Source organism: Microbulbifer sp. ABF4_143, from assembly GCF_056160225.1.
Genome location: NZ_JBSWWT010000012.1, coordinates 56,639 through 152,446 on the forward strand (window position 1 = coordinate 56,639; position 95,808 = coordinate 152,446).

Sequence of the window (95,808 nt, forward strand, 5' to 3'; positions counted from 1 at the left end):
GGGCGGCTTCTGGTGCAGCTATCTGGCGGAGCGCTTCGCGCTGCCGGCGGTACTGATCAATCCGGCGGTGCGGCCGTCGCGCTTTATGCCCGCCTACCTGGGGCAGACACTGCGGCCCTACAGCGGCGAAGCCGTGGAGTATCGCCTTACCCGGGCAGACGTTGATACCATGCGCGAGCTGGAAGCCGAACTGCGGCCGCCGCTGCGCGGCCGCTACTGGCTGCTGGCCCAGCGCGGCGACGAGACCCTCGACTGTTGCGACGCGGAGGATTTCTACCGCGGCCAGCGCCAGACCATAGAGGACGGCGGCGACCACAGTTTCCAGGGCTTCGCGCGCTACTGCGAACCGATAGTGGAGTTTTTATTTACCCTGTAGGAGCGGCCATGGGCCGCTCCTACAGGGTAAAAATAGATTTGTTAACGAGCAGTCAATAAGAATATGGCCAATTATTCCGCCGAAGATATCGAGGTACTCACGGGGCTGGACCCGGTGCGCAAGCGCCCGGGCATGTATACGGACACTGCGCGCCCCAACCACCTGGCGCAGGAAGTGATCGACAACAGCGTCGACGAAGCCCTCGCCGGCCACGCGAAGAAAATCGAAGTGGTGCTGCACAAGGACCACTCCCTGTCGGTCAGCGACGACGGCCGCGGCATGCCGGTGGATATACACCCGGAACAGGGCCGCCCCGGGGTCGAGGTGATACTGTCCACGCTGCACGCGGGCGGCAAGTTCTCCAACAAGAACTACCAGTTCTCCGGCGGTCTGCACGGTGTGGGCGTATCGGTGGTCAACGCCCTGTCCAAAGTGCTGGAAGTCACCATCCAGCGCGAGGGAAAAATCCACCGTATCGGCTTCCAGAACGGTGAAAAGGCCTCGGACCTGGAAGTGATCGGCGAGTGCGGCAAACGCACCACCGGCACCAGCGTGCGCTTCCTGCCGGACCCGAAATATTTCGACTCGGCCAAATTCTCGGTGCCGCGCCTGCGCCACCTGCTGCGCGCCAAGGCGGTGCTCTGCCCGGGCCTGACCGTGACCTTTATCAACGAGCAGGACGGCGAATCGGACCAGTGGTATTTCGAAGACGGCCTGAAGGACTATTTGGCCGAGGCCAATCGGGGCTGGGAGGTGCTGCCGGCGGAACCCTTCGTCGGCAGCTTCGCCGCGCAGACCGAGGCCGCCGACTGGGCCGTGCAGTGGCTGCCGGAGGGCGGCGAGATCACCGCCGAGTCCTATGTGAACCTGATCCCCACCGCCCAGGGTGGCACCCATGTGAACGGCCTGCGCAGCGGCCTGCTGGACGCGATGCGCGAGTACTGCGAGATCCGCAACCTGCTGCCGCGCGGCGTCAAGCTGAGCCCGGAGGATATCTGGAGCCAGTGTTCCTATGTGCTCTCGGCAAAACTGGCGGACCCGCAGTTCTCCGGCCAGACCAAGGAGCGCTTGTCCTCCCGCGAGGCCACCGCGTTTATCTCCGGTGTGGCCAAGGATGCGTTCAGCCTGTGGCTGAACCAGCACACGGAAGAGGGCGACCGCCTCGCCGAGCTGTGTATCGGCAACGCGCAGAAACGCATGCGCTCGGCGAAAAAGGTCGCGCGCAAGAAGGTCACCCAGGGGCCCGCATTGCCCGGCAAGCTGGCGGACTGCGCCAGCGGCGATCCGGCGCGCTCGGAGCTCTTTCTGGTGGAGGGCGACTCCGCCGGCGGCTCCGCCAAACAGGCCCGCGACCGCGAGTTCCAGGCCATCATGCCGCTGCGCGGCAAAATCCTGAACACCTGGGAGGTGGACTCGGCGGAAATCCTCGCCAGCCAGGAGGTGCACGATATCGCCGTGGCCCTCGGCGTGGACCCGGGCAGCGACAACCTGGAAGGTCTGCGCTACAACAAGATCTGTATCCTCGCCGATGCCGACTCCGACGGCCTGCATATCGCCACCCTGCTGTGCGCGCTCTTCCTGCGCCACTTCCGTCCGCTGGTCACCGAGGGGCACGTCTATGTCGCCATGCCGCCGCTGTTCCGCATCGATATCGGCAAGGACGTCTACTACGCGCTGGACGAGGCGGAGAAGCAGGGCATCCTCGACCGCATCAGCGCGGAGAAAAAGAAAGGCAAGGTGCAGGTCACCCGCTTCAAGGGCCTCGGCGAAATGAACCCGCTGCAGCTGCGCGAGACCACTATGGACCCGGATACCCGCCGGCTGGTGCAACTCTACGTGGATGCCGGCGATGACAGCAACCAGTTGCTGGATATGCTGCTGGCGAAGAAGCGCGCCGGAGATCGCAGGCAGTGGCTGGAGAGCAAGGGCAATCTGGCGGAAGTCAGCTGACGGAGCGCCGACTGCCCGAAACTGAACACATCAAGGTGGGCCCGCAGTTGTGTTTTGCGGGCTTTTTTGCATCGCGATTTGATCTGGTCAAGCGCAGTTTCTCCAAGCACCCGACCGATAACGCCTGCCATTTTCCCTCGCGGAGCGCCGCTATCGTACGGTCCCTGTCACCTCTATCGACAAATTTTCCAGGCTTCCGGCCACTGGACATCCGATGTCATGGTCTTTCCGTCGCGCGCGTGAAAGGGTGGCCAAGCTCAAGGGCCTAACGGCCAGCATCCTGGGCCAATAAAAAACGCAGTGCACCATGCACGCATAATTTTTGGCGATGGAGAAGAATAATGAATATATCCGCGAGTATTAAGTTTCTAGTGATCGGTGTGGCGCTGATTCTGAGCGCCTGCCGTGGCGAAAGCGTGACCGTCGTGCGGGATATTCCGCCGGCACAGATGGCCGACTATCTGGCGCTGGTGCCCGACCTCGGGGGGATAACCGCGTCCGCAACACCGCAAATTGCCGTTGTCGGTTCCATGGCGGGTGGCGATTACTACCTGGAGGGCGTGGTCCAGATCCGGGTGACCTTCGACGGTGTGGACTACTGGTGGCCGATTCATCAACCGCTAAACAACCAAATCGGCTATGACACCGGTATTCCGCTCGGCTACCCGAAGGTAGTTCAACCGATGTGCCACACCGACGATGGCTCTTACTACACCTTCAGCTTTGGCAGCTGTTGGTGGTGGGAGACCCCGGAAATCAAGATCCACCACACGACCACCAACCGCATAGAAACCACCCACGCAGAAGCGCCAGATCTCTCCGATGGTACCGCCGGCCTGCTGACCCTGAGTGAGGACGGCTGCCTGCTGAACAGCGGCCCCACCTATGCCAATCCCGATACCGGTCTGATATTGCGCGAGGGCAGCGTGTATCTGGAAAACAACTCCACCCGGCCCTGGGCCCACCTGCTGCCGACCGGCGACTATGGCGTGGCGGTACTGGCCACTTCGGAAATCGACGCGCTGGAAGAGGGCCAGGCAGACCCCAACAGCGATGTGGACAACCCCTTCTATCCGATCTACGAGCTGGCTTGCGGTTACTGAAGCAGTCCAATACACCGTGCGGTCCGCTACCACCGATCGTTCAGGGCCGATGGACCGTCGCTATCTGAAGTCCTGGCTGTAGATAACGAGCGCTATTGTCATCCGTCCCCGCGGCTGTGGGGTGGGCGAATACGGTGATGGTGCCATTGCCCGAAAAGAAAAAAGGCACTCAATATGAAACAGCTATCTCTACTCCTCCTGGCGGGGATGGCGGTGTTGTCGGGTATTCTACTGGCCGGCTGCGGGTCCAACACTCCCATCGCGGTAACCGGTCCCGTCAACAACTGTCCGCGCAATCTGGATCCGGGTTCTGCGATTTTCTGGAGCGGCCACGGCGCCGGCCAAAGCGGCCCGCTTGCCGCCAATCACTATCAACCCAACAGCGCCATCAACAAGAGCAATGTCGGCAACCTGGAGTTGGTATGGACTTACAGCCATCCATGGCTGTTTGGCGGCCGCAGCTCGCTGGGGGTTACCGAGGAGGCGGTAATCGTCGGCGATACCGGCGGCAATGTTACCGCACTGGATAAAAATACCGGCTGCATCATCTGGCACAAGACGGAAGCGGTGGAAGTCGCCAGCGGTTTTACCTTTGGCCCCAAGAACGCCGACGGAAGCGGCCGTGCCGTCTACTACACCAATGCCAACGCGGAAGTGGTCAAGCGCGACTATGTGAACGGCAAACTGCTGTGGCGGCACAAACATGACAACCACCCGTTTGTCTCATCGCGCTCTTCGGTTGTCCTGCACAACGGCACCGTGTACCTGGGGCTGTCCAACAACGAGATCAACGAGGCTTACAACGGCGGATACCGTTGCTGCGATTCGCGCGGCATAGTGCTGGCGCTGGACGCCTGGAGCGGCGATCTGAAGTGGAAGAAATACACCATAGACCAGACGCCGAAATACGACTACTGGTTCGACCCGGCCAAGGGCCCTTCCGGGGCCAACCCCTGGGGCGTGCCCTTTGTCGATGCAAGCCGCAATTCCCTCTATGTGGGCACGGGCCAGCAGTACTCCGGTCCGCAGACGTCTGCGGGAGATGCCGTCATCGCCCTCGACCTAGATACGGGGGCGAAAAAGTGGACTTTCCAGGGCATACCCAGCGATATCATCAATCTGGGCTGCACCGACTGGATACTGTTTGGCGGCGCCCAGCCCGCCAACTGTGATCCGGACCATATCAATATGAACAACGCCCTGGACTTCGATCTGAACGCCTCGCCGACGCTGGCGACAAAGATCGACGGGCAGGAAATCCTGATCGCGGCCTCCAAGTCCGGCGATGTGTTCGGCCTCAATCCGGACAACGGCCAGTTGGTCTGGAATACCCGTATCGGAGCCGGCGGCACCTACGGCGGTGTGCATTGGGGCTTTGCCATCGACGATAACAGAGATCTGGTTTACGTGCCGGTCAGCGACAAGACAGGTCCCAAAGCCGAGCGCATTTTTGACTTTCTGGCGGGGACCGGTTCCGGTGAGCTGCAAAGTTCCCGGAACGCGACACCGGGCCTCTACGCGATTGACATCAATACCGGCAACCTCGTCTGGGAGAACAGCGCGGCGTTCTGGAGTGCGCGCGACAACCGCTATTACAAGCCGGTGATCTCCGCCAACCCGGTGGTTGTGGATGGTGTGATCTTCGCCGGCACCCTGTCCGGTTACCTGCTGGCGTTCGATGCGGATAGCGGCAGCCTGCTGTGGCAGCAGGATACGGTAATCGAACGCATGGGCACTAACGGCGTACTGGGTAATGGCGGCGCCATCGATGCCAACTGGCCGATCGTGGCCGGCGACATGCTGTTTACCGACAGCGGCTACCGCGCCGGCGCCGGCGGCCAGGGCAATATGTTGCAGGCCTACCGGCTCACCGGCACTGGCGCTGTGCAGTAGCGGCCAGGTCTCTTGGGGGCCGCGTTGGCGTGCGGCCTCCCCGTTCGCTTGCGGGTGAAAATGCATCCTGTCCGAACACATATCAATTCCCTGTTGATCGCTTTCTCGCGCGATTGACGCTTGTAAATCGATGCTTCACGCAAAGACGAGAATGCGAAAAATTTTTGGGAGGGGAAATATGGCGCCAGGAGGCTGTGAACTCGTCAACGCTTCCTGGCGGTGAATGCCATCTGGACACCGGATGTCATGGTGTCGCTTTTTGGCGATTGTCAGTCTGGATTGGCTCGGATTTACAGACATGCCTGAGTGAGCAAAAAACAACAACACGAATCATTTGCGAAAGAGGAAATTGCGATGAAAAGAATAATGAGGTCGTCTTTGATCCATAAACTTTGCATATTGGGCGTCGCCCTGTTGCTCGGCGCCTGCCGCGGGGAAAGCCTCCTGGTGGTGCGCGATATTCCCGCGGAGCAGCAGGCCGATTACGAGGCGCTGCTGCCGGATATCCCCGGTATCAGCGCCTCCGCGACGCCGCAGATCGGTGTGATCGGCTCCATGGCCGGTGGCGACTACTATCTGGAAGGCGTGGTGCAGATTCGCCTGAACTATAACGGCGACGACTACTGGTGGCCCATCTACCAGCCGCTGAACAATCAGATTGGTTACGATACCGGCCGCCCGCTGGGTTACCCCAAGGTCGTCAAGCCCATGTGTCACACCGATGACGGTGCCTACTACACCTTTGCCTTCGGCGCCTGCGACAACTACGAGCTGCGAATTCAGCACTACACCCTCAACAAGATTGTCACCACCCAGGCGGATGCGCCGGATATGTCCGACGGCACGGTGGGATTTCTGAGCCTGAGCGAGGATGGCTGCCTGCTGAACAGCGGCCCAACCTATACGAGCCCCGATGCGGAGCTGGTGCTGCGTGAGGGCGTGGTCTACCTGGAAAATTTGCTGCCGCAGGAGTGGGCGCACTTGATGCCGGACGGCTTCTACAGCGGTACTCTGGCCAGCTCCGAGGTGGTTCCGCTGGAAGAGGGACAGACGGATCCGAACAGCGACGTGGACAACCCCTTCTACCCCATTTACGAACTCGCCTGCGGTTTTTAATCGGTCTAGGTGGCGCCGGCTAGCGGCGCCGCTGTGCATACTATGTGTATACCGCAATAAGAATAGAGATGGGTTCGCCCGCAAAAATAAAAGGTATTTGTGATGAAGCGTATACCCCTTCCCCGTTTCGCGGTGGTTGCCGCCATAACGGGTTTCATGGTTTCCGGTTGCGGCTCCAACGAGCCGGTCGCAGTGACCGGGCCTGTCAACAACTGCCCGGCCACACTCGATGCTAATGCGAACGTATTCTGGAGCGGTCACGGTGCCGGCCAGAGCGGCAACCTGACCGCCAATCACTATCAGCCCAACAGCGCCATTGGCAAAGACAATGTGCATGAACTGGAGCTGGCCTGGACCTACAGCCACCCGTGGCTTTTCGGTGGCCGCAGCTCTCTCGGCGTTACCGATGAAGTGGTGATCGTCGGTGATACCGGCGGCAATGTGACCGCGTTGGACAAGGACAGCGGTTGTGTGGTCTGGCAGGAGACCGAAGCGGCGGAAGTAGCCAGCGGCTTCACTTTCGGCCCGAAGAATCCCGACGGCAGTGGCAAGGCCGTGTATTACACCAATGCGAATGCGGAGATCGTCAAGCGCGACTACACCAACGGCAGCCTGATCTGGCGCCGCAAGCATGACAATCACCCGTTTGTCTCCTCGCGTTCCTCCGTTGCGTTGCATAACGGCACCGTTTATCTCGGGCTCTCCAACAACGAGATCAATGAAGCCTACGATACAAACTATCCCTGCTGTGATTCCCGCGGCGTAGTGCTGGCACTGGACGCCTGGAGCGGGGACCTGAAGTGGAAGCAGTACACCATCGATCAGGTGCCCGGGTACGAGTACGCCGGCGACCCCACCAAGGGGCCTTCCGGAGCTAACCCCTGGGGCGTGCCCTTCGTGGACGCCAAGCGCAATTCGCTCTATGTGGGCACCGGTCAGCAGTACACGGGGCCGCAGACTGCCGGCGGCGACGCTGTGATCGCCTTCGACCTGGATACCGGGGCCAGAAAGTGGACCTTCCAGGGCATACCGGACGATATCATCAACCTCGGCTGCACCGACTGGGTACTGTTCGGCGGCACACAGCCGGCCAACTGCGACCCGGACCATATCAACAGTGACAATGCGCTGGATTTCGATCTGAACTCTACGCCGACACTGGCGACCCGCGCGGACGGCCAGGATATCCTGATCGCCGCATCGAAATCCGGTGATGTCTTCGGGCTGGACCCAGACAACGGGCAGAAACTCTGGAATACCCGCATCGGCGTCGGCGGCACCTATGGCGGCGTGCACTGGGGCTTTGCCATCGACGACAGCCGCGACCTGGTGTTCGTGCCGGTCAGCGACAAGACGGGCCCGAAGGCCGAGCGCATCTTCGACTTCCTGGCCGGTACCGGCTCCGGTGAACTGGAGAATTCCCCCGGCGCCACGCCTGGCCTCTATGCCATCGATATCAATACCGGCAATATCGTCTGGCAGAACAGCGAAGAATTCTGGAGCGAGCGCGACAACCGCTACTACAAGCCGGTGATTTCGGCCAACCCGGTAGCGGTTGACGGGGTCGTTTTCGCCGGTACCCTCTCCGGCTACCTGATGGCGTTCGATGCCGATACCGGCAACCTGCTGTGGCTGCAGGACACGGTGTTCGAGCGCATGGGTACCAACGGCGTACTGGGTAATGGCGGTGCCATCGATGCCAACTGGCCGATCGTTGCCGGCGACATGCTGTTCACCGACAGCGGCTACCGCGCCGGGGCCGGCGGTCAGGGCAATATGTTGCAGGCCTACAGGCTGAGCGGCGACGGCACCCCGCCGCCACCGAGCATTTTCGATGTCACGGTCAACAGCAGCGGTTCCGGCAGTGTCAGCGGCGGCGGCAACTACCAGGCCGGCAGCAGCGTCACGCTGACGGCCACAGCGGCGAACGGCTGGCGCTTCTCGCACTGGACAGGCGGCGCCTCCGGCAGCGCCAATCCGCTGACCATCACCGTCAACAGCGATATCACCGTCACCGCCGTATTCACCGAGGAAGGTGACACCGAGCCTCCCGGCAACGGTAATCTGGCCCTGAATGCTGCGGTCACCGTCAGCTCCCAGGAGCCCTGTTGCGCCCCGGAAAACATAACCGACGGCGATGCCTCCACCCGCTGGCTGTCCTGGTTTATCGACAACCAGTGGGCGGTGATCGACCTCGGTAGCAGCCGCTCGTTCAGCCAGGTAAAACTGCTGTGGGAGGGCGCCGATGGCGAAGGCGGCTACGCGGCCGACTACGACATACAGGTCTCCGACGACAACAGCAGCTGGCACTCGGTGGCCAGCGTTGACAACGGCGATGGTGCCATGGATACGGTAAATTTCAGCACTGTCTCGGCGCGTTACATCCGCCTGCAGCTGAATACCAGAGGCACCATCGTGGGCTTCTCGCTCAAGGAGGCGGAAGTCTACTGACGGCGGTGAAACGGCGCGCGGCGCGGCACGCGGGATTCGCCGCGCCGCGCAGTCGGGGAACCGCCCACACAAGGTCCCACCCAAACGAGTGACCACCAATGAAACTGCTCCGTAAAAAACTACCGCAACTTCTCTGCCTGGCCGTCTTCGCCGGCCCCCAGCTGTCACTGGCTGCCGGTTCTGCGCCAGGCGACGATCTGGAAACCGTCTCGATCACGGCGACGCGCAATCCGCAGATACTGAAAGACCTGCCCGCGAGCCTTTCCGTGGTGGATGGCGAAGCGGTACGGCTGGTAGCGCCGGTGCATATCAGTGAAGTGACCAACCGCATTCCCGGTGTGTGGGTCACCCGTGGCAACGGCCAGGAGCACCTGACCGCGATACGCTCTCCGGTGCTGACCGGTGCGGGTAGCTGCGGTGCCTTCGCGATCAGCGAGGAGGGCATACCGGTGCGCGCCACCGGTTTCTGCAATGTGAACCAGCTGTTCGACCTGAATACCGAACAGGCGCAGCGCATCGAGGTGCTGCGCGGGCCGGGCACGGTGCTCTACGGTTCCGATGCGCAACACGGGGTGATCAACATCGTCACGCCGGCGCCAACGGACGCGGCGGAGACGCGCATCGGTCTCGAGTCCGGCGCCAACGACTATGCGCGCATCCGCTTCAGCCACGGCAACAGCTTGGGCGCGCACGGACTCCGTATCGATTTCAACGGCGCCAGCGACGGTGGCTACAGGGATGACTCCGGCTTCGACCAGCAGAAACTGACGGCGCGGCACGATTTCCGCGGCGAGCGCTTGAATGTCAGAAGCCTGCTCAGCCTGAGCAATCTGAACCAGGAAACCGCCGGCTATGTGTCCGGTGAGGACGTCTACAAGGACGCCGGGCGCAAGCGCGAAAATCCGAATCCGGAGGCCTTCCGGGACACGCGCTCGGCGCGGCTGCAGTCGCGCATCGACTTGGCCCTGTCGGAAACCGCCGCGCTACAGGTGACGCCCTACGCACGCTTTACCGACATGGCCTTCCTGATGCACTTCCTGCCGGGCACGCCGCTGGAGGAAAACGGGCAGCGCAGCTTCGGGTTCCAGTCGGCCTATTTCGCCGGGCTGGATGCCGCCCTGGATCTGACCGCCGGTATCGATGCCGAGATCACCGACGCCTGGCTCAAACAGAGCCAGCAGGGGGGCTTCTCCTCCTTCCCCGCCGGACGGCACTACGACTACAGCGTGCAGGCGCTGATGGCCGCTGCCTTCGCCTCGCTGGACTACCAGCTGACACCCGAGACGGCGCTGTCCGGTGGCCTGCGCTACGAAACCCTGGAATACGACTACAAGAACCGCATGATCAGCGGCAACACCGCGGAAGACGGCAGCCAGTGTATCAACGGCTTTACCGGCGCGGTGGGCTGCCGCTACACACGCCCCGATGACAGCCTGGACCGCTTTGGCAACCTCTCGGTCAACCTGGGGCTGGTGCACAACTATGCGGAAAATCACGGGCTCTTCCTGCGCCTCGCCCGCGGCGGCCGCGCGCCCCAGGCAACGGAAATGTACCGCCTGCAGAACGGGCAGATGGCAGCGGACCTGGACTCCGAATCGGTGCAGAGTGCGGAATTTGGGTTGCGCGGACAGTATGCTTCCCTGGGTTACAGCGTTGCGGCCTTTTACATGGAAAAAGACGATGTCATTTTCCAGTCGGCCGACCGTCTCTACCTCAGCGATGGCGAGACGGATCACCAGGGGCTGGAATACCAGCTCGATTGGCAGCTGGATGGGGCGTGGAGCCTGGGCCTCTCTGGCACCCTGGCGCGCCACCGCTATCTCGCCGATGTCAGTGTGCCGGGCGTCGCCGAGACAATCGCCACCCGCGGCAATGACGTCGTCTCTGCGCCCAGGCGCCAGCACGCCCTGCACCTGGGTTGGAACCCGGGCGCGGACACCAGTGCCGAGCTGGAGTGGCTGCTGATGGGCCGCTATTACACCGATCTGGAAAATGCCCACGAATACCCCGGGCACCGGCTGTGGAATCTGCGCCTGCGCCATCAGCTCAATCCGGCCCTGGCGTTCGGGCTCAGAATCAAAAACCTGATTGATATCGATTACGCCGAGCGTGCAGACTTCTCTGCCTTCGGCGGCGAGCGCTACTTTATCGGCGAGCCCCGGTCGCTCTACGTCGATATGACCCTGACATTCTGACTGCGGAGCCGCCCGGCGGTGGACATCCGGTGTCATGGCGCCAGCCAGGCGTATTTCTACAATGGTCCCTCAAGGCGTGCGGCCTTCGCCGTGCGCAGCGGAAATGGCGGGGACTTCCATGGATACGACCAAGCGCAGGCGCGGGGACTTGGATACCGCGCGGGCCGATAAAAAGCCCGACGGCGAAAACTCACAGTTCATCAATCCACTGAACAACGCCGGTGAATATTCAGCGCCGGGTTCGCTTCGGCAGATGCCGGTTAGCTTCGGTGCCCAGCCCGGCGGTATGGCGGCGCTGGTGTACCGGGAGACGGTCACTGCGTCCGCCCGCTACAAGACCGACGGCGAAAGGCTCGCGCGGCTGCTGCCGCCGGGATTCACGCTGCTGGGCAATGAAATCATGGTGGCCGCCATGATGAACCGGGGTGTCGAGTGGATGGGCGGCGAGCCCTATAATATTCTCGCGGTCAATGTACCGGCCCGGTTTACCGGCACACAGGACGATATCAGTGGCTGGTACAACCTGGTGGTGTGGGAAGACAATGCCACGCCGATACTGCCCGGGCGCGAGGGCGCCGGTATTGCGAAAATTCCCGCATCGGTGGAGGCGTTCCGCTTCGACGGCGATCAGATGCGCACCTGGGCGCACCGCAACGGCCACAGTTTCTGCGATCTGCATTTCACCAATATCCGCAAGGCCAGCGAGGAAGAGGCGGCGTTTATCGACGGCGAATTTTCCTCGATGAACTGGATGGGCTGGCGCCACCTGCCCGCGCTCGGTGCCGGCGGCGGCGCCGACCTCTCCCACGCGACTCTCTTTCCGCAGGAATTCACCAGCAGCGCCATCAGTCTGGCGGATGCCGAGATCGCATGGACACCGCCGCCGCTGTGGAAGCTTCCCACCCAGGCGCACATCATCGAACAGCTGGCAGCGCTGCCGGTGCTGGAGGCTTCCGGACAGGCGGTGTTGATGGACGCGCGCTGCGTGCTGCGCTCGGATCTGACGCGGGCGTTGATCTAAGAAACCAAATACCTTCAGGGGGCAGAGAATGGCAGTAGATTTCAACGGCAAGGTGGCCATAGTGACCGGCGCCGGCAATGGCCTCGGCCGCTCGCACGCGCTGGCGCTGGCGGCGGCGGGGGCCAGGGTGGTGGTCAACGACCTCGGCGGAGACCGCAGCGGCGTCGGGCAGTCGTCCGCGGCGGCGCAGGCGGTGGTCGATGAAATCAAGGCCGGTGGCGGCGAGGCCATCGCCAACGGGGCGAATATCACCATTCCCCAGCAGGTGGAAGCCATGGTGGCCTCCGCCATGGAGGCCTGGGGGCGGGTGGATATTCTGATCAACAACGCCGGTATCCTGCGCGACAAGTCCTTTGCCAAGATGTCGCTGGAGGATTTCCGTATCGTCGTCGACGTGCATCTGATGGGCACGGTGAACTGCTGCAAGGCGGTGTGGGACATTATGCGCGCACAGAACTACGGGCGCATTCTGGTGACTACCTCCTCCTCCGGCATGTACGGCAATTTTGGCCAGTCGAACTATGGCGCGGCGAAGATGGCGGTGTTGGGCCTGATGAACACCCTCACTATCGAGGGGGCGAAAAACAATATCCGCGTGAACGCCCTGGCACCGACCGCGACCACGCGCATGACCGAGGAGCTGGTACCGCCGGAATTTGCCGGGCTGCTGTCTCCGCAGGCGGTGACCGCCGGCGCGCTGGCCATGTGCGCCGAGGATGCGCCCAGCGGCGAAATTCTCTGCGCCGGTGCGGGCTGCTACGCGCGGGCGAAGATGTTCGAAAGCGAGGGGATTTTCCTGCCGCCGGAGGCGCGCAACCCGCAACAGGTCCAGGCCCACTGGGCGCAGATCAGCGCCGGCGAGGGGCAGCAGGCCATCGCCTCGGGGCCGGCGCAGACAGAGCGCTTTATCCGCAAGGCGGTGGCCGGGAGCCAGGCCGCCGCAGCGCAGACGCCAGCCGCCGCCGATGAGGCGTAATACACACACAAGAGCGCATCAGAGCAACAGGAATAGCCGATGAAAGAAGCCGTTATCGTCGCCGCAGCGCGCACCCCGATCGGCCGCGCCTACCGCGGCGCCTTCAACAACCTGGAGTCGCCCAGCCTGAGCGCCCACGCGGTGCAGGCGGCGATCAGCCGCGCCGGCCTGGACCCGGCGGAAATCGACGACTGTATCTGGGGCGCCGCGCTGCAGCAGGGCACCCAGGCGGCCAATCTGGGCCGCCAGGTGGTCGCGGCGGCGGGCCTGCCGGTCAGTGTCGCCGGCATGAGCCTGGATCGCCAGTGTTCCTCCGGCCTAATGAGCGTCGCCACGGCGGCCAAACAGATTCTGGTGGACGGCTCGCCGATCGTGCTCGCCGGGGGCTGTGAGTCGGTGTCCCTGGTGCAGAACGACAAGCTCAACCTGCACCGGGTGGCGGACCCGATGGCGGTCGCCAATGTGCCCAATATCCATATGCCGATGCTGGACACCGCGGAGGTGGTGGCCAACCGCTACAACATCAGCCGCGAACAGCAGGATGCATACGCGCTGCGCTCGCAACAGCGCACCGCCGAGGCGCAGGCCGAAGGCCGTTTCGATGACGAGATAGTGCCGGTGACCGCGGAACAGGTAGTGGTGGACCGCGAGACCGGCGAGCAGTCCCGGCGCAAAATCACGCTTAGCCAGGACGAGGGCAACCGCCCGCAGACCCGGCTGGAAGATCTCGCCGCGCTGAAACCGGTGCGCGACGGCGGCTGCATTACCGCCGGCAACGCCTCGCAGCTTTCCGACGGCGCCGCGGCGCTGATCCTGATGGAGGGCGGGGAGGCTGCGCGGCGCAACCTGAAGCCGCTGGGTCTCTACCGCGGCATGGCGGTGGCGGGCTGCGAGCCGGACGAGATGGGAATCGGCCCTGTGTACGCGGTGCCCAAGCTGCTCAAGCGCGCCGGCCTGAAGATGGACGATATCGGTCTGTGGGAATTGAACGAGGCCTTTGCGGTGCAGGTGATCTACTGCCGCGACAAGCTCGGCATTCCCGATGAAAAGCTGAACGTCAACGGCGGGGCGATTTCCATCGGTCACCCCTACGGCATGAGCGGCGCGCGCATGGTGATGCACGCGCTGATCGAGGGCAAACGCCGCGGCGTGCGCCATGTGGTGGTCACCATGTGTGTGGGCGGCGGCATGGGCGCGGCGGGGCTGTTCGAAGTACTGTGATGGATCTGCCCCACCGCCGTTACAACCCGCTCACCGGCGACTATGTGCTGGTTTCGCCGCAGCGCAACCGGCGCCCCTGGCAGGGACAGGTGGAGGCGCCGCCGCCCGGCGAGCGGCTAGCCCATGTCGAGGACTGCTACCTGTGTGCCGGCAACCGTCGCAGCGGCGGAGTCCGCAATCCGGACTATACGGGCGCCTTTGTTTTCGACAACGACTTTCCGGCGCTGCTGGATGAAAGCGAAGCAGTGCAGAGTGCCCACCCACTGTTGCGCGCGCAGCCGGTCATGGGGCGCTGCCGGGTGATCTGCTATTCCCCGGCCCACCATCTGAGCCTGGCGCAATTGCCGCAGGCGGCTATTCGCGAGGTGGTCGCCACCTGGGCGGCGCAGTTTGCGGAGCTGGGCGAAAGCTACCGCTGGGTGCAGGTCTTCGAGAACAAGGGCGCGATGATGGGCTGCTCCAGCCCCCATCCGCACGGACAGATCTGGGCCCTCGACGCCCTGCCCAGTGAAGCGCGTCGGGAGGACGACAACCAGCGCGCGTATTTCGCGCGCCACGGCCGCGCGCTGCTGCTGGACTATGCGCAGCTGGAGGCGGAGCTGGGCGTGCGCACCGTGGTGGAAAACGATCACTGGATCGCCGTGGTGCCCTACTGGGCGGCCTGGCCGTTTGAAACCCTGGTGCTGCCGAAGCTGCCCCTGCAGCGGCTGGAGCAGGCCGGCGCGGCGCAACAGGAAGCACTGGCCGGGCTGTTGAAGCGCCTGCTGGTGCGCTACGACAATCTGTTTCAAACCGCTTTCCCTTACACCATGGGCTGGCACGGTGCTCCCTATTCCGGTGGCGGAGAGGAGGTATCCCACTGGCAGCTGCACGGACACTTCTATCCGCCATTGCTGCGTTCGCACAGTGTACGCAAGTTTATGGTGGGTTTCGAAATGCTGGCGGAGGCGCAGCGGGATCTGACCCCGGAGCAGGCGGCGCAGATGCTGCGCGACTGCCCGGAACAGCGCTTTGACGAATAAAGGTAGAGCGAAAGAATATGCGTCTGGATTTTTTCTGCACCTACTGGGGCTACAAACACATTCCGATGCCGGAGTTTCTCGCCAGGGCCGCCGAGGCGGGCTACCGCGGTATCGAAACGCCGATTCCCGACGCGCGCCGCCAACAGGCGCTGGTGCACAAGCTGCTGGAAAGCAGCGGCATGGAGCTGATCGCCCAGGTGGTGATGTGCAAGGCGCCGGACTACGCGGCGTACCGGGCGCAGTATCTGGATGAGGTGGAGGCACTGGCGGAGCTGCGGCCACGGCTGATCAACTGCCACACCGGGCGCGACTATTTCACCCGCGAGCAGAACCTGGAACTGATCGGCGCCGCCGAGTCTATCGCCGAGCGCCACGGCGTGCCCATAGTGCACGAAACCCACCGCGGCAGATTCAGCTTCAACCCATGGACCATCGAAGACTATCTGGCGGCGCTGCCGCAGCTGCGCCTGACCGCCGACTTTTCCCACTGGTGTGTGGTCAGCGAATCCCTGTTGGAGCACCACGACGAACTGATCCGGCGCATAGCACCGCGCTGTGGCTATATTCACGCGCGGGTGGGCCATGCCAACGGCCCGCAGATTGTAGACCCGCGCTGCAAACACTGGCAGGCGGAAGTGGAGCGGCATCTCCACTGGTGGCAACAGATTATCGACAGCCTGCCGGCACTGGAAAAACTTGCGATCACGCCGGAATTCGGCCCGGCCACCTATATGCCGGTGCAGCCCCACAGCCATGAGCCCCTGGTGGATCAATGGGAAATCAACCTGTTTATCAAGCAGTTGCTACAGGAGCGGTTGTCGCCGGGCTGAAGGGTGCCCGTGCGGAAACGGAAATTCGGCCGACAAGAGGAAAGGGCGATGAAAAATAGCGAAGAAAACCTATCCATACGCTGGTACAAAACCCCGCTGGACCGGCAGGAGTTTCGCACGCTGCTGGAAAAGAAAAATGGCCCGGGCCTGTTTATCGTCGCGGTCACCCTGGCACTGCTGGTCAATTTCGGTTACCTGGCCTACGTCACGCTAGGCACCGTCTGGAGTTATGTGTTTTTCTTTATCTACGGCACCCTCTATGTGTTGTCGAGCATGGCGGCCATGCACGAGACCCACCACCGCACGGCCTTTAAAACGCCCTGGCTGAACGAGGTGGTGAACTGGGTTTCCGCATTTATGATGCACAAGGAGGCGCGCTACGATCGCTGGCGCCACCTGCAGCACCACGCCTACACCCTTTACGAGGGCAGGGACCCGGAATTCGTGGTGGCCCGCCCGCCCACCAATCCCTGGCTGCTGCCGTTTGTCAGTGCGCTCTTCTATCCCCGCGAGCTGTTGATGCCGTTTATTCACGCCACCGGCTGGCGGCCCGGCTATATCGACGAGCGCATCAACGCCAAGCAGTGGCGCGAAATCGTCTGGTCCTCGCGGCTGTTTGTTGTGGCGGTGCTGGCACTGGTGACCTGGTCACTGCTGGCGCAGACCTGGCTGCCGCTGGTATTTACCCTGTTCGCGCCCTATTACGGCGGCCTGCTGGCCAACCTGGTGATACTGACCCAGCACACGGCGCTGGCCATCAATACCCCGGACCACCGCAAGAGCACGCGCACCGTCTATATGAATCCGCTGCTGCAGTTTTTCTACTGGAATATGAACTTCCACACGGAACACCACATGTACGCGGCGGTGCCTTTCTACAGCCTGCCGAAACTGCACCAGATGGTGAAACACGATTACCCGGAGCCGGTGGATGGTTTTATCAATGCATTGAAGCTGGTGTTTCCCGCCTGGCAGCGCGTGCGCCGCGCACCGGAGGACTATATCAGGGTGCGGCTGCCGGAAGCGGGAGAGGCTCCTTAGAAGGGAGCGTTGCAGGTGCTGAAACGGTAGCGGCTGGTGTGTCGGTAGGTCTGGCCCGGGCGCAGAATCACACTGGGAAACGCCTCGCGGTTGATCGCGTCGGGAAAACCCTGGGGTTCCAGGCACAGGCCCTGGTGGCGCTGGTAGCGAAAGCCCTGTTTGCCGCATTCGCTGCCGTCGAGAAAATTGCCCGAATAGAATTGCAGGCCCGGCTGGTCCGTATACAGATCGAGGCGGCGCCCACTGCCCGGGTCCCTCAGGCTCGCGGCAAAGGCGACCTCGCGTTGTGCCCCACTGTCCAATACAGAAGTGCCCAAAACATAGTTGTGATCGAAGCCCTGCGGCAGTTGGGCGAGCCCGCTGCCGATCAGCCGGGCTTCACGAAAGTCCATTGCGGTGCCCGCCACCGGCAGCAGGCGGCCATCGGGAATCAGGCCTTCGTCCACCGGCAGGTAGTGTTCGGCGGCGATCAGCAACTGCTGCGCCGCGACCGAAGTGCCCGGGTTCAGGCTCCAGTAGGTGTGGTTGCTCAGATTGATCGGCGTGGGCCTGTCGCAGCGGGCGTGGTAGCGGATTTCCAGCGTATTGTCTGCGCCCAGGCTGTAGATCGTCGACACCTGCACTCTACCCGGGTAGCCCTCGCTGCCGTCCGGGTCGATCAGCGAAAACGCCACCGCCGGCGCGCCCTTGTCTTCCAGAAGTATTTTTCCGTTCCAGCGGCGGCGGTGATAGCCCGCGGGGCCGCCGTGCAGGTGGTGGGGGCCGTTGTTGGTGGCCAGCCGGTAGTCGCTGCCATCGAGCCGGAAGCTGGCCCGGGCAATGCGGTTGGCCACGCGGCCGACTGTGGCGCCGTGATAGGCTCCGGAGCCTTCATAGCCTGAGAGATGGTCGAAGCCGAGGGCGATATCCGCCGGGCGGCCGTCGCGGTCCGGCGCCCACAATTGCAACAGGCTGGCGCCGTACTCGCACACCACCACCCTCAGGCCGCTGCGATTGCTGAGCACAAAGCGCCGGATTTCGCTGCCGCGATCGGGCCCCCGGCGCAGCCTGCCGAAAGGCGTAATTTCCTCGACCGAAACAGCCTGGGTCGCGCTGGCCTGAGTCATGGTGGATTCCTGTCGGCGCTCAGTGGTTTTCCAGCGGGCCGGCGCCGTCGGCACTCTGCACCGGATAGATTTCCGCGCGGGTGCCGGTCAGCTCGCGGTAGCGTGTGGCGCAGTGGCGGCTGAAGGCGTCCACCGAATCCCGTTGCACAAAGGCCAGCATGCAGCCGCCGAAGCCGGCGCCGGCCTGGCGAACGCCCAGTGCGCCGGGCGCCTCGCCGGCGGCCCGGTACATGGCTTCCATCGCCGGGATGGTGATCTCGTACAGATCCCGCGCGCCGGCAAAGGAAGCCGCGCAGAGTGCACCGAGGCTGGCGGCGTCGCCGTCGGCGAGGGCCGCGGCCAGTTGCTGCACGCGCGCATTCTCCTCCAGCACGAAACGGCAGCGCCGCGCGACCCGCGGCGGCAGCTGGTGCTCCAGTGCGGAGAAGGTTTCGATATCGATATCGCGCAGGCTCTGCACGCCGGACACCAGCCTGCCGAGGCTGTGCACACCGGCGGCGCAGTCGGCGCGCCGCTCGCCGTATTCGGAGCCGGACAGCTGCCGGTGGGTTTTGGTATTGCAGACAACCGGCTGGATATCCTCCGGCAGCGGCGCGTAGCTGTGGCTCAGCGCGCGGCAGTCCAGCAGCAGCAGCGAGTCCTTTTCGCCCAGCACCACGCTGTACTGATCCAGCACACCGCAGTTGACGCCCACTATCTCGTTCTCGGCGCGCTGGCACAGCAGCGCCATCTGCACCGGCGGTATCGAGAAACCGCCCAGCTGCGCGAACAGGGTGGCGGTGGCCGCTTCCAGGGACGCGGAGGAACTCAAACCGCTGCCGATCGGCAGCACGCCGTGCACCAGCAGATCGCAACCGCCGATCCCGTAGCCTTCGCGGGCGAGAATGGCGGCGGTTCCCTGCACATAGGCCATCCAGCCGCACAGCGGCCTGGCCATGATGTCGTCGGCGGCAAAGCCGCCGGCGCCGTCCACATTCAGGGATTGCATCCGCACGTGGCCGTCACTGCGGGGCGCGGCGGCGATCCAGGTGTCGCGGTCTATGGGCACCGTGAGTACGAAACCCTGGTTGTAATCCGTGTGGCTGCCCATGGCGTCTACACGCCCGGGCGCGCGCACCCACAGCGACGGCGCGCGCCCGAAGCGCGCGCGGAATTCCCGCGCCACCAGTTCGCGGCGTTGCTGGCCGTTTTGCAAATTGACTGACTGATCCATGCCGTCAACGCCCCTGCGTCGGGTCGCGGTGATAGACAAGGGGATTCAGCGGGCTTGCCACCAGGTCGCCGGGGGCGAGCCCGGGCATCCAGCGTTGCAGGTCGCGGCGCTGGTTGAAATTGACCGGTTCCGTCACCCGGCAGCCGTCCGCCACCCAGATGATCGTCATGACCTCGCGCATGCGCGGGCTGCTGTTGGGCGGTGCCGCGTGCAGGGTCCAGCCGCTGTGAAAGGTGGCGTCGCCGGCGCGCAGGCTGGTATCGCCGCTGATGGAGAAGCCGCGCTCGCGGATATACTGCTCGAACACCGCTTCGGACTCGTCGGAGATGGGCTGATCGCCGAGGTAGCCCTCCCGGTTGGAGCGCGAGGCGAAGTGCAGAATGCCCATGTCCCGGCTCAGATCCACCAGCGGCATCCACATGGTGATGGTCTTGTCGGTGTCCACCGGCCAGTAGTGCTGGTCCTGGTGCCAGGGGGTGTGGCCGCCGCCGGGTTCCTTGAATAGCGCCTGATCGTGGTAGATGCGCACGCCGTCGACCCCCATCAATTCCGCGGCGATCCTGCCGTAGCGGCGCGCCAGAACATAGGGGCGGATACCCGGGTCCTGCACCCACAGGTTCATATGCTTCTGGAAGGCGCGCTCGTAGGTGTTGCGCTCCGCCAGCGGCGGCAGCGGCTTTTCATTGGCGCGAATGGCCGCGTCGACTGCCGCGCGCTGCTCGGCTATCTGCTCGCTGTTCGCCACCTGCTTCAGGGTGGTGTGCCCATCGCGGCGGTAATTTTCGATGGCGCTGGCGTCCAGCGCATAGTCCTCGTCCAGCCAGGCCGGGGTGGCATTGGATCGGATGGCTGTGGATACAGTGTGGTCAGACATAAGGGGTTCCTGAAATTTTCCGCTCGGGATAAAAGTCATGCGCTGACGCTTTCCGCCAGCCGCTCGCGCAGGCCGGGCTTGTGAATCTTGCCGGTGGCGGTGCGCGGCAGCGGGGTTTCGCTGATTTCGAAATGCTCGGGAATCTTGAAGCGCGCAATCTTGCTCTCGAGCATCTGCGCAAGCTCGGTGATACAGACTGGCAGGCCGGGTTTGGGATAGATAACGGCCGCGACCTTTTCACCCAGGCGTTCGTCGGGCAGGCCGATCACGGCGGCTTCGGCCACCGCCGGGTGGGCATAGATGGCCGCTTCCACCTCCAGGCAGCTGATGTTCTCGCCGCCGCGGATAATGATGTCCTTGAGGCGATCGACGATGTACAGCAGTCCCAGTTCGTCCAGATAGCCGATATCGCCGGTGTGGAACCAGCCATCGGTAAAGGCCTTGCGGGTCGCCTCCGGGTTGTTCCAGTAGCAGAGAATATTGGCCGGACTCTTGATACAGATTTCGCCCGGCTCGTTGGGCGGCAGTGTGCGGCCCTCGCCGTCGACGATTTTTATTTCCGTCACCGCCGGCGTTACCGGGCCGGTGGAGGCGGGCCTGGCTTGGTACATGGCGCCGGAGATTACGCAGCCCAGGCCGTTGGTTTCGGTCAGCCCGTAGGCGGCGCCGGCGTTCAGACCGAAGTCCTCGGCGATGCGCCGCGCGTGCTCCGGCGGGCGCGCGGCGCCACCGGCAAAGACCTCCTCCAGGCTGCTGGTGTCGTAGCGGGAAAAGGCCGGGCTGCCGAGCAGCTCCTGGGACATGGTGGGCACACCGTTGAAGTAGGTGATGCGCTCTCGCTCGATCAGCTGCAGCGCCTGTTCCGCACCCCACTTGTACATCAATACCAGCTTGCGGCCGCTGGCGATGGAGAGCAGGAAGATGGCGTGGGAGCCGGTCACATGGAAAAAGGGCACAGTGACCAGGGCGGCGAGTTTTTTGTTGGGATCGGTGAGATCCTCGCCGAAGCCGGCGGCGTGGTTGGCCACACTCATCAGCGCCCAGCTCATCAGCGCGGACAGAATACCGCGGTGGCTCGACAGGGCGCCTTTCGGGCGGCCGGTGCTGCCGGAAGTGTAGAAGATGGTCGCCCAGTCGTCCGCGCCGACTTCCACCGGGGGAAAGGTGTCGCGCTCCTGCGCCAGCAGGGTGTCGAACGGTGTGGCTTCAACCGGGGCGCTGTCCGCCGGCGATTCGGGCGCGTGTACCAGGGCCAGGCCGGTATCGCGGCGGAAAGCCAGCAGCCGTTCCAGGCGCGGACCGTCGCCGATCAGCAGTTTTGCCTCGCAGTCGCGCAGCGCATAGTCGAGCTCTTCGCCGGTCCACCAGCTGTTCATGGGGACTGCGACGGCGCCGATGGCGGTGATCGCAATAAATGCAATGCACCACTCGGGGTTGTTGCGCATGGCGATAGCCACGCGCTCGCGTTTCTGTATGCCGCAACGGTCGCGCAGACTGTGGGCCAGGGCGGCCGCGCGGCGGTAGACCTCGGCAAAGCTCAGGCGCTGCTCGCGGTAGACGAGAAAGTCCCTGTCGCCGTGCAGCTGCATCATCTGGTAGAGCGCACCCAGGGTGGCGGGCGCATTCCGGTAAACCTTGTAGACGGTGCCATTGATTGCTTCTTCGCCCAGCTGGAACTGGCCGCCATCGGTGGTCAGCCGGGATACCTCGGTGCGGATTTTTTCGATGGACTCTGCGAGACTGTGTGCCATAGCGCCCCTCTCAGTTTCGTCAATTTTTATTGTGTGCTCGAAGCCGCGCTGGAGTACGGCCGTTCCGACTGCGCGCGCGCCAGCGCCTGCTGCAGTTTTCGTGCGCGCTGATCGGGATCCTCCTCCCGCGCGGCTATCTGGCGCAGCGTTTCCTGGAGCTCGGCGCTGGCGCGCATAAAGTCGCGCCAGTGCACCCCGCTCTCGATGACTTTCTGACTGAGGGCCACGCGCTCGGCGCCCTTCTTGTCCACACCGAAGCCGGTGGCGAACTTGCGTCCGATCCACGAGTGGCTGAGCCAGCCGCGGGTGCTGAACCCCTCGGGCAGCGGGCGTATGCCCAGATACTCGCGCACTTCATCGAGCGGGCGGGGAAACAGTTCCTCGTAGGGGTAGGAGTGAGGCGGAAACTTGCTCGCCGCCTCGCGGCCGCGGTCGTAGGCCTCGTGCAGCAGCCTGCGCCATTTGCGAAAGCCCACCTTGGGGATGATGATCAGGCTCAGAATACCGAAGGGGCCGTACATGGCCAGCCATTTGGGTACGCCGGTCAGCCCCTGGATGTAGAGGATGTTGAGCATTTCGCCGCTGAGATCGGTGCCGTAGCCGGAGAGAATGTGCGAGGGATCGTGGTCGAACAGCTGGCGCTCCAGATACCAGCGCTGGTCCTCGTCCAGTTCGATGGAATCGTAAAAGCCGTCCCGGTAGGCGAGCCCGGCGAGCAGGTAGGCCGGCGCTATGCCCGGTGCGCTCATCATCTGGTAGTAGGCGTGGCCGAAGCTGCCCTCGGGCATATCGCGCAGATTGTGCAGCTGGCAGGCCTCGCCAAAATCCGGCTTCTCCTGCAGCAGGCGCCGGCCCACCGGGTGCGCGCGCATCTCTTCGATCTCGCGCAGTATCTGCGGCCCGGAAAGATAGATTTTGGCCCGCGGCACCTGCTTGGCGCCGCCCTCGCTGACCGGGTTGATCATCCAGCGCAGGGCGGCGTACAGGCCGCGGAAATAGTAGCGTTTATGCAGGCTGATCATCGGCTGGCTCCAGTCCGTTGCGGGCGATAAGGTCGCGGTACCAGTATCCGCTGTCCTTTACGATGCGTTCGCCGCTGGCGTAGTCCACATAGACGAGGCCGAAGCGTTTCTGCAGCCCCTCGGCCCACTCGAAATTGTCGAGAAAAGACCATTGCAGATAGCCCAGCACCGGGCAGCCGTCGCCGATGGCCCGGTGCAGCGCGCGCAGGTACCGGTCGAGAAAGTCGATGCGCGCCGGATCCGCCACCCGCGGCGTGCCGCCGCCGGCCTGCGGGTGGTCGTCGAGGGCGCAGCCGTTTTCGGTGACCAGCAGCGGCAGCCGGTAGTCCTCGTACAGGCGCGTCAGTACCCGGTAGAGGCCCTCGGGATAGATCTCCCAGCCCATATCCGTGTAGCGCGCGCCGGCTATTCGGTGATCCATCTCGGTGCTCACCCCCGAGGGCACCTGCGGGTCCGGTCTGACCCAGTAGCGGGTGTAGTGGTTGACGCCGAGAAAATCCGTGGGGGTGGCGATGATTTCCGCATCGCCGTCGGCCGCCAGCGGCGCCATGGTGTCGCGCAGCAGCGGCGGATATTCGCCGCGCAGTACCGGGTCCAGGAACAGGCGGTTGAAGGCCTGGTCCGAGTATTCCACGGCCTGGGCGCCGGCGGCGTCCAGCTCGATGCTTTCGAACAGCGCCTGGTGCATCACCAGACCCACCCTGCCGCCGGACACATTGTCGCGCACCCGCCGCACGCCCTGGCCGTGGGCGAGATTCAGGTGGTGGGCGACCCTGAAATAGGTATCCGGATCGCGAATGCCCGGGGCGTGAATTCCCAGCAGGTGGCCGTTGAACGCAAAAATATTCGGCTCGTTGAGCGTGAACCAGGTCTTGACCCGGTCGCCGAAGCGGCGGGTGGCGAGGTCGGCATAGTCGGCGAAGGCCTCTGCGCAGTCGCGCCCGGCAAAGCCCCCCTGTTCCTGCAGTGCCAGCGGCAGATCCCAGTGAAACAGCGTGGCCATGGGCTGAATATTTTTTTCCAGCAGCCCGTCGATCAGACGATCGTAAAAACCGATGCCCGCGGCATTCGCCGTGCCGCGCCCTTCGGGCAGCAGGCGCGGCCAGGCGATACTGAAACGGTAGGCCTGCAGCCCCAGCTCCGCCATCAGCGCCAGATCCCGCTGCCAGTACTGATAGTGATCGCAGGCGATACTGGCGTCACTGCCGTCGGCAATGGCGCCGGGGCGCCGGCAGAAATCATCCCAGATGGAGGGGCCGCGCCCGTCCCGGTTCAGGGCGCCCTCTATCTGAAAGGCGGCGGTGGCACTGCCCCAGATAAAGTCCGCGGGAAACTGCAGTGCCGCCGGCCGCCGGCCAGTGTTTTTCTCGTTCATCTCGTACTTTTGCTTCGGTTGTTATTGTGGTTGTTGCGCCCGCGGCTGACGGTGCGATTGTGGCAGCGGCCGTTTTTTGATAATGTTGGTTGTCAATTGAAAAGAATTATTTTCATCTTATCTTAAACCCATAGAAGCCGGCAAGTACGCGGCGGTGCCACAGGAGGCAGAGATGCATATTTTGGTGACGGGCGCGGCGCGCGGCATCGGCGCGGCGGTGGTGCGCCGGGCCCTGGCTGTGGGGCACACGGCGGTGGCCTGCGATCTGGACGGCGAAACCCTCGCGGCCACCTGGGCGGAGACCGGGGGGGTGACCCTGCGGCAGCTGGATGTGGCCGATGCCGACGCCTGGCAGCAGGTGTTTGCCAGCGTCTGGGCGGAACAGCCGGTGGACGTGCTGGTGAATGTGGCCGGCGTACTGCGCGCGGGTGTCACCGGCGAGCTGCAGGCGCGGGAAGTGGCGCTGCAGTTTGAGGTGAATACCCTGGGGGTGATTTACGGCACCAATGCGGCGGCGGCGCTTATGGTGGAGCGGGGCCGCGGCCATATCATCAACGTGGGCTCCACCGCCGGGCTTTTTGCCACACCGGGCAATGCGGTGTATGCCGCCAGCAAGCACGCGGTGCGCGGCTTTACCATCGCCGCCGCCGGCGACCTGCGCCCCCGCGGCGTGGATGTAAGCCTGGTCGCGCCCACGGCGGTAAAAACCGCCATGCTCGAAAGCCAGCGCGGTGATCGGCGTGCGGCGCTCACCTTCGAGGGCAAGCGCGCGCTCAGTGCAGACGAGGTGGCCGACGCCATTGTCACGCGGGTGATGGAGAAAAAGCCGCTGGAGCTGTATCTGCCGGGCTCGGACTACTGGACCGGCAGGCTGTGCAGCGCCTTCCCCGAGTTTTTCCTCAGGGTTGCGGAAAAAGCGCGGGAAAAAGGCGTGCGCAATTTCAATTCTGCCGCCTTTGGTACCGGCGAGGAAGTCTCAGGGCAGTAGCACCCCGCCGGTTGGTACAAGCCGCATAGACTCGTTTGGCGATCCCCCGGGCTTCCCTAGCTCGGGGATTTCGAAACGCTGCGAATACATCCCTGCACTCTCCGCCGGCGACGTCCATGTCGCCGACGGTTCGAAATCCCCGTCCTGGCACTCTGCCTTCGATTCCGGCACACCGCTTCGTTCGCGGGTTGCGCAATCAGAGAATGCGCCTCCCTGTAACCCTCAGGTCAGCCCGTATTCCCGCCGCAGCAGCCAGTCCCGCAGTGCCGTTGGCAGTGCCGCCAGGGTACGCAGCAGGGTGTTGTTGCCGCCCGTGGCGACGATGCGCGGGGCCTTCTTTTTCAGCAGGGCCGGGGCGACCCGCCGGGCGAATTCCTCGGCGCTCATGGCGGTGGCCTCGCCCCCCTCGAAACGCTTGCGGATGCCGGCGTAGAAAGGCCGGTAGCGGGATTGCGCCGATTCGAAAGCGGTGATGCCCTCGGCGGAGCGGGTCTCGATTTCGGTGCGCACGGCGGCGGGCTGTACCGTGGTCACTTCGATATTGAATGGGTACAGCTCCATGCGCAGCACGTCAGAGAACATATGCAGGCCCGCCTTGGTGGCGCAGTAGGTGGCGGTAAAGGGCGCCGGCAATTCGCCGACCACGCTGCCCACATTGACGATGCGGCCGTAACCCTGATCCGCCATCAGCGGAAATACCGCCTGCACCGTGGCGATACAGGCGGTCAGGTTAGTGTCCACCAGCCGTTTCAGCTTGTCGAAGTCCGCTTCCACGGTGGGGGCGGTGCTGCTGATGCCGGCGTTGTTGATCAGCATATCGATAGCGCCGGCCTCCTGTTTTACCCGTGTGATCGCGCGGGCGATGCTGTCCCGGTCGAGGACATCCAGCTGCAGCGGAATCAGGTTTTCCCCGGCGATATCGGCGAGGGTCTCCTCGCGCCGCGCGCTGGCGAAGACCCGGCAGCCGCAGTCCGCCAGCGCCAGGGCCAGGGCGCGGCCGATTCCGGTGGAGCAGCCGGTGATGAGTACCGTTTTTATTGTCTTCATAGGGTGAACATCCTTCCTGTAAAATGCGCCCGCCTGTTGCGGCCGCGGTTGGCTTGAACCCGGTTGCCCGCGCGGGCTCCGCCGCCGGGGCCCGGGAGTGCGTGCATTTGTTTTTGTGAAAAGATATATTTTCGCTTCTGTTGCCGGTCAGAATGCCGGCGACCCGCGAAATTCGCCCGCCCCGAGGTCTACACCATGAACAACTCCTCCAAAATCACCGAGCTGCTGCCGGCGGGAGATCTGTCCCGCGGGGTGGGCAAGCGCCTGACCAAGGAGCAGCGCGACCTGGAGCGCATCGAGCGCATGACCGTGGCCGCCTTCGAGCTGTTTACCGAGCTCGGCTATCCGAACACCACCATCGAGGCCCTGTGCAGCCAGGCGAATGTGTCCACACGGGATTTCTACAAGCTGATCAAATCCCGCGAAGCGCTGCTGGAGCGCGTGTATATGCGCGTGATCGACTATGTGGAAGCCTGTGTCGCCATCGCGCTCGAGCAGTCGCAGGGCGCGAGCGACGAGGCGCGCCTACAGGCCGCTGTCGACGCCTGGGTGCACGCCTACACCAACGACCACCGCTATGCGCGCCTGTCCTATATCGAGGTGGTCGGGGTTTCCGATTCCATCGAGCGGCTGCGGCGCGAGGCGCACCAGCGTTTCGCACGGCTGATCCGCGCCGAGTTCGACCGCCGCGCGGCGGATCCGGCCCGCGCGCTGGACGGCAAGCTGCCGCTGGCGATCGTCGGCGCCTGCAACGAGCTCATCATCGACTGGATGAGCGAGTCGCCGCGGCCCCCGGCGGAGGCGCTGGCCCGTGAGGTAAAACAGCTCTACAGCATCATCCTCAAGGGGCTGGAATAACAATCCGGCAACCAAACAGGTTGCTGGCGCGAGCCCTGGAAATACAAGCGAGTCCGCGCAGTTGCGCCAGTATTTCGAGGGCGACAATCCAATAGGCGAAGGATCACCTATTGGATTACCGGGTTAATAAAAAGGCAGGGCCGGGCCCTTGGCCCGGGTCCTGCGAAGCACGACGCTGTCGCGGCGGTTACTCTCTGCTGTCAGAACCACTCCGGCTGCATATCGAAGAAGGTGCCCTCGGCCTGGCGCGCGAGCTGCAGCCAGTTGGGGGCTTCGATCAGTTCGTGGCGGAAGAAATACTTCATCGCCTGTATCTTGCCTCGGTAAAAATTCTGTTCCTGTGGATGCAGGTTTTTGTCGCGCAGCTGGCGCGCGGCCACCAGGGCCTGCTTCAGCCACAGCCAGGCCACGACCACATGACCGGAGGCGGCCAGGTACTTCACCGAGTTGGCGAGCGCCAGATCCACGGATTTTTCCCCCATGGCGGTGAGTATCGCGACGGTGGCGCCGCGCCAGTCGGCGGCCTGGTTTTCCAGCGCGGCGGCGAACTCCGCCAGTTCGGCAAAGTCGCCGGCCTCGGCGCAGGTTTGCGCCATCTCGTCCAGTATCGCCCGGAAGCCCGCCTGGTCGTTCTGCATCACCTTGCGCCCGAGCAGGTCCAGCGCTTGGATGCCGGTGGTGCCCTCGTGAATCGGGTTGATGCGGTTGTCGCGGTAGAACATCTCCACCGGATGCTCGTTGATATAGCCGTGGCCACCCAGTACCTGGATGGCAAAATCGTTGGCCTTGAGGCCGTATTCCGACGACCAGGTCTTGATGATCGGGGTCAGGAAATCCAGCAGGTCCGCGGCGCGGCGGCGCTCGGCTTCGCTGTCCGCGGTGCGGGTGTCGTCGTCCAGTTGCGCCCCCAGCAGGCACAGCGCGAAGGCGCCCTCGGCGTAGGCCTTCTGCGCCAGCAGCATACGCCGCACATCCGCGTGCTCGATGATATTCACCGGCCGTGAATCGGGATCCTTGCACGAGGGCTGGCGACCCTGCGGGCGCACTCTGGCGTAGTCCAGCGCGTACTGATAGCCGGTCAACGCCAGGGCCGCGGCGCCGGTGCCGACCATAATGCGGGCCTCATTCATCATGTGGAACATGTAGCTGAGGCCCTTGTTTTCCTCGCCCACCAGATAGCCCACGGCGCCGCCGCGGTCGCCGAAATTGAGCGCCGTGGAGATCTGGCCGCGTCCACCCATCTTGTGGAATAGGCCGGACAGGGCCACGTCGTTGCGGGCGCCGAGGGAGCCGTCATCGTTGACCAGGTATTTGGGCACGATGAACAGGGAGATGCCGCGGGTGCCCCTGGGGGCGCCTTTCACCCGCGCCAGCACCAGGTGCACGATGTTTTCGTTCAGATCGTGGTCGCCACCGGAGATAAAGATCTTGGCGCCGGTGATGCGGTAGCTACCGTCGTCTGCGCGCTCGGCACTGGTGACCAGATCCCCGAGCGCGGAGCCTGCGCCCGGCTCGGTGAGCGCCATGGTGCCGGCGAAGCGGCCCTCGCGCATGGGCCGCACCCACTTCTCTATCTGCTCCGGCGTGCCGTAGATTTCGATCAGGTTGGCGTTGCCGTTGGTCAGCGCGGCATAGCCGGATATGGCGCTGCCGGCCGCGGTGAGCCAGGTGTAGGCCACCGAGTTGACGATGCGCGGCAGCTGCATGCCGCCGAGCTCGAAGTCGGCGGTGGCGGAGCCCAGGCCCGCGTCGAGTATGGCGCCGTTGGCCGCCTTGATCTCGTCGCTCAATACCACCCTGTGGCCGTCGAAGTCCGGCTCGCGGGTGTCTACCTGGCGGCGGATCGGCTGCAGGTACTTTTCCGCCACTGTTTTCGCCGTCGCCAGGGCGGCGTCGAAGGTTTCGCGGCTGTGCTCGCGATAGCGCTCCCGCCGGCACAGGGCCTCGGCGTCGAACAGTTCGTAGAGCATAAAGCGGATATCGCGTTCACTGAGTATCGGCGCTGCCATGGAAACCTCGATAATGAATGCAAATGGAAACAGACTTGGAATGGGCGGGATATTGCCTCAGTTGTGGCCAGCGCCCCATGACATGGGATGTCGGGCGCAGCGCGCTTCGAGCGGCCTGCGGCGCGACCGCGGGGATTTGCGGCAAAAAGGCTCGATATTGCGCGGGAAAAACTGTTAGTATCTTTGGGAAAGAAATCTTTTCACTTGAAATTAATAATTTTAAAAAAAGAGTGAATGTCGATGAACGCGCCAATGATCAAGCTGCCGCAACAGAAGCTGCGCGGACAAAAATCCCCGCCGTCCGTGATCCGCGCCCGGGGCGGCGCCTCACGCGCCGGCGACAGCCGATACGCCGTGCCGCCGGCGGCGACAGGAGAGCCGGGCGCGGGAAACCGGGGCCGGGGCGGGCCGCCGGAGGAGCGCTCCGGCAAGGAGGCCTTCGGTCGCTTTCTGCGTTTCTGGCGCGGCGTCTTCGGCCTCAGCCAGGAGGATCTGGCCGAGTTGCTGGACTGTTCGCCGCGCCACGTCAGCCGCCTGGAGAACCTGAGCAGCCACCCCAGTGAGTCCCTGGTGCAGGACCTGTGCCGCGTGCTGCGGCTCGGGCGGCGGGATTCCAACCACCTGCGTATCGCCGCCGGCTTCGCGCCGGAGGAGCCGCGGGTGGATTTTTTCGCGCCGGAATACCGCTGGCTCAGAAAGGCCATGGCAATGAACCTGAAGGCCCTGGATCCCTATCCCACGGTACTGCTCGACAGCTCCGCCAGGGTCGTTATGGTGAACCGCGGTTGGGTGCGCTTTTTCCAGCCCATAGTACCGGCGGCGGCACTGCAGAATATCGAGAACTATTACGAGTTTCTGTTTCACCGCGACGGGGCGGGCAGCAAGCTCAGCAACTGGGACGACACCTTTTCGGTGGTGTTGATGTCGATCGCTCAGCACGCCCTGTTCAGTGATCGACCGGAAGACCGCGAGGTGGTGGAGCGGCTGCAGCGCAACCCCTATCTGCCGGAAGACTGGCAGCGCCGCGCGGCGAGAATGGAGCCGATGACCAGCTTCCGCCTGCAGGTTTCGCTCGCCGGCGGTTTGAAAAAGTTTTTCAGCGTGATGAGTACCGTGGGGGCCATGGGGCCGGCTGAATATAATTCAGAGCCCAACCTTTCCATCCACACCCTCTATCCGGAGGATGAAGACTTCGATCTTTCGATGTTTTCCGCCGAGGCGGTGGATCACCCGCTGGTCGCCTACTGAGTGAACGCGGCAGGCCCTGTGCCGAGTCGATAACAAGAATAACTGCAGGAGCAGAACCCGATGAAGTCAGCAGCAGGCACGGAGATCTCCCCCCGGTTGCACCTGGTTTACGGATTGCCGCAATTTGCCATCGCCTATGTGACTCTGGCCATCGTCAATTTTGCGCCGGCCTTTTATGCCTCGGAAATGGGGCTCTCCATGCTCGCCATCAGTTCGATGATGCTGATTTCCCGCGGCCTCGATGTGGTCACGGATCCGCTGATCGGCAGTCTCAGCGACCGCACCCGCTCCCGCTATGGCAAGCGCAAACCCTGGATCGCGGCGGGTATCCCGGTGCTGGTGCTGGGCGCCTGGCTGCTGTTTGCTCCCGATGACGGGGTGGGGGCCGGCTACTATCTGCTGTCGATTTCGGTGCTGTTTCTGGGGCTCACAATGGTACAGCTGCCCTATATCGCCTGGGGCGCGGAGCTGTCATCCGATTACGACCGCCGCACCGCTATCACCAGTGTGCGCGAGCGGATCGGCGCCCTCGGCAGCGCCGGCGCGCTGCTGACCGCGTTTGCCTTTTCCGCCGCCGGTATCCACACCCTCGGGCCGGTGGTGGGCACCATGGCGCTGGTGATCACTTTGGCGCTGCCGCTGCTGTTCGCCATTGCGCTCTACTGGGTGCCGGCGGAGCCGCCGCTCGCGCAGGCACAAAACGCGGTGCCTTTTTTCCGCGGCGCGTTGATTGCATTCAGGAATCCGGTGTTCCGGCACTTTGCCCTGGGTATTTTCATCCTCTATTTTGGCCTGGCCCCCGGCGGCGCCCTGAGCTGGTTTGTGTTTGATCATTATTTCGGCCGCCCGGACCTGTTCGCGCTGACGATTCTGCTGGAGTTTGCCGCCAGCTTTATCGGCCTGCCCCTGTGGACCGCCCTGTCCACGCGCACGAGCAAGCATCGGGCACTGGCGCTGGCGCTCCTGTGGGTTGCGGTGTGGACCGCGCTGGCGCCGCTGGCGGCGCAGTTCGGCGTCTGGCCGATGATCGCGGCGGTGGTGCTGCGCTCCTTTGCGCTGGGCGCGCTGCTGATGCTGCCATTTTCGATGATGGCGGATGTGATCGATCTCGACCGGCTGACCACGGGCCGCAACCGCACCGGTGTCTATATGGCGTTCGGGGGCATAGTGATCAAGCTGGCGATTACCGTCGGGGTGTCGGCGTCGCTGGCGCTGCCGGGGCTGTTCGGCTTTGACCCGGCGGTGAAAACCAACGGCGCCCTGGCGGAATTTTCGGTGCTGGGCACCTTCGCCTGGCTGTCGGCGGGGCTGTTTCTGCTGGCGGTGCCGGTCATGCGGGCTTTTCCCCTGAGCCGCGCCCAGGTGGCGGAGAACCGCAGGCGCCTGCAGGCGCTCGCCGGCGAGGCGCCGCGACAGACAGCGGAAGGGCCGAATGGTGACGGCGCGCCTGCCGGCGCGTCGTTTTAATTGCGCTGCGAGCTGAACTTCCCTTTGAAGTCCCCCAGGAACAGGGCGATGATCGCATCGCAGTGGGCGTCGATCATCTTCTCGCTGCGGATATCCAGTCCGTGTACGGCGCGGATTTCCTCGCTGGCCAGGAAGGGGTGGTGGATGGCACCGAGAAAGGCGTACTCCACCAGAATCGGGCTGAGTCCGCGGAAGTAGCCGCGCTTCTGCAGTTCGGTGATGCCCTCCTGAAACTGCCGATTCGATTCGCGGATCACATGCTGCACCGCCCAGGCCAGGCGCGGATTCGGCGCGGATGCCTCGCGCATGGTCATCTTTATGTACTCCGGGTACTTGGCGGCGTGGTGTACATAGGCGCGGATCCACCGGGCGACATCTTCCAGAGTGGGATCGGCGTCGCCGCTGAACGGCGGTGGTGGCAGGTCGTTGGAGAGGCGCTCGTGGGCGTACATTAACGCCGCCTGCCACAGGCCTTCCTTGTCATTGAAGTAGAACTTGATCAGTCCCTGGCTGACTTTGGCCCGGTCGGCGATGCTGCGCCAGGTGGCGCCCTCGAATCCGCGGTCTGCGAATTCCTCGATGGCGGCGAGTATCACGCGTAATTCACGGCCCTGCTCTTTCGTTTCGGCGTTTTTTACGCGCGCCCTTTTTTGCGCCGGTTTCTCTCTTTGCATGATTTCAGCCACGGATATGGACCCTTGTGGTGGTTGGCGGTTGCCCGCCCGACCGCGTGCCGCGCGGGGGCAGCAACGCCTCCCGGCGAGCGCGGGATTTTACTGAATCGCTCTGGGGGTGAAAACAACAGCCGCCGGTGCCGGAATCGGGTTGGCGGTGTGCAAGGGAACCTCTGAATAACTCCATAGCCTCTCTGCGGGCCCTGAAGCGTGCAGATGCAAGGCGCAGCTCGCAGCGAATGGCCCAGCCCTTTGCAAGAGCTGCAACGTCGCAGATACATGCTTCAGGGCCCGCCCTGCGGGGCTTTCAGAGCGATCCACACTCTGCGTTGCGACTTTTTGAAAGGTCTAGACATTCCTGCAAAGTCGCGCCTTGATTGTGAACCGCTCTGAACGCCAGAGAGGCTATGGAGTTATTCAGAGGTTCCCAAGCTGGCTGCGGCCTTCGGAAAGGAGCTCCCACCGGGCCGTTTGCCCGGCCCGGTGGCGTGGTTTTAGAAGTTGTAGTTCACCGCCATACCGAAGGTTCTCGGCTCGACGGTAAACACATTGGTGAACAGACCGGCGGTGGCGTCGGACACATACATGCCGACGATATGGTCCTCGTCCGCCAGGTTCTTGGCGAAGGCGCGCACCTGCCAGGTGCCGGACTTGTCGCTCAGGGTTGCCTGTGCATTCCAGATATCCCAGGCGTCGATCTTGTCGATCGGGTCGCGGTTGTAGATCCGGCCCCACATATCATCCTGCCAATAGTAGTCCAGGCGCACGGTCAGGTCCGTGGCGGCCAAGTCCCAGGTGTACTGGGCGCCGAGGCTGACGGTCAGCTCCGGAGAGTTGGCCATCTGGTTGCCGTCCAGGTCCACTTCCACACCGCTCTGTACCGTGTAGGGTGCCGGCAGCGGCGAGCCGTCGGCAAGGGTGGGGGCGACGCAGCTGTTGAACGGAATCACGGCCGGGGCCGGAGCGCCATTGTGCATAATTACACAGTTGGCGGCATTGGAGGGATCTTTCAGCAGCGTGACATCGCTGCGCCCCTGACTGGGATCGCGGGGGTCCACAGTGGCGAAATCCTTCACCTCGGTGTGCAGATAGGCCAGGTTGGCATTCAGCAGCCAGTTATCCGTGGGCGCGAACAGGAACTCCGCTTCCAGACCGTAGATTTCCGCATTGGTGTTTTCGGTGAAAGCTGCCTGGTCTACAAACTTGGAGACCTGAAGATCTTCATAGTCGTAGAGGAAGGCGCTCAGGTTGGCCTGCAGGCTGCGGCCCAGCAGCTGGTTCTTGGTGCCTATCTCGTAGGCGTTCACGTACTCGGGATCGAAGCGGGTGCTGAGCTCCGGGTACTGCTCCGGGTCGAACGGAGAGTTGAAGCCGCCTCCCTTGTAGCCGCGCGAGAAGGAGGTGTACACCAGGGTTTCATCGGTGAAGCTCACCTGGGGCATCCAGTCCAGCACCACGCGGCCCGTCCACTCGGTCCAGCCCTCTTCGTCCTCGCGCCCGGGGCTGAGTGCGTTCCAGTCGGTATCCGTGCCAATGGGCAGCAGTACCGGGATGCCGTCCGGGGTGTTGTTGAACAGGTTGGGGCGGTCGACGATGGTCTTGGTGTCGTCGGTGCGGCGCGCGCCGACGGTGAGTTTCAGCTCTTCGTTGATATCGTAGTAGATTTCGCCGAACAGAGCGGTGGACTCCAGGTGATAGAGATCGGTTTGCTGGCGGTAGATCGGGCTGACCCAGCCCAGTCCATCGACGCCGATGGGACCACCGAACGCCTGCGGAATGGCTGGGAATACAACGGAAAAGTAATCCAGTCCGTTGCTGATAACGATGTAGTCATCCTGCACTTCTGCGTCCATATGGAAGCCGCCCACGAGGAAATTGAACGGACCCGAGTAGTCCGAGGCGAGGTGCGCTTCCAGGGTGTACTGTTTGACGTCGTTGTTGGACTGGTCGTACACATCCAGTGTGTTGCCGCTGTAGGCAATGTTGCCGCCCACTATGCCGGTGTTGGTATCAGTCACGGCGGAAGTGGGCAGGGTGCCATCGGCGAAATAGGCGTTGAAGACGTTGGGCGCAAACATTTCCAGTAGCGGTGACGGCGACCATTCGATGGTACTGGCGTTCATATTGAAATCCTGAACGGATTTCATACTGGTTTCCTGATAGCCACCGGTAAACGCGAAGCTGTGCTGGTCGAAATCCTGGTCGTAGCGCAATATGGCCAGGGTCTCTTCCACCTCGAAGGTCGGGTCCACGTCGGCGTTCACCTTGCGCAGGTCGCGGGGGTTTTCCAGTATGCTGCCGCCGGCGCTGGCCTGGGGGCCGAAGGGGCCGAGCAGCAGCGGCAGGGTGCCGGTGATCTGCGCATTCGGGTTGACGTTACCGAAATCCAGCTTGTCCGGCGAACAGCCCAGCAGGCCGGTGGGATCGGTGCTGCACAGCTGTTTCTGGCTGCGGGTGCGGGTGCTGTCTTCCTCGAACCGGGAGACCATCAGATTGACGCTGCTGTTTTCGCTCGGTAGCCACTGCAGCGAGGCGCGCATGGACCATTGATCGCGGCCGTCGATATCGTTGCCGGTAAACAGGTTTTCGGTGTAGCCGTCGCGTTCGAGCATGATACCGGCCAGGCGCAGCGCGAAGTTGTCGGCGAGCGGCAGGTTGATTGCGCCTTTGACTTTCTTGTGGTCGTAGTTGCCGTACTGGCCTTCCATATAGCCTTCAAACTGGTCCGGCTTGGCACGGGCGGTGACCATATTGACCGCGCCGCCGGTGGAGTTGCGGCCGAACAGGGTGCCCTGGGGGCCGCGCAGTACGACGAGTTGCTCGACGTCGTAGTATTCGGTCTGGAACAGGCGTGGAGCCAGCAGCGGCACTTCATTGACATGGATGCCTACACCAGTATCCGAGGCTGCTGCAATCACATCCTGCCCCACGCCGCGTATCTTGAAGTTGCTACCGGTGAAGTTGTCTTTGGTGTAGGAAACGTTCGGCGCGGTGAAGCGCACGTCGGCAATACCGTTAATCTGTTTGGCTTCCAGGGCCGCAGCGTCAAAGGCGGTTACGGCGATGGGAACATCCTGCAGTTTTTCCTCTTTTTTCTGTGCGGTGACGACCACCTCTTCAAGCTCGGAAGCGACAGCGCTGCCGATCAGGCCGGAGCCGAGCAGTATCGCAGTGGCGAGGCGGGTGGGGTGGAATCTAGGCTTGTTTCGCATCATCAAAGTCCTTCTGTTAGTTATTATTGAAACGGTTGTCAGAAATTATTGTTGTTACCGCTGGTTCAAGGCTCCTGCTTCCCCTCAGCCTTTCCCCTGATCCTTCACTCTCCGACTACGATGGTCTTTTCCGCGGAGCTGCCCTGCATCTGGGTCAGCATGCGGTAGCCGTTCAGCATGGTGCCGGCGTCAACGATCATGTCGAGCTCACCGTTTTCATCCAGCTGCACATTGCAGCCGTAGATAGCGAACCAGACGACTGTGGGTTCCTTTTGATCTTCCGGAATCATCAGCGTGTGTTTGCTGCCCGCCGGTTCAAACAGGTAGGAGCCGGGCGCGTTGACCTGCTGTGGCGACTCCTTGTAGTACCAGCGCCCCTGCAGGGTCACGGCGAACACCTGGCCGGAGTGGTAGTGGGGGGAGATCTTCGCGCCCGGCTGAAAGCGGTTGAATACCACCCATAGGCCCTGCTTCAGGTCCACCTGCAATACCTTGACCTCCACACCTTCGGCGATGGTGACGTATTCCAGGTCGTCCGCTGCGATATGCAGAGTCTCCGGATCCCAGTTGGGAATCTTGGGCAGTGACGCGGCTATCTGCGCGGCGTCGAGGGTGGCTTCTTCGGTGGTTGCAGACATATCGCTAGCCTCTTTTGGTTATTGTCTTACCGTGGTATGTCCTCGGCGAATTTAAGCATATGCTCAACAAAACTTACCGGCATTGCCCTTATTTTGCAATATAAAAACAGTCTTTTTTTGAGCATTTGCTTAATGTTAGGCTTTGCGCAATCCCCGCCCGGCCGCCCGCCTGCGGGGGCAACCAAAACAGAGGGGGAGTAGTTATGTCAGGTTTAGCGGAATTCTTATGGTCAGTAGGAGAGGAATCCTCTGATCCGTGGGTATTGCGGGATGGGAAGCCATTCCGAATGGATCAGCTGCAGAGCAGCGCCCACCTGCAACACCAGCGGCAGGATCTGCAAAGTATTCGCGCACTCGGCGTGGATACCGTTCGCTACGGCATGCCCTGGCGTCTGGCGGAGCCGATTCCCGGTGTCTACGATTGGTCGCTGTGGGACAGGGCGCTGGCGGCCTGCGACAGCGTCGGTCTGGAGTCGCTGGTGGATCTGCTGCACTTCGGTCTGCCGGATTTTTGTGAGGGTTTTGCAGACCCCGAGTGGATCGCGCACTTTACCCGCTATGTCAAAGCGTTTCTGCAGCGCTATCCGCAGATCAAATACTTTACGCCGGTAAACGAGCCCTGCTTTACCGCCATCGGCAGCGGCTATCTCGGAGTGTGGAACGAGCGGCGCGCGAGCCAGGAGGATTTTGTAAAGATCCTCGTCAACACAACGCAGGCGAATCTGGAGGCGCTGGCGCTGATCGACGCCGATCGAGAGGCCTGGTGGATCAGTGCGGAAACCTTCAATGTGCCCGTGGCCACGACACCGGAGCTCGAAGAGCAGGCGGAGCTGCAGCGACAGTTCGGCTGGCTGGTGTGGGATCTGCACCTGGGGCTGGAGCCGCCGCCGGCCATGAAGGAGGCACTGAAGGTGGTCGATCCCGCACAGCTCGCGCGTATCGAAACGCTGGCACTGACCGGCGAGCGCAGAAAGCGCCTGCTGGCCGGACACGACTTCTATCCCAACGGCGTCCAGCAGCTGGGCGACAAGCCGGTGGAAATAGGCGTGGAGCAGCGTATCGCGCTTTACGAGCAGGACGCGCGGCGCTGGTACCAGCGCTATCGGGTGCCCTTCTGGATTTCCGAGACTTCCAATTTCGGCCTGCCGGTGAGCGAGCAGAGTGCCTGGCTCGATGCGTTTGTCAAATGTATCGCCAGGATGCGCGCCGACGGTATTCCCCTGAACGGTTTCTGCTGGTACAGCCGCGGCGACCAGTACGACTGGCAGACACTGATGGCGGAGCCCAGCGGCCAGGTCACCGAGGTGGGCCTGTACGATGAACGGCGCAAACCGCGGAAAGTTGCCGGGGAGTTTGCCCAGCTGGTCGCGCGGGGAGTGCCGGCGTTGGAGCCGGTCGCGGCGGAGGGGGAGGCCTGAGCGACCTTTCTCCTTCCTGGCGCTTTGTCCAGAAAAAAAGCCACTCTTGCGAGTGGCCCTGCCAAAGCTATCGGAAAGAGCAAAAGATCTGGTTCAGACAGTGTGCCTTTCCGGCACCTGTTGAACCTCCTCAGCAAACAACGCATCCTGTGAGAGAGGATTCGGTAACAGAGAACTCGCGGTTCAGAAGTCCATCCGCAGCGCCAGGCCGAGCTGGCGTTCGGCTTCCTTCGGCCGGAACTGCACGATATTGGCGGAGTAGCCGGTGATAAAATCCTGGAACATCGACGTGGCGTAGTTCTGGTCGAGCAGATTGCGTCCGTACAGGGATACCGTATAGCCGCCGTCGGCGCTGCCGAACCCGATGCTGCCGTTCAAGAGCCCGTAGGCTTCCTGCACCGTGCGCGGATTCTGATCGAGGCCGAATTGCACGTCATCCTGCCAGCTGTAGCTGAGTCGCGCGAAGGTGCGCAGGCCGCTGTCCAGTGCCTTTTCGTATTGCGCGGCGATATGGCCTTTCAGTTTCGGCGATACCGGCAGATCGCCTCCGGCGAGATCCTTGCTGAACGGCGGCGCGGCGGAGCAGTGCGGATCGGTGATCTCCGGCACATAGCATTTGCCCGCAGGGTACTCTTCAATGGCGGCATCCACGTAGGAAAGCGCGGCGTCAAAGTGCCAGTGCGCCCCGGCCTGAACTTGTGATTCCAGTTCCAGCCCGCGGCTGCGCACGGCGCCGACATTGGCGAGAATAAACTGCTGGTCCACGGCGCTGAACTGCTCGGCCTGGTAATCGGTGTAATCGCTGTGGAACAGTGTCGCGGCCAGATAGCCGCGGCCGTCGAGCAGGCTGGTCTTGAGGCCCAGCTCGAAATTGTCGGAGGTCTCCGGATCTATTTCGATCAGGGCGTCGGTGGGGGTGAGACCGGCCAGCGCGCTGCTTCTGAAATCCCCGGTGGGTCCCTTGTAGCCGCGGGCGTAGCTGGCGTAGAGCATGGCGTCGTCGTTGATGCGCCACTGCAGGCTGGTCTTGCCGGAAAAGCCGCTGCCGCTGACCGCGTCTTCGGTATCCGCCGCGGGCACGGCGCCGAAGCCGGGTATGCTGTTGGGCAGGGTGATATCAAAATCGAGCGCCGTCTCGTCATACTGGTAGCGCAGCCCCAGCGTGAAATCCAGGTTTTCGCTCAGTGCGTAAGTGCCCTGGCCGAAGAGCGCGTAGTTTTCACCCTGTACGTCGCGTTCGAGCGCGGAGATGGTCAGCGCCGGGCGGCCGTTCAAATCCGCCAGCCCCATCAACGCGCTGGCGGTGGACAGGGAGAGCACAGCGAAGGTTGGATCCTGGCAGCTGGCCCCTGGTGTCAGCGGTGGCGGCGCGGGGGGCAGCGGCAGGCCGAGCAGCGCCGGGTAGGTACAGAAATCGAATTCGCGCGTGATGCCGTCGCGCAGCTGGTAGTGTTGCGCGTAGAGGCCGGCGATATAGTTGAAGCGCCCGTCTTCCGGCGATGTCAGGCGCAGCTCCTGGGAAAACTGCTCGATATCCTGGCGGTTGTGCTGGTGGAAATTGATCGGCCCGAGTGTGCCGAAGGGGGTCGGCTGCGGCGAGATGTAGAGTGGCTCGCGCAGCGCGACCGGTTGTTCGTCGACATCGTCGATCTTGTCCATTTTCCAGTCGCTCGCGGCGGTAACGGAAGTCAGTGTGTGGCCGCTGGCAGTCTGCCAGTCGAGTTCCATCTGCAGGCCGCGGTCGCTGCGGTCGTCGCGGCCGGTACCGCTGCTGCTGGCGGTGTTGTTCTCGGGCCCCGCTTCGACGCCGAGGTTGTCGATAATCAGCCGCAGCGCGGGATCGTTGACCTCCCGCCATACCAGTTCATAGCCATCGATTTCGGATTCCTGCGCGTAGGCGGTCAGCTTCAGTTCCAGATTTTCGCCGACTTTCAGCTGGTATTTGCCCCGCACCGCATAGGCGGTCTCGTCGTTGCGGTCGCCACCTCCGGCCAGCTCGGTAAAACCGGCGGCATTGCGGAAAAAACCGGACAGGCGCCCGGCGCTGTTTTCCGACAGGGCGCCGGAGACAGCGCCACGGAACAGGTAGTCGCTGCCTTCCGCCGCGCGCACTTCCGCTGCGCTCTCAAATTCCCGGCTCGGGTCTTTGGTGATGATGTTGACCAGGCCGGCAGAGGTATTTTTTCCAAACAGAGTGCCCTGGGGACCGCGCAGCACTTCCACCCGCTCCACGTCGATCATGTTGAAAAACGCCTGCGCCGAGCGCGCCATGATCACGCCGTCCGTGGCCACCGCGACCGTGGGCTCCACCTGCACAGAAAAACCGGCGCTGCCGATGCCACGGATGCCGATATTGTCGTTGTTGAAGTTCAGCGAGGGGGCCACCCGGGACAGGTTGTCGATGGTGTTGATGTACTCGGCGTTCAGCTTTGCATCCGACAACAGGTTGAGTGCCACCGGCACCTCAACCAGACTCTGTTCACGCTTTTGCGCGGTTACCGTTACTTCTTCGATGAGCGTCTCCGCCGCTACGGCGACCTGGGCTGGGAGGGCGGATGAGGAGATCAGGGCGATGAACACCGCCAGTTGGTTTTTGCTGAACTTTTTCATCATTGGACTCGCTGCTTGTGATTATTTTTATTACTGCTTTTTGTACGGTGGTGGCACCTGCACTCGTTCAGGCTAACGCCATGAATCCGCAAGCGCCCACGACATCCCATGTCCGCTTTTCGGGAAACAGGTCTAAATAGCTGCCATTGCGCCGTTTCGGATCCTATTAACCCGGCGAACAAATATATCGGTCCAGCCGCTCCTGCGGCGCCTTCGGCCCCGATATATTTGTTCGTCGCCCTTGAAATACTGGCGCAAATACGTGGATTCGCTTGCATTTCAAGGGCTCGCGCCAGCCTGCGGCTGGCGGCGGCACCTCCCAGTGCCGCATTAAGCCGTTAACTTATTCGGTTGCCGGGCTTAATATCGTTCCGCCAGAGCCGCTTTAATTTCCGCGTGCCGCTCGCGGCTGATGCCGTAGCGGGTGGCCATCAGGAAAGGAATGAAGTAGAGCAGCGGCAGCGCGATGCCGCCGAATATGCCCAGGCGCCAAACCGTCTGTTCGGACACCGAGTCCGGCTCAGCGCCCTGGGGGATGCCCACCAGAAATTCCAGCAGCAGGCCCGCGAGCAGTATGCCGAAGCCGGAAACCGCCTTGCCGGAGAAGGAGATGGCTGCGGAGAAGACGCCCTCCTGGCGCTGGCCGGTTTCCAGTTCCTGTACATCCAGTGTGTCCGCCACCATGGATACAAACATGATGATGGTGACCGTCAGCGCCATCATGCGGAACACTTCGTTGAATACCAGGATATACAGCAGCAGCGAATCGCCGTTTTCCGGCAGCAGGTCCAGCAATCGCGCGCCGATGATGCCGAGCCCGTCGATCAGGGAGAACACCATCGCGAAAAGGAGGATGGTTTTCTTGTCGAAGTGTTTCTGCAGTGCGGGGATGCAGAGAGCGCCCAGCAGGGTGCCGAGCACGCCGAGGGTAAGCCAGCGCAGGTCTTCCGAGGAGAATTGCCAGAAATAGGTGTGGAAGTAGATTTCCAGCGCGGCGATGGTGCCGCTCAGCACCGAGGAGACCAGCAGACCGCCAAACAACACCATAAAATTGTGGTTGCGTGCAGCCAGCAGCAGGTCTTGCAGTGTGCTGGCGAATCCGAAGGTTTTTCCATCTGCCGGCTGGCGCAGGTAGGGAATCTCGCGCAAGGTCAGCCAGCTGGTGGCGAAAACAGACAGTGCCACCGCCAGTGCAAGCACCAGCGCAAAGGTGGCATAGGCCTCCGGGTTCATCTGGCCTTTGGGGTACGCCTCGCTGCTGGGGAAGATAAAGGTCCACACACACCAGATAAACAGCACGCCGCCGATGGCGCCGACCAGGTAGCGGTAGGTGATGATCGAACTGCGTTCGGCGTAGTCGTCTGACAGCTCGGCAAAGAGGGCGCTCCAGGGCACCAGGAACAGGGTCATGGCCAGGCGGCTCAGAACGGAAAAGGTCAGCAGCCAGCCGAACAGCAGCCACTGGTCGGTCGCTTGCGGTGGCGTGAACAGCAGGTAGAGGGTCAGTGCCAGCGGCAGTATCGACGCGAACATCAGCCCGTGCCTGCGGCCGTAGCGGGATTTCAGGCCGTCGGAATAGGAGCCCACCAGCGGATCGCTGACCGCGTCCACTACCACGGAGATCATCAGGGCCAGCGACGCCAGCGAGGCGGAAAGCCCGAGAATCTGGCTGTATAGAAACAGCAGAAAGGTATTGAAGGCAAAATTCTTGAAGGTGTCCGGCAGCGCACCTATGGCCTGATACAGCTTGCTGGAAACCGGCAGGGCCGATGCCCGCCGGCGCGTCTGAATATACCGGGGCGGCGCAGTGTCCATGATGAATGCTCCATGCCGGCTAGTGGTTCAAGCGGAAAATTCGGTAACCGATCTCTTCGCCACAGGCGCCAGTGCTGCGTTGAAAAAGCTTGAATTAGCCCTGCTGGTCCTGCGCTTTTTCGCCTTGTCCTGGCGCCTTTGAGTTTTAGTTACCGAATTTACCGCTTGAGCCACTGGCGTACGGCGGCTCTTTCTGCAGTCGTTATTTTTTTCTGCCGGTATCAGCCGACGACTTCCCGTTGCTGGTCGTCAGTGCCCGGGGCGGCCGACCGCGCTTCGCCGCCGTACAGGTCCTCGCGCTGCACACCGTCAAAGGTCAGCACGAAGTCGGCCCCGAACAGCATCGCCGGGGTCTGGAAGCCGGCGCCGCCGGCCTCCCCCTGCGCCAGGCGGTGCGCGGCCTCCAGACAGGTGTGCGCGGTCAGCGTGTAGGCTTCCGGCGTTTGCAGCCGTGCGGCGAATTTCTGCCCGTCCTCGCCGGTGGCTTCCGCAACCAGCACCTGGCGGGCGGACTCGCGCTGCCGATCTGTCGGCCCTTCCGGCATCCGCTCGATTACGCGGTGCAGCAGCCACTGCACCGGTGCGGTGGTGAGTAGGTAATTGTTCAGCGGGGCCAGTGCCTTTTTCAGCAGGGAGGGCGGTTTTTTCTCGAAATAGACAGTGATGTCGCCGACGCCGGTGGAGTGCCAGGCGGTTTCCAGATCCCCCCAGGCGGAGGCCTCGTAGTAGCGGTTGCGGCTGTCGAAATCGCGCCTGCATGCGGGCGGCTTCGGCAGCCGGATCAGCTCGCCGCCGCGGCGCACCGGGGTGCCGCCGGCGATCATCGGCAGGCCAGAGTGCATGGTGCCGCGGGACATGCCGGCGCCGCCAGAAAAATACAGCTTGAGGCTGCGCGGCTTGGATACCCGCGCACAGACATGGGCCGCCAGGCAGTCGGACGGCACCACATCGAAGCCGGCGCCGGTCAGTAGCGTGATGCCCGCCTGCTGCGCGGCCCGGTGTGCGGCTGCGTGCTCGGCGAAAACGTCCAGCTCGCCGGTGATATCCACATAATGGCTGCCGGCGGCGATACAGGCTTCCCGGATCGGCCGCGCGGTATCGCGATAGGGGCCGGCCAGGTTCAGCACCACGGCGTAGTCCGACAGCGCAGCGGCGAGGCGGCCCGCGTCCGCGATATCCAGGCAAATGTTCGGCAGGCCGAGTGCCGCCTCCAGTTGCGCCAGCTTGTGCGGGTTGCGGCCGCCCAGTACCACCGGCAGCCGGCGTTCGGCCGCCAGCCCGGCGGCGAGCCGCCCGGTATAGCCGGTGGCGCCATAGAGCAGAATCCGGCTTTTGTTGTTGTCCGCCATCGGGGTGCCCCCTTTTTTTTATCTGTCGCCCCGGCAATGTCCGTGGCAGCCGCCCACACCGTTATCGCCGCGACTGAAAAGACATCTTACCAAGAAAAATTAAATATTACCAAGCCGGAATATCGGGGGTGGAGGGGAGGTGGTTTTCAGGATTTGCCGAACAGGCGCTGAATGCTGGAGAAATCCAGTGCCTCGTTTCCGTCCAGGCTGTGCAGCCCGTACAGGTTGCGCGCCAGTGAGCCCAGCGGCGTGTAGGATTGGCTGACGGTGGCGGCCTGCTGGGCCAGGCCCAGATCCTTGCACATCAGCTTGACCATAAAGCCGCCTTCATAATTGTTGCCGGCCGGCACGCCTTCCATCACGCCGGGATAGGGGTTGTACTTCTGCAGCGACCAGTTGGCGCCGGAACTTTTCAGCATGATCTCGGACAGCACCTTCGGGTCCAGGCCGTTGTCGACCCCCAGCTGCAGCGCTTCGGCGGTGCCGATCATATGGATGGCGAGCAGCATGTTGTTGCACATCTTGGCGGTCTGGCCGGCGCCTGCGGGGCCGGCGTGGAAGACGTTCGTGCCCATCGCTTGCAGCACTTCGCGCGCGCGCTCGATATTTTCCGCCTCGCCGCCGCACATAAAGCTCAATGTGCCGGCGGCGGCGCCGGCCACGCCGCCGGACACAGGCGCCTCTATCGCGTTCAGGCCGCGCTTTGCCGCTTCGCCAATCAGGCGCCTGGCGCTGGTGGCGGCGACGGTGGAGCAGTCGATCACCAGTGTGGTCTCGGCGATATGGTCGAGCAGTTTTTCCCCGTCGATATAGAGTGATTCCACATCCTCGCCGTTCGGCAGCATGCTCAGCACGAAGTCGGCGCCGGCGATCGCGTCCAGGGGTGAGGCCGCTTTTTCGACCCCGTGCGCCGCGGCGGTATCCAGTAATTCCGCCACCGGATCGAAACCCTTTACCCTGAAGCCGGCCTTGACCAGATTTGCGGACATGGGGCCGCCCATATGGCCGAGACCGAAAAATGCGACTGTCTTGTTCATCTGTTTTTCCTACCTTCTAAGCCGTAGGATGGGCAAAGGCGCGTAGCGACGTGCCCAGCTTCCACGGTGGTGATGGGCACGCTGCGCTTTGCCCATCCTACTGTTTTGAAATTCTGACGAATCCCGCTTATTTCAGGTGAATGGTCATATTCGGGTGCTCCGCGTGTTCTATGTCCGAGTCGAACCAGCGCGCGGTGATCGTCTTGGTCTCGGTGTAGAAGCGCGCCGCCTGTTTGCCGTAGGCGTGCTGGTCGCCGTAGAAGGACGCGCGCCAGCCGGTGAAACTGAAAAACGGCAGCGGCACCGGTATCGGCACATTGATACCCACCTGGCCCACCAGTATCTCGTGCTGGTATTTGCGCGCGGCGGCGCCGCTGGCGGTGAATATCGAGGTGCCGTTGCCGTAGGGGCAGTCGTTGACCAGCCGTATCGCGTCGTCGAGGCTGTCGGCGTTGACCAGACACAGCACCGGGCCGAAGATTTCGTCGGTGTAGATGGACATGTCCGGGGTCACGTCGGCGAACAGCGTCGGCCCGACCCAGTTGCCATTCGGGAAGCCGTCCACTTTTGCGCCGGAGCCGTCCAGCAGGCAGCGGGCGCCTTCGGCCTTGCCCTTTTCGATATAGCCCAGTACCCGTTCGCGCGCGGCCGGGGAGATCAGCGGGCCGAAGTCCGCCTGCGGATCCTTCCAGTGGCCGGGGCGGACTTTGGCCATGGTGTCGCGGATGTCCGGGATCCACTGCTGCGCCTCGCCCACCAGCACCACCACGGAGATGGCCATGCAGCGCTGGCCGGCGGCGCCGACCGAGGAGCCGACCACATTGTTCAGCACCGCGGGTTTGTTCGCGTCCGGCATCACCACCATATGGTTCTTGGCGCCGGCGAAGGCCTGCACCCGCTTCAGGTGGTCGCAGCCGGTGCGGTAGATATGGCGGCCCACCGGCACCGAGCCGACGAAGGACACGGCCTCGATATCCGGGTGTTCGAGCAGGAAGTCCACCTGCTCGCGGCCGCCGTGCACCAGCTGCAATACCCCCTTGGGCGCGCCGGCCTCGGCGAACAGCTCCGCCAGTTTGCACGGCGTGATCGGGTCCTGTTCCGACGGCTTCAATATAAAGGTATTGCCGCAGGCGATGGCCATCGGGAACATCCACAGCGGGATCATGGCCGGGAAGTTGAACGGGGTTATGCCGGCGCAGACCCCCAGCGGCTGGGTGTAGGAGTAGCAGTCGATATCTGAGGCGACGTTTTCCACCGTCTCGCCCATCGTCAGCGCGGCGATATTGGCCGCCTGTTCCACCACCTCGATACCGCGCCAGATATCCCCCTTGGCGTCCTCGAAGGTCTTGCCGCTCTCCTCGCACAGGATTTCCGCCAGTTCCTCCTGGTGCCGCTTGAGCAGTTCCTGGTATCTGAGCATCAGCCGCGCGCGGTTCGGCACTGGGGTGTCGCGCCAGCCCTGGAAGGCCTCGCGGGCGGCTTCCACGGCGCGCTGCAATTCGTCTTCCGCGGTGTAGGGCGCGCGGGTCAGCACATCGCCGCTGGCGGGATTGGTCACGTCGAGCCAGCTGTCTGTCTGGGACTGCACCCAGTCGCCGCCGATATACAGCGGGAGCTTGGCGGGAATCGATTTGTCCATGCGCTTGTCCTGGAGCCTGTTGTCTGCCCTGAACAGTTTAGGCGCGGGAGAATCGGCAAGCGCAAAAGCGGCGCGCCTGTTCACGCGGGCGCGCCGCCGGATTCCTCGCTATTTTCCCTGGTTTTTCGTTTGTCGGATTTTTTCCGCGGCCCGCTAGTGGGCTCGGGCTGCCCTTATCTGTTCTGCGGCCCGGTGCCCAGCCACCGGTTGCTGCAGATCCAGGGTGTAGGTCAGCAGTGTGTAGTCGCGCGGGTCGGTACGGCACTCGAAGCCCATCGATTTGGCGAAACCTTTCACGCGCATATTGTCTGCCGACTCGATGGAGTAGATCCGTTCGAGCCCCTGTGCGCGCGCGGAATCGATCAGGCGCTGCAGCATCCGGGTGCCCAGCCCCAGTCCCTGCCAATCGTCGCTGACCACCACGGCGCACTCGCAGGCGCGGCCGTCGCCGTCCAGGGCGTAGTGGGCCACGGCCACGGCGCGCTGCGCCGCGTTGCTGTCGGCCACGGCGATAAAGGCCTCGCGCTGCTGGTGGTCGTTGTCGGTCAGTAGTTCAATCAGCTTTTCGCTGGCCTTGCAGTTACCGCCGATAAAGCGGTCGCGCCGCGTCTGCGGCGACAGCCCCTCGATCAGGTCCTTCTCCAGCCTGCCGTCGCTGCGGCAGACCGGGCGGATCACCACCCTGCGCCCGTTGCCGAGAGTTACCCTTTCCGGTACCTGCTCACTGGGTGAGGTTGTGTAGGTAGACATGGTTATCTACTCTCCTGTCTGCTCGTTGCAGCTTTTCGGTTTGAATGTTTCTCAACAGAAATTTTATTTCTACAGAGCCCCCGGCCGCTTTGGCGACCGTGCTTCTAGCCTATGGTGCCCGTCGGTGGCTCCCAAGATCACGGCGGTCATTGAAGCAAATCGTTTAACCGGATGGGCCGCTAGAACGCCAGGGCATCTGCGGAAATAAAACTATACAGTCAGCAGGTGTGTGTTATAGTGCCGCCGCTGAACCGGGCGTGGATATGCCCACAGGTGCCCTGGACCAGGGGCCGCTGCCTGGATCGGCTGCGTCATCTGTAGGCCGGCGAAGCGCCGGCAGCCTCCCCGGAATTTTTTCCAAATTCTTCCCGGAACCCTCTACTGAATGCCGCACCATGCCGGTGCCATCACCGGCGATTCGACGGCGGCGCGATCCCGCGGCGGAACAGCCTGGGCTCGCCAACTCCGATTTTTTTCTTCGCACCCGCAGTCGGGGCGAACTGATTTGATTGCGCCGAGGGCGCGAATCGAGGTTTTTTATGTTGTTTGAAGATCTGGGCCTGGCCCAGGAGATTGCCCGCGCGGTAGCGGAGCAGGGTTACAGCGAGCCGACGCCGATCCAGGCGCAGGCGATTCCCGCCGTCATGCAGGGCGGCGACATCATGGCCGCCGCACAGACGGGCACGGGCAAGACCGCGGGCTTTACGCTGCCGCTGCTGCACCGGCTGAGCGCGGGCGAGCGCGCGCGCAACGGCCAGGTGCGCGCGCTGGTGCTGACGCCGACCCGCGAACTGGCGGCGCAGGTGTTCGACAATGTGCAGAGTTACAGCAAGTATCTGCCGCTGCGCCACGCGGTGGTGTTCGGCGGTGTGAAGATCAACCCGCAGATTGCGCGGTTGCGCGGCGGTGCCGACATTCTCGTCGCCACCCCCGGGCGCCTGCTGGACCTGCACGGCCAGGGCGCCATCCGCTTCGACAAGCTGGAGGCGCTGGTGCTGGACGAGGCGGACCGCATGCTGGATATGGGCTTTATCCACGACATCAAGCGCGTGCTTCGCCTGCTGCCGGAAAAGCGCCAGAACCTGCTGTTCTCCGCGACCTTTTCCAGCGAGATTCGCCAGTTGGCCAAGGGCCTGGTCGTGAACCCGCTGGAAATCGATGTCAGCCCGCGCAACACCACCACGGAAACCGTGCGGCAGAAGCTGCACCCGGTGGACAAGGCGCAGAAGCCCCGCCTGCTGAGCCACCTGATCCGCGAGAACAGCTGGCACCAGGCGCTGGTGTTCAGCCGCACCAAGCACGGTGCCAACCGGCTGGTGAAGCAGCTGGATGCGGACGGCATCCGCGCGGCGGCGATTCACGGCAACAAGAGCCAGAATGCGCGCACCAAAGCTTTGGCGGATTTCAAGGGCGGCAAGGTGCAGATACTGGTGGCGACGGATATCGCCGCGCGCGGTATCGATATCGACCAGCTGCCGCAGGTGGTGAATTTCGATCTGCCCAATGTGCCGGAGGACTATGTGCACCGCATCGGGCGCACCGGCCGCGCGGGCGCGCGCGGGCAGGCGGTGTCGCTGGTGAGCGCGGACGAGATCAAGCAGTTGCGGGATATCGAGCGGCTGATCGGCAAGGCGGTGCCGCGGGAGGAGGTCGAGGGCTTCGAGCCGCAGCACCAGCTGCCGGAGTCCGGCAACCCGAAGCGCGCCGGCAACAGCCGCGGGCGCGCTGACAACCGGGCCCGCGGCAACGGCCAGGGGCGCGGGCAGAACCGCGGCGACGCGCCGCGCGGCGATGCCCAGCGGCCGCGCCGCCGCCGGCGCCCGGCACGGCGCACCGAAACCGCTTAATTTCTCATAACCCATGTAGGCGCGGCCCATGGCCGCGATCGATCTATCCGCTCTCGCAGGAATTCGATCGCGGCCATGGGCCGCTCCTACATAAGGGGTTGTGGTTTCTAGTGCTGCCGGTAGTTGGCCATATAGTCCAGCGCCAGCCGCGTGATGGCCTCGGTGCCCACCGCCAGCGCGCGCTCGTCCACGTAGAAGCGCGGCGAGTGGTTGCTCGGCGCCGTGGCCGGGTCTGTGCCGGCCGGCGTCACGCCGAGAAAATAATAGAAGCCGGGTACCTCGTTGGCGAAGAAGGAGAAATCCTCTGCGCCGGTGATCTTCGGCACCTCGATGACCCTTTTCTCGCCGGCCACGGCTTGCAGCACCGGCAGCGCCATCTTCGTCAGCGCCGGGTCGTTTACGGTGACCGGGTAGCCCTCCAGTATCTGCACCTCGGCTTCGGCGCCGGCGCTCTCGGCGATCAGCTCCGCGGTGGTTTTCAGTTTGCTGAAAATCTGCGCGCGGTTGTCCATATCGAAATTGCGGATGGTGCCGTTCAGGAAGACGCTGTCCGGGATGATATTGTTGCGCACGCCGCCGTCTATCTTGCCGAAGGACACCACCGCCGGCTCCTTGGTGATATCGATCTGGCGGCTGACGATGGTCTGGGTACCCATGACGATCTGCGCCGCGGCGGTGATCGGATCCACGCCGCCCCAGGGGCGCGAGCCGTGGGTCTGGCGGCCCTTGACGGTGATGCGGAACTCGTCCGAGCTGGCCATCAGCGGGCCGGAGCGGTAGCCGATCACGCCGGAGGGCAGGGTAGAGGTCACATGCTGGCCGAAGGCCACGTCCGGTTTGTACTTCCGGAACAGCCCCTCTTTCAGCATCAGCTCGGCGCCGCCCTCCTCGCCGTCCGGCGCGCCCTCCTCGGCGGGCTGGAAGATAAACAGTACATTGCCGGCCAGCTGATCGCGCATGCCGGCGAGCACTTCCGCCGCGCCCATCAGCATGGCCACGTGGGTGTCGTGGCCGCAGGCGTGCATGACGCCCACATCTTTGCCCTGGTAAGTGGTTCTGACTTTCGAGGCGAAGGGCAGGTCTACCTGCTCGGTCACCGGCAGCGCATCCATATCCGCGCGCAGCGCCACCGTCGGTCCGGGCTTCGCGCCCTTCAGCAGGCCGATCACACCGGTGTGGGCCACGCCCGTCTCCACCTGGATGCCGAGGGCCTTCAGGTGCTGTTCAATATATTTGGCGGTTTCGAATTCGCGGTTGCCCAGCTCCGGGTGCTGGTGGATATGGCGGCGCCACTCGATGACCTTGGCTTCGGTGTCTTGCAGCAGTTTGTCGGTATCTGAGGCGCTGACCGGCTTGGCGCCCAACAGCGTCGCGCCTATGGCCAGGGGCAGGAATAGTCTTTTCACGGCGGGTTTCCCTGTATGGCATTATTGCCGTCTGATTCTACCCCCTGCCTGATGCCGCTCAATATGGTTAATCCGGAGAGGCCGGATGGCTGGCCAATAATTGACCCGTCGAACCTGATCAATTATTGTTCAGATCTTTCGCCCAGCCCCCGGCGCGGATGTCCGCGGGAGGGGGCGAATGACAATGCACGCCGCCCGGTTCCGTCCCGGGTCCGACTTCGCCCGGAGCCCGGTGCGGAAGATAACAAGATTGCGCATCGATGAGAGAGCCCAGTCCAGACACACTGCCCGGCGCCTGCGCTGGCAAGGGTAACCGCCGTGGCCAGCATTGAATTCAAGCGGGTCACCAAGCGCTACGGCGACAACCCACCCACGGTGCCGGGCCTGGACCTGCATATCCGCGACGGCGAATTCATGGTGCTGGTGGGTCCCTCCGGCTGTGGCAAATCCACCACGCTGCGCATGATCGCCGGGTTGGAGTCGGTTACGGCCGGCGAGCTATGGATCGGCGATCGGCTGGTCAACGACCTGCCGCCGGCGGCCCGCGACGTGGCCATGGTGTTCCAGAACTACGCCCTCTATCCGCATATGACCGTGTTCGAGAATATGGCCTTCGGCCTGCGGGTGCGCCGGCAGCCGGAATCTGTGATCAGGGCCAGGGTGGAGCAGGCGGCGGAGGCTCTGGGCCTGAGCGAACTGCTGGCGCGCAGGCCGGGGCAGCTGTCCGGCGGCCAGTGCCAGCGGGTCGCGCTGGGGCGCGCGATGGTGCGCGACCCGCAGGTGTTCCTGTTCGACGAGCCGCTGTCCAACCTGGACGCGGAACTGCGCGTGCAGATGCGCGGCAATCTCAGTCGCCTGCACCGGGAGCTCGCCACCACCGCCGTCTATGTGACCCACGACCAGGTCGAGGCCATGACCCTCGGCTCGCGTATCGCGATTCTGAACCGCGGCGAGCTGATGCAGGTGGGCACGCCGATGGCGCTGTACAAGGATCCGGACAATGTGTTCGTGGCCGCTTTTATGGGCTCGCCGCCGATGAATATAGTGCCGGTGCGGAATAGCGGTGTGGGCCTGAAAAACTCCCTGATCGATATTGAGCGCGATGGCCTCGACGGCCTGGCCGGCGAGCTGTTACTGGGTATTCGCCCGGAGAAGCTGTGCCACGGCGCCGCGGCGCCGGCCCACTGGCCGCGCCTGCGCGCCCCGATAGAGATGGTCGAGCCCCTCGGCGCCGAGATGCTGGTGCATATCGGCTCGGGCGATGAGCGGATGATCGCGCGGCTGCCGGGTTTGCAACTGCTCACTCCCGGGCAGACCCTCGAGCTGGCGCTGGATCCGGACGCGGTCTACCTGTTCGATGCGCACAGTCAGCAGCGCATTCGCGAGGCCCGGCCTGTCGCGGTGGCGGAGCCGTGCTGAGGACTCCACCCTGCAGGAGCCTGCTTGCAGGCGAACAGCGGAGTTGCCTTCGCGCTCTGCGGCTTTCGCCTGCAAGCAGGCTCCTACAGGGTGTCCTTTTTCTAGTGCTGTGGCTCGGTGCGGCCAGGTCTCTCGCGGCGGAAGAGCTGCTGCTGTGGCACGGCTACCGCGGCGCCGAGCGCCAGGCGCTGGAGCGGCTGCTGGACGACTACAACCGCAGCCAGACGGCCGTGAGGGTAAAGGCGCTGGCGGTCCCCTTCGGCGGCTACGCCGACAAGCTGTCCGCGGCGCTGCCGCGGGGCCAGGGGCCGGACCTGTTTATCTTCGCCCACGACCGCATCGGCGGCTGGGCCAGCGCCGGCCACACCATCGCGCCGATCGACAGCCTGGTATCGCCGCAGGTGCTGCGCCGCTTTCCGGAAAAACTGCTCGGTGCCATGCGCTACCGCGGCGCCCTCTACGGCCTGCCGTTCAACTTCAAGAGCACCGCGCTGATCTACAATCGCGCGCTGATCGGCGCGCCCCCGGCGGATACCGATCAGATGATCGCGCTGGCGCGCGCCCATACCGACCGCAAGCAGGGCCGCTTCGGCCTCGCCTACAGCTACACGGAGCCCTTTTTCCACGGTGCGCTGATGAATGCGTTCGGCAGTGGTCCCTTTGATGCCGATGGCCGTCTGGTGCTGGACAGCGAGGCCAATATCCACTCGCTGCGGCTGCTGGCGGGCTGGGTCAGAAAGGAAGCGGTACTGCCGGAGGAGCCGAACAGCACCCTGGTCAGCAACCTGTTCAACCAGGACCGCGCGGCCATGGTCATCAGCGGCCCCTGGATGCTCGGCGAGATAGATCCGCAGATCGACTACGGCGTGGCAACCCTGCCGCGCCTGAGTGCCAGCGGCAGGCCGCTGTCGCCCTGGGTGGCGGTCGAGGGACTCTTCCTGTCCCCCTGGTCGAAAAACAAGGCCGCCGCCTATGCGCTGATGGAGTTTCTGACCGCGCGCGAGGCCGCCGAGCGGATGGCCATCGCCGGCGGTCAGCTGCCGGCCAATCTGGCCGCCTTCGAGCACCCGCAGATCGCGAGCAACGACGCCGCCATGGCCTTCCGCGCGCAGCTGGAGACCGCGGTGCCGATCCCGAACCTGCCGGAAATGACGCTGCTGTGGAAGCCGCTGGAAAATGTACTGAAGAAGGTCGTCAAGGGCGCGGCGCAGCCGGAGGCGGCCATGCAGCGCCTGCAGCGCCGGCTGGAAAAGGATATCGCCGCATTGCAGGCGTCGCAGGGCCGCGCTGCCGGCCCGGCGCGGCTGCCGGCCTGGCTGTGGGGCCTGGGCCTGCTGCTGGTGCTGGCCGCCGCGGCGGCGCTGCTGAAGCTGCGCCGGCGTATCGCCGATACCTGGCGCCGCAACAGAACGGCCTATCTGTATATCCTGCCGGCGGTACTCGGCATGCTGCTGCTGGTGTTCTTCCCGCTGCTGTACGGCCTGCTGCTGTCGTTTACCGACACGACGCTGCTGAACGAGAATACTTCCTTTGCATCCCGCTGGCTGGGGCTGGACAACTACATCGGTATCCTCGGCGACTGGAATCTCTGGTATGGCGAGGGTGCCGAGCGCAGTATCAACTTCGACAACTTCTATTGGACGCTGCTGGTCACCGTCTGCTGGACCGCCGGCAACGTGTTGCTGTCTGTCGGTCTGGCACTGCTGCTGGCGCTGGCGCTGAACAGGCCGATATTCGGTGGAGGTTTTTTCCGCGTGCTGCTGATACTGCCCTGGGCCGTTCCGAACTACATCACCGCGCTGGTGTGGAAGGGCATGTTCCACCCGCAGTTCGGCGTGATCAACCAGGCGCTGCAGATATTCGGTTTCGCACCGGTGGCCTGGTTCGATTCGGTCGCTGCCAGCTTCGTCACCGGGCTGGTCACCAATGTGTGGCTGTCGATCCCGTTTATGATGGTGGTCATTCTCGGCGGCCTGCAGTCGATACCGCGCGAGCTCTACGAGGCGGCGCGGGTCGAGGGCGCCGGGCGCTGGCTGCAGTTCCGCGCCATCACGCTGCCGCTGCTGAAGCCGGTGCTGGTGCCGGCGGTCATCCTGTCGGTGGTGTGGACCTTCAATATGTTCAACGTCATCTATCTGGTCAGCGACGGCGCGCCGGCCGGGGCCAACGATATCCTGATCACCAAGGCCTTCCGTATCGGCTTCGAGAAATACCAGTACGCCTATGCGGCGGCCTACTCGATGGTGATACTGGCGCTGTTGTTCTGCTATGCGCTGTGGCAGACGCGGGTTTCCAAAACCCTGGAGGCGGTGCGATGAGTGGAATGCAAATGATGGGCACGCTGCGCTTTGACTCGCGCCGTCCATGGCGCTCACCCGCTTCGCGGGCGCCTTCGGCGTCCAAATCGGTAGTCCTGCCGATTTGTGCCCATCCTACGCAAGGGGTGACGCCATGAAGGCCATCGTAGGATGGGCAAAGCGCAGCGTGCCCATCAGACCATCGTGGAGCGACAGGGTGCTGCGGGATATCTTCAGCTGGCGCTTCGCGCTGCTGCTGTTCGCGTCTGCAATTGTGATCTACCCGCTGCTGTGGGTCGTCAGCCTGGCCTTCTCCGGCCAGCAGTCGCTGCAGCTGGTGGTGGACCCGCCGGAGGCCGGCTTCTTTAGGAGGCTGGCGGCGCTGGTGCCGCTGCCCGGCCAGTGGTCGTTGGACAACTTCCGCGCGGTGCTGGCCGAGCAGCCGTTTATGCGCTGGCTGCTCAACAGCCTCGCGGTCGCACTCGGCACCACCGCGGTCGGGCTGAGCCTGTCCTGTAGCGCTGCCTACGCCTTTTCCCGCTTCAGGTTCCCCGGCCGCGAACGCGGCCTGATGCTGTTTTTGATCTCGCAGATGTTCCCGGCGGTGCTGATGCTGATACCGCTGTATGTGATCGTCGTGCAGTGGCTGGGGCTGGGCAACACCTGGCTGGGGCTGGTGTTGGTCTACTCGATCACCGCGCTGCCGTTTTGCGTGTGGATGCTGAAGGGCTACTTCGACACACTGCCCTACGAGATTGAGGAGTCGGCGCTGCTCGAGGGGGCCTCGCGCTTTACGATTTTCTACAAGATCATCCTGCCGCTGGCGCGCCCGGCCATAGCGGTGACCGGGCTTTTTTCCTTTATGACTGCGTGGAACGAATTTATTCTCGCCTCCATCTTTATGGACGACGAATCCAAGTACACGGTGCCGGTGGGGCTGCGCTTCTTCGTCAGCGATTACGCGTCCGACTGGGGCTTCTTCGCCGCCGGTTCGATACTGGTTTCGATACCGGTGATGCTGCTGTTCCTGGCCCTGCAGCGCTTCCTGGTCTCCGGTCTGTCCGCCGGAGCGGTCAAGGGCTGAGAAGCTGTTTGAGAGCGCCAAGCCGGAGCTGGGTGAGGTACCGCTTTCCGGGACACGTCGTGAATCCATCCCTGGAGGCTTGTCGGCGAGATCCCTCTCTCCAACAGTCCCGGAAAGCGGTACCTCACCCAGCTCTGATAGCTTCTTGCGAGATTCCAAATAGGTTTTGAGGCCCCCCGGCGGCCTTCCCTAGCAGGCTGTTGAAAAAGTATTTTTCGACAGCCTGCTAGCTCGGTCGTGGGCGGCCGGGCCGCAAATCAAGCTCGTAAGTGCTTGATTTGTCGTTGAGGGTTTGCGGACATGCGCCGCAAACCCGGGTTGAAGAAGGTCAGGGATGTTTTTTTTCAACAACCTGCTAGAAGGTGTAATTCACCCCGGCGTTGACCGTGGTGCCGAGACTCATGCTGTGGTAGGCGCCTCCGCTGTAGGTGAAGGCCTGGGCGCGGGCGGAGAAGTACTCCTCGTTGAGCAGGTTCTCGATACCGGCGAAGAAGCGCCAGCTGCCCCGCTGGTAGTTGCCGCTGAGGTTGACCACATCGTAGGTGCTGACCGGGGCATAGGCGCCGCTCCAGTTGCCGTCCGCGTCCGGCTCGAAGCGCTTCCTGTCTCCCACGCGGTAGTAGGTCAGCGCCAGGCTGGCGTTGTCCATAGGGCGCCAGTCCAGGTGGGCGACGAACTTGGGCGGCGAGATGATGCGCGCATCCAGGTATTCATCCGTATCCTCGTCCTTGCCCTCCACCCAGCTGTAGTTGGCGCCGGCGCTGAGGCGGTCGGAGATGCGGTATGTGAGCGCGGCCTCGTAGCCCCACATCTTGTGCGGCGCGCGCACCGGCTCGTAGATACCCGTCTCCGGGTTGTAGGTGTTGGCGGTGCCCAGCTCCGAGGTGCTCTCGAAGGCGGCGATACTGAAGTCGAAGTCGTCGAAGTGGGTGTCGAGGCCGATTTCGTAGCTGTCGATAATCGACGCCTCCGTCTGGATCAGCGCGATATCGTTTACCGTGGCGGCGCGCAGCAGGCGCCCCAGATCGGAGGTGTCCGCGCCCTGGGAGTAGTTGGCGAAGGGGCTCAAGTGGTCGTTGATATGGTAGCGCAGCGCCAGGTTGTAGGTGGTGGCCTCGTAGCTGAGCTTATCCCCCTTCACGTCCATCGGCACCGAGCAGGTGTCGGCGTCGCGGCACAGCCTCAGCGTGCGGTAGTCGTCCACCGCCAGGTCGATGCTCTCGTGGCGCAGGCCGGCCTTGAGTATCCAGTCGTTGCCGATGATCCACTTGCTCTGCAGGTAGCCGGCCAGGCTGTCCATATCCATCTCCGGTACCCAGACGCGGCCATCCAGCAGCGGCTGGGAGGTGACGTCGTTCAGCGCGTCCAGGCCGTAGGTCAGGGTGGTGTCCACATTGTCCCAGCCCAGCTGGGTGTTGAAGTTGAAGCGCAGGCCCTTCTTCTCGGACTTGATCATCGACTGACCGCCGTCGTAGCCCTCTTCGGGATTCGACAGGGTGGGGGAGAAGAAGAACACATTCTCGATCACCTGCCCGTAGGCGTCGATGGTTATCGCGGTGTTTTCGGTCAGGCTGTCGTCCACATACTTGAGCATCAGGTTGTGGTTGCCCCGGGGGCCCTGGGGATCGCCGGGGGCATCCTCGCTGGCGGGCACCGCGTAGGTCTTGGTGCCGTCGTTGACCGAGCCGAGCACGTCCTCCAGGTCGGCGTTCTGCTGGCCCTCGAAGTAGTTGTAGGTGAACTGCAGGAACCTGTCGCCGTCCAGCCGGTAGCCCAGCTTGGTGAAGAGGTTCTGGGTTGCGCTCTCGGACAGGCCGTAGATGGTGCCGATGATATCGCCCTCCGCGTCCCGCTCCACGCCGCGCTCGTCGCGGGAGGCGCTGGCGACGAAACTGAATCTGTCGCGGGTGCCGCTGATCGAGCCCTGGGTGCGCAGGCCGGCGCTGTCCTCGAACTCGACCGCGCTGACGCGGCTCGACACCGAGGCCTGGGCGGCGAACTCGCTGTCCGCGGCGCTCTTGGTGATGTAGTTGATGATGCCGCCGGCGGCGCCGTTGCCGTAGATGGAGGTGGCCCCCTTGACCACCTCGATACGCTCGATCATGTCCGCGTCCAGGCTGCGCATGCCCAGGGCGCCGTTGCGCAGCGGCGTGGACTGGGGCACGCCGTCGATCATCACCAGCGGCATGCGCCCGCGCAGGGTGGTGCCGAAGTTGCTGGTGGAACCGTTGCCCGGCGCCAGGCCCGGCACCTGGATGGCCAGCAGGTTCTGCAGCTCGGCGCTGACCTGCAGCTGCCGCTCGATGGCGTCCCGGTCCAGGACGGTGACCGACACCGGCACCTCGTCGATGCTCTCGACAAAGCGGCTGCCGGTGACTATCACCTGTTCCATTTCCCGGTTGTTTGTTTCCTGGGCCTGGGCGGCGGTGCAGGCGACCGCAGCCACGGCCAGTGCCAGTGAGCGCAATTCCATGGTTTTTGTTTCCGATTGAGAGTGGAGGAGGTCGGCTAGCGTGCGAGGTGTCGCACTTTGCGCGAATGATAACGATTATTGTTAAGTTTTGTAAGTTTTCTGGCCGGCAGGGTTGGCGCCTCGCTGCTCTGTCTAGCGTTCGGGCGGCCGGTCACAGTTTTCCGTTGGTTGATTTTTGTGCCTTTGGTAGAGTTTTCTCTGCGCTCGCCCCATCGCCGCGCATCTTTGCGGGAATTTGTTAACTATTTGAAAAATATGGAGTTTTCCCGTCCCGCTTTGCTGGGGTCAAGGTGGGATAGTCCATTTTTCCCCATTCCGGCAAGGTGGGACGACTCAATCTGGCGCCGTGCTCGAGGATAAGCTGACGCCAGATCGGGTCGCCGGTGCGAAATGAGAGTAGCCGCATTGGATGTAAATGAACCCAGAGATATTGAAGAGTTGTCCCGTCTGGCGAAACCACTACATAACGAAAACGACGTGACGATGGGGGAGGCAACTCCATGAACAGAATGACCGGATTCAAGAAGAATTCCATGGCCGCAGCTATTGCCGCACTTGCGGGGCTGAGTGGCGCGGCACTGGCGCAGGACGCGACCCTGGAAGAGGTGACCGTTGTCGGTATCCGCGGCAGCTTGACCAAGTCGATGGACATTAAACGCGATGCCCAGGGCGTGGTGGATGCCATTTCCGCCGAGGATATCGGCAAGATGCCGGACACCAATCTGGCGGAGTCACTGCAGCGGATCACCGGTGTGTCCATCGACCGTCAGAACGGCGAGGGCAGCCGGGTCACCGTGCGCGGCTTCGGTCCCGATTACAATGTGGTCACCCTGAACGGCCGCCAGATGCCGGCGGCGAATATCGAGGCGACCACCGCTTCGGCCTCCCGCTCCTTCGACTTCGCCAACCTGGCCGCCGAGAGCGTCAGCGCAGTGGAAATCTACAAGACCGGCAAGGCCAACCTGCCTACCGGTGGTATCGGCTCGGTCATCAATATCCGTACAGTCCGCCCGCTGGAACAGGATGACATGGTGCTGAACCTGGGTGCCAAGACCACCTACGACACGTCCAGCAGGGAAGGTGACAGCTTGACCCCCGAGCTGTCCGGTATCTTCAGCACCAAGTTTGCCGACGACACCATCGGCGTGGCCTTCACCGGCTCCTACTCCGAGCGCGACAGCGGCTTTGCCAAGTCCGAGACAGGCCCCGGCTGGTACACCATCCCGGGCGGCCAGGGGGACTGGGGTTCTATCGCGCCGGACAACCCCAATTTCGAGAACGCCCCCCAGGAAGGGGATATCTACGCGGTGCCGCGCGGCATCGGCTACAGCTTCGGCGAGGTGCAGCGCGAGCGCACCAACGCCCAGCTGACCCTGCAGTGGGCGCCCCGCGACGACTTCGAGGCCACCCTCGACTACACCTACGCCGAGCAGGACGTGGAGCAGCAGTACAACGCCATGGGTGCCTGGTTCAACGGCGTACCCCTGGAGGGCTCTTTCACCAAGGGTTCCGGCAATGGCAGCGTCGTGGCGCCGATCGTCTATACCGATGGCACCGGCTCAGATGTGACCTTCAATGCCGGCGAGTGGGGTACTGTCAACAAGAACGACTCCATCGGCCTGAACCTGGTCTGGAATCCGAACGATAACCTGACGCTGGCCTTCGATTACCACAACTCCAGCGCGGAGAACGGTGCGAAGGACGGCCGCGGTAGCAACAACAATATCGCCGGTGTGCAGTTCAACCGCGCCGCTACCACCGTCAACTACGGCAAAGACCTGCCCATCACCAGTTTCGAATTTATCGATGGCCAGGACTTCGACCCGGCGCAGATGCTGACTTCCGGCAGCAGCTTCCGCAACGGCTACATGAAGCACGATATCGAGCAGGCGAAGTTCGACGGTACCTTCGATGTCGACGCCGGTCCGTTCAAGAGCATCGATTTCGGTATTGGCTACCTGGAGTCGACCAACCGCTCCGCCTTCGCCAATGCCCAGCGCGATACCTGGGGTGGCTACGGCTCCCCGGAAGATTATCCGGACGATATCTTCGTGCGTAAGAGCATGGCCAGCGCGCTGGATCAGTTCGACACCGATGGGATGACACCCTACTACTACGCGGCGGACTTCGACGGCATGATCAATGCCATCTCCGCCATCGCCGCGGCAAACGGCGAGACCATCAGCCCCTGCGGCACGGTGCTTTGTGCCAGCGATGACTTCACCACCGACCGCACCGCGGTCGAGACGCAGCAGTCTGCCTATGCGCAGGTAAACCTGGCCTGGGAGGACGTCCCGATGCCGATGAATCTCGCCCTGGGGCTGCGCTTCGAGGATACCCAGGTGGAAGCCAAGGCACTGGTGCCCCAGTACGACTCCATCGCCTGGGTCGGCGACAACGAGTTCCGCGCCCAGGAGAGCGGGCTGGGCTTCAGCAGGCAGTCCGGGGCCTACAGCAACTGGCTGCCGAATATCGATTTCGATATCGCCCTGAGAGACGACGTCGTCGCGCGCGCTTCCGTGAGCAAGACCATCACGCGCCCCGGCTTTGCCGATATCCAGGGTGGCCAGACGATCGACTCGCTGTTGCGGGCTCAGGGCGGCAATGCGTCGCGCGGCAACCCCGATCTGGACCCGTTCGAGTCCACCAACTTCGACCTGTCTGCCGAGTGGTATTACGGCGAGGGCAGCTATGTGTCCGTCGGCTACTACCGCAAGGATGTGAAGAATTTTATCGGTCAGAGCTCGTTCACGGAAACCACCTTTGACCTGGCGCATCCATTCAACGGACCGCGCTATCTACAGGCTGTGGCCGATCTGGGTACCGATGACCCGGCGACGGTTCGCGAGTATCTGAATGACCTGTACGGCGAGCCTTTTACGGGATCTGCCGCAGAGGGCGACCCGTTAGCCGAGTTCACCGTAATCGCGCCGGTCAACGCTGAAAATGCACAGATCGACGGTTTCGAGGTGGCGGTCCAGCATATGTTTGGCGACTCCGGTTTCGGCGGTATCGTCAACTTCACCACCGTCAGCGGCGATATCGCTTACGACAACTTCAATACCAACAAAGGGGAAGGGGCCGAGAACCAGTTCGCGCTGCTGGGCCTGAGCGATTCCTTCAACATCGTCGGCTTCTACGACAAGAACGGTATCCAGGCGCGGATCGCCTACAACTGGCGCGATGACTTCCTGACCGGCACCTTCGACGGCAACGGCGAGCGCAACCCCGTATACACCGAAGCCTACGGCCAGTGGGACTTCAACGCCAGCTACGACCTGCAGGATAACTTGTCCGTATTCGTGGAAGGTATCAACATCACCAACGAGACCCAGCGTCTGCACGGCCGCCATAAAAATATGATGATCGCGACCATTCAGACTGGTGCTCGCTATAACCTGGGAGTGCGCTATAGCTTCTGATGTAATCCTAGGAGTGGTGGCTCTGCGCCACTCCTATCTCACAGGATGTGAAGGGCGTGAGCAATCACGCCTTTTGCGTTTACGATGTCCCTGCAGTGGGAGGGCTCCGCGATGCAACAGGCTCCGTTATCCATCCTGATATTGGGCGGCGGCGCGGCTGGCTGGTTGACCGCCGCGGTATTGGCGGCCGAGCACGGCCGGGCCAATGGCGGCCACTGTGACATTGTCCTTGTGGAGTCGCCGGATATCCCGACCATCGGGGTTGGCGAGGGCACCTGGCCCTCGATGCGGGAGACGCTGCGGCGCGTCGGTCTGAGTGAGGCGCGGCTGTTCGCCGAGTGCGAGGCCGCATTTAAACAGGGCTCCCTCTTCTCGGCCTGGCGAACGGCCGACCGCAACGATCGCTACTACCACCCCTTCTCCCTCCCGCACGGTTATTTCGAGCAGGATCCCGCCCCCTTTAGCAAAGAAGCCTATGCCTACGCCGTGACACCGCAGGCGGCCATCTGCGATGCGCATCTGGCGCCCAAGCAGCTGGCCACACCCGAATACGCCGGCGTACTCAATTACGGCTACCACTTTGACGCGGTGAAATTCGGCCTGTGCCTGCGCGACCACTGCACCAGTAATCTGGGCGTGCGGCATCTGCGGACGAATGTCGCCGCGGTGGAAGGCGGTGCAGGTGGCAATATCGCCGCTCTGGTGACCGATGCCGGCGAGCGACTGGGCGCAGATTTGTTCGTGGACTGCTCCGGCAGTGCGGCGGTGATTATCGGCGAGCACCTGCGGGTACCCTGGGTCGACCGCTCGTCGATCCTGTTTAATGACCGCGCTCTGGCGGTGCAGATTCCCCACGCCTCCCCCGAGTCGCCCATCGCTTCTGTCACGCGCGCCACCGCGCAGACCAATGGCTGGATCTGGGATATCGGCCTGCCCTCGCGCCGCGGTATGGGTTACGTCTATTCCAGCCGGTTCACCGATAGCGCGACCGTCGAGGGGGAGTTCCGCCGTTTCCTCGCGCGCGAGCTGCCGGCGGGGGCGGATAGCGAACTGCAGTTCCGCGAGCTGAAGTTCGCGCCGGGGCACAGGGCCGCCATGTGGCAGGGTAACTGCGTCGCAGTGGGTATGGCCGCCGGCTTTATCGAGCCCCTCGAGGCATCGGCGCTGGCATTGATCGAGCAGAGCGCCGGCCTGATCCGGGATTTTTTGCCGGCGCACCGGCAGCAGATGGCACTGGCGGCAAAGCGTTTTAACCGTCAGATACTGGCGCACTGGGAAAATATTATCGATTTCCTCAAGCTGCACTATGTGCTGTCCGAGCGCGCGGATTCCGACTACTGGCTTGCCCACCGGCGGCAGGAATCCATACCGGAATCTTTGCGGGAAAACCTCGAGCTGTGGCGCCACAGAGCGCCGGCGAAGCAGGATTTTCCCCAGGCGCAACCCCTGTTCCCCCCGGCGAGTTACCGCTATGTGCTAAACGGTATGGGGTATCACTGCGACAGGGTGCGGGCCCCGCGCAGGGACGGCGATCGGGCACGCGCGCAAACACTGCTGGCAGAGGTGCAGCAACAGCTCGCCAGTTATCGGCAGGGGCTGCCGGACAACCGGCGGCTGATTGCGCAGCTGATCACCCGCAGCCGGGCGGGAGCTGGCGCACGATGAAGTATCCAGAGCATATTCCGGCGGTCGAAACCTGCACCGGCGTTGCCGCAGACGAGATCGCCGCGCGGATTGCCGGTCGGACTACGCCGCTGTTGATAAAAGGGGCCGTTGCCGACTGGCCGCTGGTGGCGGCGGGCCGCGCCGGAGCCTTGTCCGACTACCTGGCGCCCTTTGACCGGGGGCGGCCCATTGTCGTGTTTCGCGCCGCCGCGGAGACCCGGGGGCGCATTTTCTACAATGACGCCATGGATGGATTCAATTTCCAGCGCAGCGCCGCTGACCTGCTGCCGACGCTGCGCGCGCTGGAAACCAAAAGTGTCGGCGGGGAATACTGCTACGTTGGCTCCACCCCGGTCGATCACCACCTGCCCGGGCTGCGCCAGCACAACGATATTTCCGTCGGCCGGCACAAGCCGCTGGTGTCGCTGTGGTTTGGCAACCGCACCCGCATCGCCGCCCACTTCGACCTGCCGGAGAACCTGGCCTGTGTGGTGGCCGGTCGCCGTCGCTTCACGCTGTTCGCACCGGAGCAGGTGGCAAACCTCTATCCCGGCCCGCTGGACTTCAACCCGGCCGGCCAGGCCATCAGCATGGTCGACTTCTACGCGCCGGATTTCGAGCGCTTCCCGCGCTATCGCGACGCCCTCGACGCCGCCCTGGTTGCGGAGATGGAGCCCGGTGATCTGCTGTATGTGCCGAGCATGTGGTGGCATCAGGTCGAGGGGCTGGATGATCTCAATATGCTGGTCAACTACTGGTGGCGCTCGACTCCCGCCTGGAGCGGCCTGCCGCAGGACGCGCTGATGCATGCGCTGCTGTCGATCGGCGGCCTGCCGGCGGCGCAGAGAAAAGCCTGGGGGGAATTGTTCCAGCACTTCGTGGTGGACCGGCAAGATGCGCTGGAGCATCTGCCCGCGCACACACATGGCCTGCTCGGCGACCTGGACCGGCAGTCGGCCGCGCGGCTGAAAAAATTACTGATAGAAAAACTGCAGCGGATGCCGTGAGCCCGGCGCAGGGCGATCAAGCAGAGAGAGACAAGCATGAGTCAAGCGATCAAAAAAATTGTGATTGCCGGTGGTGGCACCGCCGGCTGGATGACGGCCGCCGCACTGTCCAAGCTGATGGGAAGGCAGCTGGATATCACCCTGGTGGAATCCGAGTCCATCGGCACCATCGGCGTCGGCGAAGCCACCATTCCCACCCTGGTGTTCTTTCACCGCTTGCTGGGCATCGACGAGGCGGAATTCCTCGCCGCCACCCAGGGCACCTACAAACTGGGCATCCGCTTCGAAAACTGGCGCGACCTGGGCAAGGACTACCTGCACGCATTCGGCGTAACCGGCAAAGACTGCTGGGCCTGTGGTTTTCAGCACTTCTGGCTGCGCGCCCGGCAGCTGGGGCTGGCCGGCGATTTCGGCGAATACTGCCTGGAGCGGCGCGCCGCCGAGGCGCACAAGTTTTCCCACCTGCCCAACAACGGCCTGAATTACGCTTTTCATATCGATGCCAGCCGCTACGCCGCCTATCTGCGCCAGTTCAGTGAGGGCTTCGGCGTTAAGCGGGTGGAGGGAAAAATTAAGCAGGTGCAGTTGCACCCGGATACCGGCTTTATCCGCGCGCTCAAGCTGGATTCGGGGCGGGAGTTGGACGGCGACTTCTTTATCGACTGTACCGGTATGCGCGCGCTGTTGATCGAAAAAGCCCTGCACACCGGCTTCGAGTCCTGGTCGCACTGGCTGCCCTGCGACAGCGCGGTGGCGGTACAGACCAAAGCGGTGGAGCCGCCGGTTCCATTCACCCGCTCCATCGCCCGGGAGAGCGGCTGGCAGTGGCGCATTCCGCTGCAGCACCGTGTCGGCAATGGCCAGGTGTATTCCAGCAGCTACCAGAGTGACGATTCGGCGCGCGCGCAGCTGCTGGAAAACATCGACGGCGAGCGGCTGACAGACCCGCTGCTGATCAAGTTCCAGACCGGGCGCCGGCGCAAGCAGTGGCACAAGAACTGCCTGGCGGTCGGCCTGTCGAGCGGCTTTCTGGAGCCGTTGGAATCGACCAGTATTCACCTGATCCAGCAGAATATCGTGCGCTTCCTGCGCTTCTTCCCGCAGACCGAGATTCGCCCGGTGGCGGTGGACGAATTCAACCGCCAGGCGGAATTTGATATGGAGCGCATCCGCGACTTCATCATCCTGCACTACAAGGTCACCGACAGGGACGACACCGAGTTCTGGCGCCACTGTCGGCAGATGAGTATTCCGGACACCCTGGCCGCCAAGATCGATATGTTCCGCGAGACCGGCCATGTATTCCGCGAGGCCAATGAGTTGTTCGTGGATTCCTGGCAGCAGGTGATGCTCGGGCAGGGGCTGATGCCGGAGCGCTACCACCCCCTGGTGGACACAATGCCGGAGCAGGAACTGGCGGACTTTATCCACCAGGTCAGGGCCGGCGTCGACGACGCCCTGGCCCGGCTCAAGGATCACAACGACTATCTCGCCGGCTTCCTGCCGGGCGGCCAGCAGCGCGCCGGCTAAACGCCGGCCCCATCCCATCGCCGGGTGCCGCCGGAAGCCGCGCTTCGCTGTCGCGGCGGCGTCCCATGTTGCGGAAGCGCCCGGGTGGGCAAGGTGGTATGCGCCAGTTTCCGGCACCAATTCAAAGTGGGACGACGCTTTTACCGGGGGTGCGTACAAACGCAGGCTGTAAAAGTGTTGTCTCCCGGCGAGTGGGGGCATCTGGGCAAAAATAATAACTGGAGTTTTGCGGTGATGAAAAAGCGAATTCTGCTGGGGGTCATCTCCGGTCTGATTGCCGGCGGTGGGATCGCGGGTTGCAGTGAACAGAAAATGCCAGCCGGGCCGAAAGCGGACAGCGACACGGCGGCGGAGCTGAAGGCCGACTGGCCGAAACTGACCAGTCCGATCGCCAAGGATCCGGCCATCGAGGCCCGTATCGACGGGCTTATGGCCAAAATGTCTGTCGAGGAGAAGGTCGGCCAGTTGATTCAGGTCGAAATCGACTCCGCGACGCCGGAGGATGTGAAGAACTACCACATAGGCTCCATTCTCAACGGCGGCGGCCACTTCCCCAACAGCGACAAGCACGCCAGCATCGCCGACTGGGTCGCGCTGGCCGACGCCTTCTATCAGGCGTCCATGGATACCAGCGACGGCGGCGTCGCGATACCGGTGATTTGGGGCACCGACGCGGTGCACGGCCACAACAACGTGATCGGCGCGACCCTGTTCCCGCACAATATCGCCCTGGGCGCCACCCGGAACCCGGAACTGATACGCCGGATCGGCGCCGCCACCGCGGCGGAAGTCTCCGCCACCGGTATCGACTGGGTGTTTGCGCCCACACTGGCGGTGACCCGCGACGACCGCTGGGGCCGCAGCTATGAATCCTATTCCGAAGATCCAGAAATCGTGCGCAGCTACGGCGGCAAGCTGGTGGAGGGGCTGCAGGGCATCCCCGGCAGCGACAGCCTGTTCGGCGACAAACAGGTGGTCGCCACTGCCAAGCACTTCCTCGCCGACGGCGGCACCGAGAATGGTATCGACCGCGGCGATGCGATCATGAGCGAAGACGAGCTGATAGAGATCCACGCGCAGGGCTATTTCTCCGCGATCGAGTCCGGCGTACAGACGGTGATGGCGTCCTTTAGCAGCTGGAACGGTGAGAAGATGCACGGTCACAAGTATCTGCTGACTGACGTGCTGAAAGGGCGTCTGGGCTTTGATGGTTTTGTTGTCGGCGACTGGTCCGGCCACCAGTTTGTCAACGGCTGCAGCAACGTGAGCTGTCCCCAGGCGATCAATGCCGGCCTCGATATGTTTATGGCGCCGGACCCGAATTGGAAAGAGCTCTACGCAAATACCCTCGCGCAAGTCAAAAGCGGTGAGATCCCCGCCGAGCGCCTGGACGATGCGGTGCGCCGCATCCTGCGGGTCAAGATGCGCGCCGGATTGTTCGATGCCGGGGCGCCCTCCGAGCGTGCCTACGCCGGCGACGAATCCCTGATCGGCGCGCCGGAACACCGCGCCATCGCCCGTCAGGCGGTGCGCGAGTCCCTGGTACTGCTGAAAAACAACGGCAAGCTGCTGCCGCTGGCCCGCGACCAGCGCGTACTGGTTGCCGGCGACGGCGCCGACAATATCGGCAAGCAGGCCGGTGGCTGGACCATCACCTGGCAGGGTACCGGCAACGAGAACAGCGATTTCCCGGGCGCTACGTCGATTTACGCTGGTATTGCCGAGGCTGTGGAGTCTGCCGGCGGCACCGCCGAGCTGTCTGTGGATGGCAGCTTCGAGCAGAAGCCGGACGTGGCGATCGTGGTCTTCGGCGAAGACCCCTATGCGGAAATGCAGGGGGATATCCCCAATCTGGCCTACAGGGGCGAGCGCGACCTGGCGCTGCTGAATCGCCTGCGCGAGCAGGACATCCCGGTGGTTGCGCTGTTTATCACCGGCCGCCCGCTGTGGGTGAATCCGCATATCAACGCCTCCGATGCCTTCGTCGTGATCTGGCAGCCCGGTACCGAAGGCGGCGGCGTCGCGGATGTGCTCTTCCGCGATGAAGCAGGCAATGTGAACCACGACTTCAAGGGCAAGCTGACCTTCTCCTGGCCAAACGATGCCCGCCCCGAGGTGCGCAATCGGGGGCAAAATGAGTCGCTGGCCCAGTTCGGCTACGGCTATGGCCTCACCTATCAGGATTCCGTCCAGATGGCCGCGCTGTCGGAAGAGAGCGGCCTGCAGCAGACCGGCGCCAACGAGACCCTGGCGGTGTTTAACGGCCGCGCGCTGGACCCGTGGCGCTTCCAGGTAACCGATGCCGGCAACAACCACAAGGTGATTGCCAACAGCGTGGTCAAGCTGCAGGGCATCAGCGTGCAGTCCGTGGACCGCAATGTGCAGGAAGACAGCCGGCGCCTGCAGTGGGCCGGGGAAGGCGATGCAATTGCCGGCTTCTTCGCCAACAGCCGCACAGATCTGTCCAGCTACCTGAACAATCGGGGAGCCCTGGTATTCGATGTCAAAGTGGATCGCCTACCCAGCGATGCGGTAAATCTCGGCATGAACTGCGGTATGGATTGTGGTGCCGAGCAGCCTATTACCGACATTCTGAAGGCGGCCGCGCCGGGTGAATGGCAAAGGGTTTCCATCGACCTCCAGTGCATGGCTGAGGGTGGCGCGAAACTGGATATGGTGCTGTCACCCTTTTACATGCGCACCGCCGGTGAGCTGGACCTGACCATCCACGATATTCGTATCGCCTCCGAAGCCGAAGATGTCGATATCAGCTGTGGCTGATGGCGCTGGAGGCCTGTATCTCTCCGATAGTGCGCCAACAACCGTTGGCGCACTATAAGTTGGGCACCCCTGGCCGGGTGCCTTGAATCACTCCTGAGAGCGGGCAGCCAGCGCCTGTTTGCGATATTCCGTCGGCGACATGCCGACCAGCCGGCTGAAGAAGCGGTGGAAGGCCGACTTGCTGTTAAAGCCGGATTCCAGCAGCACGTCCAGCACCGTCATATTCGCCTTGTCCGGATCTGCCAGCAGGGCTTTGGCGGCCTCCACTCGATAGCTGTTCACGTATTCAAAGAAGTTGGTGCCGAAGTGTTTGTTGATCACCGCGGAGACTTCCTTTGGCGGCAGCCCGACTCGGCTGGAAAACTGTTCCAGATTTAGATTCTTTTTCAGGTAAAGTTTTTCGGCTTCCATCGCCTGGCGCACCTTGTCGATGGCGCTCTCCGACGGCTCCTCCTCACTGGGTTCGCGGCTCTGTTGTGGCTGGGTGGCCAGCAGCTGGTGCGCGTAACTGAGGCTGTAGGCAAAGAAGGCGTTGATCAGGATAAAGGTCACATAGTTGTCGGCGATGCCGAGCAGATCGGCCGTCTCAACCGATGTGTACTTGGCCAGCACATGGACCATTAGCGTCCAGCCCCAGCTGATCAGCACGCCGTAGGTCAGGATATTGAGCCAGTTCAGCTCGGTGGTGGAGAAATGGGAGTACTCATCCTCCAGTTCACCGCGGTAGCGGTGCAGCAACAGCACCGCGGCCACGGCGTAGACCAGCGGCACCAGGGCCGCGATATCCCAAACCAGATCCACCAGTCGCGTCGGCAAGCCCTGACCGGCGACGGAGATACGGCGCAGGTCGTCGCTGCTGAGATCGAATATGAACAGGTACAGTATGACGGCCAGCGCCGGCAGCAGATGTATCGCATGGCGCCGCTGCAGGCGCATTTTCTGCTGGGTCAGCGCGGATACAAACAGGTAGAAGGCCGGCCCCTTCAGCGTCAGCGCGCCAAACAGGAAGTAGGGCAGCAGCACCTGGCCGAACAGCGGCGCAACCTCGAACTGGTCGTTCCACAGGATCAGGGTGCAGGCGGAGGCGATCGCGACGATGAGCAGAAAGGCGGTCAACAGCCGGCCGTAGTTGCGCTCGCGGATCGGCAGAACCTGTTGGAAGATCGACAGCAGCACACACTCCGCCGCGGTCATCAGCAGTACGACATCGTGGATATTGAAGATATAGTCTTTCATCGTCACCCAGGCGCATCTTTATAGGAGTTATGCTCCGGGAGTATAGAGAATGCCCGGGGGCAAGCCTATCCCGAAACTCCGCCGCAGCCTGTCCCTGTTTGCCGCAGACAAAGTGACACCCCCGAACTTGCCCCACTTTGCGCACGGCAGACAAAGTGGGGCGACGCCTGCGTCCCCCGACTCGATGATGCCTGCCTGAGTAGTTCCGACAACAATAACGATGCGGGCCGATACGGCGATGGCATCTCCCAGTGTGACACCGGGTTATCGCCCTCCGCGCCCGATTCCGCATCCATGGGGGACGCCAAAAATAATAAGGTGAGAGCAATGCAGTTAGCAGCCATCGATATTCTGATCTTCGCCGTCTACGTGGCCGCCCTGGTCACCATCGGCACCCTGGTCTCGCGGGAGAAGTCCGGCCACCAGAAGGATACCAAGGACTATTTCCTCGCCGGCAAGGGGCTGCCCTGGTGGGCGGTGGGCGCCTCGCTGATCGCGGCGAATATCTCCGCCGAGCAGATTATCGGCATGTCCGGCTCCGGCTACGCGATAGGCCTGGCCATCGCCTCCTACGAGTGGATGGCCGCCATCACGCTGATCCTGGTAGGAAAATATTTCCTGCCGGTATTCGTGCGCAAGAAAATTTATACGATGCCGCAGTTTCTCGAGCAGCGCTACGATCACCGCGTCAAGGTGGTGCTGGCGATCTTCTGGCTCGGCGTCTATACGTTTGTGAACCTGACCGCGGTGCTGTGGCTGGGGGCGCTGGCGATCAACGCCATCGCCGGGGTCGAGCTGCTGTTCGGCCTGCTGTTCCTCGGGCTCTTCTCCGCGGCCTACTCCCTCTACGGCGGCCTGAAGGCGGTGGCGCTGACCGATATTATCCAGGTGGTGCTGCTGGTGTTCGGCGGTTTGCTGCTGTCCTATCTGGCGCTGGATATGATCGCCGGCGGCAAGGGGCCTGTGGCCGGTTTCTTCGAGCTGACACGGCAGGCGCCGGAGAAGTTCGACATGATCCTGTCGAAGGACAATCCGCACTACGCCAGCCTGCCGGGTCTTTCGGTGCTGGTCGGCGGCATGTGGGTCATGAACTTCTCCTATTGGGGCTTCAACCAGTACATAGTCCAGCGGGCCCTGGCGGCCAAGGATCTGAAAGAGGGCCAGAAGGGTATCGCCTTCGCCGCCTACCTGAAGCTGCTGATGCCGATCATCGTCGTGCTGCCGGGTATCGCCGCGGTGGTACTGCTGCCGGATCTGGCGCGGCCGGACCAGGCCTATCCGCAGCTGATGAACCTGATGCCGGTCGGCTTCAAGGGGCTGGTATTTGCGGCGCTGGTGGCGGCCATCGTGTCGTCGCTCGCGTCGATGACCAACAGTATCGCCACCATCTTCACGATGGATATCTACAGCCGCTATCGACCGCAGCAGAGCGAGCGCCACTATGTAACCGTGGGCCGCGTGGCGAGCATGGTGTCGCTGCTGCTGGCGATGCTCTGCGCGCAGCCGCTGCTGGGCCAGTTCGAGCAGGCGTTCCAGTACATCCAGGAGTTCACCGGTTTCTTCACCCCGGGCATAGTGGTGCTGTTCGTGCTCGGCGTCTTCTGGCCGCGCGCGACGGCGACGTCCGCGCTGGCCGCCGCCATCGCCTCGGCGGTGCTGTCGCTGGCGCTGAAGCTGTGGTGGCCGCAACTGCCGTTTATCGACCGCGTCGGCCTGGTGTTCCTGTGCTGCGTGGCGCTGGCGGTGGCGGTATCCCTGTGGCAGGGGCGCGGCCGCGGCGTCATGGTGACCGCCGACGGCGCCGTGGCCCTGCGCGAGATCAACTTCTCCACCAGCCAGAGCTTCAACCTGGCGGCGCTGGGGGTGACCCTGGTACTGGCGGCGCTCTACGCCACCTGGTGGTAGCGCTTCTCTCGGGCGAACCCTGGGTTTGCCTCTCTTTCCTGGCCGGCCACTGCGCCGGCCTTTTTTTGATACCTACTCGCCGGGATCACGGCAGTGGCGCCTTGTCCTCCCCCGATCCCCGGGGCGAGGGCTATTTGCCGGTGGGATAGGGCTGGTTTTATTTTGCTCAACGCCTTAACTTATACCGCCGTTTTTCTGGGGTCTAGAACAGGGATATAAGGATAGAGATGACAAGTATCGTAGCGGATATCGGCGGCACCAACGCCCGCTTTGCCATTGCCAGGCCCGCAGCCGGCGGTTACCAGCTGGAATCGCTGAAAGTGGTCGACTGCAAGCGCTTCGACGGATTCGAAGCGGCGCTGCGCCACTGGCTGGACGGGCTGGATCAGCCGCGCCCGGAGAAGGTCTGTATCGCCGCCGCTGGCCCGCTGGAGAAGACCGCCGCGGGCGGCCGCGTCTATATGACCAACCTGGGCTGGACCATCACCACCGAGTCGTTACTCAGGGAATTCGGCTTTCCCCGACTGGAACTGATCAATGACTTCGCCGCGCTGGCCTTGTCTCTGCCGCGGTTGTCCGAGGACGACTACCGGGTGCTGCGCGATGCGCCGCGGGTGCCGGATGCAGCCATGGCGGTGCTCGGTCCGGGCACCGGCCTGGGGGTGGCGGGCCTCGCGGTGGATAACGGCCGTTACCATGTGCTGGCCGGCGAGGGCGGCCACGCCAACCTGACCGCCTCCAACGAGCGCGAACTGCAGCTGCTGCAGGTGCTGATGAAGACCCGCCAGCCGGTCTTCAACGAGTGGGTGTTGTCCGGCAACGGCCTGGTGAACCTGTACCGCGCCGTGTGCGAACTGAACGGTCGCCAGCCGGAAGAACTGACCCCGCCGGATATCAGCGCCCGCGGGCTGGACGGCTCGGACCCTATGTGCCGGGAGACGCTGCTGGATTTCCTCAATTTCCTCGGCAGCGCCGCCGGCGATGCGGCCCTCTACCTGGGGGCGCGTGGCGGGGTTTTCCTCGGCGGTGGTATACTGCCGCGTATCGCGCAGCTGCTGCCGGAAAGCGAATTCGAGCGGCGCTTCCTGAACAAGGGCCGGGTGGAGACCTGGATGGAGACGGTTCCCCTCTACGCCCTGAACGCCGGCTACCAGGCCCTGATCGGCGCCGCGGCGCACCTGGAAGACTGATGTCGGCAAATGCTAAAGCTTAGATAAATCAAAGAGTTACGGTGTCTTTAGGCGCCCCTCCGGAGGGCGCCACGGATTCTCCCATCTCCTCCCCCCTCGGGGGAGGATGTTACGGATATCGGGCAGGCCTAGGATGCGAGGTCTCACCATAACGATAAATCCAGGGAGAAGATGATGAGTCTATCCAACAAAGGTAAAGGGGCCTTCCGGCCGACTTTGCTGTCCGCCGCCATCGCGGCTTCTGTGACTGCTTCTTTTGGTGTGTATGCGCAGGAGAGCCAGGAGGCAGCACTCGAAGAGGTAACGGTTACCGGTTTCCGCAAGAGTGTGATGGACTCCATCGACACCAAGCGCGACGCCAAGGCCGTTGTCGAAGCCATCTCCGCTGAAGATATCGGCAAGCTGCCGGATTCCTCCATCGCCGAAGCCATTTCCCGCCTGCCGGGCCTGGCCTCCCAGCGCCTGGACGGCCGCGCCAGCCGCGTGACCATCCGCGGTTTCGGTGAGAACGAGAGCGCCACCACTTTCAACGGGCGCGAACAGGTATCCATCGGCGATAACCGCGGTGTGGAGTTCGATCTCTACCCGTCCGAGATCATGAGCGGTGTCACCGTGTACAAGACCCCGACCGCCAGCCTGGAGGCCGAGGGTATCGCCGGTGTGATCGACATGCAGACCGTCAAGCCGCTGGAGCGCGGCGAGCGGGTGATCAAGATCAACTCGCAGTACGAGATGACCAGCTTCGACAAGCTGAATCCGGACGGCGAGAACCAGGGCCACCGCGCCACCCTCTCCTATATCGACCAGTTCGCCGACGACACCATCGGTGTGGCCTTTGCCTACAACACCATGAGTTCGCCGAACCAGGAAGAGCGCTGGAATGCCTGGGGTTATCCGGAATTCACCTACCAGGGCGAGCAGTTCTCCATTCTCGGCGGCGCCAAGCCGTTCGTGCGTTCCTCGGTACTGGAGCGCGACAGCGCAATGCTGGTGGTCGAGGCCAAGCCCAGCGAAAAACTGCATCTGACTTTCGATACGCTGTACGTGGACTTCTCCGATGAGAAGATACTGCGCGGTATCGAGATCCCGTTTGCCTGGGGGCACGGTTCCATCGATCCGAACAGCGCCGTGGTGGATCCGAACAGCGGCTTCGTGACCAGCGCCGTGACCCAGGGCCAGAAGGTCGTGGTGCGCAACGATATGGAAAACCGCGACGCCGAACTGAGCTCCTTCGGCTTCAACGCCGAATTCGAGGCCAGCGATACCCTGATTCTCGAGTTCGATGCCAGCCACTCTGCGGTCGAGCGCGAGATCTGGAGCTTCGAGAGCTACGCCGGTACCGGCCGCGGTGACGGCGGCGGCATCGCCAACTATGATGGCGAGGGCGTGCGCGACAACCTGGGCTACGCCTTCAACGGCGGCAACGCCGGTGCGACCTTCTCCCACGGCCTGGATTACAGCGATTGGGATCTGATCCAGCTGGGCGGCCCGCTGTCCTGGGGCTGGAGTTCCGCGCTGAACGACAAGTTCGGTCAGAATTACGTTGACTGGGAGCATCCCGACAACACCCAGTTCGCCAATGCGGCCCAGGACGGCTTTATCAACGCGCCGGAAATCGACGATGAACTGACCTCCCTGAAGCTGGCCGCCACCCAGATGGTCGAGGCCGGTATCGTCAATGAAATCAGCTACGGCGTTTCCTACCGCGATCGCGAAAAGACCAAGCGCTCCCAGGGTTACTACATGACTCTGAATGCCTTCCCGGGCACTTTGGTGGTGCCGGAGGAGTACCGTCTCGGTACAGTATCGCTGGACTTTATCGGTATGGGCGACATGATCGCCTATGATTCCGCCGCGCTGCTGAGAGACGGCTACTACGACCTGACCGATGAAACGCTGACCGGCATTCAGCACGTAACCAAGTCCTACTCCGTCAACGAGCAGGTTACCGCCGCCTTCGCCCAGGCCGGTTTCGAGACTGAAGTCGCCGGCATGGCGCTGACCGGTAACGCCGGCCTGCGCTACGTCTACACCGAGCAGGAATCCAAGGGCGCAGCCGGTGCGGTGGTCGACGGTGTGGTTGAAGTGCAGCCCACTTCTATCAGCCACGACTACAGCCACTTCCTGCCGAGCCTGAACCTGGCCCTCGCCATCGACGAGCAGCAGACCCTGCGCTTCGGTGCGGCCAAGACCATCTCCCGTGCGCGCCTGGACGAGATGAACGCTTCCGTGAGTGTTTCTCTGAGTCAGCAGCCCGACGCGAACGGCAACTTCTGGAGCATCAGCGGCGGCAACCCGGAGCTGGAGCCGAAGGAGGCCGTGGGCCTGGACCTGTCCTACGAGAACTACTTCAGCGATGAGGGCTACTTCTCCGTAGCGCTGTTCTGGAAGGACCTGAACCAGTGGACCTTCGACGGCAACTACGAAGTCGACCTGGGCGGCGTGGCCGATCCGGCGACCGGTGTGGTACCGGAAAGCTCCATGGCCACTGGTAGCGGCAAGGTCAACGGCGGCGGCGGCACCCTGCAGGGCTACGAGGTTTCCGTGGCGCTGCCGTTCAATATGTTCCACGAGAGTCTGGACGGCTTCGGCCTGCTGGCCAGCCACACCGGTGTCAGCTCCGATATCGAGGACCAGCACGGCAACGACTACGAGCTGCCGGGCCTGTCCGACAGCATCGATACCTTCACTTTCTACTACGACAACCACGGCTTCTCGGCGCGCGCCAGCATGCGCAAGCGCTCCGACTTCAAGGGTGAGGTCTACGGTATCGGTTTCGATACGGTACAGGTCGACGTGGTGGGTGAAACCATCTGGGATGCCCAGCTCGGTTACGACTTCGCCGAGTCCGGTATCGGTGGCCTCGAGGGCCTGTCCGTATTCCTGCAGGGCGTAAACCTGACCGACGAGCCGTTTACGACTCTGAGTGGCGACAACGCGCTGCAGGTGCGCGACTACCAGAGCTACGGCAAGACCTACCTGCTGGGCTTCAGCTACGAGCTGTAATCTGCAGTAGTTAGTTTCACTGGTTGAAGGCCCTTGCAATCCCGCATTGCAAGGGCCTTTTTTATTTCCGCTTTGCGAACGGGTATTTCAAGTGAGTGATGGAAGCATAAAAAAACTGGTCATTCTGGGCGGCGGCACCGCCGGCTGGATGACCGCGGCCCTTGCCGCCAAGGTGCTCGGGAAAGTCGTCGATATCACCCTGGTGGAGTCGGACAGGATAGGCACCGTCGGCGTCGGCGAGGCCACGATTCCGCCGATCATCAACTTCAACCGCGCCCTGGGCTTGGACGAGCGGGAATTCCTGCAGGCCACCAAGGGCACCATCAAGCTGGGAATCCAGTTCGAAAACTGGCTGCGGCAAGGCGACAGCTATATGCACGCCTTCGGCAGTATCGGCAAGAATCTCGCTTTCTGCGATTTCCACCATATCTGGAACCGCAGTCGTCTGAACGGCGACACTGCCAGCTTCTGGGATTACTCGCTCAACTACCAGGCGGCGATCCACAACAGGTTCGCACCACTGGCGCGCATCCAGGGCACCAACCTGCCCGGTATCTCCTACGCCTATCACTTCGATGCGGGGCTCTACGCCCAGTTTCTGCGGCGCTACAGCGAAAGCCGGGGCGTCAGGCGCGTCGAAGGCGTGGTCCGGGAGGTCAAGGTCCGGCCGGACAACGGCTTTGTCGATGGACTGCTGCTGGAGTCTGGCCTCGAGATCGGCGGCGATCTGTTTGTGGATTGCACCGGCATGGCCGCGCTGCTGATAGAGAAGACGCTGGATGTCGGCTACGAGGCGTGGTCCCGGTGGCTGCCCTGCGACAGGGCCATGGCGGTACCCAGCGCCGCTACCAGACCCATAGCGCCCTATACCCGCTCCATCGCCCACGAGGCCGGCTGGCAGTGGCGTATTCCGCTGCAACACCGCACCGGCAACGGCCTGGTCTATTCCAGTAAACACTGGAGTGACGACCGGGCCCGCGACGTGCTGATGAACAACCTGGACGGCGAACCGCTGGCGGAGCCCAGAATCATCCCGTTTTGCACCGGTCGCAGGCGCGAGCCGTGGTGCAGGAATGTGGTCAGTATCGGTCTGTCCAGCGGCTTCCTGGAGCCGCTGGAATCCACCAGTATCCATATGATTCAAACCGCCGCCACCCGGCTGATGAAGATGTTCCCCCACCGCGGCATCCGCGCCGAGGAGGTAGCCGAATTCAACCGCCAGTCCCGGGTGGAGATAGAGCGTATCCGCGATTTCATCATCCTGCACTACAAGGCCAACCAGCGCCGGGACAGCGACTTCTGGCGCGACTGCGAAAAGATGGACGTGCCCGATACGTTGCGCGAGAAGATGGCGCTCTTCCGCAAAACCGGCAAGCTATTCCGCGATTACGACGACCTGTTTACCGAAGCGGCCTGGCAGCAGGTGATGATCGGGCAGGGCATACTGCCGGAGGATTACCACCCGGTTGCGGATTCCCTGTCGGAAGCGCAGATGGGGGATCTGATGGCGAGCCTGAAGACTCTGATCGACGGCACGGTAAATAGCCTGCCAGAGCACGAACAGTATTTGCCGAGTGCCGGGTAACGGAGAGCCGCTTCGTCAGTTCTGCGGAGCGCTGCCTCGGCCAGCGCTCCGCAGGCTTCTCAAGAAAGTATTGATCCGGTAATTATTGCCTTACCAGAACAAGGCCGTTTCGCGGCGAAACCTCGATTGCATCCAGGCGCTGGTCGAGCGTATTTTTATTGTTGTTCAGGGCGTCTCGCCAGGTGAAATCGCCGAGTATCTCTGTCGAGATGGACTGTACCTCCGGAGAGTTGTTCAGTATCACCAATACCCGATTGTCGCGATGCTGCCGCTGATAACCGTAGAGCTGACGCTCGTCATCGATCAGCACCGCTTTGAAGTCTCCCAGCTGCAGCGCCGGATTCCGGTTGCGAATATGAATCAGCTGGCGATAGTGCGACAGCAGGTCGCTATTCACGGCAACCTTGTCGGGGGAGCGCTTGCTTCCATCTGGCAGGAAAACTTCATCTTCGTACTCGATATCCGGCCAGATCATCGGCTTGCGGGTATCCGGATCGTTTGCGCCCCAGATGCCCACCTCGTCGCCGTAATAGATCATAGGCGCGCCCACATAGGTCATCTGGAAGATCGCGAAGAGTTTCTGCAGCTGAATCTCCTGTGCGTTGGGCTTCCTGACGTCATAGTCCGGGTTGTTGGTCACCTGGGATCTGGTGAAGTAGTTGCCCCAGTCGCGGAAGTTGCCGATACCGCGGTTCACGATATGTGAGCCGATACGGTTGGAGTCGTGGCTGCCAAACAGGTTCTGCACCACATAGGCCACGCCCCGCGGATACAGGTTCCTGAGTTCGGTCAGCTTGCGGTCAAACTCGCTGGCGCTGATATTCATGCCCGGAGGATTGAAGAAGAATTCTGCCGCCGTGAAGGCAAAGTTGTAGTTCATCTCGCCGTCGAACTCGTCGCCCTGGAAATAGGGCTTTACCTTCTCCGGCTCGTCGACAATCTCCGCGGTCAGGTAGGCCTCGGGATTAATCGACTTCACATGGCTGCGCCACGCCTTCCAGAAGTTGTGGTGCACCTCGAAGGCCACGTCCAGCCGCCAGCCGTCGATGCCGTGTTCTATGCCTTTGCCTTTCGGGTTCATCCAGCGCTCGGTGGCGGCAAATACATAGTCCCTAGGCCCCTTGACCAGGCCGTTCTCATCTTCCTTGAACTCGGGCAGCGACTCTACGCCGAACCAGCCGGAATATTTGAATTCGGTCCCTTTTTCCTCATCGCGGAAAGACTCGACGATAAACCAGTCCTTGTAGGGCGACTCCTGCTGGTGCTTCAGCAGGTGTTGAAAGGCAAAACTGTTGATGCCCATATGGTTGAACACGCCATCGAATATGATTTTCATATCGCGCTTGTGGGCTTCGTCTATCAATTTCAGTGCCAGCTCATCGGCCTTGGTCCAGACCCAGGTCGACGGATCCAGCGGATCTTCCGCGGCCATCAGTTTGCGGTCCCCCTCCGGGTCAGGACCGAAGTTTGGATCTATATGGTGGTAGCTGGCGCCATCGTATTTGTGCAGCGACGGGGCATCGAATACCGGGTTCAGGTAGATGGCGCCGATGCCGAGATCTTTCAGGTAATCGAGTTTATCGATAACGCCCTGAAGGTCGCCGCCATAGCGGCGCCGCAGCAGGTGTTTCCACAGCTCCGGTTCGCCATTGGCCTTTTCGTAGGGCTGCAACTTGTACCAGTCGCTGCCCCAGGGGTGAACCTGCCAGTGTTTTGGCGGATCCTGGGGGTCCGCTCCGAGGATATCCTCCACTTTTGGGTCGTTGCCGGTATCACCATTGCGAAAGCGCTCCGGGAAGATCTGATACCAGACGACTTTTTTGGCCCATTGCGGTACGAATTCGTCGTTCGTGCCGGCACTGGATGCGGTCGGGAGAGCGAGTGCTGCGGAAAATAGGGCACTTATTGCGATCTGGCTAATATTATTCATGGCAAATTTATTCTGAAGTTGGGTAAATCAATATAAAAATCGGAGTAAATCAATCACCTGCTGGATCGATGGGCGCTCAAGATCGCCGAGGACGATCTTGAGACCACTTGCAAAGCCTGAGCAAATCTGGCCAGGCTTTGCACCGTTGGAGCCGGCGGAGCGTTTACTGCCAAGTGAGAACGCTTGTCTCCGAAGTCCCCGTGGCGGAAGCGGGGGATGTGATCGAACGGTTGTTACCCCCTTCCCAGATCACGTTGCCGCTGTCGTCCTTTTTGATGAACTTATATTGTATCGCGGTGTTCTTTGGCAGCGAGACCGGCAGAAACCACTCCGGGTAGTTCGGCGTATGGAAGGGGCCGACAGCCTTGGCGGTGTCCCAGCTGCCCAGCTCAGGAATATCGCCGACGATATAGATATTCTGCCCCCAGCTGGTAGTGGCGTTGACTTTGAATATGACCTGATTTTGGTCGTCGGACAACACCTCGTAGCGGAACGGATTGCTGACGTTGGCGCCTTTCGTGACGGTGATCTGCCTGACCCCCGCGCCGACGTTGGGAACGATTGCCTCGATCATCGTATTGCTGTTGGACACGACCGTTGCCACGGTGCTGTCGAATTTGACCGTAACGGCGCCGCCGAGGCCTGTGCCGTAAATGTAGACGGTATTCCCGGCGCGTCCCATTGTGGACACAACATCGCCGAGGCGTGGAATGGCGGTTCCCAGGTCGGGATTGTAAGACCAGACACTGACCTCGCCACCCGAGAGTGTAAAGGAACCTATCTGCCCGTTGTTGACGGTCATGGAATCCCCATACAGCAGGCCGTTCAGCACGTCGTCGTAGCTGCCCGCAGGTAAGGTGGTATCGATTGCCGGGACTGTAAAGGAAAGGTCCGGCTGGCGGTTTACCGCGACAATCACCTGCTTGTCATAGAACTGCCGTTTGAAAACAAGCACATCGTTGCTGCTGTAGAGTATGGCGGTTTCGCCGTAGGAGACGGCTTCATTCTGCCTGCGTAGTGCGGACAGCGCCTGAATGGTCTTATACGCCGTGGTTGTCTCGTCGAACGTGGTCTCCCTTTCCATGAATACCCGCCCGGCGATATCGCTGCTGTCGGCAGAGGTCAGGTATTGTTCTGTGCCGTAGTAGATGTTGGGCGTGCCGCGTGCGGTGAGCAGTGTGGCCAGAGCCGCATGGTAGGGTTTGTCGTTTGGTTGGATGTAGCGGAATCGGGTGACGTCATGGTTGTCCAGGAAAGTGACCGCCTGGCTCTCGTACTCGTAGTCTGCGCTGGTTGCAATCAGCATCTGCCCAAAAGCACTCATCGTCTCGGAGAAGTTGCCGAAAGCGTTGGTTGATGCGCGGAAGTATTCGAAATCGAGATTGTTGATACCCGTGCGATCCGGGAAAGACTGGTATTCATCGTATTTCGGGTCTGGGCGGCCAATAAAGAACTCCCCGAAGTGGGTTATCGGGCCACCACTTGCGGAGTCGATCGCATCCTTGAACCCCTTGGCGAAAGAGGGGCTCATATGCAGGGTGGCGTCGTGCCGGAAACCGTCCACGCCTTTGGATTTCCAGAACTTTGCCGCCTTCTCCAGATGCTCTACGACAGCTGCGTTTTCGGTGGAGAAATCGGACAGGGAGCCCAGGTCCTTGAAGCGGTATCCGAATTGCGTGTCGTCGGAGCCGCGGTCGCCGAGGTTGTGGAACCAGCCGTTGATATCATAGTTGGGGTCGGCAAGCAGGTTTTCTAGGTTTCCGTCGGAGTTGTGATCGACAGGGTTGCCGTTTGAGTCGAATACATAGTTACCGTTGGCGTCCTTGTCGGGCTCGTACAGCTTGCCGTCCTCCGGTGAGTTGCCGCTCGTCGGGTTGGTACCGCGGCTCGTATGGTTGGATACGAAATCGATAATGAGCTTTATGCCGTTGGCGTGCAGGGCGTCCCTCAGCGCCTCGAATTCCTGCATCAGGCCGAAGTGCCTGTTGGTGGCGAAATAGTTGCGCACATGATAACCGTGAAAACTGGTCCAGAGATCGTAGCCGCCGCTCTGCTTGTAGTCGTAAATTGGGGTGTCGCGGTTTGCGTAGGGGGCGGAAATCCACACCGCTGTAATACCCATGTTTTTCAGGTAGGAAATTTTATCGATAATGCCCTGCCAGTCGCCGCCCTGATACAGTTTCAGGTCGTATCCGTTGCCGAGGCCGTCCTGGTCCGGGTCATCGAACAGGCTGGCGCTCGATCCGGGCGGGATGTTGTTGGATGTATCGCCGTCGACGAAACGGTCGGTAATGATCTGGTAAACGACATCCTTTGGCGTGACCGGGGAGAGCGCACCGGAGGAGGTTGCCGCTTCCGATTGCTGTGCCGGTAGCGTGCTCAGGCCGATTGCCGCGGCCAGCGCTGTGGAGGTTCCGAAACATCGCAATACATTTTTTTTCTTATTCATTGATTCTCGTCTCTTTCGGTTTTGTGTGAGGAAAGGAGTAGAGAAAAACCTGCTCCAGCATAACGTAGCGAGCGGGTGACTGGTGGTGGCCGTCGGAGCGGAGGCACCGCAGTGTACAAGTAGTACATGAGGATGCCGAGCACCGCCGGACGCCGCCAGGCGCCCGCCTAGTAGTTATGAGATAGCTTCTATTAACCCGGCGGTTAAATAGATCGGTCCAGCCGCTCCCGCGGCGCCTTCGGCCCTGATCTATTTAACCGTCGCCCGCTAAATACTGGCGCAGATGTGTGAATCTGCTGGTATTTAGCGGGCTCGCGCCAGCCTGCGGCTGGCGGCGGCACATCCTTGTGCCGCGATTAACCCGGCAATATTTATCGTCGGATTAATAGTCTCTGAGCCCGCAGCTCCCACTTATGCACCGGCATAGAGAAACCCGCCCGGCTGTAGGGGATGACACCACGAGCTCGATCGATGTTATCAGAGCCACTGTTGCAACCCTCCCCCCCCTCGGAGGGCGTAGGCAGGGGAAGTCGCCGTTTGCCGCGGCCCGGAAAACTGGGGGAAATCGGCGCCTGTTGAAATGAGAGGGGCAGCAGGCGGAAGGAGGTTCCCTAAACCGGGTGGTGGATGTGTTGGCGCGGAGAAAAGAAATGCCAGTCAGTTGGTTTGACTGACTGGCATCCGAGAGATAGTCGCATCTGGTGAAGACGCTAGGGCAGGGTTCACCTGGTGGTGGTGAACTCGTTACAGACCACCACATCCACATCCAGCGATCCTATCACCCGCTCGGCGGTATTGCCGCGCAGCAGTGAGCCGGTTTCGCCGCGCTGGTTCAGGGTGCCCATCACCACGACATCCGCATCGATTTCCTTCGCCACCTGGGCCACCACCTCGTTGGTATAGCCCCGCTTCACATGGATGCGGTGGGTGGGAACGCCGGTCTTGTCGGCGAGCTTGGCCAGGGCACCTCGGTCCGGGTAGCGCATGGAGTCGAGGTAGGCGTTCACCAGGTGCAGCTCGGCGCCGTAGCACTCGGCGATATAGTTGGCGCGCTCGGTGATCTGGCGGTTGAGCTGGCGCTGCTGGGAGGTCTGGGCCTGGTAGTTGACCGTGGCCAGCACCACCTTGCGGCGGTCCTTGGCGTTGGGGCGGATCAGGACCACCGGGCACTTGGCCCCCTTCAATACCTGCCACTTGGATTCGGCGAAGGTGAAGCGGCGGCTGGTCTTGGCGTGTACCGGCAGGTAGATCATTTCCGCATTGTAGCGCTTGGATTCCTGGATGATGGCGCCCTGCCAGTCGCTCGACCAGCACACCAGCAGTTCGCACTGAAGCCCGGCTTCCTCCACCGGTTGGCGGATCTGCTCTTTGAACCAGAACTCGTCGCGGAACAGGTGATCGTTCACCGCGCGGGTGTCGACGGCCTCGCCATCCACGGCGACGAAGATGACCAGCCTGGGTTGGGGGTTGCGCAGTTTGGCGGTGGTGAGTGCGCGCTCCAGGGCGACATGTCTGTCGTCATTGGGGTCGACGACGATGAAAAGGTTTTTTTGCTCGGATTGCATTCTTCCTCCTGGGCTGGAGGGGATCGCTATCGCCCCTGGCGAGCGGGTGTCCGCTGGTTGCCGCCGAGGCGCGGGAGGCGTTCTGCGGCGCAGGAGCACTCGCAACAGGCCGGCATCCGCCAGGCGCGCGCGCAGTGGGTGTATAGCGATGCCCCGGGAAAATGGTTAGAGGCGGTTTCACAACTACTGTACGGGCACCCGACGGCGTCCGGCGGTACTCGGCATCCTCATGTGCTACTCATGTACTACTTGTACACTGCGGAGCCTCCGCTCCGGCGGCCACCACCAGTCCCCCGTTCGCTAGGAAACCGCTTCTATTTTTCCGCGCCGCGTCGGCCGCCCGAACCCCTCGGCCAGCGCTGGCCGGCAAGGAGAAGACTACCATATCCGTATCGCCCGCTATTGTCCGAAATCAATTATTTTGTTGCCGGGGTATCTGCTCCAGGGCGGCTTTCAGTTCCCTGAGTTTTTCCTTGACCCGCGCCGCGTTTTCCGGCCCCATGCGGATCATCAGCTTGTGCAGCCCCGGCAGCTTTTCCAGCTTGGGATCGGCGAACTTGTAGTAGACCGACGGGCGTACCAGTTGAATGGGGGCGTCGACTTCCGGCGCTGCCAGTACCTGGTCTATGGCCTCCAGCACCTCCTGGTGGAAATTCTTGTTTCTGATGCCCAGTTCGCCGTAGGCCTGGGCCAGGCGCGGGTACCAGTAGCGGTAGATCTCCACCGCGGTTTCCGTATCCATCATCGCGAACAGGCGCACCGGCTGGTCGTAGCGGTGGTAGTTGTCCGGGGAGAGGCGCATACCGGTGGCCCCCGCCTTGTCGACCACCAGCGGGCTCTTGATGGTCTTCAGCGGGCGGTGTTTGTGAATCAATTCGCCGCGGGAGGCGGCGTTGACCGCGGCCACCCACTTGCGCACCACCTCGTCGGGCACCAGCCACTTGGCCAGGGCGCCATCCGGGGCCAGGCTCATCAGCGCCTTGTAGGCGGCGTCATCGCTTTCGTTCAGGGGCGGCGGCGGGCCCTTCTCGGGCTCGGGGGCGGGCGCCGGCTCCGGGGGCGGCGGCGCCTCGATTTCTGGCAGGGGGTCGGGGGCGGGTTCCGGCTCTTCTACCACCTCCGGGGGCGGGGGCTCGGTCTTCTTCCCGGACAGGAACCAGTAGGCCCCCGCCGCCAGCGCGGCGACCACGACCAGGCCGATAATCCAACTCTGACTGGACTGCTGATCCGACATTCCCTGCCTCCTTAGCTGCGCTTTGACTATTGGACCGCGGCAGGCGTCGGCGGTTTCCCGCGGCCCCGGTCCGCTGCAGCTACATTACTCCGTGCCGGGGCGGGTCGCAAAGTTTTCGCCCGGCGCGAACAGCCACAGGAGCGCCTGCGCCAGCTGGCTGCGCCAGAAGGCCTCGTTGTGCTCCCCTTCCGCCACCAGTTTCGATTGCCAGTTCTGAGCCGGGTGTTGGCGGGCCAGTATGCCGCGCATGCGTTCGAAGTCCCGCACCATGTCGTCGCCCTCGCGGCCGCCCATCAGCAGGTAGAGGCGGGCGTCCGCTGGCAGCGGCCGCTCGGCCGTTTCGAATATCTGCGGGCCGACCCAGTAGGCCGGCGAGAAGATACCGGCCTTGCCGAACACCTGCGGGTGGCGGCTGATGGCGTAGTGGGAAATCAGGCCGCCCATGGAGCTCCCCATGATCGCGGTGTTGGCCCTGTCCGGCAGGGTGCGGTATTTGCCGTCGATCAGAGGTTTCAGTTGTTCGAGCAAAAAGGCCAGATAGGCATCGCCTTCGGCCTTGCCGAACCGCTCGTTGTCGAAGGGGTTCAGTTCGGTGATGCGGTGGTCGCCGCCGTGGTCTATGCCGACGGCGATCAGCTCCAGGCCGTGGGACTGGGCCAGCGCGTTCAGCGTCTCGTCCAGGCCCCACTCGCCCGCGTAGGCGGTGGCGTCGTCGAACAGATTCTGGCCGTCGTGCAGATAGAGCACCGGATAGCGCTTTTCGGAATCGGCGTAGGAGGGCGGCAGATAGACGCGGATATGGCGCTCGCGCTGCAGCGACTCCATGGTCAGCGGCGGCAGGGTGCTGACGTTGGCCTGTGCACTGGAGCTGGCCGTTTCCGCGCCGCAGCCGGGCAGCAGCGCGGCCAGCAGGCCGGCTGCGGGCAGGCGCCACCGGAGTCGGCCGGAATTTCTTGTCTTCCTGTTGCGGATGGCTGAAATTATTTTTCTGTACATGCCGGCTTCCTCGAACGGATAGGCCAGTATATTAAGCGCTGCCCTATATCCGCGGCCTACGCCCTCGCGCGGGGGGATGCGGTACAGGTCCCGGCCATTACAGTAGGCTGGGCAAATTGCGATCGATGTGCAGAGAGAATAGAGAGAATAATGAAGAGAATTGCCAGCCTATGCGCGGCACTGCTGCTGGGCACCAGTGCCTGCGCCGCGAAAGACAATACCGGCAGCGCGGATGTCAAAGTGGACCCCTTCTGGCGCAACGCCACCGTCTACTTCATGCTGCCGGACCGCTTTGCCAACGGCAATCCAGGCAACGACCTGGCCTACGGGCGCAGGGGCGATGCCGATGCGCTGCGCGGATTCCACGGCGGCGATCTGCAGGGGGTGATCGACAAGCTGAACCAGGGCTACTTCGACGCGCTGGGGGTGGATGCCCTGTGGATGTCCCCGGTCTACGAACAGATACACGGCGCCACCGACGAGGGCACCGGGCGCACCTACGCCTACCACGGCTACTGGCCCAAGGACTGGACCGCGGTGGACGCCAACTTTGGCAGCGAGGCGCTGCTGGCGGAACTGATCGAAACCGCGCACAGTCGCGGTATCCGCGTGCTGCTGGATGTGGTTATCAACCACACAGGCCCGGTGACCGAAAAAGATTCGCTGTGGCCGGCGGAGTGGACCCGCACCGACTCCGTCTGCGACTGGTCCGGCTTTGCCGGCACCGTCAGCTGCATGCTGGTGGACAACCTGCCGGATATCCGCACCGAGCGGGATGCGCCGGTGGCGCTGCCGCCGCAGCTGGTGCACAAATGGGAGACCGAGGGGCGCCTGGAACAGGAGCAGGCGGAGCTGGACGCCTTCTTCGCGCGCACCGGCTATCCGCGCGCGCCCAAGTACTATCTGGTGAAGTGGGCCACCGACTGGGTGCGCGAATACGGCGTGGACGGTTTCCGCGTGGACACGGTCAAGCATGTGGAACCGGAAGTTTGGCGCGCGCTCAAGGAGGAGGCGAGCCTCGCCCTGGCGGACTGGAAAGCGCGCAATCCGGACAGGAAACTCGACGATCGCGATTTCTTTATGGTCGGGGAGGTCTACGGCTACGGCATCGCCGGCGGACGCGATTACGATTTCGGCGACCGCAAGGTGAACTTTTTCGACTACGGCTTCGACAGCCTAATCAATTTCGATTTCGCCACGCGCGCCAAGCAAGAGGATATGGAGTCGATCTTCTCCCGCTACTCGCAGATGCTGCACGGCGGGGCGCTGGAAGGCGTGGGCGTGCTCAACTACCTGACTTCCCACGACGATATGAATTCCTTCGACCGCGGGCGCCAGCGCGCCCGCGAGGCGGCGCTCACACTGATGCTCGCGCCCGGTGCCGCGCAGATCTACTACGGCGATGAGCTGGCCCGCCCGCTGACCGCGCCCGGTGCCCGGGGCGACGCCCAGCTGCGCAGCCCGATGGACTGGAGCGATCTGGAGAAGGCGGAGACCCGGGAGATTCTCAGCCACTGGCAGAAGCTGGGCCAGTTCCGCAAGGCGCACCCGGTGGTGGGCGCCGGCGAGCACAGAAAGCTGCAGGACAAGCCCTATGTCTTTTCCCGCAGCCTCGACAACCATGATCCGGTACTGGTGGCCCTGGACGCCGGTCGCGGCGTCAAGCGCCTGTCCGTGCACGGCCTGTTTGCCGATGGCGCCCTGGTGAAGGACTTCTACTCCGGCCGGGAGGCAAAGGTCGAGGGTGGCCGGGTCGAGTTCGACACAGAGTTCGACCTGCTGCTGCTGGCGCAGAGCACAGACGGCCGCTGACCCGCCCCTCTTTCCGTTCTTTTTCTCTCGTCCTCTTCTCCCGCCGCCTGGTGCGGCGGATTTTTTAAGCCGGCCCCGCCGATACCCACCTGCTCGGCCGGGTCGCCGTTCAGCGCGGCCGGTGAATGCCGGCCGATACCTCGCTTGCGTACCTGTCGAAGGGGCGGCGTAGGGGGGTAAGCCGCCTTGCCGGCGCGGGCCGGCATTTTCACGATCAGTTGACGCGGAAGATATGGCTGGCGAAGGGCGCCAGTTGCAGCGCGATTTCGCCTCTGCCCTCACTGACCAGCAGCTCGCCTTTCGCGGCGCTGATCCGGTCGGCAACCTCATGGCTGCCATCCCGCAGCTGCCACTCATGCAGCAGTTCCGGCGGCAGTTGCAGCTTCACTGTCTTTGCCTCCCCGTCGAAGTTGGCGATGACCAGCAGCTTCTCGTCAGCGGCCCAGCGCGCGAATGAGAAAATCCGATCGTCGTAGCCTTGGCCGTGCTCGCGGTTGTAGCCGTGAATCTCCCGGTATTCGCCGCGCAGCGCGGGGCTCCGGACGGAGAAGTTCAGCAGGCGTCTGTAAAAGTCGCGCAGCTGTTTCTCCGCATTCGTCGACTCGCCCTGCAGCCAGCGGCGCACGCTGGGCACTGACCAGTAGTCGAAGATGGTGGTGCGGCTGGCCTTGCCGAAGCCGGCGTCCTCGCGCGCTTCCTCGCCCAGTTCCTGGCCGAAGTAGACCAGGGTCGGCGCCGCGGAAAGGGTCGCGGACACCAGCATCGCCGGCTTGCCCGCCTCGGCGTCACCGGCGAACTCTGCGCTGGCGATACGCTGTTCGTCGTGGTTTTCGATAAAGTGCAGCATATGCGGGGCTATATCCTGCAGTTCCGCCTGGATTTCCGCGATCCTGTCGGTGCTGCCTTTACCTTCCATGACTGCGCGTATCGCATCGTAGGTGCCGACCTTGTCGTAGAGGTAGTCCATCTTGCCCAGGTGGATATAGTCGCGGTAGCGCTCCGGGGTGTAGATCTCGGCCAGCAGCAGCGCGTCCGGCTTCTTTTTCTTGATGGACGAGTTCAGGTAGCTCCAGAATTCCACCGGCACCATACCGGCCATATCGTAGCGGAAACCGTCCACGCCGAAGTCCAGCCAGTAGTGGGCGATATCGCGGAACTTCTCCCAGGAGTCCGGCACATCCTGGTCGGCCCAGAATTCGGCGTGGGCGCCGTAGTCCCGCTGGGCAAATTCGGCGCGGAGTTCGGGAAAGTCTTTGCTGCCGTCCGGGCGCACACCGAAGTTGATCTTGACCGTCTCGTACCAGTCGTCGATGGCCGGCTGCGGGCTGCGCGCGCCGTTGCCGGTCCACTTGGCCGGGCGCTCGTGGAACTTGCCATCCGCCAGCGGGTGGGCTTCTCCGTTCAGCGGCCGGTAGTCGTTGCTCTCCGGCACGCGGAAGTCCTCGCCGACCACATAGTAGAAATTGTTGTCGCGGGCGTAGGTGACCGAGGTGTCGTCGTCAGTGCCGAAGTCGCGTACGCCCTCGGGCCTGTGCCGGGACTCGTAGGCGCGCGCCACATGGTTGGGCACTATATCGATAATCACCTTCAGGCCCTGTGCGTGGCTGCGCTCGATCAGCGCGCGGAATTCCTGCAGGCGCCGCGCCGGGTCTTCGGCCAGATCCGGATTGACACTGTAGTAGTCCTTGATCGCGTAGGGCGAGCCGGCGCGGCCCTTGACCACGTCCGGATCGTCGTTGCTGATGCCGTAGGCGGTGTAGTCGCCGATCAGTGCGTGGTGCAGGACACCGGTGTACCAGATATGGGTGGCGCCGAGATCGCGGATCTCCCCCAGCACCTCCGGCGTAAAGTCGCTGAACTTGCCCACACCGTTTTCTTCAATAGTGCCCCAGGGTTTGTTGGTCGGATTGGTGTTGCCGAACAGGCGCGTCATCACCTGATAGATCACCGGTTTTTCCGCGACCTGTTGTTCTGTCTCTATTTGCGGTTTTTCCGCGCAGCCGGAAATGGCGAGTAGACCTGCGGCGAAAAGCGTGTGTAATGTTTTCATGGTTTTTGCGATCCTGATTAATTTGCTAGCGTCGTAGGAGGAGCAAAGCGCAGGCAGAAAAATGCTCCGTGCGTTTTCTGCATCCCCGCCGTCCCTGGCGGGCTCGTGCCCATCAGTTTCCGAGCGGTGGGCACGTCGCTGCGCTCCTTTGACTCGCGCCATCCATGGCGCTTGCCCGCTGCGCGGGCGCCTGCGGCGTCCAAATCGGAAATCCTACCGATTGGAGCCCATCCTACGCTTAGTTATTGACGGCCAGTTGCAGAGGCTGCTTGCTCCAGGTGAATTTGACCTGCAGCCGATCGTCGCGCTTGTCATACCAGGCGCCCTGTTTTGCAGCGGCAAAGTCTTTTTCGCGCCGGAACAGTTCGAGGGGATTGCCATCGACTTCGATGCCGGCGGGTGACTGCTGCCAGTTGTGGATCTTCAGTGTGATTTGCCGCTGCTCCGGCATGCCCTGGTAGCCATCGCCATCGCGTTTGAAGCTGAACACAATGCCGTCGGCGCTTCTGTGCGCGGAGAAATCCAGCTTCTCGTACTGGCCGCGGGCAAAGGCGTCGGCGGTCTCGCCGTCGTCCTCGTAGATATAGCCGCTGGAGCGCAGCGCGCTCGGGTGGGCGTAGTAGTCCAGATTCAGTTTTGCGCTCGAGTAGTCGCGGGTGGTGGCGATATCGTCGATGGTCGGGATAAACGCGCCGGCGCGTACCAGTACCGGAATGGTTTCCAGATCCACGTCCACGCGCGCCGTCTCGCCCGAATACTGGTCGCCATTCCAGTAATCGAACCAGATGCCGCCGGGCAGCTTCACTTCCACTTTATCGACGCCCGCCTCGGTCACCGGCGCCACCAGAAAGTCATTGCCCCACAGGTAGGCATCCTTGTAGTCGATCAGCGTCGGGTCGCTTTCGTCTTCGAAAAACAGCGGGCGCATCAGCGGCATGCCGCTCTGGCTGTTCTCGAACGCCAGCGTGTAGTTGTAGGGCAGCAGCCGGTAGCGCAGCTTGACGTATTCGCGCAGGATATTTCTGGTCCTGCGGTCGTGGAAGACCGGCTCGGAGGCGATATGCTCCTGCGCATGGGGGCGGTAGACCGGCTGGAAGACGCCGTACTGCAGCCAGCGGATATAGAGTTCGCGGTCGAATTTTTCGCCGCCGGCGAAGCCGCCCAGATCCGAGTGCGTATAGCCGAAACCGAGCAGGCCCATGGACAGCGCCAGTTCCACCTGCGGCTGCAGGCCGCCCCACTCGCGCGCCACGTCGCCGGTCCAGGGGATCATGCCGAAGCGCTGGGAGCCGGCGAAACCGGCGCGCATCATAATAAACGGGCGTTCGCTCGGGTGTTCCGCCTTTTCGTGTTCGTACAGCATCTGCGCCCAGCGGTGTCCGTAGGCGTTGTGGATTTCGTCCGCCATGCCGATCGCGTGCACCGTATCCGACGGGTGCACCTCCGGCTCGCCCAGGTCGCCCCACCAGCCGGCCACGCCCTGTTCCCTGAGGCCGCGGTAGATATTCCAGAACCAGTCGCGGCCGTCCGCGGAGAATACGTCGATCAGGCCGGTGTTGCCGAAGTAGAAGTCGAAGCGCTTGGGCTGTCCGGCGAGGTTTTTCGCCAGCGCGTTGGCGGCCACCGCCTGGTCCCAGCGCTCTGAGGTGGACAGCACAAACGGCTCGGTGACCAGGATGGTCTGGATACCGCGCTCTTTCAGGTCGGCCATCATCTTTTCCGGCTCCGGAAACGCATTTCTGTCCCAGGCCAGATTGCCCATATGGCCCTGGATATCCGGGCCGAACCAGTAGAGATCCAGCACCAGCGCATCCAGCGGGAAGTCCTCCTCGGCGAACTTGTCCACGGTAGCGCGCACTTGCCGTTCGGTGCGGTAGCCGAAGCGGGAGGCAAAGTTGCCCAGCGCCCAGCGCGGCGGCAGCGGTTGCGGGCCCGTCACCGATACATAGTTCTCGATCAGCTGTGGGTAGCTGTCACCGGCGACGATGATATAGGAGGTGCGGCCGCCGACCGCCTCGAACTGCAGCACATCCGTTTCACTCGCGCCCAGGTCCAGGCTGCCGGTGGCGGAGTTGTCGAACAGCAGTATGTACTTGTTGCTGGACAGTATCGCCGGCACGGAGAAATACATCTGGTCCGATTCGGTGGTGTAGCCGTAGTGGGCCTTGTTGTACAGCGGCAGGCGGTGTCCGCGGCGGTCCATACCCAGCACCCGTTCGCCGCCGCCGAGCAGTTTTTCATCCGGTGCCAGCGCAAAGCGGAAGCCGCGCATCGTCTCGTTGGCGAAGAAGCCGAGCTCCTCGCCGGTCAGCGGCCGCCCGTCGCGCAGGTATTCGATGCGCAGTGGCGACTTGTGGATCACCGCGGTGAGACCGGGGGTGCCGTAGATCAGAGTGTCCGGTTTTTCTGTCAGCTTTGCCTCGGCGCCGTGCTTGCGCGCGCCGTCGATGGCGAAGGGGGGCAGCTGTTTCAGGCCGTCGCGCCGGTAGTGCACTTCCATCGCGGCGTCGTGGAGCGGGGTCAGGGTGACGCTGCCGTCGTTGGTATGGACGGTAAGCGCATTGTCACTCAGCGAGTGCTTCTGGTACTGCCGCACCTCGGCCGCACCGGCCAGGGCGCTGTACAGCAGGAGAAACAGTGTGCTGCTGCGCAATAAAATTTTCTGCATCTTCATCGCTCTATTTTTTAAATGCTTTGTTTTCGTTTGTAGGATGGGCAAAGCGCAGCGTGCCCATCAGCCGGGCTTCGATGGGCACGGGCCCGCCATGGATGGCGGGAGTGCAGAAAACGCACGGAGCATTTTTCTGCCTGCGCTTTGCCCATCCTGCGGAATCAATTCAGCTCCAGTACCAGCAGATCCCGCGCCGGGACTGTCAGCTTGTCGAGGGCGTAGCGGCGGCCGCTGATTACATCCACGCCCCGGGTTTCGCCGTCGATCACCTCCGCGAAGCGGCTTGTATCCAGTGCCCGCGGCCGGTCGGATTTGTTGAAGGCCACCATGATCTTGCTCGCGTCGTCGTAGCAGAAATACACATAGGTGCCGTCTTCCGGCGCGTAGTGTTTCAGCTGTCCGCGGTGTATCGCCGGGGTCCGCTTGCGCCAGTTGAACAGCCTGCGCACAGTGTCCTGAGCCTGTTTCTGCTGTTGGTTCAGTCCCTCGCCGGTAAAGGCGCTGCTGCGGTCGTCGGCCCAGCCGCCGGGGAAGTCGCCGCGCACTATGCCGTCGTGCCGCTCTTTGGGGCTCTGCAGCAGCACCTCATCGCCGTAGAAAAACTGTGGTATGCCGCGCATGGTGGCGAGATAGGCCACCGCCATCCTGAACAGGGCCGGGTCTTGGTCCAGCTGGCTGTACAGGCGGCTGGTGTCGTGGTTGCCGCCGAAGATCACCAGGCGCTCCGGCTGCGGGTAGAGAAAATCGTTGGCCAGACCCTCGTAGAGCAGGATCAGGCCGCTGTCCCAGCTGTCCGGTTGCGTCAGGCCCTCGCGCAGCGCGTAGTGCAGCGGGAAGTCCATCATGCTCTTCAGGCGCCCGCCGCTGACCTGCTCGCCCTCGCCGCGCTGCCAGTGGGCCACCAGCGCCGGATTGCGGGTCCACTCCTCGCCGACGATACTGAAGTCCGGGTACTCGCGCTGGATACGCGCGGCCCACTGTTGCAGGAATTGCGGGTCCGAATAGGCGTAGGTGTCGGCGCGGATACCGGACAGGCCCGCGTATTCGATCCACCAGAGGCTGTTCTGGATCAGGTAGTTGGCCAGCAGCGGATTGCGCTGATTCAGGTCCGGCATCGAGTCCACGAACCAGCCGTCGACGAAATCCCGTCTGTCGGCTTCACTCGCGTAGGGATCGACGTGGGTGAAGCGGCTGTGATTGGTGATCCGGTACTCGCCTTTCTTCGTGCCGCCGCCGTTCAGCCAGTCGCGGGCCGGCAGGTCGTCCATCCACCAGTGGCGGTCGCCGATATGATTCAGCACCAGGTCCTGGATCACACCCAGGCCGCGCTCGCGCGCGGCGGCGACAAACTGGCGGAATGCCTCGTTGCTGCCAAAGCGCGGATCGATCTTGTAGTGGTCCGTGGCGGCGTAGCCGTGATAGGAGTAGGCGGGCTGGTCGTTTTCCAGCAGTGGGTTGGGCCAGATCTGGGTGAAACCCATATCCGCGATGTAATCGAGATGCGCGCGCATGCCGGCGATATCGCCGCCGTGGCGGCCGCCGGGATCGTCGCGGTTCGCGGCCTCGAGGGTGTCTTCGCTGCTGTCGTTGCCCGGGTCGCCGTTGGCGAAGCGGTCCGGGGTGATCAGGTAGATGGCGTCGCTGGAATCGAAGCCGCGGCGCTGTGCGGAGCCGGGCGCGCGCGCTCGCAGTTGGTACTGGATAACGGCCCGGGGCCCGCCGTCGCCGCGCAGGGCGATTTCCACCGCGCCGGGCTCGGCTTCCGCCGACACCCGCAGGTCGATAAACAGGTAGTTGGGGTTGTCGGTGCGCTCCGTGCCGAGCAGGGTCACGCCGGGGTGGTCGAGCTGTGGCTCGAGCCCGGCGATATCTTTACCGTGCAGCATCAGCTGCAGGTCCGGTACCGCCATGCCGGTCCACCAGTTGGGCGGCTCCACCCGCTCCACCGCGGCCGCGGCCAGCGCGGGCAGGGCGCCGGTGAGCGCCAGTAGCCGTGAAAGGCGTTTCATAAGGGCCCCCTTGTTATCTGTTCACAATGCCCCAAGCCTCATTGTCGACGGTTTCGGAGCGGCTGATATCCCCCTCGGCCGAGGGGGAGAGGGGGCCCGGCTGCCGAACCGTCGCGGAGCCGGCTGCCGCTCCGCGCTTCTCCTCCCCCGGCGGGGAGGAGGGCCCCCCTCGACACTCCTGCGACAATGCCCGCATAACCATAATCAGTGATCAGCGGTGATTCCCATGTCCGAATCCTCCCCCGGCGCGGCCGCGCATCCGGTGAAACAGCCCAAGCTGCCCTTCTGGCAGGTGTGGAATGTCAGCCTCGGTTTCCTCGGCGTGCAGTTCGGTTTCGCGCTGCAGAATGCCAATGCCAGCCGCATCCTGTCGGATCTGGGGGCGGATCTGCACTCGCTGTCGCTGTTCTGGATAGTCGCGCCGCTGATGGGCCTGATAGTGCAGCCGATCGTCGGCTCCGCCTCCGACCGCACCTGGAACCGCTTCGGCCGCCGCAACCCCTATATCCTGTTCGGCGCCATCGCCGCGGCGCTGGGGATGGCGTTTATGCCCAATGCGGGCATTGTGGTCGCCTTTATTGCGCCGATTCTGTTCGGCGGCGTGATGCTGGCGCTGATGGACGCGGCCTTCAATGTGACCATGCAGCCGTTCCGCGCGCTGGTGTCCGATATGGTGCCGTCCGAGCAGCGCACCCTGGGCTATTCGGTGCAGTCGCTGCTGATCAATATCGGCGCCGTGTGCGGCTCGGTGCTGCCGTTTGTGCTCACCAACGTGATCGGCCTGGAGAACACCGCGAAGGCCGGCGAGGTGGCGCCGTCGGTGATCTGGGCCTTCTATATCGGCGGCACCGTGTTGCTGGGTTCGGTGCTGTGGACGGTGTTCCGCACCAGGGAGTATCCGCCGGAACAGTACAACGCCTACAAGGGCATCGATGCGGGGCAGCTGGCGCGCGAGCAGGCCGAGCGCAAGTCCCTGGCGCAGCGCCTCAAGGGGTTCTTCCGGCTGCTGATCACCATGCCGAAGACCATGCGCCAGCTGGCGTTGGTGCAGTTCTTCTCCTGGTTTGCGCTGTTTATCATGTGGGTCTACACCACGCCGGCCATCACCCAGCACGTCTGGGGCGTGGAGGCCAAGTGGTTCGATTCCCACTATCTGGAGAGCGTCGGCCAGGTGCCGGCGCATATCGCCGCGGCCAAGGGCGCCGCCGGCGACTGGGTGGGCATACTCTTCGCCGGCTACTCCCTGTTCGCGGCCATCTTCTCGGTTGCGCTGGCGAAGATCGCCAACACCCTCGGGCGCAAGCCGACCTACGCCTTGTCGCTGCTGTTGGGCGGCCTGGGCTATATCAGCTTCCTGCTGTTCCAGGGCGGCGCGCCGACCCGGGTGGACCTGCTGATCACTGAGGTCACCGTGCCCAGCGGCGCCCTGGGGCTGCTGCTGCCGATGGTCGGCGTCGGTATCGCCTGGGCGGCGATTCTGGCCATGCCCTACGCGATACTGTCCGACTCCCTGCCGGCGGCCAAGACCGGCGTCTATATGGGCATCTTCAACTTCACTATCGCCGCGCCGCAGATCGTTTCAGCGCTGGTGGCGGGTGCAGTGCTGAAGGGTATTTTCGACAACCAGGCGATCTATATCATCGTGCTGGCCGGGGTGTTTATGGTGCTCGGCGCCGTCTCCGTGTTCTTTGTGCGCGAGCAGCGCGCGGAACCGAGCAGTACAGTAGAGGAAGCGGTTACTGCCTGAGAAAAATAGCCCCTCGATGAGGGGCTTTTTTATGGTTCATCGCACTTTACCGGGAAACGCGGCTTTGATCTTTAGGAAGAAGTAGTCGTTGTCCCGGTATCCGTAGGCCGTGCGCTTGATCACCTTGATGCGGTTGTTCATGCCCTCCAGAACAGAGGTGTTTAGTCGGTAGGTAGCGCTGGCCACTATCCCCTCGA

At 62.9% G+C, this 95,808-nt stretch carries 62 protein-coding genes and 2 other RNA genes (1 of these 64 running past the window's edge); 34 read left to right on the forward strand and 30 right to left on the reverse strand.

The features are described 5' to 3' along the window. From ACXAF3_RS11100 to ACXAF3_RS11160, 13 genes are all read left to right on the forward strand, one after another. Positions 1–376, forward strand: the 3' portion of a protein-coding gene (locus ACXAF3_RS11100) for a YqiA/YcfP family alpha/beta fold hydrolase (protein ID WP_475112367.1). Its footprint begins 242 nt before the window's first position; only the last 376 of its 618 coding nucleotides appear in the window; its start codon lies off the left edge, out of view; it ends in the stop codon at positions 374–376. Positions 377–439: 63 nt separating this feature from the next. Continuing rightward, positions 440–2,326, forward strand: coding sequence for a DNA topoisomerase IV subunit B (parE, locus tag ACXAF3_RS11105; protein ID WP_475112368.1), 1,887 nt, complete (start codon positions 440–442; stop codon positions 2,324–2,326). A gap of 341 nt (positions 2,327–2,667) precedes the next feature. Continuing rightward, the gene (locus ACXAF3_RS11110) at positions 2,668–3,429 is read left to right on the forward strand and encodes a hypothetical protein (RefSeq protein WP_475112369.1); all 762 of its coding nucleotides are present in this window, start codon (positions 2,668–2,670) and stop codon (positions 3,427–3,429) included. A 174-nt stretch (positions 3,430–3,603) separates the two neighbouring features. Continuing rightward, a complete protein-coding gene (locus tag ACXAF3_RS11115; protein WP_475112370.1) occupies positions 3,604–5,322 on the forward strand; it encodes an outer membrane protein assembly factor BamB family protein in 1,719 nt (572 codons plus the stop codon). 378 nt (positions 5,323–5,700) lie between these two features. Further along, a complete protein-coding gene (locus ACXAF3_RS11120) occupies positions 5,701–6,438 on the forward strand; it encodes a hypothetical protein (protein WP_475112371.1) in 738 nt (245 codons plus the stop codon). 102 nt (positions 6,439–6,540) lie between these two features. Beyond that, on the forward strand, positions 6,541–8,889 hold the full coding sequence (locus tag ACXAF3_RS11125) for an outer membrane protein assembly factor BamB family protein (protein ID WP_475112372.1): 2,349 nt from the start codon (positions 6,541–6,543) through the stop codon (positions 8,887–8,889). 98 nt (positions 8,890–8,987) lie between these two features. Next, positions 8,988–11,084 carry a TonB-dependent receptor gene (locus ACXAF3_RS11130; RefSeq protein ID WP_475112373.1) on the forward strand — a complete coding sequence of 699 codons (2,097 nt, stop codon included), beginning with the start codon at positions 8,988–8,990 and terminating at the stop codon, positions 11,082–11,084. Between the two features lie 118 nt (positions 11,085–11,202). After that, complete coding sequence (locus ACXAF3_RS11135; RefSeq protein ID WP_475112374.1) at positions 11,203–12,105, forward strand: acetoacetate decarboxylase family protein; 903 nt, start codon at positions 11,203–11,205, stop codon at positions 12,103–12,105. 28 nt (positions 12,106–12,133) lie between these two features. Then, complete coding sequence (locus ACXAF3_RS11140) at positions 12,134–13,081, forward strand: SDR family NAD(P)-dependent oxidoreductase (protein ID WP_475112375.1); 948 nt, start codon at positions 12,134–12,136, stop codon at positions 13,079–13,081. A 39-nt stretch (positions 13,082–13,120) separates the two neighbouring features. After that, complete coding sequence (locus tag ACXAF3_RS11145; protein WP_475112376.1) at positions 13,121–14,302, forward strand: acetyl-CoA C-acyltransferase; 1,182 nt, start codon at positions 13,121–13,123, stop codon at positions 14,300–14,302. After that, the gene (locus tag ACXAF3_RS11150) at positions 14,302–15,324 is read left to right on the forward strand and encodes a UDP-glucose--hexose-1-phosphate uridylyltransferase (protein WP_475112377.1); all 1,023 of its coding nucleotides are present in this window, start codon (positions 14,302–14,304) and stop codon (positions 15,322–15,324) included. The genes ACXAF3_RS11145 and ACXAF3_RS11150 overlap by 1 nt, the downstream gene beginning before the upstream one ends. 17 nt (positions 15,325–15,341) lie before the next feature. Then, positions 15,342–16,154 carry a sugar phosphate isomerase/epimerase family protein gene (locus ACXAF3_RS11155; protein ID WP_475112378.1) on the forward strand — a complete coding sequence of 271 codons (813 nt, stop codon included), beginning with the start codon at positions 15,342–15,344 and terminating at the stop codon, positions 16,152–16,154. Positions 16,155–16,202: 48 nt separating this feature from the next. Then, positions 16,203–17,195 carry a fatty acid desaturase gene (locus ACXAF3_RS11160; protein WP_475112379.1) on the forward strand — a complete coding sequence of 331 codons (993 nt, stop codon included), beginning with the start codon at positions 16,203–16,205 and terminating at the stop codon, positions 17,193–17,195. On the opposite strand, the gene ACXAF3_RS11165 is transcribed toward ACXAF3_RS11160, so the two are convergent. From ACXAF3_RS11165 to ACXAF3_RS11190, 6 genes are read right to left on the reverse strand one after another with little or no spacing between them, the layout of a single operon-like run. Next, positions 17,192–18,301, reverse strand: coding sequence for an aldose epimerase family protein (locus ACXAF3_RS11165; RefSeq protein WP_475112380.1), 1,110 nt, complete (start codon positions 18,299–18,301; stop codon positions 17,192–17,194). The two genes, ACXAF3_RS11160 and ACXAF3_RS11165, sit on opposite strands and share 4 nt — an antisense overlap. A gap of 19 nt (positions 18,302–18,320) precedes the next feature. Continuing rightward, the gene (gene galK / locus ACXAF3_RS11170) at positions 18,321–19,514 is read right to left on the reverse strand and encodes a galactokinase (RefSeq protein WP_475112381.1); all 1,194 of its coding nucleotides are present in this window, start codon (positions 19,512–19,514) and stop codon (positions 18,321–18,323) included. 4 nt (positions 19,515–19,518) lie between these two features. Further along, complete coding sequence (locus tag ACXAF3_RS11175; RefSeq protein ID WP_475112382.1) at positions 19,519–20,388, reverse strand: phytanoyl-CoA dioxygenase family protein; 870 nt, start codon at positions 20,386–20,388, stop codon at positions 19,519–19,521. 35 nt (positions 20,389–20,423) lie between these two features. Continuing rightward, positions 20,424–22,139, reverse strand: a complete 1,716-nt coding sequence (locus tag ACXAF3_RS11180) for a class I adenylate-forming enzyme family protein (protein ID WP_475112383.1) — start codon at positions 22,137–22,139, stop codon at positions 20,424–20,426. Between the two features lie 26 nt (positions 22,140–22,165). After that, entirely contained in the window at positions 22,166–23,161 is a 996-nt protein-coding gene (locus tag ACXAF3_RS11185) for a Coq4 family protein (RefSeq protein ID WP_475112384.1), read from the reverse strand. Then, positions 23,145–24,536, reverse strand: a complete 1,392-nt coding sequence (locus ACXAF3_RS11190) for a GH1 family beta-glucosidase (protein ID WP_475112385.1) — start codon at positions 24,534–24,536, stop codon at positions 23,145–23,147. Before ACXAF3_RS11190 ends, ACXAF3_RS11185 begins: the two co-directional genes overlap by 17 nt. A gap of 172 nt (positions 24,537–24,708) precedes the next feature. Here ACXAF3_RS11190 and ACXAF3_RS11195 point away from each other — a divergent pair, with 172 nt between their 5' ends. Beyond that, positions 24,709–25,524, forward strand: coding sequence for an SDR family NAD(P)-dependent oxidoreductase (locus tag ACXAF3_RS11195; RefSeq protein ID WP_475112386.1), 816 nt, complete (start codon positions 24,709–24,711; stop codon positions 25,522–25,524). Between the two features lie 222 nt (positions 25,525–25,746). Here ACXAF3_RS11195 and ACXAF3_RS11200 read toward each other — a convergent pair whose 3' ends face one another. Further along, complete coding sequence (locus tag ACXAF3_RS11200; RefSeq protein WP_475112387.1) at positions 25,747–26,571, reverse strand: SDR family oxidoreductase; 825 nt, start codon at positions 26,569–26,571, stop codon at positions 25,747–25,749. A 195-nt stretch (positions 26,572–26,766) separates the two neighbouring features. Between ACXAF3_RS11200 and ACXAF3_RS11205 the strand changes: the two genes are divergently transcribed. Then, the gene (locus ACXAF3_RS11205; protein WP_475112388.1) at positions 26,767–27,429 is read left to right on the forward strand and encodes a TetR/AcrR family transcriptional regulator; all 663 of its coding nucleotides are present in this window, start codon (positions 26,767–26,769) and stop codon (positions 27,427–27,429) included. A gap of 200 nt (positions 27,430–27,629) precedes the next feature. Here the strand turns inward: ACXAF3_RS11205 and ACXAF3_RS11210 are convergent, their stop codons facing one another. Then, on the reverse strand, positions 27,630–29,438 hold the full coding sequence (locus ACXAF3_RS11210; protein ID WP_475112389.1) for an acyl-CoA dehydrogenase: 1,809 nt from the start codon (positions 29,436–29,438) through the stop codon (positions 27,630–27,632). Between the two features lie 240 nt (positions 29,439–29,678). Between ACXAF3_RS11210 and ACXAF3_RS11215 the strand changes: the two genes are divergently transcribed. Together ACXAF3_RS11215 and ACXAF3_RS11220 are read left to right on the forward strand one after the other, a co-directional pair. Beyond that, on the forward strand, positions 29,679–30,686 hold the full coding sequence (locus ACXAF3_RS11215; RefSeq protein ID WP_475112390.1) for a helix-turn-helix domain-containing protein: 1,008 nt from the start codon (positions 29,679–29,681) through the stop codon (positions 30,684–30,686). 60 nt (positions 30,687–30,746) lie between these two features. Beyond that, positions 30,747–32,153 carry an MFS transporter gene (locus ACXAF3_RS11220; RefSeq protein WP_475112391.1) on the forward strand — a complete coding sequence of 469 codons (1,407 nt, stop codon included), beginning with the start codon at positions 30,747–30,749 and terminating at the stop codon, positions 32,151–32,153. Here ACXAF3_RS11220 and ACXAF3_RS11225 read toward each other — a convergent pair. From ACXAF3_RS11225 to ACXAF3_RS11235, 3 genes are all read right to left on the reverse strand, one after another. Further along, the gene (locus tag ACXAF3_RS11225) at positions 32,150–32,827 is read right to left on the reverse strand and encodes a TetR/AcrR family transcriptional regulator (RefSeq protein ID WP_475112392.1); all 678 of its coding nucleotides are present in this window, start codon (positions 32,825–32,827) and stop codon (positions 32,150–32,152) included. The genes ACXAF3_RS11220 and ACXAF3_RS11225 overlap by 4 nt on opposite strands. A gap of 494 nt (positions 32,828–33,321) precedes the next feature. Beyond that, complete coding sequence (locus ACXAF3_RS11230) at positions 33,322–36,039, reverse strand: TonB-dependent receptor (RefSeq protein WP_475112393.1); 2,718 nt, start codon at positions 36,037–36,039, stop codon at positions 33,322–33,324. Between the two features lie 104 nt (positions 36,040–36,143). Continuing rightward, positions 36,144–36,677 carry a 2,4'-dihydroxyacetophenone dioxygenase family protein gene (locus ACXAF3_RS11235; protein WP_475112394.1) on the reverse strand — a complete coding sequence of 178 codons (534 nt, stop codon included), beginning with the start codon at positions 36,675–36,677 and terminating at the stop codon, positions 36,144–36,146. 287 nt (positions 36,678–36,964) lie between these two features. Between ACXAF3_RS11235 and ACXAF3_RS11240 the strand changes: the two genes are divergently transcribed. Beyond that, positions 36,965–38,095: a family 1 glycosylhydrolase gene (locus ACXAF3_RS11240; protein WP_475112395.1), complete on the forward strand. Its 1,131-nt coding sequence runs from the start codon at positions 36,965–36,967 to the stop codon at positions 38,093–38,095. A 183-nt stretch (positions 38,096–38,278) separates the two neighbouring features. On the opposite strand, the gene ACXAF3_RS11245 is transcribed toward ACXAF3_RS11240, so the two are convergent. From ACXAF3_RS11245 to ACXAF3_RS11270, 6 genes are all read right to left on the reverse strand, one after another. Further along, positions 38,279–40,705, reverse strand: a complete 2,427-nt coding sequence (locus ACXAF3_RS11245; protein ID WP_475112396.1) for a TonB-dependent receptor — start codon at positions 40,703–40,705, stop codon at positions 38,279–38,281. 360 nt (positions 40,706–41,065) lie between these two features. After that, entirely contained in the window at positions 41,066–42,520 is a 1,455-nt protein-coding gene (locus ACXAF3_RS11250; RefSeq protein WP_475112397.1) for an MFS transporter, read from the reverse strand. Between the two features lie 221 nt (positions 42,521–42,741). Next, entirely contained in the window at positions 42,742–43,869 is a 1,128-nt protein-coding gene (locus ACXAF3_RS11255; protein ID WP_475112398.1) for a saccharopine dehydrogenase family protein, read from the reverse strand. A gap of 146 nt (positions 43,870–44,015) precedes the next feature. Beyond that, complete coding sequence (mmsB, locus tag ACXAF3_RS11260; RefSeq protein WP_475112399.1) at positions 44,016–44,906, reverse strand: 3-hydroxyisobutyrate dehydrogenase; 891 nt, start codon at positions 44,904–44,906, stop codon at positions 44,016–44,018. Positions 44,907–45,033: 127 nt separating this feature from the next. Further along, positions 45,034–46,545, reverse strand: a complete 1,512-nt coding sequence (locus ACXAF3_RS11265) for a CoA-acylating methylmalonate-semialdehyde dehydrogenase (RefSeq protein ID WP_475112400.1) — start codon at positions 46,543–46,545, stop codon at positions 45,034–45,036. Positions 46,546–46,698: 153 nt separating this feature from the next. Further along, complete coding sequence (locus tag ACXAF3_RS11270; protein WP_475112401.1) at positions 46,699–47,295, reverse strand: N-acetyltransferase family protein; 597 nt, start codon at positions 47,293–47,295, stop codon at positions 46,699–46,701. Between the two features lie 539 nt (positions 47,296–47,834). Here ACXAF3_RS11270 and ACXAF3_RS11275 point away from each other — a divergent pair. Next, positions 47,835–49,142 (forward strand): DEAD/DEAH box helicase, encoded by a 1,308-nt coding sequence (locus ACXAF3_RS11275; RefSeq protein WP_475112402.1) that lies wholly within the window; start codon positions 47,835–47,837, stop codon positions 49,140–49,142. A gap of 107 nt (positions 49,143–49,249) precedes the next feature. Here the strand turns inward: ACXAF3_RS11275 and ACXAF3_RS11280 are convergent, their stop codons facing one another. Further along, positions 49,250–50,548 (reverse strand): M20 family metallopeptidase, encoded by a 1,299-nt coding sequence (locus tag ACXAF3_RS11280; protein ID WP_475112403.1) that lies wholly within the window; start codon positions 50,546–50,548, stop codon positions 49,250–49,252. A 318-nt stretch (positions 50,549–50,866) separates the two neighbouring features. On the opposite strand from ACXAF3_RS11280, the gene ACXAF3_RS11285 reads away from it, so the two are divergent. The 3 genes from ACXAF3_RS11285 (at position 50,867) to ACXAF3_RS11295 (ending at position 55,348) form a co-directional block, all read left to right on the forward strand. Further along, positions 50,867–51,967, forward strand: a complete 1,101-nt coding sequence (locus tag ACXAF3_RS11285) for an ABC transporter ATP-binding protein (RefSeq protein ID WP_475112404.1) — start codon at positions 50,867–50,869, stop codon at positions 51,965–51,967. 104 nt (positions 51,968–52,071) lie between these two features. Continuing rightward, a complete protein-coding gene (locus ACXAF3_RS11290; RefSeq protein ID WP_475112405.1) occupies positions 52,072–54,285 on the forward strand; it encodes an extracellular solute-binding protein in 2,214 nt (737 codons plus the stop codon). Positions 54,286–54,418: 133 nt separating this feature from the next. Then, positions 54,419–55,348, forward strand: coding sequence for a sugar ABC transporter permease (locus ACXAF3_RS11295; protein ID WP_475112406.1), 930 nt, complete (start codon positions 54,419–54,421; stop codon positions 55,346–55,348). Between the two features lie 355 nt (positions 55,349–55,703). Here ACXAF3_RS11295 and ACXAF3_RS11300 read toward each other — a convergent pair whose 3' ends face one another. Beyond that, entirely contained in the window at positions 55,704–57,821 is a 2,118-nt protein-coding gene (locus ACXAF3_RS11300; RefSeq protein ID WP_475112407.1) for a TonB-dependent receptor, read from the reverse strand. 500 nt (positions 57,822–58,321) lie between these two features. Between ACXAF3_RS11300 and ACXAF3_RS11305 the strand changes: the two genes are divergently transcribed. The 5 genes from ACXAF3_RS11305 to ACXAF3_RS11325 all read left to right on the forward strand — a co-directional run bounded on the left by ACXAF3_RS11305 (position 58,322) and on the right by ACXAF3_RS11325 (position 68,226). Further along, positions 58,322–61,243 (forward strand): TonB-dependent receptor, encoded by a 2,922-nt coding sequence (locus ACXAF3_RS11305; RefSeq protein WP_475112408.1) that lies wholly within the window; start codon positions 58,322–58,324, stop codon positions 61,241–61,243. 111 nt (positions 61,244–61,354) lie between these two features. Further along, positions 61,355–62,908: a tryptophan halogenase family protein gene (locus ACXAF3_RS11310; RefSeq protein ID WP_475112409.1), complete on the forward strand. Its 1,554-nt coding sequence runs from the start codon at positions 61,355–61,357 to the stop codon at positions 62,906–62,908. Beyond that, complete coding sequence (locus ACXAF3_RS11315; RefSeq protein WP_475112410.1) at positions 62,905–63,915, forward strand: cupin-like domain-containing protein; 1,011 nt, start codon at positions 62,905–62,907, stop codon at positions 63,913–63,915. The genes ACXAF3_RS11310 and ACXAF3_RS11315 overlap by 4 nt, the downstream gene beginning before the upstream one ends. Before the next feature lie 36 nt (positions 63,916–63,951). Then, a complete protein-coding gene (locus ACXAF3_RS11320; RefSeq protein ID WP_475112411.1) occupies positions 63,952–65,445 on the forward strand; it encodes a tryptophan halogenase family protein in 1,494 nt (497 codons plus the stop codon). Positions 65,446–65,679: 234 nt separating this feature from the next. Then, the gene (locus ACXAF3_RS11325) at positions 65,680–68,226 is read left to right on the forward strand and encodes a glycoside hydrolase family 3 protein (RefSeq protein WP_475112412.1); all 2,547 of its coding nucleotides are present in this window, start codon (positions 65,680–65,682) and stop codon (positions 68,224–68,226) included. A gap of 87 nt (positions 68,227–68,313) precedes the next feature. On the opposite strand, the gene ACXAF3_RS11330 is transcribed toward ACXAF3_RS11325, so the two are convergent. Then, entirely contained in the window at positions 68,314–69,462 is a 1,149-nt protein-coding gene (locus ACXAF3_RS11330; protein ID WP_475112428.1) for a helix-turn-helix domain-containing protein, read from the reverse strand. 327 nt (positions 69,463–69,789) lie between these two features. Between ACXAF3_RS11330 and ACXAF3_RS11335 the strand changes: the two genes are divergently transcribed. The 4 genes from ACXAF3_RS11335 to ACXAF3_RS11350 all read left to right on the forward strand — a co-directional run bounded on the left by ACXAF3_RS11335 (position 69,790) and on the right by ACXAF3_RS11350 (position 77,148). After that, complete coding sequence (locus ACXAF3_RS11335) at positions 69,790–71,367, forward strand: sodium/sugar symporter (RefSeq protein ID WP_475112413.1); 1,578 nt, start codon at positions 69,790–69,792, stop codon at positions 71,365–71,367. 227 nt (positions 71,368–71,594) lie between these two features. Then, complete coding sequence (glk, locus tag ACXAF3_RS11340) at positions 71,595–72,557, forward strand: glucokinase (protein WP_475112414.1); 963 nt, start codon at positions 71,595–71,597, stop codon at positions 72,555–72,557. Between the two features lie 174 nt (positions 72,558–72,731). Then, a complete protein-coding gene (locus tag ACXAF3_RS11345) occupies positions 72,732–75,563 on the forward strand; it encodes a TonB-dependent receptor (RefSeq protein ID WP_475112415.1) in 2,832 nt (943 codons plus the stop codon). Positions 75,564–75,654: 91 nt separating this feature from the next. Further along, positions 75,655–77,148, forward strand: coding sequence for a tryptophan halogenase family protein (locus ACXAF3_RS11350; protein ID WP_475112416.1), 1,494 nt, complete (start codon positions 75,655–75,657; stop codon positions 77,146–77,148). A gap of 82 nt (positions 77,149–77,230) precedes the next feature. Here ACXAF3_RS11350 and ACXAF3_RS11355 read toward each other — a convergent pair whose 3' ends face one another. The 4 genes from ACXAF3_RS11355 to ACXAF3_RS11370 all read right to left on the reverse strand — a co-directional run bounded on the left by ACXAF3_RS11355 (position 77,231) and on the right by ACXAF3_RS11370 (position 83,092). Beyond that, positions 77,231–79,078 (reverse strand): glycoside hydrolase family 13 protein, encoded by a 1,848-nt coding sequence (locus ACXAF3_RS11355; RefSeq protein WP_475112417.1) that lies wholly within the window; start codon positions 79,076–79,078, stop codon positions 77,231–77,233. A 163-nt stretch (positions 79,079–79,241) separates the two neighbouring features. After that, the gene (locus tag ACXAF3_RS11360; protein ID WP_475112418.1) at positions 79,242–81,527 is read right to left on the reverse strand and encodes an alpha-amylase family glycosyl hydrolase; all 2,286 of its coding nucleotides are present in this window, start codon (positions 81,525–81,527) and stop codon (positions 79,242–79,244) included. Between the two features lie 52 nt (positions 81,528–81,579). Next, positions 81,580–81,655, reverse strand: a non-coding RNA gene (locus tag ACXAF3_RS11365) — sX9 sRNA. Positions 81,656–82,249: 594 nt separating this feature from the next. Continuing rightward, positions 82,250–83,092: a universal stress protein gene (locus ACXAF3_RS11370; protein WP_475112419.1), complete on the reverse strand. Its 843-nt coding sequence runs from the start codon at positions 83,090–83,092 to the stop codon at positions 82,250–82,252. Between the two features lie 240 nt (positions 83,093–83,332). On the opposite strand from ACXAF3_RS11370, the gene ACXAF3_RS11375 reads away from it, so the two are divergent. Beyond that, positions 83,333–83,430: non-coding RNA, sX9 sRNA (locus ACXAF3_RS11375), on the forward strand. A 74-nt stretch (positions 83,431–83,504) separates the two neighbouring features. Here ACXAF3_RS11375 and ACXAF3_RS11380 read toward each other — a convergent pair. Beyond that, positions 83,505–84,326, reverse strand: a complete 822-nt coding sequence (locus ACXAF3_RS11380; protein WP_475112420.1) for a DUF3014 domain-containing protein — start codon at positions 84,324–84,326, stop codon at positions 83,505–83,507. An 84-nt stretch (positions 84,327–84,410) separates the two neighbouring features. Then, on the reverse strand, positions 84,411–85,322 hold the full coding sequence (locus ACXAF3_RS11385) for an alpha/beta hydrolase (RefSeq protein ID WP_475112421.1): 912 nt from the start codon (positions 85,320–85,322) through the stop codon (positions 84,411–84,413). A gap of 150 nt (positions 85,323–85,472) precedes the next feature. Here ACXAF3_RS11385 and ACXAF3_RS11390 point away from each other — a divergent pair, with 150 nt between their 5' ends. Then, on the forward strand, positions 85,473–87,134 hold the full coding sequence (locus ACXAF3_RS11390) for an alpha-amylase family glycosyl hydrolase (protein ID WP_475112422.1): 1,662 nt from the start codon (positions 85,473–85,475) through the stop codon (positions 87,132–87,134). Positions 87,135–87,348: 214 nt separating this feature from the next. Here the strand turns inward: ACXAF3_RS11390 and ACXAF3_RS11395 are convergent, their stop codons facing one another. The 3 genes from ACXAF3_RS11395 to ACXAF3_RS11405 form a co-directional block, all read right to left on the reverse strand. Further along, positions 87,349–89,184, reverse strand: coding sequence for an alpha-amylase family glycosyl hydrolase (locus tag ACXAF3_RS11395; protein WP_475112423.1), 1,836 nt, complete (start codon positions 89,182–89,184; stop codon positions 87,349–87,351). 238 nt (positions 89,185–89,422) lie between these two features. Then, complete coding sequence (locus tag ACXAF3_RS11400) at positions 89,423–91,852, reverse strand: glycoside hydrolase family 31 protein (RefSeq protein WP_475112424.1); 2,430 nt, start codon at positions 91,850–91,852, stop codon at positions 89,423–89,425. 164 nt (positions 91,853–92,016) lie between these two features. Continuing rightward, positions 92,017–93,864 (reverse strand): glycoside hydrolase family 13 protein, encoded by a 1,848-nt coding sequence (locus ACXAF3_RS11405; RefSeq protein WP_475112425.1) that lies wholly within the window; start codon positions 93,862–93,864, stop codon positions 92,017–92,019. A gap of 226 nt (positions 93,865–94,090) precedes the next feature. On the opposite strand from ACXAF3_RS11405, the gene ACXAF3_RS11410 reads away from it, so the two are divergent. Next, entirely contained in the window at positions 94,091–95,611 is a 1,521-nt protein-coding gene (locus tag ACXAF3_RS11410) for an MFS transporter (protein WP_475112426.1), read from the forward strand. 36 nt (positions 95,612–95,647) lie between these two features. Here ACXAF3_RS11410 and ACXAF3_RS11415 read toward each other — a convergent pair. Further along, the coding region (locus ACXAF3_RS11415) for a transposase (RefSeq protein ID WP_475112429.1) at positions 95,648–95,808 on the reverse strand (161 nt) is incomplete at its 5' end.

Coding starts and splice junctions, on each gene's coding strand:
- ACXAF3_RS11270 (WP_475112401.1), bottom strand. CDS start 47,295: ATGTCTACCTACACAACCTCACCCAGTGAGCAGGTACCGGAAAGGGTA.
- ACXAF3_RS11345 (WP_475112415.1), top strand. CDS start 72,732: ATGAGTCTATCCAACAAAGGTAAAGGGGCCTTCCGGCCGACTTTGCTG.
- ACXAF3_RS11275 (WP_475112402.1), top strand. CDS start 47,835: ATGTTGTTTGAAGATCTGGGCCTGGCCCAGGAGATTGCCCGCGCGGTA.
- ACXAF3_RS11180 (WP_475112383.1), bottom strand. CDS start 22,139: ATGGCACACAGTCTCGCAGAGTCCATCGAAAAAATCCGCACCGAGGTA.
- ACXAF3_RS11125 (WP_475112372.1), top strand. CDS start 6,541: ATGAAGCGTATACCCCTTCCCCGTTTCGCGGTGGTTGCCGCCATAACG.
- ACXAF3_RS11225 (WP_475112392.1), bottom strand. CDS start 32,827: ATGCAAAGAGAGAAACCGGCGCAAAAAAGGGCGCGCGTAAAAAACGCC.
- ACXAF3_RS11320 (WP_475112411.1), top strand. CDS start 63,952: ATGAGTCAAGCGATCAAAAAAATTGTGATTGCCGGTGGTGGCACCGCC.
- ACXAF3_RS11410 (WP_475112426.1), top strand. CDS start 94,091: ATGTCCGAATCCTCCCCCGGCGCGGCCGCGCATCCGGTGAAACAGCCC.
- mmsB (WP_475112399.1), bottom strand. CDS start 44,906: ATGAACAAGACAGTCGCATTTTTCGGTCTCGGCCATATGGGCGGCCCC.
- ACXAF3_RS11210 (WP_475112389.1), bottom strand. CDS start 29,438: ATGGCAGCGCCGATACTCAGTGAACGCGATATCCGCTTTATGCTCTAC.
- ACXAF3_RS11385 (WP_475112421.1), bottom strand. CDS start 85,322: ATGTACAGAAAAATAATTTCAGCCATCCGCAACAGGAAGACAAGAAAT.
- galK (WP_475112381.1), bottom strand. CDS start 19,514: ATGGATCAGTCAGTCAATTTGCAAAACGGCCAGCAACGCCGCGAACTG.
- ACXAF3_RS11255 (WP_475112398.1), bottom strand. CDS start 43,869: ATGGCGGACAACAACAAAAGCCGGATTCTGCTCTATGGCGCCACCGGC.
- ACXAF3_RS11195 (WP_475112386.1), top strand. CDS start 24,709: ATGCATATTTTGGTGACGGGCGCGGCGCGCGGCATCGGCGCGGCGGTG.
- ACXAF3_RS11370 (WP_475112419.1), bottom strand. CDS start 83,092: ATGCAATCCGAGCAAAAAAACCTTTTCATCGTCGTCGACCCCAATGAC.
- ACXAF3_RS11305 (WP_475112408.1), top strand. CDS start 58,322: ATGAACAGAATGACCGGATTCAAGAAGAATTCCATGGCCGCAGCTATT.
- ACXAF3_RS11190 (WP_475112385.1), bottom strand. CDS start 24,536: ATGAACGAGAAAAACACTGGCCGGCGGCCGGCGGCACTGCAGTTTCCC.
- ACXAF3_RS11325 (WP_475112412.1), top strand. CDS start 65,680: ATGAAAAAGCGAATTCTGCTGGGGGTCATCTCCGGTCTGATTGCCGGC.
- ACXAF3_RS11155 (WP_475112378.1), top strand. CDS start 15,342: ATGCGTCTGGATTTTTTCTGCACCTACTGGGGCTACAAACACATTCCG.
- ACXAF3_RS11150 (WP_475112377.1), top strand. CDS start 14,302: ATGGATCTGCCCCACCGCCGTTACAACCCGCTCACCGGCGACTATGTG.
- ACXAF3_RS11205 (WP_475112388.1), top strand. CDS start 26,767: ATGAACAACTCCTCCAAAATCACCGAGCTGCTGCCGGCGGGAGATCTG.
- ACXAF3_RS11335 (WP_475112413.1), top strand. CDS start 69,790: ATGCAGTTAGCAGCCATCGATATTCTGATCTTCGCCGTCTACGTGGCC.
- ACXAF3_RS11400 (WP_475112424.1), bottom strand. CDS start 91,852: ATGCAGAAAATTTTATTGCGCAGCAGCACACTGTTTCTCCTGCTGTAC.
- ACXAF3_RS11330 (WP_475112428.1), bottom strand. CDS start 69,462: ATGAAAGACTATATCTTCAATATCCACGATGTCGTACTGCTGATGACC.
- ACXAF3_RS11140 (WP_475112375.1), top strand. CDS start 12,134: ATGGCAGTAGATTTCAACGGCAAGGTGGCCATAGTGACCGGCGCCGGC.
- ACXAF3_RS11230 (WP_475112393.1), bottom strand. CDS start 36,039: ATGCGAAACAAGCCTAGATTCCACCCCACCCGCCTCGCCACTGCGATA.
- ACXAF3_RS11300 (WP_475112407.1), bottom strand. CDS start 57,821: ATGGAATTGCGCTCACTGGCACTGGCCGTGGCTGCGGTCGCCTGCACC.
- ACXAF3_RS11145 (WP_475112376.1), top strand. CDS start 13,121: ATGAAAGAAGCCGTTATCGTCGCCGCAGCGCGCACCCCGATCGGCCGC.
- ACXAF3_RS11135 (WP_475112374.1), top strand. CDS start 11,203: ATGGATACGACCAAGCGCAGGCGCGGGGACTTGGATACCGCGCGGGCC.
- ACXAF3_RS11295 (WP_475112406.1), top strand. CDS start 54,419: ATGAAGGCCATCGTAGGATGGGCAAAGCGCAGCGTGCCCATCAGACCA.
- ACXAF3_RS11130 (WP_475112373.1), top strand. CDS start 8,988: ATGAAACTGCTCCGTAAAAAACTACCGCAACTTCTCTGCCTGGCCGTC.
- ACXAF3_RS11265 (WP_475112400.1), bottom strand. CDS start 46,545: ATGGACAAATCGATTCCCGCCAAGCTCCCGCTGTATATCGGCGGCGAC.
- ACXAF3_RS11380 (WP_475112420.1), bottom strand. CDS start 84,326: ATGTCGGATCAGCAGTCCAGTCAGAGTTGGATTATCGGCCTGGTCGTG.
- glk (WP_475112414.1), top strand. CDS start 71,595: ATGACAAGTATCGTAGCGGATATCGGCGGCACCAACGCCCGCTTTGCC.
- ACXAF3_RS11175 (WP_475112382.1), bottom strand. CDS start 20,388: ATGTCTGACCACACTGTATCCACAGCCATCCGATCCAATGCCACCCCG.
- ACXAF3_RS11220 (WP_475112391.1), top strand. CDS start 30,747: ATGAAGTCAGCAGCAGGCACGGAGATCTCCCCCCGGTTGCACCTGGTT.
- ACXAF3_RS11185 (WP_475112384.1), bottom strand. CDS start 23,161: ATGATCAGCCTGCATAAACGCTACTATTTCCGCGGCCTGTACGCCGCC.
- ACXAF3_RS11245 (WP_475112396.1), bottom strand. CDS start 40,705: ATGAAAAAGTTCAGCAAAAACCAACTGGCGGTGTTCATCGCCCTGATC.
- ACXAF3_RS11250 (WP_475112397.1), bottom strand. CDS start 42,520: ATGGACACTGCGCCGCCCCGGTATATTCAGACGCGCCGGCGGGCATCG.
- ACXAF3_RS11165 (WP_475112380.1), bottom strand. CDS start 18,301: ATGACTCAGGCCAGCGCGACCCAGGCTGTTTCGGTCGAGGAAATTACG.
- ACXAF3_RS11240 (WP_475112395.1), top strand. CDS start 36,965: ATGGATCAGCTGCAGAGCAGCGCCCACCTGCAACACCAGCGGCAGGAT.
- ACXAF3_RS11110 (WP_475112369.1), top strand. CDS start 2,668: ATGAATATATCCGCGAGTATTAAGTTTCTAGTGATCGGTGTGGCGCTG.
- ACXAF3_RS11355 (WP_475112417.1), bottom strand. CDS start 79,078: ATGAATAATATTAGCCAGATCGCAATAAGTGCCCTATTTTCCGCAGCA.
- ACXAF3_RS11235 (WP_475112394.1), bottom strand. CDS start 36,677: ATGTCTGCAACCACCGAAGAAGCCACCCTCGACGCCGCGCAGATAGCC.
- ACXAF3_RS11395 (WP_475112423.1), bottom strand. CDS start 89,184: ATGAAAACATTACACACGCTTTTCGCCGCAGGTCTACTCGCCATTTCC.
- ACXAF3_RS11315 (WP_475112410.1), top strand. CDS start 62,905: ATGAAGTATCCAGAGCATATTCCGGCGGTCGAAACCTGCACCGGCGTT.
- ACXAF3_RS11160 (WP_475112379.1), top strand. CDS start 16,203: ATGAAAAATAGCGAAGAAAACCTATCCATACGCTGGTACAAAACCCCG.
- ACXAF3_RS11390 (WP_475112422.1), top strand. CDS start 85,473: ATGAAGAGAATTGCCAGCCTATGCGCGGCACTGCTGCTGGGCACCAGT.
- ACXAF3_RS11215 (WP_475112390.1), top strand. CDS start 29,679: ATGAACGCGCCAATGATCAAGCTGCCGCAACAGAAGCTGCGCGGACAA.
- ACXAF3_RS11360 (WP_475112418.1), bottom strand. CDS start 81,527: ATGAATAAGAAAAAAAATGTATTGCGATGTTTCGGAACCTCCACAGCG.
- parE (WP_475112368.1), top strand. CDS start 440: ATGGCCAATTATTCCGCCGAAGATATCGAGGTACTCACGGGGCTGGAC.
- ACXAF3_RS11310 (WP_475112409.1), top strand. CDS start 61,355: ATGCAACAGGCTCCGTTATCCATCCTGATATTGGGCGGCGGCGCGGCT.
- ACXAF3_RS11115 (WP_475112370.1), top strand. CDS start 3,604: ATGAAACAGCTATCTCTACTCCTCCTGGCGGGGATGGCGGTGTTGTCG.
- ACXAF3_RS11200 (WP_475112387.1), bottom strand. CDS start 26,571: ATGAAGACAATAAAAACGGTACTCATCACCGGCTGCTCCACCGGAATC.
- ACXAF3_RS11405 (WP_475112425.1), bottom strand. CDS start 93,864: ATGAAACGCCTTTCACGGCTACTGGCGCTCACCGGCGCCCTGCCCGCG.